Origin of the sequence: Microbacterium sp. Marseille-Q6648, from assembly GCF_943181415.1 — a bacterium.
GTDB lineage: Bacteria > Actinomycetota > Actinomycetes > Actinomycetales > Microbacteriaceae > Microbacterium.
The window spans coordinates 286590-400440 of the sequence record NZ_CALPBZ010000001.1 but is presented as its reverse complement, the minus strand read 5'-3'; the positions used below and the strand labels follow the sequence as shown (position 1 = coordinate 400440).

Below are 113851 nucleotides of genomic sequence, written 5' to 3'. Positions count from 1 at the left end.
CGCTCAGGGCGCGGAGCCCCACGAGCTGCACTCGCTGTTCGGCGCCCTGGCCGGCAATGTCGTCGCGTCCGAGAGCCGCAGCATCCTCTCGGCCGGCCCGACCGCCCTCGCCGCTCGCATCGACGAGCGCGCCGCCCTCTACCGGGAGCATCACGATGGCTGACGCCCGCACCCCGCCCGATGTCGACCGCGCCGCCGCGTCGCGTCGCGCGGTAGCCGCGCGACGCGCACGGGCGTCGCTGAAGAAGGACGTGTCCATGCGGGTGATCACCCCGCAGGAGCTGCTGCGCCGCGCACTCGCCGAGCCCGACGCCCCCGCGGGGGCGATGCGGGTGACGGAGTTCCTCACCAGCATCCCGGCGATCGGCGAGGGCAAGCGCGACCGCATCCTGCAGGAGCTGCAGATCTCGCCCGTCAAACGCCTCGGTGGGCTCGGCTCGCGTCAGCGCACCGACCTGCAGCGATTCCTCGACGAACGGTGGCCCGAGCTCCAGCCCCGCGGCGGCCGCAGTCGCCTGGTCGTGCTGGCAGGCCCCACGGCCGTCGGAAAGGGCACCGTCGCGGCGCACATCAAAGCGCACCACCCCGACATCCATCTGTCGGTGTCGGCGACGACCCGCGCGCCGCGCCCCGGCGAGGTCGATGGGGAGCACTACTACTTCGTCGACGACGCCGAGTTCGACCGTCTCATCGCGGAGGGTGAGCTGCTCGAGTGGGCGACCGTGCACAACGCGCACCGCTACGGCACGCCGCGCGGGCCCATCGAGCGCGCGCTGGCGGACGGCCGCACCGCGCTGCTCGAGATCGACCTGCAGGGGGCGCGTCAGGTCCGCGAGGCCGAGCCGTCCGCGACGCTGGTGTTCCTCCTGCCGCCGAGCTGGGACGAACTGGTCCATCGTCTGGTCGGTCGCGGCACCGAGGGGCCTGAGGAACGGGCCCGCAGACTCCGCACCGCCAAGGGGGAACTGGCCGCCCAGAGCGAGTTCGACTACCGCGTGGTCAACGCCGACGTCGCCGACGCGGCCCGAGAGGTCGTAGAATTGGCCCAGGCGCCCGCGCGTCCCCTGTCGCGCGCCTGACACGCCGCCGATTTCCACCGGCTCCCGGACCTCGTCCACGGAGCCCGAACCAGGAGGTTTCGCCATGGCCGGAACGAACCAGGGCATCATCGAGCCCCCCATCGACAGCCTTCTCGAGAAGGTCGACTCGAAGTACCAGCTGGTGATCTACGCCGCCAAGCGCGCCCGTCAGATCAACGACTACTACTCCGACCTCCACGAGGGCAACCTCTTCGACAACGTGGGTCCGCTCGTGGACTCCACCGTCGAGGACAAGCCCCTCACGATCGCCATGCACGAGATCCACGAGGACAAGCTGCGCCTGCGCAGCGCCGAGTGATCCCGCCGACACCGTCGGAGCCGTGACGCCGCAGGCGCCGGGTCCGGCGGTGTCGCACGTTCGCGGCATACTCGTACCGATCTCCACCCCCCCGCCACGACCCGGGAGCCTCGATGTCCGCACTTCGCCTCTTCACGTCCGAGTCCGTCACCGAAGGACACCCCGACAAGATCTGCGACCAGATCTCGGACAGCATCCTCGACGCACTGCTGCACGTCGACCGTGACAGCCGCGTCGCCGTCGAGACGCTGGTGACGACGGGACTCGTGCACGTGGCCGGCGAAGTGCGCACCGACGGCTACGTCGACATCGCGGGCATCGTCCGGGATGTCGTCAACCGCATCGGCTACACCTCCAGCGAGACCGGCTTCGACGGCGACTCGTGCGGCGTGAGCGTGTCGATCGGCGAGCAGTCCAGCGACATCGCCACCGGCGTGGACACCGCCATCGAGCACCGGGAGCAGGGGTCCGCGGATCCACTCGACGCCCTGGGTGCCGGCGACCAGGGGATCATGTTCGGCTACGCCACGAACGAGACCCCCCAGCTGATGCCCGTCGCGATCTGGACCGCTCATCGCATCGCCGAGCGCCTGGCCGGCGCGCGCCGGTCCGGCGCGCTGCCGTTCCTCCGCCCCGACGGCAAGACGCAGGTCACCGTCGGCTACGACGGCGTCGTGCCGCGCACGGTCGAGACCGTCGTGCTGTCCACCCAGCATCATCCCGACATCTCCATCGCGGCGCTCCGAGCGGCGGTCCAGGCAGAGGTGATCGACCCGGTGCTGGCCGAGACCGGGCTGGACGTCGGCCACGTCGACCCCATCATCAATCCCGCCGGTCCCTTTGTGATCGGCGGGCCCAAGGGCGACGCCGGGCTGACCGGCCGGAAGATCATCATCGACACGTACGGGGGAGCCGCCCGTCACGGGGGAGGCGCCTTCAGCGGCAAGGATCCCTCGAAGGTCGACCGGTCAGCCGCCTATGCGATGCGCTGGGTCGCCAAGAACGCCGTCGCCGCCGGTCTCGCCGACCGACTCGAGGTGCAGGTGGCGTATGCGATCGGGCGCGCCCGTCCGGTCGGGCTGTACGTCGAGACCTTCGGCACCGGCAGGGTGCCGGACGAGAAGATCACCCGCGCGATCCTCGACGTGTTCGATCTGCGTCCGCGGGCGATCATCGACGACCTCGACCTGCTGCGCCCGATCTACGCGCAGACCGCCGCCTACGGCCACTTCGGCCGCGACCTGGCCGACTTCACCTGGGAGCGCACCGACCGCGTCGACGACCTCCGCGCGGCCGCCGGACTCTGACGTGTCGGCACGACGCGTCGCGCGCGTCCTGATCGACTCCCCACTGCCGCAGCTCGACCGTCTCTTCGATTACGCGGTGCCGGCCGAACTCACCGACGCGGCACGTGCGGGGGTCAGGGTCAAAGTGCCGCTGCGCACGGCCGGGCGGGTCGTCGAAGGCTGGATCGTCGACCTCGTCGACGACGACCCGGGGGATCGGCCGCTGTCGGATCTCGACGCCGTCGTGTCCGACGTCGTCGTCCTGCCGCCGAGCCTCTACGAGCTCGCCCGCCGGGTCGCCGACAGGGCAGCCGGCTCGGCCAGCGACATCCTGCGGCTGGCCATCCCCAAGCGCATGGTGCGAGCCGAGAAGGCCTTCCGCGCCGCCCCGGCGCCCGACCTGCCCGAGGTGGGTCCCGAGGCCCGCGCCTGGGCGGGCGGCGAGCTGTCGGCCTTCCCCGGGCTCGCCGACGCGCTCGCGTCCGGCCGTCGCATCGCCGTCGACGCTCCACCCGTCCCGGCGAAGGCGCCCGGGGGCGCGGACGTGGGCGCGTGGGCGCTGGTGGTCGCAGCCGCCGCCGTCGACACCCTCGCGCGAGGACGGAGCGCGATCATCGCCGTGCCCGACCACCGCGATCTCCTCCAGGTGGAAGCCGCCCTCGCACCTCAGGTGCCCGCCGACGCGCTCGTGCGCGACGACGCCGGCCAGCCGTCCCCGGCCCGCTACGCGGCGTATCTGCGCACGCTGGCCGCGGCGCCCTGCATCGTGCTCGGCAACCGCTCGGCGGTCTACGCGCCCGCTCACGACTGCGGGCTGGTGGTCGTCTGGGACGACGGCGACCCGCTTCTCGACGAGCCGCTCAGCCCCGGCGTCCACGCCAGGGATGCGGCGCTGGTGCGGCAGGGGATGGAGGGAAGTGCCCTGCTGCTGGCGGGACACTCCCGCACCACCGATGTCGAACGGCTGGTCCTCCTCGGGTGGGTGGAGGACATCCCCGCGGCGCGCCGCGTGACGCCGCGGGTCGTGCTGAGCGCCACGCGCGAGGGCGAGACGCGGGGCCAGCGTGTGCCCTCGAGCGCCTACGCCGCGGCCCGGGAGGCCCTCGCGACCGGACCGGTGCTGTTCCAGGTCGCGCGGCCGGGATACGCGCCGGTCCTGGTGTGCGCGGAGTGCCGCCGCCCGTCACGCTGCGCGCACTGCGCCGGCCAGCTGCGCGCGGCCCGGCCGGGCGCAGCCCCGGAGTGCTCGTGGTGCGGCCGAACCGCGACCGGGTGGGCGTGCCCCCACTGCCGATCCACGCGCGTGCGCATGGCCTCCGCCGGCAGCGAGCGGACCGCGGACGAGCTCGGCCGCGCATTCCCCGGCATCCGGGTGATCGTCGCCGACGGCGATCATCCGGTCTCGCACGTCGACGAGCGGCCGGCGCTGGTCATCGCCACCCGCGGCGCCGAGCCCCTGGCGGCAGGCGGGTATCGCGCGGTCATCCTGCTGGACGGCGAACGGATGCTGATGGCCGAGGACCTCCGGATCGGAGAGTCGTGCCTGCGATGGTGGTCGGCAGCCGCCGCCCTGGCCGCCCGGGGGGCTCCCGTGCACCTGGTGGGGGTGGCCGGCCCCGTCGCCCGCGCGCTGGCCACCTGGACGCACGCCGCCTACGCGCGCGCGGAGCTGGCCGATCGCGCGGAGCTGAGGATGCCGCCGACCGTGCGGGTCGCCGTCGTCGAGGGCGCCCGAGCGGCGGTGGACACCGCCGTGGCGGCCCTTCGCCACGATGTCCCCGAACTCTCGGACGGCGATGTGCTGGGGCCGGTGGCCACCGACACCGGGATCCGGGCCGTCCTGCGATTCGACTACGCTGTGGGAGCACGCGTGACCCAGAGCCTGCGCGCCGCGGTCGTCTCGGACGCCCTGGCCGCACGGCGGGCGAAGGGTCGCCCGCCCGGCCCCCGCAATACACTCAGAGTGCGGGTCGACGTGCCCGATCTCGACGTGTGAGGAGCCACATGCGCCTCGTGTTCGCCGGGACGCCCCAAGCGGCCGTCCCCTCCCTCCGCCGCCTGGCGGCCTCGCCGCACGAGGTGGTCGCCGTGGTCAGTCGCCGGGACGCACCGCTCGGACGCAGACGGGTGCTGACACCGTCGCCCGTCGCCACCACCGCCGCCGAACTCGGGATCCCGGTCATCAAGACCGACAGGCTCGACGCCGACGCCGCTGCGCGCATCGCCGCCACCACCCCGGATCTGGGGGTCATCGTGGCCTACGGCGGTCTCGTGCGCGAGCCCCTGCTGTCCGCGCCCGCATACGGCTGGATCAACCTCCACTTCTCCCTCCTGCCGCGCTGGCGCGGCGCCGCCCCGGTGCAGCACGCCCTGATCGCCGGAGACACCGAGACCGGCGCCAGTGTCTTCCAGCTCGTGCCCGAGCTCGACGCCGGTGACGTCTTCGCCGAGAGCCGCGTTCCCATCCCGTCCGACGCGACGGCATCCGACCTCTTGGCCGATCTGGCCGTCCTCGGAGCGGACGTCCTCGCCGACGTCGTCGACGGCATCGCGGCCGGCACCGCCGTGGCCACGCCCCAAACGGGCGCGCCGACCCTCGCGCCCAAGCTCACACTCGAGGATGCACGTATCCGCTGGCACGACACGAGCCATGCCGTGCTCGCCCGCGTGCGCGGCGTGACCCCCGAACCCGGCGCCCACACCACCATCGACGGCGTCCGGCTCAAGATCGGCGCGGCGACGTCCGCGCCCGCCGACAGCCCGACCCTCGCGCCCGGCTCGATGGCCTTGCACGGCCGTGAGGTCCTCGTGGGAACAGGCACCGACCCGGTCGTGCTGCGCGCGGTCCAGCCCGCGGGCAAGGGCATGATGAACGCCGCCGACTGGTGGCGGGGCCTGCGCACGCCCGACCCGGTGGCCGGATCGTGAGCCGCGTGAGCCAGGCGCGCCGCGTCGCCTTCGACACCCTCCGCGCCGTGCACGAGTCGGACGCCTACGCGAACCTGCTGCTGCCGAAGGCCATCGAGCGGGCCGGTCTGTCGACCGCCGACGCAGGACTCGCGACCGAGCTCACCTACGGCACGCTTCGACGGCAGGGCACGTACGACGCGATCATCGGGATCGCCGCCGAACGCAGCGTCCTCGAGATCGACCCGGAGGTGCTGGACGCCCTGCGCCTGGGAGTCCACCAGCTGCTGGCCACGCGTGTGGCCAGCCACGCGGCCGTCAACGAGTCCGTCGAGCTGGCGCGCACCGTGCTCGGCCGCGGACCCGCCGGCTTCGCCAACGCCGTCCTGCGGCGGATCGCCCGCGACACGCCGGGGGAGTGGATGACCCGCGTCGCCGAGACCGCCCGCTCGGACGACGAGCGCCTCGGCCTGGTCTACTCGCATCCCGTCTGGGTGGTGCGCGCCTTCCGTCGCGCACTGGCCGCCGAGGGACGGGCAGACGAACTCGAAGCGCTCCTGAGCGCCGACAACATCTCGCCGCGCGTGACGATGGCAGCCCTTCCCGGCCTGGCCGAGGTCCCCGCGGACGTCCGCCGCACGGCCTACTCACCGCTGGGCTTCCGGCTCGGCGGCGGCGACCCCGAGGCGACGGTGACCGCGTCCGAGGGTCGCGTGCGCGTTCAGGACGAAGGATCGCAGCTGGCCGCGCTCGCCCTCACCCGCTTCGCCCCGGTGCGCAGCGGCGAGCGGTGGCTCGATCTGTGCGCCGGCCCCGGCGGCAAGACGGCGGTGCTCGCTGCCGAGGCTCTCGCGCACGGCGCCCGCCTCGAGGCGAACGAGATCTCACCCGCCCGCGCGGGCCTGGTCCGGCGGGCGGTCGCCGGCATCCCCTCCGACATCCCGGTGTCGGAGCAGGACGGTCGGGTGCGGGCGGAAGCAGCCCCGGGCACCTACGACCGCATCCTCGTGGACGCGCCCTGCACGGGCCTGGGCGCCCTCCGGCGACGTCCGGAAGCGCGGTGGCGCAAGTCGCCCGCCGACGTCCCGGAGCTGTCGAGCCTGCAGACGGGGCTCCTCAGCGCCGCTCTCGGGGCGCTCGCGCCGGGTGGCGTCGTCGCCTACGTGACCTGTTCACCGCACCTGGCAGAGACCGCGGCGGTCGTCGCGGAGGTCAGGCGGGAGTGGGGCGCAGCCGCGACCGAGCTGTCGGCGCGCGACGCCGTCGCCACCGCGAGCGTCGGCGAGCTCGACCTCCCGGCGCAGAAGGACGGGTCCGGACGCGCGCAGCTGTGGCCGCACCGCCACGGCACCGACGCCATGTCGATCTCGCTGCTCCAGCGCGTGTGAGGTGTCTGCCGGCCCGGGGCGGATGCCGGGCTCGGTCATAATGGACGCGTGCGACATCGCGAAGAGACCCGGGACGACGGCATCCGCATCAACCCCAGCATCCTCGCGGCCGACTTCGTGAACATGCAGGCAGAGCTCGCCCGCATCGCCGCGGCGGACTTCGTCCATGTCGATGTGATGGACAACCACTTCGTGCCGAACCTCACATTCGGACCCCAGATGGTCGAGCGCATACAGCAGACCAGCCCCGTTCCGCTGGACGTCCACCTGATGATCGACTCCCCGGACCGGTGGGCCCCGGAGTACGCCGAGCTCGGCGCCGCGTCGGTCACGTTCCACCTCGAGGCTGCGGCCGAGCCCGTCGCCCTCGCCCGTGCCCTTCGCGCGCGGGGAGCGCGCGCCGGCGTCGCCGTGAAGCCCGGGACGCCCGTCGAAGGACTCTTCGACGTGCTCAACGAGTTCGATCAGATCCTGGTCATGACGGTCGAACCCGGATTCGGGGGGCAGTCCTTCATGCCCGAGACGATGCCGAAGCTGCGCCTCCTGGCCGACGAAGCGCGTACCCGCGGCTCGTCGGTGTGGCTGCAGGTGGATGGGGGCATCGGAGAATCGACGATCGCGCAGGCGGCCGAGGCGGGCGCCGACACCTTCGTGGCCGGCTCCGCCGTCTTCGGCGCCGACGATCCCGAGTCGGCGATCTCGGGACTGCGCGCCGCCGCCGAACGCCACCACCGGCACTGACGGGCGTCACGCGGCGCGGGCGCGGCGCGGGCGCGGCGCGCCGTTCGCTACCCTTGCAGGGTGAAGACGTTCGACGCACTGTTCGCGGAGCTCTCCGCCAAAGCGGCCGAGCGGCCCGAGGGATCGGGAACCGTCGCGCAGCTCGACGCCGGCGTCCACGCCATCGGCAAGAAGATCGTCGAAGAGGCCGCCGAGGTGTGGATGGCCGCCGAGTACGAATCCTCGGATGCCGCCGCCGAGGAGATCTCGCAGCTGCTCTACCACCTGCAGGTGCTCATGCTGGCCAAGGGCCTGAGCCTCGAGGATGTCTACCGACATCTCTGAGCCGCCTCCCGCCCGCCACGAACGAGAAAGCCGAACCATGCTGCGCATCGCCGTGCCCAACAAGGGATCACTCGCCGAAACCGCCTCGGACATGCTCTCCGAGGCCGGTTACACCGGACGCCGGGACCCCAAGGACCTGCACATCATCGACCCGGTCAACGAGGTCGAGTTCTTCTATCTGCGCCCGAAGGACATCGCCACCTACGTCGGCTCCGGCGCCCTCGACGTCGGCATCACCGGACGGGATCTGCTCCGCGACGCCCGCATGCCCGGTGCCCGCGAGATCGAGGCCCTGGGCTTCGCCGGGTCGACCTTCCGCTTCGCCGCCCCGCCCGGCCGCTTCCGCGAACTGACCGACCTCGACGGCGTCCGCATCGCCACGTCCTACCCCGGGCTGGTGGACTCCTTCCTGGACTCCCACGGCGTGGCAGTGGACCTCGTCCCCCTCGACGGCGCGGTGGAATCCGCGGTCCGCCTCGGCGTGGCCGACGCGATCGCCGACGTGGTCGAGACCGGCACCACCCTCCGTCAGGCCGGGCTCGAGGTCTTCGGGCCCGAGATCCTGAAATCCGAGGCCGTGCTCATCGCCGGCCCGACCGACGCCGACGGCACCGAGACGCTGCTGCGCAGGCTCCGCGGGGTGATGGTCGCCCGGCGCTACGTCATGGTCGACTACGACCTGCCGGCATCCCTGGTCGACGAAGCGGTCGCGATCGCGGGGGGCATCGAGTCCCCGACCATCTCGCCGCTGCGCGACCCGGAGTGGGTCGCGGTGCGGGTCATGGTCGCCCGTAAGAGCGTCAACAAGGTGATGGACGACCTCTACGCCATCGGCGCCCGGGCGATCCTGGTGACCGCGATCCACAACGCGAGACTCTGATGAGCCTCGTCTGCCGGGTCATCCCGTGCCTCGACGTGGCCGCCGGTCGCGTGGTGAAGGGCGTCAATTTCGAGAACCTCCGCGATATGGGCGACCCGGTCGAACTGGCTCGCGAATACTTCCGTCAGGGTGCCGACGAGCTCACGTTCCTCGACGTGACCGCGACCGTCGACGAGCGGGCGACCACCTACGACGTCGTCCGCCGCACGGCGGAAGAGGTCTTCATCCCGCTCACCGTCGGGGGAGGGGTGCGCACCACCGAGGACGTCGCGCGTCTCCTGGGCGTGGGTGCGGACAAGATCGGGGTGAACTCGGCCGCCATCGCGCGCCCCGCCCTCCTCGACGAGATCGCGGACCGCTTCGGCGCGCAGGTGCTCGTGCTGTCGCTGGACGTCAAGCGATCGCCCACGACGGACTCGGGGTTCGTCGTGACCACACACGGCGGTCGCACCGAGACGGCCCTGGATGCGCTGGCCTGGGCGCGCGAAGCCATCGAGCGGGGCGCAGGGGAACTGCTGGTGAACTCGATCGACGCCGACGGGACGAAGCAGGGTTTCGACCTGGAGCTCGTCGCCCTCATGCGCGAGGTCTCCAGCGTCCCCGTGATCGCGTCGGGAGGAGCCGGCAGCGCGGAGCATTTCGGTCCGGCGATCTCGGCGGGGGCGGACGCGGTCCTGGCGGCATCCGTCTTCCACTCCGGACAGCTCACCGTCGGCGACGTCAAGGCCGCGATGCGCGCCGACGGCATCGACGTGCGCGAGGTGGTGGCGGCGTGAGCGGCACCGTGCAGGAGCGCATCGAGCGCGTCGCGTTCAACGCCGACGGACTGGTCGCCGCCATCATCCAGCAGTGGGACAGCGGCGAGGTGCTCATGCTGGGCTGGATGGACGCCGAGGCCCTGCGCCGCACCCTCACCGAGGGACGCGTGACCTTCTGGTCGCGATCCCGGCGCGAGTACTGGCGCAAGGGCGACACCTCCGGCCACATCCAGCTGGTGCGAGGAGCGCGGCTCGACTGCGACGGCGATGCCGTGCTGATCACCGTCGACCAGGTGGGGGTCGCCTGCCACACCGGCACGCGCACGTGCTTCGACGCCGACGACCTCGACCCCTTCACCGCACCGTGAATCGACGCGCGCGCCTGATCGCCGTCCTGGTCATCCTGGCCGCGGCAGCCCTCGGCGTCATCTCGTCCACACAGGTGTGGCTCTCCGCCACACTGCGCGACGGCGCCTCCGAGCCGCTGCAGGTCGCCGGCGCCGACGCCGTGGCCCTGCTCACGCCGCTGAACCTCGCGGCTCTGGCACTGGGAGCGGCGCTGTCCATCGCGGGGCCGATCCTCCGCTACGCGTTCGGCGTCCTCTGCGCGCTCATCGGCGGCGCGCTGCTCGCCCTCGTCTGGCCTGTCGTCGTCGACCCGCCCGTGCAGTCGGTCGCCGCCGCCGTGACGGAGGCGACCGGCATCACCGGCATCGGCGCCGTCTCGGACCTCGTCTCCGACATCGCCGCCACGCCGTGGCCCGCGATCTCACTGGTCTGCGGGATGCTGCTCCTGGCGGCCGGCGCCTTCGTGCTCGTGACCGCGCATCACTGGGCCGCGAGCGATCGGCGGTACCGGACCGGCCCTGCGCCGCGCGACGAGGACGCCGCGTCGTCGCGCCCGCACGACGCCATCGACTCGTGGGACGACCTGTCCCGGGGCGAGGATCCCACCTCATCGACCCGCTAGACTTGCGGGGCCCGCGCACTTCCGGAGGACATCCATGAGCAACCCCATCGGCGATCCCGGCCACGGACACTCGCCCGCCGCCTGGACCGCTGTCGTGATCATGCTCGTCGCGATCACGATCGGCACGGTCGCGTTCTTCTTCTCTGTGGCCTGGCTCGTGTGGGCGTCCGCCGCCCTCGTCCTCGTCGGACTGATCGTCGGCTGGGCGATGGCCAAGGCCGGGTACGGCGTCGGCGGTTCGAAGTACCTGACGAAAGAGCACTGATGGTTCTCGCCGACCTCACGGCCGGCGCGGTACAGGACGCCGAGACGCGCGCATCCTCGAGGCCTCTGGCAGAGGTCGAGCGTGCCGCCGCCGCACAGGCTCCCGCGCGTGACGCCCTCGCCGCCCTCGCTCCCGCGGAGCGTGTGCGCATCATCGCCGAGGTCAAGCGCGCGAGCCCGTCCCGCGGCGACCTCGCCGCGATCCCCGATCCCGCCCTCCAGGCCCTGCTGTACCAGCAGGGGGGTGCGTCCGCGATCTCGGTCCTCACCGAGGGCCGCCGGTTCAAGGGCAGCCTCGCCGATCTCGAAGCCGTACGCGCCGCCGTCAGCGTCCCGGTCCTGCGCAAGGACTTCATCGCCACCGAGTACCAGGTGATCGAGGCCCGCGCGGCGGGCGCCGATCTCGTGCTGCTGATCGTGGCGGCCCTCGACGATTCCGTGCTGACCCGACTGCACGCCCTCACCCTCGAGCTGGGAATGACCCCCCTGGTCGAGACGCACTCGGCCGACGAAGTCGACCGGGCCGCCGACGTCGGCGCCCGCCTCATCGGCGTCAACGCCCGCGACCTCTCGACCTTCGAGCTGGACCGCGACCTGTTCGGCCGGCTCGTCGAGCGGATCCCCGCCGATGCGGTGAAGATCGCGGAGTCCGCGGTTCTCACCCCCGCCGACGTCACCCACTACCGCCGAGCGGGCGCCGACGTCGTGCTGATCGGCGAAGCCCTGGTGACGGGCGACCCCGTCACCACCATGGCCGCGTTCCTCGAGGCGGGCGACTCGCGCGGCGCACGTGAGGAGACGCTGTGAGCCTGCGAGAAGCACCCGGACCGTTCTTCGGAGACTTCGGCGGCCGGTACATGCCCGAGTCCCTCATCGCCGCGATCGACGAGCTCACCGTCGAGTACGAGGCGGCCAAAGCGGACCCTGCTTTCCAGGCCGAGTTCACGCATCTGCTGCGCACCTACGCGGGTCGCCCCTCGATCATCACCGAGGTGCCCCGCTTCGCCGCCCACGCCGGAGGCGGGCGCGTCTTCCTCAAGCGCGAGGACCTCAACCACACCGGCTCGCATAAGATCAACAACGTGCTCGGCCAGGCGCTGCTGACCAAGCGCCTGGGCAAGACGCGCGTGATCGCCGAGACCGGCGCCGGCCAGCACGGCGTGGCCACCGCGACCGCAGCCGCACTGTTCGGTCTCGACTGCACGATCTACATGGGCGAGGTCGACACCGAGCGTCAGGCGCTCAACGTGGCCCGGATGCGCCTGCTCGGCGCGGAGGTCGTCCCCGTCACGACCGGATCCCGCACGCTGAAGGACGCCATCAACGACGCCTACCGCGACTGGGTCGCCAGCGTCGAGACCACCAACTACATCTTCGGGACCGCAGCCGGTCCGCATCCCTTCCCCGCCATGGTGCGGGACTTCCAGAAGGTCATCGGCGAGGAGGCCCGCGCTCAGCTGCTCGACGAGGTCGGCCGGCTGCCGGATGCCGTCTTCGCCTGCGTGGGCGGAGGATCCAACGCCATCGGCATGTTCGACGCCTTCCTCGACGACGCCGACGTGAAGCTCTACGGAGTGGAAGCCGCCGGCGACGGCGTCGACACGCCACGCCACGCCGCCTCGATCGAGCGAGGACGCGCCGGCGTGCTCCACGGCGCACGGACCTTCGTGCTGCAGGACGAGGACGGCCAGACCGTGGAGTCCCACTCCATCTCGGCGGGTCTGGACTACCCCGGCGTCGGCCCGGAGCACGCGTGGCTCGCCGCGATCGGTCGGGCGCAGTACATCCCGGCCACCGACACCGAAGCCATGGAGGCGCTGCGGCTGCTCTCGCGCACCGAGGGGATCATCCCCGCGATCGAGTCCGCCCACGCGCTGGCGGGGGCACTGCGGATCGGACGCGAGCTCGGCCCCGACGCGATCCTCGCGATCAACCTCTCGGGCCGCGGCGACAAGGACATGGACACCGCGGCGCGCTGGTTCGAGCTCTACGACGCCGAGGCGCTCCACAACGGCTCGCCGGTGGCGCCCGCGGGGCCCGCGGACGAAGCCAAGGGCGAGGGGACGAAGCTGTGACCTCTCGCGTCGCCGCCGCCATCCAAGCCGCGCACGACGCCGGTCGCGGCGCCTTCGTCGGGTACCTGCCGCTCGGGTTCCCCGACCTGCAGACGAGCATCGACGCCGCCGTCGCCCTTGCCGAAGCCGGAGCGGACGTGCTCGAGCTCGGGCCGCCGTATTCCGATCCGGTCATGGACGGCACGGTCATCCAGGAGGCGACGCAGACGGCGCTCGCTGCGGGATTCAAGCTCCGTGACACCTTCACCGCGGTCCGCGAGATCACGCGGCGCGTGGACGTCCCGGTGCTCGTCATGACGTACTGGAACCCCGTCATGCAGTTCGGCGTCGACCGCTACGCCGACGAGCTCCTGGCCGCCGGCGGCGCGGGTCTGATCACTCCGGACATCACCCCGGATGCGGCGGAGGAGTGGATCGCCGCGAGCGAGCGCACGGGGCTGGACCGGGTGTTCCTTGCCGCTCCCACCTCGACGGACGAGCGGCTCGAGCTCATCGTCTCCCGCTCCACCGGCTTCGTCTACACCGTCTCGACCATGGGCATCACCGGTGAGCGGGCCGAGCTGGATGCGGCCGCCCGCACGCTGGTCGAGCGGCTTCGCGCGCACGGCGCCCAGCACGCGTGCGTCGGCATCGGCATCTCGACCCCCGGTCAGGTGTCGGGCGTACTCGAGTACGCCGACGGTGCGATCGTCGGAACCGCCCTCGTCCGGGCTCTCCGCGACGGCGGTGTGCCGGGTCTGTCGGCGACCGCGCGCGAGCTCGCCGCGGGCACGGCGACTCACGCGCTCTAGACTTCTCACGTCGGCCGACGCCGGCGATCCCGACTCCAAGGACCTCGACTGCCATGATCCACGCCGCGAACAGCTTCGCTCTCAGCGTCGTCTCCAGCATCCCGAGCCCCTCGGTGAGCTTCATCGACCTCGGCCCCCTGCGCATCCACTTCTACGCGCTGTGCATCATCGCCGGCATCATCGCCGCCGTCCTGCTGACCAATCACCGCCTCACCAGACGCGGTGCGGAGCCGTGGGTCGTCATCGACATCGCCCTCGTCGCGGTCCCCCTGGCGATCGTGGCGGCTCGGATCTACCACGTGCTCACCCACTGGGACTTCTACTTCGGACCCGGCGCGGATCCGCTGACCGCCCTGTACATCTGGGAGGGCGGCATCGCGATCTACGGCGCCCTGATCGGCGGGGCCGTCGGAGCCTGGCTCGGATGCCGCTGGACCGGGATCCGCTTCTGGACCTTCGCGGACGCCCTGGCTCCCGGCATCCTGCTCGCCCAGGCCATCGGCAGGTTCGGCAACTGGTTCAACCAGGAGCTGTTCGGGCTTCCCACCGACCTGCCCTGGGGTCTCGAGATCGACAGCGACAACGCCGCCTTCCCGCCCGGCCTCGAAGCGGGGACCCTCTTCCACCCCACGTTCCTGTACGAGGTCGTCTGGAACGTCCTCGGCGTCGCGGTCCTGCTGTGGCTGGGACGCGGCACGCGCATGCAGTGGGGGCGCCTGTTCGGCGCCTACCTGGCGTGGTACAGCGCGGGCCGCATCGTGTGGGAGTCCATCCGCATCGATCCGAGCGAGATCATCCTCGGGCTGCGCACCAACGTGTGGGCGGCCATCCTCGGCGTCGTCATCGGCCTGGCCATCATCGTCATCCAGAAGCGCCGCCACCCGGGCTTCGAGCCGTCCCCGTACGTGCCGGGCCGCGAGTGGGCGCCCGAAGGTTCTGTACAATCGCAGAACACCGATGACTTCGTCGACGTCAGCGAACCGCAGTCCGACGACGTCCCCGCGAGCACAGCCACAAGCTCTGTCGCCACGAAATAACGCATGCTCCCATGGCGGAGCACCCCGGGCCGACGTCGTCCCATCTTGAGCATCAACGTGAGGACGGTAGGTATGGCTTCTTCGAGCCCCCGTCACGGCGCCTCGTCCGAGGCGGCAAGCGCGCACCGACTGGACGCGTTCCCCCCCAAGCAGGGGATGTACAACCCCGACTTCGAGAAGGACGCCTGCGGTCTGGCCATGGTGGCGACCCTGCGCGGTCACGCCGGTCACGACATCATCGACCTGGCCCTGACCGCGCTGCGCAACCTCGAGCACCGCGGAGCCATCGGGTCGGATGCCGGAACCGGCGACGGCGCGGGCATCCTCACGCAGATGCCCGACGAGTTCCTGCGAGCCGTCGTCGACTTCGACCTGCCCCCCACGGGGGAGTACGCCGCCGGCATGATCTTCCTGCCCCGCGGCGAGGAGGAGCGCGCTGCACAGAAGGCCGGCATCGAGCGCCTCGCCGCGAGCGAGAACCTCGAGGTGCTCGGCTGGCGCGAAGTGCCGACGTCCGACGAGAATCTCGGCCGGCTCGCGTTCGACGCTCGACCGGCGTTCGAGCAGCTGTTCGTCTCTCGGCCGGCGGTGGGGGACGCCCCCGCCCTGTCCGGGCTCGCCCTCGATCGCCGCACGTTCCGGCTGCGCAAGCGTGCGCGCACCGAGCTCAACGCGTACTTCGTGTCGCTGTCCTCGCGCACCCTGGGCTACAAGGGCATGGTCACCACGCTCCAGCTGGAGCCGTTCTACCCCGATCTCCAGGACGAGCGGTTCGCCTCGGAGCTCGCGGTCGTCCACTCGCGCTACTCCACCAACACCTTCCCGTCGTGGCCGCTCGCGCAGCCCCTGCGGATGCTCGCCCACAACGGCGAGATCAACACCGTCAACGGCAACCGCAACTGGATGCGGGCGCGGCACTCGCAGCTCGAGTCCGAGCTGCTCGGCGAGATCGAGCCGCTCCTTCCCATCTGCACACCGGGGGCCAGTGACTCGGCGTCGTTCGACGAGGTGCTGGAACTGCTCACCCTCACCGGCAGGAGCCTTCCGCACGCGATCATGATGATGGTTCCCGAGGCCTACGAGAAGCAGGCCGACATGGATCCCGACCTGCGCGCGTTCTACGAGTACCACTCGGGACAGATGGAGCCGTGGGACGGGCCGGCCGCCCTGATCTTCACCGACGGCACCCTCGTCGGTGCGACCCTCGACCGCAACGGACTGCGTCCGGGCCGCTGGACCGAGACAACCGACGGTCTCATCGTGATCGGCAGCGAGACCGGCGTTCTCGACTTCGAACCCGCCCGGATCAAGCGTCGTGGCCGACTGCGCCCGGGCCGCATGTTCCTCGTCGACACCGCACAGCGCCGCATCGTCGAGGACGAGGAGATCAAGCGCGAGCTGGCTACCCTCGAGCCCTGGCAGGAGTGGCTGGATGCCGGTCGCGTCAAGCTCGCCGACCTTCCCGAGCGCGAGCACATCGTGCACCCGATCGCCTCGATCACGCGCCGTCAGCGCACCTTCGGGTACACCGAGGAGGAGGTCAAGATCCTCCTGACCCCCATGGGCCAGAACGGCGCCGAGCCGCTCGGGGCGATGGGCAGCGACACGCCGGTGGCCGTCCTCAGCGATCGTCCACGGCTGCTCTTCGACTACTTCACCCAGCAGTTCGCGCAGGTCACCAACCCGCCGCTGGACTCCATCCGCGAAGAAGTCGTCACCTCGCTCTCGCTGGGTCTCGGCCCCGAGCGGAACCTGCTGACGTGGGGACCCGACCACGCCCGGACGGTCACCCTCGACTTCCCTGTCATCGACAACGACGAGCTGGCCAAGATCCAGCACATCGACACGGCCCTGCCCGGGCGGAGCTCGGTCACGATCCGCGGGCTGTACCGCGTCGAAGCCGGACACAAGGGCATGCGCAAGCGGCTCGAGCAGATGTGCGTCGAGGTCGATCACGCCATCGAGGACGGCGCGGAGTTCATCGTCCTGAGCGACCGCGACTCGAACAAGGACCTGGCACCGATCCCGTCGCTGCTCATGCTCGCGGCCGTGCACCACCACCTCATCCGCAAGCAGACCCGGATGAAGGTCGGGCTCGTCGTCGAGGCCGGAGACGTGCGGGAGGTCCACCACGTCGCGACGCTGATCGGCTACGGTGCGTCCGCGGTCAACCCGTATCTGGCCATGGAGACGGTGGAGTACCTCGTCCGCGCCGGGTACATCAACGGCGTCACCCCCGAGAAGGCCGTCAAGAACCTGATCTACGCCCTCGGCAAGGGTGTGCTGAAGATCATGTCGAAGATGGGCATCTCGACGGTGTCGTCGTACGCGGGTGCTCAGGTGTTCGAGGCGATCGGCCTGTCGCACGAGTTCGTCGACGCCTTCTTCACGGGGACCGAGACGAAGCTCGGGGGAGTGGGGCTCGACGTCATCGCCGCCGAGAACGCCGCTCGCCACGCGTACGCATACCCCGAGGACGCAGCCGTACGGGCCCACGAGCGGTTGTGGACCGGTGGCGAGTACCAGTGGCGTCGCGACGGGTCGCCTCACCTGTTCAACCCCGAGACCGTGTTCCGTCTGCAGCACTCCACGCGGACACGTCGCTACGACATCTTCCGCGAGTACACCAAGCTCGTCGACGACCAGGCCCACGAGCTGAAGACGCTGCGTGGACTGTTCCGGCTGAAGACCGAACAGCGCACGCCCGTTCCCCTCGACGAGGTGGAGCCGGTGTCGGCGATCGTCAAGCGCTTCTCGACCGGCGCGATGAGCTACGGCTCCATCTCGCAGGAGGCGCACGAGACGCTCGCTGTGGCGATGAACCGCATCGGCGGCAAGTCCAACACCGGCGAGGGCGGCGAGGACGTCGACCGACTCCTCGACCCGGAGCGCCGCAGCGCCATCAAGCAGGTGGCCTCCGGCCGGTTCGGCGTCACGAGCCTCTATCTGACGGAGTCCGACGACATCCAGATCAAACTCGCCCAGGGCGCCAAGCCCGGTGAGGGCGGACAGCTGCCGCCGACGAAGGTCTACCCGTGGGTCGCCCGCACGCGTCATGCGACGGCCGGCGTCGGTCTCATCTCCCCGCCCCCGCATCACGACATCTACTCGATCGAAGACCTCAAGCAGCTCATCTTCGATCTCAAGCGCGCCAACCCGGGCGCACGCGTGCACGTCAAGCTCGTGAGCCAGTCGGGGATCGGCGCCGTCGCGGCGGGCACCGCCAAGGCGCTGGCCGATGTCATCCTCGTCTCGGGGCAGGACGGCGGCACGGGCGCGAGCCCTCTGAATTCTCTCAAGCACGCCGGCACGCCGTGGGAGCTGGGACTCGCCGAGACGCAACAGACCCTCATGCTCAACGGCATGCGGGACCGCGTCGTGGTGCAGGTCGACGGTCAGCTCAAGACCGGGCGCGACGTGATCGTCGGCGCACTGCTGGGCGCCGAGGAGTTCGGCTTCGCCACGGCGCCGCTCGTGGTCTCGGGCTGCATCATGATGCGCGTGTGCCACCTCGACACCTGCCCGGTGGGCGTCGCCACGCAGAACCCCGCGCTGCGCGCCCGGTTCACGGGCAAACCCGAGTTCGTCGTGAACTTCATGGAGTTCATCGCCGAAGAGGTGCGCGAGTATCTCGCGGAGCTCGGCTTCCGCACGCTCGATGAGGCGATCGGCCACACCGAGCTGCTCGATGTCGACGGTGCCATCCACCATTGGAAGGCGAGCGGGCTGGACCTGGCCCCCGTCATCGGCGGACCCGTCTTCGCAGAAGACGAGCCGCGAAGGAACTTCCGCCCGCAGGACCACGAGCTCGACGAGCATTTCGACGTCGCGCTGATCGAGCGGGCCCAGGATGTGATCGCCCACGGTGGTCACGTTCGCATCGGCCTGCCGATCCGCAACACCGCCCGCGCGGTCGGGACCATGCTCGGTCACCACGTCACGCGCGCGCACGGCGCCAACGGCCTGCCGACCGGATCGATCGAGATCGACCTCACCGGATCTGCGGGGCAGTCGTTCGGGGCGTTCCTCCCGGCCGGCATCACCCTGCGACTCGAGGGCGACTCCAACGACTACGTGGGCAAAGGCCTGTCCGGCGGCCAGATCGTCGTGCGTCCGCCGCGCGGGGCCACCTTCGATGCGTCGCAGAACGTCATCGCGGGCAACGTCATCGGCTACGGCGCGACGCAGGGCACGATGTTCCTGCGCGGCGTGGTGGGCGAACGGTTCTTCGTCCGCAACTCCGGAGCCACGGCCGTCGTCGAAGGCGTCGGCGACCACGCGCTCGAATACATGACGGGCGGCCTCGCGGTCATCCTCGGCGACACCGGCCGCAACCTCGGGGCCGGCATGTCGGGCGGAACCGCCTACGTCTACGGCCTCCAGCGCGAACTGGTCAACCGCGAGGCGCTCGCGGCGGGCGAGCTGGAGCTCGGTGAACTGGGATCCGGCGATGCCGAGATCCTGCGCGACCTGCTGGTGCAGCACGTCGCCGAGACCGGGTCGACGCTCGCGCAGGCGATGCTCGACGACTTCGACAACGAGCTCGGCCGGTTCGTGCGGGTGCTCCCGCGCGACTACGCGGCCGTGCTGCAGACCCGCCAGGCGGCGGTCGCCGAGGGGCTCGACCCCGACGGCGACGTCGTCTGGGGACGCATTCTGGAGGTGACGGGTGGCTGACCCGAAGGGCTTTCTGAAAGTCACCGAGCGGGAGCTCCCGCCCCGCCGGCCCGTTCCGGTCCGCATCATGGACTGGAAGGAAGTGTACGAGAACGCCGATTCCGCCGTCATCCGCCGACAGGCGGGGCGGTGCATGGACTGCGGCATCCCGTTCTGTCATCAGGGCTGCCCCCTGGGCAATCTGATCCCGGAGTGGAACGACCTCACGTGGCGCGGCGAGGGGCGCTCGGCCATCGAGCGCCTGCACGCCACCAACAACTTCCCCGAGTTCACAGGCCGCCTGTGCCCGGCCCCCTGCGAGAGCGCGTGCGTGCTGGGCATCAACCAGCCCGCCGTGACGATCAAGCAGATCGAGGTCTCGACGATCGACGAGGCCTTCGCGAACGGGTGGGTGGAAGCGGAGCCTCCGGGCCGCCTCACCGGCAAGACGGTCGCCGTCGTCGGGTCCGGACCTGCGGGTCTGGCCGCAGCCCAGCAGCTGACCCGCGCGGGTCACACCGTCGCGGTCTTCGAGCGCGACGACCGGATCGGCGGACTCCTGCGCTACGGCATCCCCGATTTCAAGATGGAGAAGCGCCACCTCGAATCGCGCCTCCGGCAGATGCAGGACGAGGGCACGCGCTTCCGAGCGGGCGTCGAGATCGGCAAGGACATCTCGTGGGCGGACCTGCGGGCCCGCTATGACGCGGTGGTCATCGCGACCGGCGCGACGATCCCGCGAGACCTCCCCATCCCGGGCCGCGACCTCGCCGGCGTGCACTTCGCCATGGAGTACCTCGTCGAGTCCAACCGTGCGGTCGCAGGAGACAGCGTGCCGAACCAGATCAGCGCCGAGGGCAAGCACGTCGTGGTCATCGGCGGCGGCGACACCGGCGCGGACTGCATCGGAACGGCGCACCGCCACGGCGCCCTGAGCGTCACCAACCTCGCGATCGGCAAGCAGCCGCCCTCCGAGCGCCCCGACCACCAGCCGTGGCCGATGGCCCCGACCGTGTTCGAGATCTCGTCGGCCCATGAGGAAGGCGGGGAGCGCAGCTACCTCGCCTCTACCGTGGAGTTCCTGAGCAACGACGCCGGCGAGGTGCGCGCGCTGCGCGTGGCCGAGACCGAGTTCGTCGACGGCCGCCGTGTGCCCAAGAGCGGCACGGAGCGCGACATCCCCGCCGACCTGGTGCTCATCGCGATGGGCTTCACCGGGCCCGAGCGCGCCGGACTCGAGGAGCAGCTGGGCGCCCAGTTCACCGACCGGGGCATCCTGCGCCGCGACGACGAGTACCAGGCGACCGCTTCGGGCGTGTTCGTGGCCGGCGACGCGGGGCGCGGTCAGTCGCTCATCGTGTGGGCCATCGCCGAGGGACGCGCCGCCGCAGCGCGCGTCGACGAGTTCCTCATGGGCGAGACGGAACTGCCCGCCCCGGTCCGCCCGACCGATGTCGCCATCGGTCTGCAGCACGCGTAGGCTGTCCACGGCCTTCGGCCATCCGAATACCCCACCGGAGAAAGCACGGAATGAGACGCGCCAAGATCGTCGCCACCCTGGGCCCCGCGACTTCGACGTACGAGATGGTGCGAGCCATCATCGACGCCGGAGTGGATGTCGCCCGCTTCAACCTCAGCCACGGGGACTACTCGGTCCACGAGAACAACTTCGCCAACGTCCGCAAGGCGGCAGATGACGCCGGACGCGCCGTGGCGGTGCTCGTGGACCTGCAGGGTCCGAAGATCCGCCTCGGCCGCTTCGCCGACGGACCCCACGAGCTCGCCGAGGGCGACATCTTCAAGATCACCGTCGAGGACATCCCCGGCACCAAGGAGATCTGCTCCACCACGTTCAAGGGACTGCCGCAGGACGTCAAGCCCGGCGACACCCTCCTGATCGACGACGGCAAGGTCCGTGTCGAGGTCGTGGAATCCGACGGGACGGTCGTGACCACGAAGGTCATCGTCGGCGGTCCGGTCTCCAACAACAAGGGGATCAACCTTCCCGGCGTCGCCGTGAACGTCCCCGCACTGTCGGAGAAGGACGAAGCGGATCTGCGCTGGGGCCTCCAGGCGGGTGCGGACCTCATCGCGCTCTCGTTCGTCCGGAGCGCGAAGGACGTGCAGCGGGTGCACGTCATCATGGCCGAGGAGGGACGTCACGTCCCGGTCATCGCCAAGATCGAGAAGCCGCAGGCGGTCGACAACCTCGAAGAGATCATCGACGCGTTCGACGGCATCATGGTCGCCCGCGGCGACCTCGGCGTCGAGCTGCCCCTCGAAGCGGTGCCGATCGTGCAGAAGCGCGCGGTGGAGCTCTGCCGGCGCATGGCCAAGCCCGTCATCGTCGCGACGCAGATGCTCGAGTCGATGATCAACAGTCCGGTGCCCACCCGCGCCGAGACCAGCGACGTCGCCAACGCCGTCCTCGACGGCGCCGACGCGGTCATGCTGTCCGGCGAGACGAGCGTGGGGGAGTACCCCGTCATCGTCGTCGAGACCATGGCGCGCATCATCGAGTCCACCGAAGAGCACGGTCTCGAGCGCATCGCCCCCCTCACCACCAAGCCGCGCACGCAGGGTGGCGCGATCACCCTCGCCGCGATGGAGGTGGCGGAGTTCGTCGAGGCCAAGTACCTCTGCATCTTCACCGAGTCCGGCGACACCGCCCGCCGGATGTCGCGCCTGCGTCCGCACATCCCGATGATCGGGTTCGCGCCGGAGCCCGCGATCCGTCGCCGCATGGCGGTGACCTGGGGCGTGCAGTCGACGCTCGTCGAGCACGTCGCGCACACCGATCTGATGTTCATCCAGGTGGACGACTATCTGCTGTCGAACGACCTGGCCAAGGTGGGCGACAAGGTCGTCGTGATCTCGGGCTCCCCTCCCGGGATCATCGGCTCGACCAACGACATCCGCATCCACAAGGTCGGAGACGCGGTACACGGCAAGGCGCCGATCTACAAGACGCGCGACTGACGCCCGCGGGACCAGAGCGGCGCCCTGCCTTCGGCGGGGCGCCGCTCTGGGCGTACCGGTGGTGGGAGTCGAACCCACACGCCCTCTCGGGCAACCGAGTTTGAGTCGGTCGCGTCTGCCATTCCGCCACACCGGCCGGGCACGTCCGCGATTGACCATACCGTAGGATTCAATGGTGACCGAGCAAGAGCAGAACGTCCCCGCAGCCCCTTCGACACCTCGTCGCGTCGTCGTTGCGGAGGACGAGTCGCTGATCCGCCTCGACATCGTCGAGATCCTCCGCGACAACGGCTTCGACGTCGTCGGAGAAGCCGGCGACGGCGAGACGGCGGTCCAGCTGGCCACCGAGCTGCGTCCGGACCTCGTCATCATGGACGTCAAGATGCCCCAGCTCGACGGCATCTCGGCGGCCGAGAAGCTCAGCAAGAACCACGTCGCACCGGTCGTGCTGCTCACCGCCTTCAGCCAGAAGGAGCTCGTCGAGCGCGCGAGCGAGGCAGGGGCCCTGGCTTACGTGGTCAAGCCCTTCACCCCCAACGACCTGCTGCCGGCGATCGAGATCGCCCTGGCCCGCTACGAGCAGATCATCACCCTCGAGGCCGAGGTCGCCGACATGGTCGAGCGGTTCGAGACCCGCAAGCTCGTGGACCGCGCTAAGGGCCTCCTCAACGAGAAGATGGGCTTGAGCGAGCCCGAGGCCTTCCGTTGGATCCAGAAGGCGTCGATGGATCGCCGTCTCACCATGCAGGACGTCGCCAAGGCCATCATCGAACAGCTCGCGCCCAAGAAGGGCTGACACCCGAGCGTCGACGATGAGCGGATGCCGGAACCTCCGGCATCCGCTCTGTCATTCCCGGGGCATGACGCGGATGTGGTTGGTGATGCGGATGGTCGAGCAGCGCCTGCCCTGATCGTCGGTCACGACGATCTCGTGCACGGTGATGGTGCGGCCGAGGTGCACCGGCGTGCACACCCCGGTCACCACCCCCGACGTCGCCGAGCGCGTGTGCGTCGCGTTGATGTCGACTCCGACCGCGAGTCGCCCGGGACCCGCGTGCAGGTTCGCCGCCATCGAGCCGAGGGACTCGCCGAGGACGACGTACGCACCGCCGTGCATGAGGCCGACCGGCTGGGTGTTCCCCTCGACCGGCATGGTCGCGACGCACCGCTCCACCGAGAACTCGGTGAACGCCATCCCCATCCGCTCGGCCAGCGCACCCATGCCGCGGCGCGATGCCCACTCCAGACCGTCGGCGTCGGCGGGGGAGTTCTCGGGCATGGCGCACCTTCGGGATCGACCGGGACAGGGCTGTCGAAGGCCCCGACTAGGCTGTCGGGGTGACGGACTCCGCAAAGCCTACCCTCCTCGTCGTCGACGGCCATTCGCTCGCGTACCGGGCTTTCTACGCTCTCCCCGTCGACAACTTCTCGACGAAGGACGGCCAGCACACCAACGGCATCTACGGGTTCCTGGCCATGCTCGTCAACCTCATCAAGGCTGAGAAGCCGACCCACATGGCGGTCGCGTTCGACACGTCGCGGCAGTCCTTCCGCACCCGCGAGTACAGCGAGTACAAGGCCAACCGCTCCGAGACGCCGTCGGAGTTCAAGGGGCAGATCCCGCTGCTGCAGGACTGCCTGGCCGCCATGAGCATCCCCGTGCTCCAGAAGGAGGACATCGAGGCCGACGACATCCTCGCCACCCTGGCCACTCAGGCTGCCGAGCAGGGGTTCCGGGTCCTCGTCTGCTCGGGCGACCGCGACACCATCCAGCTCGTCACCGACGACGTCACGCTGCTCTACCCGAACGTGCAGGGTGTGTCGCAGCTCAAGCGGTACGACCCCGCGGCGGTCCTCGAGAAGTACGGCCTGCCGCCCGCGCAGTACCCCGACATCGCCGCTCTCGTGGGCGAGACCAGCGACAACCTGCCCGGCGTGCCGAAGGTGGGCGAGAAGACGGCGGTGAAGTGGCTGACGCAGTTCGGGTCCCTCGACGAGCTGCTGTCGCGCTCCGACGAGATCAAGGGCGTCGTCGGGGGAAATCTCCGCGAACACCTCGACGATGTCCGCCGCAACCGAGCGCTCAACCGCCTGCTGACCGACGTGGAGCTGCCCGTCGGACCGGCCGACCTGCAGGTGCGCCCGATCGACGCGCAGGCCGTGCGCGAGATCTTCGCCCGGCTGGAGTTCCGCACGCTGCTCCCGCGCGTGTTCGAAGCCGCCGGGGTCGACGAGGCGATGGCGCCCTCCACCGCGGGTCCGGCGAAACCGATGCCGACGCCGGCGCAGGTGACCCCCGCGGAGCTCGCGACCTGGGTGGAGTCCGCCGACGGCGAGGTCGCGATCAGCCTCGTCGTCGAGGGCGGCACTCCCCGGCGCATCGGCGTCGCCACGACGGATGCCGCGGCCGAGGCGGACTGGAGCGACGAGGTGTCCGCGGCGCTCGGATCCTGGCTGGCGGGTCCGGCCCCGAAGATCCTCAGCGATGCCAAGAACCAGGTGAAGGCGCTTCGCCGAGTGGGCGTTCCCGTCGGAGGGCTCGCGTTCGATCCCATCCTGGCGGGGTGGCTGCTGCGGCCGAGCTTCCCCGACAGAACGCTGGCCGATCTCGTGGATCGGTATCTCGACGAGAAGCTCCCCGAGGCGGATCCGACGCAGCTCGTGCCCGAGACCGAGGGCGCGACGCCGGGACAGCTCGCCTGGTTCGCACTCCGCGTGACCGAGGCGCTGCGCGCAGAACTCCCCGACGCGGTCGCCGTCGTCCTGCGCGAGATCGAGCTGCCGACCCTCATGGCGCTGGCCGACATGGAGCTGGCGGGAGTCGCCGTCTCGCACGAGAAGCTCTCGGCGTTCTCAGCCGATCTCGCGGAGCGCGCCGACGGGATCGCGCAGCGCGCCTTCGCGGCCATCGGCCGCGAAGTGAACCTCGGCTCACCGAAGCAGCTCCAGGAGGTGCTGTTCGAAGAGCTGCAGCTGCCGAAGACGCGCAAGACCAAGACCGGGTATTCCACGGATGCCGCCGTCCTCGCCGACCTCCAGGAGACCGCACCCCACCCCTTCCTCGATCTGCTGCTGCAGCATCGCGAGGCGACCAAGCTCCGGCAGATCATCGAGTCGCTCGACACATCGATCCGCGACGACGGCCGCATCCACACCACCTACGTCCAGACCGGAAGCCAGACCGGACGCCTGTCGAGCACGGATCCCAACCTGCAGAACATCCCGGTGCGGACGGAGGAGAGCCGTCGGATCCGCGCGGCCTTCGAAGTCGGCGCGGGCTACGAGACGCTGCTGACCGCCGACTACTCCCAGATCGAGATGCGCATCATGGCGCACCTGTCCGAGGATCCGGGACTCATCGAGGCCTTCAACTCCGGTGAGGACCTGCACCGGTTCGTGGGCGCACGTGTCTTCGGCGTCGCTCCCGAGGACGTCACCGCCGCCATGCGCACGAAGGTCAAGGCGATGTCGTACGGGCTGGTCTACGGCCTGTCGGCGTTCGGCCTGTCCAAGCAGCTGCGCATCGATCAGTCCGAGGCCAAGCAGCTCATGATGGAGTACTTCGCGCGCTTCGGCGCGGTGAGGGACTACTTGCGCTCCTCGGTCGAGCAGGCGCGCATCGACGGGTACACCGAGACCATCTTCGGACGCCGCCGGCCGTTCCCGGACCTCGCGAGCCCCAACCGGGTGCTGCGCGAGAACGCAGAGCGCGCCGCGCTCAACGCACCCATCCAGGGCAGCGCCGCCGACATCATGAAGATCGCGCTCGTGCACATCCACGACGACTTCGCCGCCCAGGGCCTGGCGTCCCGCGTGCTCATGCAGATCCACGACGAACTGGTCGTCGAGGTCGCCCCGGGGGAGTGGGACGCCGCCGAGCAGGTCGTCCGGGATCGGATGGGAGATGCCGCGGCGCTGTCGGTTCCGCTCGACGTGCAGATCGGGCGCGGTGGCGACTGGAACGAGGCAGGACACTGATTCCGGACCGGTCCCGCACCTCGCTCGAGCGCGCGGGCCGGTTTAGGCTCGAGGGATGACTGATGCCTCCCGCATTCCCACGCCGGTCGACACGATCGCCGACGCGTGGGTGGACACTCTTGCCGAACTCGAGCCGACGGTCGCCACCTACATCGGCCGCTTCGAGCACAACGGCCGATTCGGCGACACGTCGCCCGCCGGCCACGAACACCTCGCCGAGGCCGCGCGCCGCACCCGTGACGCGCTGCGCGATGCGCCCACGACCGACGACATCGATGTCGTCACCAAAGCCGACCTGACGCGCGAACTGGATCTCGCCCTCGAGCTGCATGAGGCGCGCTGGCACCTGCGCGACCTCAACGTCATCGCCAGTCCCGCGCAGGACCTGCGCGCCGTCTTCGATCTGATGCCTACGGCGACCACCGACGACTGGTCGGTCATCTCGGAGCGCCTCCATGCGCTGCCGGCGGCTGTCGACGGCTATGTCGAGACCCTGCGCACCGGCATGGGCGAAGGCATCGTGCCCGCGCGCCGCCAGGTGGAGGAGGTCGTCACGCAGATCGCGCGGTACACCGCGAAGGCGGGCTTCTTCGCGCAGTTCGCCGGAGATGCCGCGCCCGCAGAGGGTCAGCTGCCGGCGGCGCTCGCGCGCGACCTGGCCGACAACGCCAACGCCGCCCGCGTCGCCTATGACGAGCTCGCCGACATGCTGCGCGGCGAGCTCGCCCCGGTCGCCGGGGAGAAGGACGCCGTCGGTCGCGAGCTGTACGCACTGCATTCGCGTCGGTTCCTCGGGGCCACCATCGATCTCGACGAAACCTATGAATGGGGCATCGAAGAACTCGCGCGCATGGTCGCCGAGCAGGAGGCGATCGCCGATGAGATCAAGCCGGGCGCGTCGGTCGAAGAGGCGGTGGCCTTCCTCGAGCAGGATCCCTCCCACAAGCTCCACGGCACCGAGGCGCTGCAGAAGTGGATGCAGGAGACCAGCGACCGCGCCGTCGCCGAGCTGGGACGCACCCACTTCGACATCGCAAATCCGATCCGGCGTCTGGAGTGCATGATCGCGCCCACCAACGAGGGCGGCATCTACTACACGGGTCCGACCGACGATTTCTCGCGCCCCGGGCGGATGTGGTGGTCGGTGCCCGAGGGCGTCACCGAGTTCGACACCTGGCGCGAGCTCACGACCGTCTACCACGAGGGCGTGCCGGGTCATCACCTCCAGATCGCGCAGGCCGTCTACAACCGCGCGCAGCTCAACTCGTGGCGTCGGCTGCTGGCCGGCACGAGTGGCCACGCCGAGGGCTGGGCGCTGTACGCCGAGCGTCTCATGCAGCAGCTCGGCTACCTCGACGACCCCGCCGACCGCCTGGGCATGCTGGACGGCCAGCGGATGCGCGCCGCCCGCGTCGTCCTCGACATCGGCGTTCACCTCGAGAAGCCGCGTCCCGACGGCAGCGGCGTCTGGGACGCCGATTACGCGCTGCAGTTCATGCTCGCGAACGTCAACATGCCCGAGGAGTTCGTGCGCTTCGAGGTCAACCGCTACCTGGGCTGGCCCGGTCAGGCCCCCTCGTACAAGGTCGGCCAGCGCATCTGGGAGCAGCTGCGCGACGAGGTCGCCGAGCGCGAGGGCGCGTCGTTCTCGATCAAGCAGTTCCACAAGCGCGCCCTCGACGTGGGCGGTGTGGGACTGGACACGCTGCGCACCGCCCTCGTGCGCTGAGCCTGTCGGAACCGTCAGCGATCGACGCCGAGGTCACCGTCCAGCAGGGCGGCGACCTCGGCGTCCTCGGTCTGGGTGAAGTCCTCATAGAAGGCGCCGACAGCCCAGAACTCCGGCATCCGGTGCGGGCAGACGTACGTGTCGACGACATCGGGGCGGGCTCCCATCGGGACGGGGCGCCGGGGACCGCCAGGACGATCGTCGCCGCGCCCCGCGCGCGCAGCGCCCGGCATGCCGCCTCGGCGGTGGCGCCGGTGGCGATGCCGTCGTCCACGACGATCGCGGTGAGACCGTCGAGGGGCTCGACCTGGCTCGCGAAGAGCCCGCCTCGCCTCGCGAGCTCCCGTCGTTCCCGTTGCTCGACCTCCGCCAGCTCATCCGGCGGGATGCGATCGCGGCGGAGCGCGTCGTCGCTGATCACGCGCACGCCCTCGGCGATCGCTCCCACGGCGAACTCCTCGTGGCCCGGTGCTCCCAGCTTTCGGACCACCACCGCGCGCAGCGGCATCCTCAGGTGACGGGCCACCTCCGCGGCGACGACCACGCCGCCGCGGGGTATGCCGAACACCCGGGCCGCGACACCGCGATAGGGCTCCAGCACCGCTGCGAGCTCCCGCCCGGCCGCGGCCCGATCGACGAAGATGGCCATGGGCGACACGGTACGCCGATGGGGCGCGGGAATGCCACGTGCGGCGTCGGGGTTCACGCCTGTGACCGAATCCATTCAAGTGAATAGGGAAGTCCGCATGACCGCTTCAGCCGCTCCGACACCCGCCCCGCAGCCCCTGGTGGAGCTCGGGCTCGACACCTTCGGCGACGTGACCCTCGACGAGGCGGGTCAGCTCGTCTCGCACGCGCAGACGATCCGCCACGTCGTCGACGAGGCGGTCCTCGCCGATGAGGTGGGTCTGGCCTTCTTCGGGGTGGGGGAGCACCACCGTCGCGAGTTCGCGGTGTCGAGCCCCGAGATCGTGCTGGCCGCGGCCGCATCGCGCACCCGGAACATCCGTCTCGGCACGGCGGTCACCGTGCTCTCGAGCGACGATCCGGTGCGCGTCTACGAGCGGTTCGCCACCCTCGATGCCGTCTCGAACGGGCGCGCGGAGATCATCCTCGGTCGCGGCTCGTTCATCGAGTCGTTCCCGCTGTTCGGCTACGACCTCCGCGACTACGAGACCCTCTTCGACGAGAAGCTGGAACTCTTCTCCCGGCTCCGCGACGAGAAGCCGGTGACATGGCAGGGCTCGGTGCGCCCGCCGCTCGAGACCGCCGATGTGTACCCGAAGACCGCGTCCGGCTTCCCGGCGTGGGTGGGAGTCGGCGGCACTCCGGAGTCCGTCGTCCGTGCGGCACGACACGGCTACGGGCTGATGCTCGCGATCATCGGCGGACCGGCCGAGCGCTTCCGTCCCTTCGCCGACCTGTACCGGCGGTCGCTCGCCAGTCTCGGCAGGGACGCGCTGCCGGTCGGCGTCCACTCGCCCGGCCACATCGCCGAATCCGACCAGCAGGCGTGGGAGGAGGCCTACGCCGGGTTCGAGGCGATGAACAACACGATCGGGCGCGAGCGCGGATGGCCGCCCTACAATCGCCTGCGGTTCCAGCACGACGTCGGCCCCGAGGGCGCCCTGTACGTCGGCTCGCCCCAGACCGTCGCCCGCAAGATCGCCGCCACCGTGACGACGCTGGGGGCCGACCGCTTCGACATGAAGTTCTCGACCGGCACACTGTCTCACGCCAAGATGATGCGCTCGATCGAGCTCTACGGCACCGAGGTGGCGCCGCTGGTGCGCGACATGCTCTCGTGACCGACGCCGGCGGCGGCGGTTCCGTAGCATGACCGATATGACGACGGATGCCGCCACCGGCGAAGCGACGCTTTCAGAGCGCCTGGATCGCCTTCCCTTCACCCGCCGCCACGCGAAGGTCCTGACCGGATCGGGCGTCGGGTGGGCGCTGGATGCGATGGACGTCGGCCTGATCTCGTTCATCATCGCCGCGCTCGCGGTGCAGTGGGAGCTCGCGCCCGCGGAGACCTCGTGGATCGCGTCGATCGGCTTCGTCGGGATGGCGATCGGGGCGACGCTCGGGGGGCTGCTCGCCGACCGCATCGGCCGCCGGCAGGTGTTCGCCCTCACACTCCTCATCTACGGCCTGGCCACGGGTGCCAGCGCGCTCGTGGGCGGACTGGCTCTGCTGCTCGTGCTGCGCTTCTTCGTCGGACTCGGCCTCGGCGCGGAGCTTCCGGTCGCCTCCACATACGTGAGCGAGTTCGCGCCCGCGCGGATGCGCGGCCGGCTGATCGTCATCCTCGAGGCGTTCTGGGCCGTGGGATGGACGGCGGCGGCGCTCATCGGCTTCCTCGTGATCCCGGCATCCGACGACGGGTGGCGGTGGGCGTTCGCGCTGGGAGCGATCCCCGCCGCGTACGCGCTCGTCGTGCGCTGGGGGCTGCCCGAGTCGCCGCGCTGGCTGGCTCGCCGCGGTCGCCACGAGGAGGCCGAGCGCATCGTCCGCTCACTGGAGGAGTCGGCGTCGCTGACGGCATCCCGGTCGCGACGGATCGTGCCGGCCGCAGCGGAGCCGGCCGCGACGACGGCCCGCGAGCGGCTCGGCGCCCTCTGGTCGCCGGAGTTCCGGCTGCGGACGGCGGCGCTGTGGCTCGTGTGGTTCTGCGTCAACTTCTCGTATTACGGGGCCTTCATCTGGATCCCCTCGATCCTCGTCTCGCAGGGGTACGACCTCGTGCGCTCGTTCGGGTTCACGCTCGTCATCACGCTCGCACAGCTTCCCGGCTACGCCGTGGCCGCGTGGCTGATCGAAGTGTGGGGGAGGCGGCTCACCCTGTCGGTGTTCCTCGTGGGCTCGGCCGTCTCGGCGGTGTTCTTCGGGACCGCGACGACCGAGCCGGCGGTGATCGGCGCGGGCATGGCGCTCAGCTTCTTCAACCTCGGCGCCTGGGGAGCCCTGTACGCGGTGACGCCCGAGATGTACCCCACCTCGCTGCGCGCGACCGGATCGGGTTGGGCGGCGGGCGTCGGGCGCATCGCGTCGATCGTCGCGCCCCTGACGGTGCCGCCTCTGCTGATGCTCGGCGGCGCGCCGGTGCTGTTCATCGTGTTCGCCGTCTTCTTCGCCATCGCCGCCGCTGCCGCATCGGGTCTGGTCGACCGGCGCGGCCTGGCCCTCGACGAGCGCTGACCGCCGGACCATCGGCGGCGATTACGCTGGTGGGGTGGAAGAGGTCCGGTACGTCGCGATAGGGGACTCCTTCACGGAAGGGGTCGGCGACGAGCTCCCTGACGGCAGGGTTCGGGGATGGGCCGACCTCGTGGCGCAGGGTTGGGCGGATGCCGCGGAGCACCCCGTCTCGTACGCCAACCTGGCCATCCGCGGCAAGCTCGTCTGGCCGATCGTCGAAGAGCAGCTCGAGCCGGCGTTGGCACTTCGACCGACGCACCTGTCGTTCAACGGGGGCGGCAACGACATGCTGCGCCCGCGCACCAGCATCTCCCGCGTGGTCTCGGCTTTCACCCACGTGCTGAGACGCTGCGATGAGGAGGGCGTCACCCTCATCCTGCTGTCGGGCGCGAATCCGTCGGGACAGCTTCCCCTCAGCCGGGTGATCCAGCGCAGAGGGGACCTGCTCTCGGTCGCGGTCACAGCGGCTATCGCCGACCGCGACGACGTCGTGCGCGCGTTCAACTGGCCGGATCGCGAGCTTTCGAGCCCGCCGTACTGGTCGGCTGACCGCCTGCACATGAACAGCCGAGGGCACCATCGGGTGGCCGCGCGCGTGCTCGAAGCGCTGGGGATGCCTGCACCGGCAGGGTGGTGGTCGCTTCCGGAGCTCCCTCTGGCAGGCGTGCAGGGAAGCGCCTACTACCGCGAGCACGTCGGCCCCTGGGTGAGGCGCCGACTGACGGGCACGTCTTCCGGCGACAGTCGGGCGGCCAAGCGCCCGGTCTGGGCTCAGGTGCCGCCGAGCGGCGCGACGGAATAGACGAGCTCGGCGAACTGCCCGGTACGCCCCACGGACTCGAGGCGCAGCCTGGTGGAGTCCAGTCGACGGGGGAGAAGCGGCCTACCGCCGCCCAGCGTCACCGGCGCGATCGACACGCGCACCTCGTCCAGGCGGCCCGCGTCGGCGAACTGCCCGACGAGATCGCCGCCGCCCACCAGCCACACGAGGCCGCCCTGCGCGGCATCCTCGATCTCGGCCCAGACGTCTCGCACGGCGCCGGAGCGCGCGCGGATGTCGGATCCGCCGAGCTCCGGCTGCGGCCGCGTCGAGAAGACGAAGGTCGGCCGCGCCCCGTACATCGCCGTCCACCGCTCCGGATGCTCGCGCAGCTTCTCGTGGGCGACGACCCACTCGAACGTGGTCGAGCCCATGACGATGACACTCACCTGCGCGAGGAAATCGTCGATGCCGGCCTCGGCCTGGTCGGCGCCGGGAACGGCGAACAGCCACTCGAGGGAATCCTGATCATCGGCGAGATAGCCGTCGAGTGTCGTCGCCGTCTGGAAGACGACGCGCGGGGGAGCAGCAGCCATGTCGCGATCGTACGCCGCACCCCCGACACGCCGATCACACGGACTCGATGGCTGTCAAGCCCGTGCGCGAGACGCGCGGTACTGTCATCCTGCCGATGAGGCGCGAGAGCGTCTCGAGCCCAGGGGAGCACACCCGCCGCCCCGGAAAGGAACCTCGCATGAGCATTGGAACCGGAATCGTCCTGTTCGTCATCGGAGCGATCCTCACGTTCGCTGTGAACGTCGAGGTCGAGGCGGTGAACCTCGACCTGATCGGCTACATCCTGATGGGGGCCGGAGTCGTCGTCTTCCTCATCGGTCTCATCCTGATGCTGCGTCGTCGTCAGAGCGAGAGCGTGTCCCGCACGGAGATCGACCCCGCCACCAACCAGCGGGTGACGCGACAGCGCACGAGCACCACCGACGACACCACGGGTCTCTGACCCTCCCGACCACGCCTCGAGGGGGCGACGCCGACCGTGGCGTCGCCCCCTCGTCACGCGCGCGACCCGCGATCGGAGCGTCATGAGAATCGTCGTCATCGGCGGCAGCGGACACATCGGCACCTATCTGATCCCGCGCCTGATCCGCGCGGGCCACGACGTCGTCAACATCAGCCGGCAGGGCGCGACGGGATACCGGGACGACGAGGAGTGGCAGCACGTCCACCAGATGCGCGTCGATCGCGCCGAGGAGGATCGCGCCGGGACCTTCGCCCGGACGGTTGTCTCACAGCGTCCCGATGCGGTGGTCGACCTCATCTGCTTCACCGAGGAATCGGCATCGGCCCTCCTCGACGGTGTGCGGGGGCACACCGGTCACCTCGTCCACTGCGGCTCGATCTGGCGGGAAGGCGTGAGCCGCAAGCTCCCCATCCGTGAGGATGACGCCGGCGCCGCCGAGGCGCCCCTCGACGACTACGGCATCCAGAAGCGTCGGATCGCCGCGCTCATGAAGGCGGAGACCGCAGCCGGGGGAGTGGCGACCACGACCCTGCACCCCGGTCACATCGTCGGCCCGGGATGGGAGCCGATCGGACCGCTCGGCAATCGCGACCCGGCCGTCTGGTACGCCCTGTCCGCGGGGCGGACCATCAGGATTCCGGGTATCGGCACCGAGATGCTGCATCACGTGCACGCCGACGACGTCGCGCAGGCTTTCGAGCTGGCGGTGGCGCGCCGCGACGCAGCGGCAGGGGAGGACTTCAGCATCGTCGCCCCCTCGGCGCTCAGCGTCCGCGGCTTCCTGCACCACGCCGCGGCGTGGTTCGGGCTCGACGCCCGGATCGAGAGTGTGGACTGGGACGGCTTCCGCGCCTCGACGACGCCGGAGGCTGCGGAGACCAGCTGGCGACATCTGTCGCGCAGCCACGTGTTCTCGATCGACAAGGCACGGATGCGGCTCGGCTACACGCCCCGCTACGAGCCGGAGCACGCGATCCGCGAGGCCGTCGAGTGGCTCGTCGCCCGCGGCGAGCTCGGGGTCGCACGCCCACTCGTCCGCTGAGCGGCGGATAGGGTGCATCCGTGCGCGACATAGCCATGGCGAGGATCCCCGGGGGCACCGTGACGCTGCACGACGCCCGCCGGCGTCTTCGGCGGGCGGTGGCGCTCGAGCCGTTCGAGATCGGGGTGTATCCGATCACCGAAGAGCTGCTGGCCGAGATCCTCGGCATCACCGCGTCCCATCCCGACCGACCCGCCGTCGAGGTGAGCTGGCTGCGCGCGGTCCGCTTCTGCAACGCGCTGTCGGAGTGGGAAGGCCTCGACCACGCCTACGCGTTCGAGGGGGAGCAGGTGACGTGGTCCGTCGACGCCGACGGCTACCGCCTGCCGACCGAAGCCGAATGGGAGCACGCGTGTCGTGCGGGGTCGGCGACCCCGCAGTACGGACCGCTCGGCGATGTGGCCTGGACGAGCGCCGACGGAGTGACCTCGCCGCAGAACGTCGGCGGGCGGCATCCGAATCTCTTCGGGCTCTTCGACACGCTCGGCAACGTGTGGGAGTGGTGCTGGGATCTGCTCGACCCGGCGCGGTACGGCGAGTACCGCGTCTTCCGCGGCGGCGGCTTCGCCGACGATGCGTGGAGCGTGCGCGCGTCGACCAGACGCGGCGGCGATCCGCGGACGGCGCAGGACGATGTGGGGTTCCGGGTCGCCCGCGGAGGATTCGACGCGGTGGGCGAGGCGCAGGGGTGGTCGGCGGCGGCCGACCGCGAGAGGGCAGAGGTCGATGGACCCGTGCCCAGCGGCTGGACTCCCACGAAATGACATAATGTGCATTATCGGCGATGGTGTCGGTAACGTGTCTCGGCGGGAATCGGCGCGGTCGTAGGCTCGGAAGATGCTCGCCTCTCTCACCGGTTTCGTCGTGGTGGGCGTCGCGATCGTCGTGGGCTACATCATCGGGCGGATAGATCTGCTCGGCGAACACGCCCGCCCGGTGCTCGCACGGCTGACCTTCTTCGTGCTCTCGCCGTTCCTGCTGTTCGTCGTGCTGGCCGAAGCCGACGTCAGGACGCTCTTCTCCGCACTGCTGCCGGTGTCGGCCATCGCCGCCGTCGTCGTCTTCGGGATCTACGTCCTCGTGGCCAAGCTCGTGTGGCACCGACCAGCCGGCGACGTGGTCATCGGGGCCCTCAGCGCCGGACAAGTGAACTCCAACAACATCGGCATCCCGCTGTCGCTGTATCTGCTCGGCAGCGCCGCCTTCCCGGCTCCGGTCATCCTGCTGCAGCTGCTCGTGTTCACCCCGATCACCATGGCGATCCTGGATGCCGTCACGTCGGGTCGCTCGTCGCTGTGGAAGACGCTCGGACGAACCGCGGCGAATCCCATCGTGCTCGGCTCGGCGCTGGGCACGCTCGTCTCGGTGTCGGGGGTAGACCTGCCGGCCATCGTCATGGAGCCCGCGCGACTCGTGGCCGACGCGTGCGTCCCCGTCCTGCTCATCAGCTACGGGATCTCGCTCTACGGTCAGCGCGTCCTGGGTCCGAGCGGACGGCGTCGCGACATCCTGCTGGCGACCGGTTTGAAGCTCTTCGTCATGCCCGTCGTCGCCTGGAGCGCCGCGACGCTTCTCGGGCTCTCCGCACAGGAGACTCTGATCGTCGTCGTGCTGGCAGCGCTTCCGACCGCGCAGAACGTCTTCAACTACTCGCAGCGGTTCGGCATCGGCGAGACCATCTCGCGCGACACGGTCTTCCTCACCACGATCGGCTGCGTGCCGGTGCTCCTGGCCGCGACGCTCCTGCTCGGCGTCTGACGCGCGGGACCTTCGGTCCCGGGTCTCCCCCGCCTTCCGCGGTATCATCAGCCTGAAAGTTCCCAGCGAACTCACAGAAAGGCACGTCATGTCCACGGAAACATCCCTCGCCAAGTCCGCGGTCACTGCTGTTCGGACGGCTCTCGGCGTCGGCGGTCTGCTCGCCGTCGTCGTCGGCATCCTGATCCTGGTGTGGCCGGCGAAGACCGCGATGGTGGTCACGGCCATCATCGCCGTCTACGCCATCGTCCTCGGACTCGTCTACGCCGGACTCGGTCTCTTCTCCAAGACGAAGGGCGGCTGGTCGCGCATCGGCCACCTCGCGCTCGGCGTCCTGTTCATCATCGCCGGCATCGTGGCGTTCCTGAATCTCGGTGCGACGACCGCCTACCTCGCGGTCTTCGTGGCCATCCTCGTGGGCATCATGTGGATCATCGAGGGCGTGGTGGCCCTGTCGACGCTCGGCGACGCGCCGTCGAAGGTCTGGACCACGGTCTTCGCGATCCTGAGCATCATCGCCGGCATCGTGCTGCTGTTCTCCCCCATCTGGGGCGCTGTCGTGCTCTGGTGGCTGATCGGCATCTCGCTCATCGTCCTCGGAATCCTCCAGATCGCCCGCGCCTTCACGTACGGCAAGGGCGTCTGACGCTCCTCACCAGCACGGAGAAGAGGGCCGCGGCGAGATGCCGCGGCCCTCTTCTCCGTGTCTCACACCGCGTCGCGCACCGGCAGATGCCTCGCCCACCAGTCGAGCACCGCCTCGAACCGCTCCACGCGATGGCGGGGCTGACCGGAGCGGGTCAGCTCGTGGTTCTCGCCCGGGAAGACCAGCAGCTCGGCGTCCACTCCCCCGCGCTTGAGGGCGCTGTAGTACCTCGTGGCCTGCTCCAGGGGGCAGCGGAAGTCCAGCTCCGAATGCAGCACCAGGGTCGGGGTGCGGACGTCGTCGACGACCGCCATCGGGCTCTGCCGCATGATGTCACCGTGCTCCACGCCGACGTATTCGTCGCCGAAGAACGACCCGATGTCGCTGGTGCCCTGGAAGCTCACCGGGTCGAGGAACCCGCGCTCGACGATGGCCCCGGCGAAGCGATGATCGTGCGCGATGACCCAGGCGGTCAGATAGCCGCCGTACGAACCGCCCATGATGCCGACGCGGGCGCCGTCCAGGCGCGGATCCGCCTCGACGGCGCCGTCGAGGAAGTCCATGACGTCGGCGAAGTCCAGGGTTCCCATGCGGGTGCGGATGCTGCGCCCGTGCGCCCGGCCGTATCCGGCGGAGCCTCGCGGATTGCAGTAGACGACGGCGTATCCCGCGTCGACGAGGACCTGCGTCTCGTCGAACAGGTGTATGCCGTAAGAGGCATACGGACCGCCGTGGATCTGCAGGATCGTGGGGAACGGCCCGTCGCCCTCGGGTGTCGCCACCCACCCGTGCACCGGATAGCCGTCCCGTCCCTCGACGGTCAGCTCACGTGGAACAGCGATTCCGGCGCGCGCTGCGGGTGCGCCGAACTCGGTGAGAGGGACCCCGTCGCGATCCGTGACGCGGACGAGCTCGCCGTGGGAGACGGGGGTGGCGACCGCGGCGACCACCACGTCCTCGGCGGCCGCGTGGCCGTTCACCTCCACATCTCCGCCGAGGAGCTCCTGGACGCCGCCGGAGCGATCCACGTGCAGCAGCCGCACGCGGCCGCGCGTGCGGTCCTGCACGAGGAACGCGTCGCCGGCGACCGAGATGTGACTGCCCACCTCGCCCAGGTCCACGCTCTCGCTGTCGGTCAGGCGACGCACTCCGCCGGCCTCGAGCAGCCACAGGCCGGTGGCGGGGGCGACGAAGTCCACACCGCTGTCACCCAGGGGGTGAGCGAGCAGGGCCACGGTCCCGTCCGGCGCGACCGCGACGTCCTGGATGCCCAGGCCCGTCTCCCGCTCGACCACGACGCGTGCCCCCCTGCCGTCCAGCCGGATCGCGCGCAGCTCACCCCGGAGATCTGCGCCCTCCAGCTGCGGGTCCTCCACGACGGTGAGCACCTCGGCGCCGTCGGCGGTGAAGACGCACCCGCTGTGCGACAGCTCGCCCTCGGTCAGCTGCCTCGCCTCGGCGGGCACTCGCGTCCGCTCCGGGCTCGGCGCGCCATCGGCCGTGACCGCCGGAGCGGGATCGTAGAGCGGCTCGGCACCGGGGTCGGGCGCGTCGACGGCGAAGACGTGAGAGGGGCGATCGACGGTGTACCCGAGCCCGTTCGCGTGCCAGCGCACGCCGCGGATGCGGCGCGGCGACTCGGCGTCGGGCTCGAGCCCTTCGACCGTTCCGTAGCGGCCGTGCTCGGCGACCCGCGCGGTGAACGCGAGGGTGCGACCGTCGGGGGCCCATGCGATGTCCGAGACGCCGAGTGCGGCATCCGTCACCTGCACGGGCTCGCCGCCGCGCGCGTCGACCACGTGCAGCTGCGCGCGGTTCTTCGCGTCGCCGCGCAGGAAGGCCACGCGCGAGCCGTCGGGCGACAGCCGGGGCGAGGAGTCGGCGACGCCGCGGGTCAGCCGGCGCGGCTCCCCCGCCGGCAGGTCGACCCGCCACAACTGGCCGACAGCACGGTTCGCGGCGATGTCCGGACGCGAGGTCGCGAACACGGCGAAGGAGCCGTCCGGGGCGAGCGCCGGTCGCCAGACGCCGACGAGGGTCTCGATGTCGCGTGCTCGCACCCGTTCACTCCCCCGCGAACGAGCCGGTGTCCCCGACCAGGCGCGTGTTGTCGTCGGGCACGGGCTCGAGCGCGGCGCGGGCCACCTCGGCGGCGAACTCCTGGACGTTGTAGAGCTTGCCCGCCGACTCGCGGCGGGAGGCGATGGCGCCGGGGTTGGCGCGCTCGAGCAGGGTCGCGGTGATCGTGCCCTCGATCATGTCGCCCGACACCACGACGAACTCGATGCCGCGCTCGGCGAGGGCGGGGATGCGCTCGCGCAGGGCATCCTCGCCGGCCCGCTTGGACAGCGCAACCGGCTCGTACTCGGGCATGGTGGGCGTCGTGCGGATGAAGTGCGCCTGGTGGCTCGTGACGAACACGACGCGGGCGCCCTCGGACAGCAGGGGCAGCGCGGTCTCGAGGACGCGGACCTGCGCGTCGCGGTTGAGCTGCAGTGCATAGTCCTCGCCCATGCCCGCCTCCATGCCGCCGGAGGCGTTGAGGACGAGCACGTCGAGGGAGCCGAAGGCCTCGCGGACCGCATCGAACATGGCCTGCACCGAATCGGCGTCCGTCAGATCGGCGCCGACGACCAGCACCTCGACGCCCAGTCCGCGCAGCTCGGTGGCGAGCTTCTCGGCGCGGGGCGCTTTGTTGCGGTAGTTGATGACGACGTTCGCGCCGGCCTCGGCGAGGTAGCGGGCGGTATCGGCGCCGATGCCGCGGGACGAGCCCGTCACGAGGGCGGTGCGACCGGCGAGGGATCCCGGGGCGAGAGGCTGTGTCATGGCGTGCTCCATCGGCTTCGTGCGTGCGCCCGCACGCGTCCGGCGGGCCGTGTCGACCCTATCAACGCCCGCCCCGCCGTCCACGGTTGGTACGGTGGAGCCACGACCAGGCGAAGGGATCGCTGATGCTGCCGGATCTGACGCAGTACCTGTGGATCCTGTGGCTCGCGCTGGCGTTCCTGTTCGTGATCATCGAGCTCCTCACGCTCGAGTTCACCTTCCTCATGCTCGCGGCGGGCACCCTCGTCGGCGGTCTCGGCGTCAACCTCCTCGGCGGACCGTGGTGGCTGCAGATCGGTGCGGCGGCCGCGCTCGCGGCGCTGCTGCTGTTCACGATCCGGCCGCTGCTGCTGCGGGCGCTGCACCGCAGCTCCGCCCCGGTGCTCATGAACGTCGACGCCCTGACCGGGATGAGCGCCCGCGTCGTCGCACCCTTCGTCGACGGCGCGGGGTCGGTCAAGCTCGACAACGGCGAGACGTGGACCGCGCGCCTGAGCGAGGGCATCGCGGATGCCGCGCTCGGCGTCGGGGACCGCGTCACCGTCGCCGCGGTGAGGGGCGCCACGGTCGAAGTCGCCCTGGCAGCGCCGCCCGGGTCCGAGAAGACCTGACCCCACCCGCATCCAAGAGAGGACCCGCCATGGTCGACATCGGACAGTTCGTCGGACAGATCTTCATCGTCATCCTGCTGATCGTCATCGCGATCTTCGTCGTGGTGGTGCTCTTCCGCGCGATCCGGATCATCCCGCAGGCCAATGCCGGTGTCGTGGAGCGGCTCGGGCGGTACCAGCGGACGCTGTCACCGGGTCTGAACCTGCTGGTGCCGTTCATCGACCGTCTGCGCCCGCTGATCGACATGCGCGAGCAGGTGGTGTCCTTCCCGCCCCAGCCGGTCATCACCGAGGACAACCTCGTCGTCTCCATCGACACCGTCGTGTACTTCCAGGTGACCGACGCGCGCGCCGCGACCTACGAGATCGCCAACTACCTCGGCGCAGTGGAGCAGCTGACCACCACGACTCTGCGAAACGTCGTGGGCGGGCTCAACCTCGAGGAGGCGCTGACCAGCCGCGACGAGATCAACAGCAAGCTGCGCGTCGTTCTCGACGAGGCGACCGGCAAGTGGGGCATCCGCGTCTCGCGCGTCGAGCTGAAGGCGATCGACCCGCCCGCGTCCATCCAGGATTCGATGGAGAAGCAGATGCGGGCCGAGCGCGACCGCCGTGCGGCCATCCTCACCGCCGAGGGCTCGAAGCAGTCCCAGATCCTCGAGGCGGAGGGTCGCCGCCAGGCGGAGATCCTGCGTGCCGAAGGCGACAAGCAGGCGGCGGTGCTGCGGGCGCAGGGCGAGTCCGAGGCGATCGAGATGGTGTTCAACGCGATCCATGTCGGCGATCCCGACGACAAGCTCCTCGCATACCAGTACCTGCAGACGCTGCCGAAGATCGCCGACAGCTCCTCGAGCAAGATGTGGATCATCCCCAGCGAGTTCACCGAGGCCCTCAAGGGGATCGGCGATGCGTTCGGTGGACGCGCCGCCGGCGGCCCGCGCCCGGCCGCCCGCAGGCCGGTCGACGAGGAATCCTCCCGGGCCGCCGACGCGGCCGTCGCCGCCGCGCGCGAAGCGGCCACCGCCGCCGACGACATCGCCTCCGAAGCACGTGCGTCCGCACCCGGCGTCGACGGACGACGCGATGACGGGATCTGAACCGACCCGCCGCACCCGTCACCCCTGGTTCGCCGGCGAGCACCCCCGCGTCCTCGCGCACCGGGGCTTCGTCTCCGCCGACGACGCCGGCCACGGCATCGTCGTGAACTCCTTCCTCGCGGTGGCGGGAGCCCACGCGCTGGGGGTCGACTACGTCGAGTCCGACTGTCACCTCACCCGTGACGGGGTGCCGGTGCTCTTCCATGACGACGATCTGGCTCGGGTCACCGGCGATCCCAGAGCGGTCGCGGCGGTCACCCTGCGCGAACTGGACGGGATCATGGCCGACCGCGGCGGACTGATCACCCTCGCCCAGGCCTTGGACTCGTTCCCCGACCTGCGGTTCAACCTCGATGTGAAGGCTGCGGATGCCGCCGCCCAGGTCGGGGCCACGATCGCCCCCTACGCGGAGCGCGTCCTGCTCACCAGCTTCTCGGACGCCCGCCGCCGCGAGGCGCTGCGCGCCGCAGAGGCGGCGGGGGCCGAGATGCCGCCGGCCACTTCCGCGGGGTCCGCGACGGTCGCCCGGCTGCTCGGAGCTCTGGCGGTCCGCTCCTCCCGCCTCGCGGGACGCCTGCTGGCGGGAGTGGACGCCCTGCAGGTACCGGAGCGCCGTGGCCGCGTTCGCATCGTGACCCCCCGCCTCGTCGAGACCGCCCACCGCTTCGACGTGGAGGTGCACGTCTGGACGGTGAACGAGGCGACCGACATGGAGCGGCTTCTGGACCTCGGTGTGGACGGAATCGTCACCGATCAGGCGCACGTGGCGCTGAAGGTGGCGGAACGACGCAGATAGGCCGCTCCGCACCGGATTCACGCCGTACGAACGGCGGCCCGCGCGGGCTGAGCATCGGCTGTGAAAGGCCCGCGGCGCCGGTCCGTTCGGATGATCCGCACAGGTGGGTTCGTTATACCTGAACAGCGACGAGAGGACCACAAAATGGCAGACCGCAGTCTGCGCGGCATCCGACTCGGCGCCCAGAGCCTACAGAGCGAAGAGGGCGTCGTGTTCCATGAACGCGCACAGCACATGTACACATGCTCGTCCTGCGGACGAGACACCACACTGACTTTCGCAGCGGACGCCGAAGTGCCCGAGGCGTGGGAGTGCCGCACGTGCGGCGCCGAGGCGCTGCTTCGCATCGGAGAGGGCACGGCCACGGTCGACCACTCCGGCGACAAGGCGCCCCGCAGCCACTGGGACATGCTGCTCGAGCGGCGAACGGTCCCCGAGCTCGAGGAGCTCCTCGAAGAGCGCCTGGCGCTGCTGCGCGAACGGCGCGGCGCCGGATCAGCGGCCGACAAGATCAGCGCCTGACGATCACTCCGTCTCAGCGACGCCGGACCCCTCGTGGGCCGGCGTCGCTTTCGTGTTGCGCAGCCTCCGCCGACGGGAAAGAGCCAGCGCGCCGCCCAGCCCGAGGAGGAACAGTGCGCTCCCCCACCCGATGACGCCCTGAACGGCACCGCCGACGACCACTGCGGGCGTCAGACCCGTGCGAAGCGGCACGTCGGCGATGATGTGGCCCGACTCGCCGGCGGGAAGCCCGGCCACCGTGGTGCCGTCGGGGGCGATGACCTGGCTCGTGCCCACCGTCGAGATGTTCACCACCGCTCGCCCGGTCTCGATCGCGCGCATACGCGCGAAGGCGAGCTGCTGCAGGTTCTCGTCGGTGTCGCGGAAGTCGGCGTTGTTGGTCTGGAACATGAAGACTTCGGCCCCCGCGGCCGCGCCGTCCCAGATGACCTGGTCGTAGATGACGTCGAAGCAGATCGCGAGTCCCACACCGACGCCGTTCACATCGAAGAAGGGCGGGTTGGTCCCGGGCGTGTACTCGCGCTGGATGAGACCCACGAGGTCGGGGACGAGCATCTCGAAGAACCACCGATCGGGAACGTACTCCCCCATCGGAACGGGGTTCGCTTTGTCGTGCAGAGCGACCGCTCCCTCATCCGCCTGCCACAGCAGCGAGGTGTTGAAGGTGTCGTCGCCCCGCGTCGTCGCGGCGTTGACGATAAGCGGGGCGTCGGCGCGCTCGGCGAGGGCGTCCAGCACGGCCGCCGTGCCGGCGTCCGTGAGGGGGTCGGAGTCGATGCCCCCCTCGGGCCACAGCACGACGTCCAGATCCTCGCCGAGGAGCGGTCCCGACGCGTCCAGCTGGGCACGCAGCACCGCGTTGCGGGTGCGCTCGTCGAAGTATCCCGACGGGCCGTTGCCCTGCACGGCACCCACCCGCAGCTCCCCGGCCGCTGACGTGGGGAACTGCGGAGTCACCAGGAGGACGGTCGCGAGGGCGGCGGCCGGCAGCGCCGTCCGCACATCGCGCAGCCGCCCGAGCCGCAGCCATTCGATGACGGCGGCCGCGAGGAAGACCATCAGGAACGTGAGTCCCGCGACGCCCGTCCACGACGCCACATGCGCCAGCGGACTCTCGGACTGGCTCATCCCGATCCGGCCCCAGGGGAACCCGGTGTAGGGCCACGAGCCCATGAACAGCTCGCGCGCCGTCCACAGCCCTGCCACGAGCGCCGGAAGCGCGACCAGCCTCACCGCAGCAGTCCGCCCCGACCGCGGCATCCATCGGTAGGCCAGGGCGATCGGGATCGAGCCGACCGCCATGAACACCGTCTCGATGCCGGCGAGGGCGAACCACGGGATGACGCCGAGATAGCGCGTGATCCAGACGATGTGGATGAGGTAGAACGTCGCCCCGAAGGCCAGCCCCACGAGGAGGGCGCCGCCTGCGCTCCGCCCGATCAGCGCGACCAGGGCGCAGGCCACGGCGACCGGCGCGAGGGGCCACCAGCCGACGTCCGGGAACGCGAGGTCGAGTGTGACGCCGCCCACCACCGAGACGAGCACCGCGAACCACAGCGGAAGCAGGGGGCGGGGTGCGCCGACGGGGATCACGTCGTCGAGCCTAAAGGGCACCGCAGAAGTCACCGGGGCTCACACGGAACTGTAGGCGACGATTCCGCGCCGGACCTGATCGAGAGCGCTGCGAGCGGTCGTCGCGACCTCCGGCGACGCGACGAGCGACAGCTGATCGAGCAGGTCGATGGTCTGCTTGCTCCACCGCACGAAGTCTCCGGCTGCCATGTCGGCCTCGCCGAGCACACGGTCCAGGGCGCCGCCGCGTGCCCACATGTGCATGGCCTGGGCGAGACCGGTGGCGATCGGCTCGCTTCCGGGCAGCCGGTGGTCCTGCTCGAGATCGTCCAGCTTCTGCCACAGATCCTGCGTGGCCGCCAGCGCCGGGCGGAAGGGACCCGCGGGCAGCCGGTGCTCCCCCGGGCCGGCTTCGTCGCGGCGCGGCTCGTACACCAGGGCGCACGCCAGCGCTGCCAGCGACGGAGCGTCGAGCTTCGTCCACAGCCCCTGACGCAGACTCTCGGCGACGAGCAGATCGCGTTCGCCGTAGATGCGCCTCATCGTCCGCCCCGCCTCGGTGAGGGTGACCCGCCCGTCGTCGGCGGTCCGCACGTAGTCGAGGGCGGTGAGCACGTCGACGACGCGGTCGAAGACCCGGGCCACGGTGCCGGTGCGGTTGTCGATCTGTCGACGCGCACGTTCGACCTCGCGACGCAGCTTCTCGTGGCGCTCGGCCCAGCGGGCATGCTGTTCGCGCTCCGGGCACTGGTGGCACGCGTGACGCTGGATGCGCTTGCGGAGGCTCGCGATCTCGCGAAGGCGTGCATCACGGGTGGCGCGGGACGCGGTCGCATCCTTGCGGTTGAGCTTCTCGACGTCGCTCAGCGCTCTGCGCAGGCCGGCATAGCCCGGGAAGTCGCCTCGGTCACAGGTCATCGCCTCGGCATAGCCGGCCAGCGACTCCTCCTTCTCGCGGACCTGTCGCGCGAGCCCGACGACGGCGCGGTCGGCCTGGAACTGGGCGAACGACGACTCGAGCACCTCGCGCGCCCGCGGTCGGCCGAACTGGTCGATGAGATTCACCGCCATGTTGTACGTAGGCCGGAAACTCGAGTTGAGCGGATAGGTCCGACGCGAGGCGAGGGCCGCCACCTGCTGCGGATCGAGGCCTTCGGTCCATTGGATGACGGCGTGGCCCTCGACGTCGATGCCGCGTCGACCGGCTCGTCCGGTGAGCTGGGTGTACTCCCCGGACGTGATCGCGACACGCGCCTCGCCGTTGAACTTCTCGAGCTTCTCGAGCACGACGGTCCGGGCCGGCATGTTGATGCCGAGCGCCAGGGTCTCGGTGGCGAACACGACCTTCACGAGCTTGCGTTGGAACAGCTCTTCGACGACTTCCTTGAACGCCGGCAGGAGGCCCGCGTGGTGGGACGCGACGCCGCGCTCGAGGTTGTCGAGCCACTCCCAGTACCCGAGCACCGCGAGGTCCTCGTCCGGAAGGGTGCGCGTGCGCTCCTCGACGATCGCGCGGATCTCGGCGCGCTCCTCGGGCGAGGTCAGGCGGACCCCGCCGCGCCGCACCTGCTGCACGGCGGCGTCGCAGCCCACCCGGCTGAAGATGAAGAAGATCGCCGGAAGCAGGTTGCTGCGGTGGAGGAGTTCGACCACGTCGGGCCGATCGAGTCTCTCGATCCGGCGGGCGTTCGCCGCCCGCACGGGGCGGCGACCACCCCGCTGCGGCCGTCGCGAGGAGTAGCCGTCGCGGTGCGCGCCGCTGCGCGCCGCCTGCGCGCTGCGGTTGCCTTCGAAGCTCGGGCCCTTGAACGAGCGCAGGCGCATGAGCTCCTGGTTCACCTGCGCGGTGGCGATCCCGGCCCGGTCGTCGAAGAGAGGAAGGAGGTCGCCCCGGACGAGGACGTGCTGCTCCAACGGCACCGGCCGCACTTCGGAGACGATCACCTCGGTGTCGCCGCGAACCGTGTCGAGCCAGTCTCCGAACTCCTCCGCATTCGAGACGGTGGCCGACAGCGACACCAGGCGCACGGTCTGCGGCAGGTGGATGATCACCTCTTCCCACACGGCCCCCCGGAAGCGATCGGCGAGGTAGTGGACCTCGTCCATCACCACGAACCGCAGACCCTGCAGCGCCGGCGAGTCCGCGTACAGCATGTTGCGCAGCACCTCGGTCGTCATCACCACGATCCGCGCCGAGCCGTTGATGTTCGTGTCACCGGTGAGGAGACCGACCTGGTCGGCGCCGTACACCGCCTGCAGCTCGCGGAACTTCTGATTGGAGAGCGCCTTCATCGGCGTGGTGTAGAACGCCTTGTCGCCCGGCTCGTTCATCGCGAGGTGGATGGCGAACTCGCCGACGATGGTCTTCCCCGCCCCGGTCGGCGCGGCCACCAGAACGCTCCGGCCGTCCTCGAGGGCGCGGCATCCCGCGATCTGGAAGGGGTCGAGCTCGAACTGCTGAGCGCGGGCGAACTCCGCCGTCACCGGGTGATCCCGGTCCTGCCGGCTCGCCTCACTGGCGCGGGCGAATCGTTCGGCGGGCCCCGGTTCGCTCATACGGTGTCCGTCCCGGCGGCCAGGATCGCGGCATCCCGTTTGGCGCGGTGACGGTCGAAAAGCAGCGACAGTCCGCCCGCGGCGAAGAACAGGACGGTGAGGATGCCGGCGAGCATCAGCATGCTCACCACGTCGGCAGCCGGTGTCGCGAGGGCGGCGAACGTGGTCGCCACCAGGATCGCGACGCGCCATCCCTTCAGGATCGCGCGGCCGGACATGATGCCGGCGACGTTCAGCGCGACGAGGAAGACCGGGAGGACGAAGGCGACGCCGATCACGATCATGAGCTTGAAGACGAAGTCGTAGTACTCCGCGGCGCTGTAGAAGTTGACGCCGCCCTCGGGGGTGAATCCCCACATCAGCTCGATGACGTGGGGGACGATGAGGATGCCCACGTAGCAGCCCGCGAAGAAGAGCGGGATGGCCGCCGCCACGAAGCTGATCGTGTACCGGATCTCCTTTCTCGTGAGACCCGGCATGATGAACGCCCAGACCTGCCACAGCCAGACGGGCGCCGACAGGAAGATGCCGATCGAGAACGCGATGCGCATGCGCATGTCGAACGCGCTCGTGACGTTCGTGAAGTTCAGGGCCGAGAAGTCGTCACCCCGACGCTCCGCGATCTCGCGGATGGGACCGGTGATCCAATGGATGATCGGGTCGGTGATGATGAATGCGACGACCATCCCCACGACGAGGGCGATCGCGGCGAACATGATCCGCCGACGCAGTTCGACCAGGTGCGCCCCGAGCGACATCCGCTTGTCGCGGCGAGGGAGGTCGGGATCCTCCGTCCGCGGCGGTCCGGCGGTGACCATCAGGCCTCAGGGGCGGTGATCGGAGGCGCTGTCCCCCGTGGCCGGCGGCGCCGTGGAGGGCGCGGACGACGGGGTCGCCCCCGGGGTGGTCCCGGCGACACCCGGCTCCGCCGACGTGGTGCCGGCTGCGGCATCCTCGTCCTTCATCGCCTTCATCTCACCCTTGAAGACCCGCGCGGACTGTCCGACGCTCTTCGCCAGGGCGGGCAGCTTTGCCGCGCCGAAGAGGAGCAGGATCACAGCGAGCAGAATGAGAAGGTGCCAGCCGTTGAGGTTGCCGAACATGATGCACTCCGTCGTCTCGCGTACAGGGGTGGTGACAGTCTAGCCCGCGACATCCCGCGGGCCGCCGTTGCGGCATCCGCGTTATCTGAACGTCACGTGTACTGCGCCAGACCGGCAGCGGCCCACTCCGCGGCCGCGCGTCGGGCGCCGGCCGGCTCGAGGATCTCGACCTCTCCGCCACGGCGCGCGGCGAGGCGCCGCAGGCTCGCGGCATCGGCGATCCGCATCGTCGCCGTCGACTCGGATCCCGTGGTCTCGACGGCGGCCCGTTCGAGGTAGTCGCCCAGCAGCGGTGCGACGGATGCCGGGAATCGCACCCGTGCGACCATGTCGTCCTCGCCGGGCTCGAACCATGCCGGGACCGGCTCCTCGCCGTGCGTGCTCGGGATGTCGGTCAGCTTGAGGTCGCTCACCCGGTCGAGGTGGAAGGTGCGCATCGCCTGCCGCAGGTGACACCAGCCCTGCAGATACCACTGCCCTTCGGCGATGTGGACCTTGACCGGATCGACGGTGCGGGCCGTGGGTGCGGCATCCGGGGCCTTGTAGGTGAAGGTCACCGCGACCGCCTCGCGCAGCGCGGCGGCGACGGCGTCACGGACGGCGTCCACGGGGCCGGGAGCGACGATCACCTCGGCCGGGGCGCTCGACGCGCCGCGGGCGAGCTTGGCGAGGAGCCCGGCGAACAGCTCGGTGTCGCCGACGCCGGGAAGGGCGCGCGCCAGCTGCAGCCCCGCCAGCAGCGCCGCCGCCTCGCGCGCGGTCAGCCGCGGCGCGCGCTCGAGGCCCACGGCGTGGGTGATGACGATGAGGTCATCCCGGTCCAGCAGGTCCCAGTCGATGTCGAACAGGTCGTTGGACATCTGCCAGTATCCGCCGTCGCCGGGAAGACCGATGACCGTCAGCCGCTCGACGAGCTGCCGCATCTGCTCGGGGGTGACATCGAACTCGTCCGCGGCCTCGGCGAGGGACACCTCGCCCTTGCCGACGAGATACGGCACGAGCTGCAGCAGGAGCGCCGCGCGATCGGTCGCAAGCGGCGATCGGGCGGCGGTCATGCGACGCCTCCGTGGCGCTCGAGAGCGGCGGTGAGTCTGTCGATGACGGCACGGCGCAGCTCGGGCGGCTCGACGACGCGCACCTCGGGACCGTAGGACGCCAGCTCGTCCGCGAACACATGCAGGTCGACGTAGCGCACGCGCACGCCCTGATCGGCGGGCTCCGCGCGTCGTGCGAGGCGGAGTGCCGCCTCGGTGCCGGGATTGACCTCAAGCAGGGCCGCATTCCGAGCCGCGACCTGTTCCAGTCCCGACAGCGCGCGCTCCCCCGCGCCCGCGCGCAGAGCCGGGTCGAAGGTCTCGCGCTCGATGCGCACCGGTCCGACGATGCGCGACAGCAGGAACGTGCGTTCGGCATCGACGCCGAGGTCGGCGCCGTACACATGCCAGCGCGCCTCGTACTCCACCAGCGCGAGCGGCTGGACGCGGCGGGAGCGCGGGCGCTCCTCCCCCGGTTTCAGGTAGGGGAACGTCACGACGCAAGACTGCTCGATGGCCTGCTGGAGCGGCGCGAACGCAGCCTCGCGCACGCTGATGCGCGGTGAGAATCCGATGATGGGCTCGTCGACGGGGATTCCGAGCGCGCGGATCTTGCGCAGGCCGGTGCGGGCGTCCTTCGACATCGAGCCCTCCCGCCAGACTCCTCCGGCGAGATTGAGCAGCGCGATCTCGGCAGGCGTGAACACGATGTCGTCGGGGAGCTCGTACTCGGTCGACGGCACCCGGTACCTCGCCTCGCGCAGATCGTCGGGATCGGCCCAATCGCCGATGGTCTCGATCGGCACGCCCAGGCGACGGAGATTCTCCTTGTCGCGCTCGAACATCTTCTCGAGCGCGTCCTTCGAGGCGCCGGCCCCGCCCTGCTCGCGGTAGCCCGAGACCGACGAGAGGATGGTGTCCTTGGTGATCCCCTGCTCGGTGGCCATGAGCGCCACCACGAGGTTGACCAGCCGCTCCTCGGGCGGGATCTTCACAGGGGGTACGGCGGGCACCCCCTCATCCTAGGCGGCGGGCTGGTCCAGTCCGAGGATGTCGATCACGAACACCAGGGTGGAGTCGGCGGGGATCGACCCCTGCTCGGTGTCGCCGTAGCCGAGCTCCGGCGGGATCACCACCATGACCTGGGAGCCGACGGTCTGGCCCTCCAGCGCCTGCGCGAAGCCGGGGACGACGCCGTCCAGAGTGAGAGAGGCCGGTTCGGCGTCCCACGTGCTGTCGAAGACGGTGCGGTCATCCCAGAGGACGCCGGTGTAGTGGACGCGCACCGGGGTGTCGCCGGTGACCTCTTCGCCGTCGCCCTCCACGAGGGTCTGCACGACGAGGTCCTCGGGAGCGGCGCCGTCGGGGACGATGATGCCGGGACGCCCGTCGGGCGCGCGGACCACGGCGGGCAGGCCGTTGCCGGCGTTGAAGCGGAAGTCGCCCTCAGCCTTGGGCAGATAGACCTTGCGGACATCGACGACGGCGACGGCGGAGTCGTCTTCGCCGATGCCGAGTCCGGCCGCGGTCTGCGCTTCGATGTCGCCCGGGGCGAGCGCGATCGCCACGCGCGCGCCCTCTTCGGCGCACGACAGGGCGTCCTCGAAGCCGGGGAACGACGTGGTCCACTGGGTGAGCGGAATCGGGCTCGAGAGGTTGCCGTCATAGGCGGTGCTCACGATGAGATCGCCCGTCTCGCCGCTGATGAGGGTCACATCGAGGACGGCGAGCTGCGCGGTGGTCGTGATCTGCGTGCCCGAGCCCTCCTCGACGTCCGCGTAGGCCGTCGAGGACGTCTGGAAGGGTGCGTAGACCGAGACGTCCGGAACGTTCTCGATCGGCCCCGACACGGTGATCAGGTCCATCGTCTCGGCGTCCGAGACATCCGGCCGCGGGCACTCCGCCGCGGCTCCGGGCAGGGAGCAGCCGGTCAGTCCGACGGCGGTCAGGGCGACGGCGACGAGGGCAGCGGAGATCTTTCGCACCGCATCAGTCTAGAGGCGCCGATCACTCGTTCCCGTCGGCACCGCCTGCCGCGTGCCGCGCCCCATCGGCGGCGCGCCGGGCCTCGCGGACGCGCTTGCGCAGGTTCTTGTCGGTGATCTGCCGGTCGCCGACGGCTCCGGGCGTCCACAGCTCGACGTCTTCGTCGCCGTAGCTGGACTTCGACGCACGTCGCCGCACTTCGGGCGGGACCGCTCCCGGTGCCAGCCGGCGCGCCCACACCAGGAAGCCGGTGTGGGCGACCATCCGATGGTCGGGCCGAACGGCGAGCCCCTCGACGTGCCAGCCGCGGACCATCGTCTCGTTCGCGTCCGGCTCGGTGAACAGCCCGGTGCCGCGGATGTACTCCGCGACGCGGCTCAGCTGCGTCGCCGTCGCGACGTAGCAGACCACGACGCCGCCGGGCGTGAGCGCGTCGGCGACGACGTCGATGCACTCCCAGGGCGCGAGCATGTCGAGCACGACCCGATCCACGGATGCCGGTGCCACGGCCTCGGGCAGCGCTGCCACCAGATCGCCGACCACGACGTCCCAGTTGGACGGCGCCGTGCCGGTGAACGTCTCGACGTTCGCCCTGGCGACGTCGGCGAACTCCTCGCGACGCTCGAACGAGATCAGTCGTCCCTCGCCGCCGATCGCGCGCAGCAGCCACAGTGACAGGGCACCCGAGCCGACCCCGGCCTCGACGACCGTCGCGCCGGGGAAGACGTCCGCCTGGGCGAGGATCTGCGCGGCGTCCTTGGGGTAGACGATGGCGGCGCCGCGCGGCATCGACATCACGAAGTCCCGCAGCAGGGGGCGCAGGGCCAGGTACTCGTGGCCCGAGCTGTTGACCACGACCGACCCGTCCGGCTGGCCGATGAGGTCGCGGTGGCGCAGGACGCCGTGGTGCGTGTGCAGCTCGCCGTCCTCGCGCAGCGTCACGGTGTGGAGCCGCGCCTTGGGGCCGGTGAGCTGTACGCGGTCGCCGACACGGAAAGGCCCGCTGGGTCGTCCGGTCATCGGGTCGCCTCCTCGGGGGCGCGGGCAGGGTCGGAGGGGCAGGGTCGGGATGGGCGCGGCGGTGGGCTGTGTGGAAGGCGGCGACGTCCTGCGTCGTCCGGCCCTCGAGACTCGGCCACAAGGCGTGGGCGCCGGCGCCCTCGAGCGAGACCATGTGCGGCACGCCGAGCGAGGCGGCGCCGGACGCGACGGCTGAGCGGAGCCCGTTCGGGGAGTCCTCGATGGCCACCGCCTCGAGGGGCGAGACCCCGAGCACCTCGCACGCCTGCAGATACGGGTCCGGGAAGGGCTTCGGCCGCGTGGCGTCGTCGCCGGCGACCACCACGTCGAAGGCGTCGAAGTCGATGAGGTCGACCACCGACCGGGCCATCCGCCCCATGGACATCGTCACGAGTGCGGTCTTGATGCCCGCGCGGCGCAGGTCCGCCAGCAGCTCGCGCGCGCCGGGGCGGAACGGCACCCCGTCCTCGAGGAGCTGCCTCATCACCTCGTCGGTGAGGTGGTCGATGATCTCGTGAACGCCCAGGCGGACCCCGGCGGCCTGGAAGATGCGGGCCGAGTCCTCGAGCCCCATGCCCACCAGCGAGAGCGCCTGCTCGTGCGACCACGTGCCGCCGTAGCGCTCGACCAGCGGGGTCTCGGCGGCCATCCAGTACGGCTCGGTGTCGACGAGGGTGCCGTCCATGTCCCAGAGGACAGCGGCCAGGGGTGCGGGGGATGTCACTGCCCCATGCTACCCAGGCGGACTCGCCGGGCCGGCGCCCCGCCCGCGGCGCCCGGCGCCTATCCTGGTCTGAACCCCGCCGGGGATGAGGAGGTCGCGTGAACGGACTGGGTCGCCGAGTACTGGTCGCCGCGTTCGACGGATGGAACGACGCCGGTGAGGCGGCGTCCTCCGCCGTGACGCAGCTGCGCGACGAGGGCTCGTACGAACCGGTGTTCTCGGTCGATCCCGAGCTGTACTTCGACTACCAGTACACGCGTCCGCAGGTGTCCACCGACGCCGAAGGCCGCCGCGTCCTGACGTGGCCCGAGGCGACACTGCTGCGCCCGACCCGCGCGACCCGCGGCACGCAGCTGTGGCTGCTCACCGGCGTCGAGCCGGCTCGCGCATGGCAGGCCTTCGCCGCGGAGCTCATCGATGTGGCGCTGCGCGAGGACGTCACCGGCTTCGTCTCGATGGGGTCGATGATGTCCGATGTGCCCCACACCCGGCCGATCTCGGTCTTCGCGGGCAGCGACAACGAGCAGCTCCGCGCCAGTCACGGGCTCGAGCGCAGCAGCTACGAGGGGCCGGTCGGCATTCTGAGTGTCCTCGGTCACGCCGCCGATGCCGCCGGCATCCCCACCGCGAGCCTGTGGGCGAGCGTTCCGCACTACGTCGCCGGCCACACCCCGTCGCCGAAGGCCACCCTCGCCCTGCTGGACCGGCTCGAGGATCTCACCGGCGCTCCGATCCCGCGCGGCACGCTCGCGACAGATGCCGCCGCGTGGGAGGCGTCGATCGATGCGGCCGCCGCGGACGACGAGGAGATGACGGAGTACATCCGCCAGCTCGAGCGGACCCGTGACACGTGGGACTCCCCCGAGGCCTCGGGAGACGCGATCGCGCAGGAGTTCGAACGCTATCTCCGCCGTGGCGGCGGAGCGGGACCGCACAAGCCCGGGCGCGACGACCCGCGTCGCTGACCGGCGCGCCCCGTCGATCAGTAGGGCTGGAGGACGCCCATGCTCAGCAGCACGAGCAGCGTCGCGCCGAGCGCCACGCGGTAGATCACGAAGGGCAGGAAGCTGCGCTTGGAGATCCAGGCCATGAAGAACGCGATGACGCCGAGAGCGACGACGAACGCGACGACGGTGGCCACCACGGTCTCGCCGAGCGTGAACACGGCGGGCTCGTTCCAGCTCTTGAACAGCTGGTAGAACCCCGATCCGAAGACGGCCGGAATCGCCAGGAGGAACGCGTAGCGCGCGGCGGCTGCCCGCTCGTAGCCCATGAACAGGCCGGCGGTGATGGTGCCGCCGGACCGCGAGACGCCCGGGATGAGCGCCAGCGACTGCGCGAACCCGTACACGACGCCGTTGCCGACGGTGAGATCGTTCAGCTTCCGCTTCTTCGCACCGACCGCGTCGGCGATGCCCAGCAGCACGCCGAAGAAGATCAGCATCCCCGCAACCAGCCACAGCGACCGGAGGGTCGTCTCGATCTGGTCCTGGAACAGCAGACCCAGCACGACGATGGGGATGCTGCCGATGATGATCAGCCAGCCCATGCGGGCGTCCGGATCGTTCCGGGGGATCCGCCCGCCGAGCGAGCGGAACCAGTTGCCGATGATGCGGACGATGTCGCGCCAGAAGAAGACCACCACGGCCGCCTCGGTGCCGATCTGGGTGATGGCGGTGAAGGCGGCGCCGGGGTCCTGGGCACCCGGCAGGAACTCGCCGAGAATCCGCAGGTGGGCACTCGAGGAGATGGGCAGGAACTCGGTGAGCCCCTGGACCAGGCCCAGGATGATCGCCTCGAACAGCTGCATGGCGGGCGCCTTTCGTGAGGGGATGCCGGCGGTGGCGGCATCCGATCGTCAGTAGGTGCGGAGCAGATCGGCCAGGACGGCTTGACCGAAGACGAGCGCGTCGATCGGGACGCGCTCGTCGACGCCGTGGAACATCCCGGTGAAGTCGAGGCCCGCCGGCAGACGCAGCGGGGCGAAGCCGTATCCGGCGATGCCGAGGGTCGCCAGCGCCTTGTTGTCGGTGCCGCCTCCCATGAGGTACGGGACGACCGGCACTCCGGGGTCGTGGCGGCCGAGCGCGCCGACCATGGCGTCGACCAGGTCACCGGTGAAGGGCACCTCGAGCCCGATGTCGGCGTGCACGATCTCGACGTCGACGTCCGGGCCGACGATGCGGCGGATCTCGGCGAGCACGAGCTCCTCGGTGCCCGGGAGCGCCCGCACGTCGATGAGCGCCTCGGCACGGTCGGGGATGACGTTGTGCTTGTAGCCGGCGGTGAGACCGGTGGGATTGGTGGTGGTGCGCAGCGTCGACCGCAGGAAACCGGCGGCCTTTCCGGTGGTCTGCGCGACCGCGTCGGGGTCGACCGGGTCCGCACCGGTCAACGTCGCCAGCCGGTCCACCATCTCGCGCGTGGTGTCGGTGAGCTCGATCGGCCACGCCGTGCGACCGAGCGCAGCCACGCCCTCGGCCAGCGCGGTCACGGCGTTGTCGTGGTGGTGGCTCGATCCGTGCGCGGCACGGCCGTGCGCGACCAGGCGGATCCACACGAGCGCCTTCTCTCCGACCTGCAGGAGGTACGCTCGGCGCCCCGCCGCGTCGATCGAGTAGCCGCCGACTTCGCTGATGGCCTCGGTGGCGCCGTCGAACCAGTGTGCGCGGTTCTGGACCACCAGCGCGGACCCCTCCACACCGCCGTTCTCCTCATCGGCGAAGAACGTCACGATGAGATCGCGCTCGGGCTGCTCTCCCGCCCGCAGGATGTCGCCCACCGCGGTGAGGATCATGGCGTCCATGTCCTTCATGTCGACCGCACCTCGGCCCCACAGCATGCCGTCGCGGATCTCGCCGGCGAAAGGATCGACCGACCAGTCGGCGGCGACGGCCGGCACGACGTCGAGGTGCCCGTGCAGGACGAGCGCGGGCTTGTCGCGGTTGCGGCCCGGCACGCGCGCGCACACGTTGGTGCGGCGCGGAATGGGCTCGTAGAACTCCGGCTCCAGGCCGAGACCGCTGAGGTACGCACCCACGTACTCGGCGGCCTCGCGCTCGCCTTCGGCCCGTCCCCCGCCGTGATTGGTGGTGTCGAATCGGATGAGGTCGCGGGCGATCCGCGCGACCTCGGGCAGAGAGGATTCCGACGAGGGCATGCCGACCAACCTACCCCGGCTCTGTTGCCGGATCGTTTCACCGGCGTGCGGCCCGGCCCCAGTCGGCCGTGGCTCGCATCGGCGATGCGGATTCGATCGGGCGTCGACGACGTGGTAGTGTCGATCCTCGGTTGCGAAACCGAAAACCACCTGCGCGGGTGGCGGAATAGGTAGACGCGCTAGCTTGAGGTGCTAGTGCCCGTATAGGGCGTGGGGGTTCAAGTCCCCCCTCGCGCACAAAGTGAAAAAGGCCCCGATGAGGGGCCTTTTTCCGTTCCCGGGAGTGGGCGTCTCATCCGACGCTGACGCCGAACAGCAGACCCAGGGCGTAGGTGATCGCGGCGGCGCCGAAGCCGATCGCGAGCTGGCGCAGCGCTCGGCGCAGGGGCGGCGCGCCCGACAGGAGTCCGACCATCGCACCCGTCGAGAGCAGGGCGATTCCGACCAGGACGAGCGCGAGCACGACGGCTCCGAGACCGGACAGGCCGAACAGCCACGGCAGCACCGGGATGACGGCGCCGGATGCGAAGAAGAGGAAGCTCGAGGCCGCCGCCCCCAGGGCACCGCCGACGACCTCGTGATCCTCGCCGCCTTCGTCATGGCCGCGGTACGGCGTGGCCGCGTCGGCCGCGCGGGCGTCGACGAGGACGCGCGCGGCCTTCTCACGGGCGTCCTCGGCGCTCATTCCCCGCGTGCGGTACACCAGCGCCAGCTCGTTCGCGTCGAGGTCGAGGTCGGGCAGCACGTGGTCGGCGTCGTTGTTGGGCTGCGTGGCGGCGAGCAGCTCCCGCTGCGAGCGGACCGAGACGAACTCGCCGGCTCCCATCGACAGGGCTCCCGCGAGGAGTCCGGCGATGCCCGAGAAGAGCACGAACTGCGGCGCGACCCCGGTCGCCCCGATCCCGAGCACGAGGGCGAGATTCGACACGAGTCCGTCGTTGGCCCCGAACACCGCGGCCCGGAAGGTGCCCGACAGCCGACGTCGGCCGCGTGCGGCGAGGCCCCGGACGACTTCCTGGTGGATGCGCTCGTCCGCGGCCATCGCCGCGGTCGCGTGCGGGTCGGCGGCGTACGGGGAGCGCCCCTCGGCGTTCTGCGCCAGGGCGAGGACGAAGATCGACCCGAACCGCCGTGCCATCCGTCCCAGCAGTCGCGTGCGGGTGTCCGGCCGCGGGAGCCGCGCGGGCTCGCCGCCGAGGAGATCGAGCCAGTGCGCCTCGTGCCGCCCCTCGGCGTCGGCGAGGGCGATCAGGATGGCACGCTCCTCGCCCTCGCGCCGGGCCGCGAGCTCGCGATACACCCGCGCTTCGGCGCGCTCGTTGACGAGGTACTGCGCCCAGCGGCGTCGATCGCGGTCGGTGGCTGCGGTGGGCGCGCTCAAACAGGTCTCCGGTGGGTGCGGAAGCGGGTGGGGACCCGTAAACGCTACTGAGCCGCCCGAGCGGAAACCGGCTCGAAGCGGGGATTGCCAGCATTTCGGAGCCCCGAAGCGGGCTCGCTCACGCCCGGACGCGGGAGCGCAGCGTGTCGATGCGCGACTGCAGCTGCGCGACGGTGGCCTGCGAGACGGCCGGTCCGCCGCAGATCCGGCGAAGCTCGGCGTGGATCGCGCCGTGGGGCTCGCCGGACTGCCGGGCGTAGAGCCCGACCAGGCTGTTCAGCAGCTGGCGCTGCTCCTTCAGCGTCCGGTGCAGCGCCACGGGCGGCGCCGCAGCGGGCGACGCCTCACCGGTGGCCTCCCGAGCCTCGCGGGCGTGACGGTGGCGCCCCTGCCGCACCTGTCGCTGCATGAGCAGCTCGTGGACGTGCTCGGGCTCCAGCAAGCCGGGGAGCCCCAAGAACTCCTCCTCCTCGGGGGTGCCCGGCACCGCCAGCTGTCCGAACTCGCGACCGTCGTACAGGACCCGATCGAAGTGCGCCTGCGAGCCGAGTGCCTGGTACGTGAACTCCTCGGTGAGGGCATCGGATGCCTTGTCCTCACGCTCCGCGGCATCCATCAGATCGTCGTCCAGCGCCCACTCGTCGTCGCCGTCGCTGTCGCGGTCCAGCGCGTGATCGCGCTGACGCTCCATCTCGCCGGCCAGGGCGATCAGCTGCGGAACATGCGGAAGGAAGACGCTCGCGGTCTCACCGCGGCGGCGTGCGCGCACGAAGCGGCCGATGGCCTGGGCGAAGAACAGCGGGGTCGAAGCCGAGGTGGCGTAGACGCCGACGGCGAGGCGCGGCACGTCGACACCCTCGGACACCATGCGCACGGCGACCATCCACCGGCTCGTCCCCGCGGCGAAGGTCTCGATGCGCGACGACGCCTCGGCCTCATCGGAGAGGACCACCGTGGGTTCCTCCCCCGTGAGCTCGCGCAGGATCGCGGCGTACGCACGCGCGGCGGTCTGGTCGGTGGCGATCACCAGACCCCCGGCATCCGGCACCTGCTCCCGCACTTCGCTGAGACGGCGGTCGGCCGAGCGCAGCACGGCCGGGATCCATTCGCCCTCCGGGTCGAGGGCGGTGCGCCACGCCTGGGAGGTGATGTCCTTGGTGTTGTCCTGGCCGAGCTGCGCCTCCATCTCATCACCGGTCTTGGTGCGCCAGCGCATCTGACCGGCGTAGACCAGGAAGATGACCGGACGCACGACGCCGTCCTCCAGCGCCCGTCCGTACCCGTAGCTGTAGTCGGTGCGCGAGATGCGGATGCCCTTGTCGTCCGGGTGGTACTCCACGAACGGGATGGGGGCGGTGTCGCTGCGGAAGGGCGTCCCCGACAGCAGCAGGCGTCGCGTGGCGCGCCCGTACGCCTCGCGGAGCGCGTCTCCCCAGCTGAGGGCATCGCCGCCGTGGTGCACCTCGTCGAGGATGACGAGGGTGCGTCTGTCCATGACCAGGCGCTGATGGACCGAGGCCTTGACGGCGACCTGGGCGTACGTCACCGCGACGCCGTGATAGTGACGGGCGGGGGTGGCGTGGCGGTTGCTGAAGGCCGGGTCCAGCCGGATCGAGACCCGCGCGGCGGCGTCCGCCCACTGCGTCTTCAGGTGCTCGGTGGGGGCGACGACCACGATGCGGTCCACCACGCGGCGCCGCATCAGCTCGGTAGCCAGGCGGAGGGCGAAGGTCGTCTTGCCGGCGCCGGGCGTCGCGGCGGCCAGGAAGTCCCGGGGGCCGGAGCCCTGGCCGTCGGGACCGTCGAGCCCGAAGTACAGATCGAGCGCCTCGGCCTGCCATGCCCGCAGCCGCTGAGCCGTTCCCCAGGGCGCGCGCTGCGGGAAGGCCGGAGAGAGGTGCTCCGCGGCGAAGCTGCCGATGTGCGGTGATCCACCGGATGCGGGTTCGGCCGACGTCTCGACGTGGTCCACCGGCAGCCTCCTCCCACTCGCGACAGCGAGTCTCCACGATAGGCGACCCCGACCCCACGGCCGGCACCCGTGAGTCCGGCGCGAGCGGACGCACCCGGGGCCCCGCCGACCGACGGTTAGGCTGGATCGAGGTCACGAACCGAGGAACACCCATGCCGACGAGCGACGACTCCCGCACCCCGTACATCCCCAACCCGCAGCAGCACCCCTGGCGACGCTACGTCGCGATCGGCGACTCGTTCACCGAGGGGATCGGCGACCCCGAGCCGTCGTCCCCGGGGGGTCATCGCGGCTGGGCCGACCGGGTCGCCGAAGTGCTCTCGAGCACGGTCGACGACTTCGCCTACGCCAACCTGGCCGTGCGGGGAAAGCTCATCGGGCAGATCGTCGACACGCAGCTCGAGCCCGCGATCGCCCTCAAGCCCGATCTGGTGACCTTCTCCGCCGGCGGCAATGACGTCATCCGCCCGACATCGGATCCCGACGCGGTCGCCGAGGTGTTCGAGGACGCGGTCGTGCGCCTCAGCGCGGACGGCGCGACGGTCGTCGTCTTCACCGGCATCGACACGCACTTCACACCGGTCTTCCGCGGGATCCGCGGCAAAGTCGCCATCTACAACGAGAACATCCGGGCGATCGCGGACCGCTACGACTGCATCGTCGCCGATCAGTGGGCGCTCAAGGAGATCCAGGACATGCGGTTCTTCGACGACGACCGTCTGCACCTGAATGCGCTCGGCCACCATGAAGTGGCGCGGATGGTGCTGCGCGCGCTCAACGTGCCGAACGACCTGCAGCCGATGCAGCCAGACCCGCTCCCCCGCCGCACGTGGCGCCAGGCCCGCGCGGTGGACCTGGTCTGGGCGCGCGAGCATTTCGTCCCGTGGGTGCTGCGGCGCGTGCGCCACCAGTCCTCGGGCGATCTGGTCACCGCGAAGCGGCCCGACCCGCTGCCGATGGCGCGTCCGGCGACCCGGGAGGACGCGGACGAGCCGTCCGGCGTCGACGACGAGCGCCCCTGAACCTCAACGCCTGCGCAGCTCCCACAGCGCGACGGCGCTGGCCGCGGCGACGTTGAGGGAATCCACTCCCCCGGCCATCGGGATCGTCACGACGGTGTCGGCCGCCTCGAGGGCCGCGCGGGAGAGACCGTCGCCCTCGGCACCGAGGACGAGCGCCACCTTCCCCGGCCTGGACGCCGCATAGTCGTCCAGCGCGACCGCCCCCTCGGCGAGGGCGAGCGCGGCGATGTCGAAACCCGCCCCGTGGAGGACCCCGGCCGCGGCGGGCCACTCCGGCAGGCGGGTCCACGGCACCTGGAACACCGTCCCCATGCTCACCCTGACGCTCCGGCGGTAGAGCGGATCGGCGCACCGCGGACTGATGAGCACCGCATCGGCGCCGAGGCCCGCGGCCGCGCGGAAGATGGCGCCGACGTTGGTGTGGTCCACGATGTCCTCGAGCACCACGACGAGCCGGGACGCCGCCAGGAGCTCGGCCGCCGGAGCGAGTGCGGGTCGGTGCATCGCCGCGAGGATCCCCCGGTGCACGGCGTAGCCCGTGAGGCCTTCGGCCACCGCGGCGTCCACCACGTAGACGGGGACATCGCGCCCCGCCAGCAGCCGTTCCGCGTCGGCGCGCCACTTGTCCTGCACCAGCACCGACCGCACCCGATGACCGGCGGCCAGGGCTCTGGTCAGCACCTTCGCCGACTCCGCGATGTAGAGCCCTCCGGCAGGCTCCATCACCCGCCGGAGGGCCACATCGGTGAGATCGCGATAGTCCACCAGCCGCGGGTCACCGGCATCCTCGATCGACTCGAACGACATCGACACCTCCGCTCTCCACTCTCGCAGGTGCCGGGGCGACGGCCGTAACATCCCCGAAAACGCCTGCGCCTACACTCGGAGGGTCGAAGGGGGGTGCCACGGTGACCACGGGAGCGGCTGGAGCCACGGTGACGGACCAGGACGACGTCACCGAGGTGCTCGCGCGCGCGATCGACGCGCTGGCGGGCCGCCGGATCGCGGTCCTCACCGGCGCCGGGATGTCCACCGACTCCGGCATCCCCGACTACCGCGGCAAGGGCGCACCCGTGCGGACGCCGATGACCGTCGAGCAGTTCCTCTCCAGCGATGCCGCCCGGCGGCGCTACTGGGTCGGCAGCCACCTCGGCTGGAGCACGTTCGCGGCCGCGCAGCCGAATGCCGGTCACCGCGCCCTGGCGTCCCTCGAGGAGCGCGGCCTCGTGACCGGGGTCATCACCCAGAACGTCGACGGCCTGCACGTCCGCGCGGGCAGCCGTCGGGTGGTGGAACTGCACGGCACCATGCGCCGGGTCTTCTGCACCCGCTGCGGTCAGGTCTTCGACCGCCGCGACCTCGCCGTGCGCGTCGAGACCGAGAATCCGTGGATCACCGTCCCCGCGAACGTCCGGCTCGGTCCCGACGGCGATGTGCTGCCCGAGAGCACCGACGGATTCGTCGTGCCGGGATGCAGCGTCTGCGAGGGGATGCTCAAGCCCGACGTGGTGTTCTTCGGCGAGTACATCCCCCTCGAGAAGTTCCGCGAGGCGGAGCAGCTCGTCCACTCCAGCGACGCGATGGTCATCGCCGGCTCCTCCCTCGTCGTCAATTCCGGCATCCGTCTCCTCGAGCGCGCCCGCCGGCGACGGATGCCGGTCGTCATCGTCAACCGCGGTGCCACCAGGGCGGACTCGCGCGCGACCGTCAAGATCGACGGCGGCACGACCGAGGTGCTCACCGCGCTCGCCGCGGCTCTGCCCGACCGCTAAACCGCGCGAACTGCGGACCGGCGCGAGAGGCCCGTCGGAGCTGTCGCGCGTAGGCTCGATGCCGTGACGACACTGATCCTCATCCGCCACGGCGAGACCGACTGGAATCGCGATCGCCGCATCCAGGGGGCGACCGACATCCCGCTCAACGACACCGGCCGGCGGCAAGCGCACGAGGCGGCGCTCGCGCTGCGGTTCCGGCGCGATGCCGGCGAGCGACTCGCGATCGTCTCGAGCGATCTCTCGCGCGCGAGCGAGACGGCCGACATCATCGCCGGCACTCTGGAACTCGACACCCCGCGCCGCTATGCACAGCTGCGCGAGCGGGCCTACGGGGAGGCCGAGGGGATGCAGATCGAGGAGTTCGCGCGCCGGTGGGGGTCGAGCTATCGCGGCGGCGTGCCGGGCGCCGAGGAGCCAGCCGCGCTGCGCACCCGCGCGCGGAAGGCCCTCGCGACCGTCGTCGCAGACCTGCGCCGCTCGAGCGCGCCGTCCCGCACCACGCTCATCGTCGTCGCCCACGGAGGGCTGATCCGCGAGATCATCGGCCACGCCACGGGCGACGAGCTCCCTCGACCCGGCGAGCGGCTGGCCAACGGATCCGCGCACGAGGTGCGCTACGAGCGCGAGCGCCTGACGCTGCTGTCGTACGCCCCGCCCGTCCTCGTCTGACCGTCAGCCCCCGGGTGCGTCCGCCTCGGCGCGGTGGACGAGCGCGCGCGCGTGCCGCAGCACCGGCTCGTCGACCATGCGGCCCTCATGCGTGAAGACCCCGCGCCGGCCATCGGCCGCAGCCAGCACGTCCCGCGCCCAGGCGAGAGCTCCGTCATCGGGGCGATAGGCCGCGCGGATGACGTCGACCTGACTCGGGTGGATGCACGCCGTTGCGGCGAATCCCGATGCTGCCGCATCCATCGCCTCTATGCGCAGTCGCTTGTGGTCGGCGATGTCGAGGTGGACGGCGTCGATCGCGGCACGGCCGTGCCCGCCCGCCGCCAGCAGCACCCGAGCGCGCGCCGCGCGCGCGACGTCCCGGTAGCGGCCGTTGGGTTTGCGGCTGGACGAGCCGCCGAGAGAGGCGACGAGGTCCTCCGCACCCCACATCAGCGCGACGACGTTGTCGAGCTGGGCGATGCGCTCCGCCGCGAGTACGCCCCGGGCGGTCTCGCACAGCGCGACCACGGAGAACCGCGCGTCGATGCGCCGCAGCTGCTTCGGAGATTCAGCCTTGGCGACCATGACGGTTCGGATGTCGGTCTGCGACAGTGTCGCCATATCGGCGGCGAAGTCCTCGGTGCCGGTCGGGTTCACGCGGACGATGACGCGGCTGGGGTCCAGATTCGCATCGATGAGGGCTCCGCGAGCCTCCTGCTTGGAGCCGGCCGCCACCGCGTCCTCGAGGTCGAGGATCACGGCGTCCGCGCGCCGCAGGGCCGTGTCGAAGCGCTCGGGACGATCTGCGGGGCAGAAGAGGATCGCGGGGCCGAGCTCGAAGCGGCTCACGGCTGCCCCGGAGTGTCCGGCGCGGCATCCCGGCACCACATCAGCGCCGCGCGGGTCGCCGTGGCGACGACCTCTCCGTGCTGATTGCGGCCGGTGTGCCGCATCGTGACGACGCCCTGCCCGGGGCGGGACGAGGACAGCCGGACGTCGAGGATCTCGGTGTCGGTGTACAGGGTGTCGCCGTGGAAGAGCGGCGCGGGGAAGGAGATGTCGCTGAGGCCGAGCTGGGCGACGAGCGTGCCCTGGGTGATCTGGGCGACGGAGGCCCCGACCATCGTCGCCAGCGTCCACATCGAGTTCATCAGCCGCTGGCCGAACGGCTGCGTCGCCGAGTAGGCGGCATCCAGATGCAGGGCCTGCGCGTTCATCGTGAGCGACGAGAACAGCACGTTGTCGGCCTCGGTCGCGGTCCTGCCGGGGCGGTGCAGGTAGCGCGCACCGACCTCCAGCTCCTCGACGTACAGGCCTCGCTGGACGAACTCGGTCACCGTGGTCACGCTACCCCTCCATGCCCAGCGCCCGCGAGATGACCAGCAGCTGCACCTCGCTGGTTCCCTCGCCGATCTCGAGGATCTTCGAGTCGCGGTAGTGGCGGGCGACCGGGTACTCGTTCATGAAGCCGTTGCCGCCGAAGATCTGCGTGGCGTCGCGGGCGTTGTCCATCGCCGCGTCGCTGGCGGTCAGCTTGGCGATCGCCGCCGCTTCTTTGTAGGGGCGGCCGGCGTCCCGCAGCCGGGCGGCGTGGTGCCAGGCCAGGCGCGCGGTGTGCACGCGCATCCGCATGCGGGCGATCATGAACTGGATGCTCTGCCGGCTGGACAGCGGCGACCCGAAGACGGAACGGGTCGCGGCGTAGTCCAACGCGGCTTCGAGGCACCCTTCGGCCGCGCCGGTCGCGAGGGCCGCGATCGCGATGCGTCCCTCGTCGAGGATGTGCAGGAAGTTCGCGAAGCCCCGCCCGCGCTCGCCGAGCAGGTTCGCGGCGGGAACACGCGCGTCCGAGAAGGACAGGGGATGCGTGTCGGACGCATGCCACCCGACCTTGTCGTAGGCGGGACCCACCGTGAATCCGGGGGTGCCGCTCGGCACAATGATGGTCGAGATCTCCTTGCGCCCTTCGGCGGTCTCGCCCGTGACGGCCGTGACGGTGACGAAACGGGTGATGTCGGTGCCCGAGTTGGTGATGAACTGCTTCGAACCGTTGACCACCCAGTCCTCGCCGTCGCGGCGGGCCGTCGTGCGGGTGGCTCCGGCATCCGACCCCGCTTCGGGCTCGGTCAGCCCGAAGCCGGCGAGGGCCCTGCCCTCCAGCAGATCCGGGAGGAGGGTCGCTTTCTGGTCGTCGGTGCCGAACCGGAAGACGGGCATCGCGCCGAGGCTCACGCCGGCTTCGAGCGTGATGGCGATCGACTGGTCCACGCGCCCCAATGCCTCGATCGCGAGGCAGAGGGCGAAGTAGTCGCCGCCCTGTCCGCCGACCTCCTCGGGAAACGGCAGACCGAACAGGCCGAGCTCGCCCATCTGGCGGACGACGTCCAGCGGCAGCGTCTTGGTGCGGTCGGCTTCGTAGCTGACGGGGGCGACGACCTCGTCGGCGAACGCACGGACCATCTGCGCGAGTTCGCGCTCGGTGTCGTCGAGGTCGTAGGCGGAGAGGCTCTGGCGTTCCATGGTGCTCCTCGGGGTGTCAGGAGGGGTCGGTGCGCGGCGGATCCGCGCGGTCTTCGGGTGCGGCGGCCGCGTCGTGGGCGGCGGGCAGGACGTGGGCGAGGGTCTGGTCGCGAGATACCTGGGCGCCGGCCACGGAGGCGGGCGCGAGCTCGACGATGCCGTCATGAGGGGCGACCACAGGGTGCTCCATCTTCATCGCCTCGATGGTGACCAGGCGTTCGCCCGCCTGCACGTGCGCGCCGGGGGCGACGTGCACCGCCACGATCGCGCCGGGCATCGGAGCCCGCACGTCGGGGTCCGCCGCACCGGCCGGCCGGGTGCGCTCCCGATGCCGTCGGGCGAAGTCCGTCCGCCGGTCGATCGGGCGCAGGCGGTGGGCGGCGCCCGCGGCGTGGACCCAGACGGCGCCGTCGTCGTCGACCGCGGCCGGGGCTTCGCCCTCGCCGTCCGTCACGGGGACGACGTGCACGACGCCGGCGTCATCCTCCAGCAGGCAGCGCCGCGGGCGCGCGGGACGGCCGGGCCGCCAGCCCGCCGGCACGCTCGACCATGCCGACCCCACCTTCGGGGCCGGGTCGGCCGGACCGGTCGGCGACAGGTCGCGGAGGGTTCGGGCCGCCGTCGAGAGCGCGACGGCGTCGGGCTGCGGATGCCGGTGCTCCGGCATCCGATCGATCAGGCCGGTGTCGAGATCACCCGCACGGACGGCGGGGTCGGCGAGCAGCTCGCGGAGCGCGCCGATGTTCGTGTCGACGCCGAGGACGACGGTCCGTGTCAGCGCGTCGTCCAGGCGGTCCAGCGCCTGCGTCCGGTCGGCGCCCCACGCGATCACCTTGGCGATCATGGGGTCGTAGTCTCCGGTGACGCGGAAGCCGGTGACGACACCGGAATCCACCCGGACCCCGTCACCCGCCGGCGGATCCCACCGCAGCACCGGCCCGCTCGCGGGGAGGAATGCGCGCGTGGGCGATTCGGCGTACACGCGGGCTTCGACAGCATGCCCTCGGAATGCGACGCCGGACGCCGCGAGGGTCAGCGGCAGCCCGGCGGCCGCGCGCAGCTGCTGCTCGACGATGTCGACGCCGGTGACCATCTCGGTGACGGGGTGCTCCACCTGGAGACGGGTGTTCATCTCGATGAAGAAGAACGTGTCGGGGTCGGATCCCGACACGAGGAACTCCACCGTTCCGGCGCCAAGGTAATCGACGCTCGCGGCGGCGGCGCACGCGGCGGCGCCGAGGCGCTCGCGCGTCGCGGCCGAGACGACCGGGGACGGCGCTTCTTCGATGACCTTCTGGTGGCGCCGCTGCAGGGTGCACTCGCGCTCGCCGAGGTGGACGATCCGCCCGTGCTCGTCGGCGAGCACCTGGACCTCGATGTGGCGGGGCCGCTCGATGAGACGCTCCAGCAGGAGCGTGTCGTCGCCGAACGATGCGCGCGCCACCCGGCGCGCCGTATCGATCGCGGGACCGAGTTCGCCCGCGGAGGCGACGACCTGCATCCCCTTCCCGCCGCCGCCCGCGGAGGGCTTCACCAGGAGCGGGAACCCCGCGGCGTCCGCGGCGTCGCGGATCTCGTCGTCCGTGAGGCCCGCGGCGCTGAAGCCGGGGACCGTCGGGACGCCGTGCGCGGCGACGTGCTCCTTGGCCCGGATCTTGTCGCCCATGATCGTGAGCGCCCGTTCGGACGGACCCACGAAGACGATCCCGTCCTCGGCGCACCGCCGGGCGAACTCGGCGTTCTCGGACAGGAAGCCGTAGCCGGGGTGGACCGCCTCCGCCCCGGTCTCCCGCGCCGCCGCGAGCACGGCGTCCATGTCGAGGTAGGACTTCGCTGCCGGCGCGGGACCGATCCGCACCGCTCGATCGGCTTCCGCCACGTGGGGTGCACCGGCGTCGGCGTCGCTGTAGACGGCGACCGAGCGGATGCCCAATCGCCGGAGGGTCCTGATGACGCGGCAGGCGATCTCCCCGCGGTTGGCGACGAGGACGGTGGAGAAGAGCGGGTCGGGCACGGCGATCACATCCGGAAGACGCCGAAGCGCGGTTCGGGCAGCGGTGCTCGCGAGATGACATCGAGCGCGAGCCCCAGGACGTCACGTGTCTCTGCGGGGTCGATCACGCCGTCGTCCCACAGCCGCGCGGTGGCGTAGTAGGGGTTCCCCTGTTCCTCGAAGCGGGCTTTCACCGGGGCTTCGAATTCCGCCTGGTCGGCGACGGCCCAGTCTTCGCCGCGCGCGGCGAGCTGGTCGCGCTTCACCGTCGACAGCACCGATGCGGCCTGCGCCCCGCCCATCACCGAGATGCGGCTCCCGGGCCAGGTCCACAGGAAGCGGGGCGAGTACGCGCGCCCGCACATGGAGTAATTGCCGGCCCCGAACGATCCCCCGATGACGACCGTGAGCTTGGGCACGCGGGTGGTCGCGACGGCGGTCACCATCTTCGCGCCGTCCTTGGCGATGCCGCCCGCCTCGGCATCCCTGCCCACCATGAACCCGGAGATGTTCTGCAGGAACAGCAGCGGGATGCCCCGCTGGTCGCACAGCTCGATGAAGTGGGCGCCCTTCTGCGCCGACTCGGCGAAGAGCACGCCGTTGTTGGCCACGATGCCGACCGGGTGACCGTGGATGCGGGCGAAGCCGGTGACGAGGGTGTCGCCGTACTCCCGCTTGAACTCATGGAGATCGCTCCCATCGACCAGGCGGGCGATGACCTCGCGCACGTCGTACGGCACGTTGACGTCGACGGGGACCACGCCGTAGAGATCCGCAGGGTCGACCAGCGGGTCCGTCGGCGGGGCGACCGCCCACGCCGGCGGCTCGGGGGCCGGGAGCGTCGCGACGATGTCGCGCACGATCTCGAGGGCGTGCTCGTCGTCGTCGGCCAGGTGGTCGACGACCCCGGAGCGGCGGGCGTGCAGCTCTCCCCCGCCGAGCTCCTCGGCGGTGACGACCTCGCCGATCGCGGCCTTCACCAGCGGCGGCCCGCCCAGGAAGATCGTGCCCTGACCGCGGACGATGACGGTCTCGTCGCTCATCGCCGGCACGTACGCGCCGCCGGCGGTGCACGAGCCCATCACGGCCGCGATCTGCGGGATGCCGTCAGCCGAGAGCCGCGCCTGATTGAAGAAGATGCGCCCGAAGTGCTCTCGGTCGGGGAAGACCTCGTCCTGCATGGGCAGGAAAGCCCCCCCGGAGTCGACGAGATAGATGCAGGGCAGACGGTTCTCCCGCGCGATCTCCTGCGCGCGCAGGTGCTTCTTGACGGTCATCGGGAAGTAGGTGCCGCCCTTGACGGTGGCATCGTTGCACACGACGAGCACATGGCGACCGTGGATCAGGCCGATGCCGGCGATGACACCCGCCGCGGGAGCCTCGCCGTCGTAGAGGCCGTCCGCGGCGAGGGGCGCGACCTCGAGGAACGGGCTCCCCTCGTCCAGCAGTCGGTCCACCCGCTCACGCGGGAGCAGTTTGCCGCGGGCGACGTGGCGGTCCCGAGATGCGGCCGGTCCGCCCTGGGCGGCGCGCTCGAGCCTCTCGCGCAGGTCGGCGGCCAGGTGCGACTGGGCCTCCGCGGTGCGGGTGAACGCGTCGTCGCGGACCACGGCGGTCGGCAGCACGCTCATGTCATCTCCATCGACGTCACGATCGGATCACGGCGGTTGTCCCGCCGCGATCGAACTGGTTAGTGTTCACTAACTGATCATCCAGGTTAGCGAGGGTTAACTGAAATGACAAGAGGTGCGACCGACCGCGAGCGGGCCAAAGCGGGCCGGTACGCGGCGATCCTCCGCGAGGCGTCGCGACTGTTCGCCGAACGCGGGTTCAGCGGGGTGAGCCTGGAGGATCTCGGCTCGGCGGTCGGGGTGTCCGGACCGGCGCTGTACCGCCACTTCGCCAACAAGCAGGCCCTGCTGGGGGCACTGCTGGTCGGGGTCAGCGAGCGCCTGCGCGACGGCGGACGACAGGTCAGCTCGATCGACGGCGACCCGACCTCGAGACTGCGTGCGCTCATCGAGTTCCACGTCGATTTCGCCCTCGCGGACCCCGATGTCATCCGCGTGCAGGACAGAGACCTGGCGAGCCTGAGAGACGAGGATCTCCGCACCGTGCGCCGGCTGCAGCGCGAGTACGTGGAGAACTGGATCGAGGTGCTGGCCGATCTGCATCCGCACCGCGACGCGGACGACCTGCGGGTCCGGGCCCATGCGTGCTTCGGCCTGATGAACTCCACCCCTCGCACCGCGCGCGGGCGCGCGGGAGGCGACGACGCGCGGGCCATCCTCGAATCGATGGCGCTCGCCGCCCTCGCACGATGAGGGCGGTCCCGCTCGGACCCGCCCTCATCGTGTGCTGACCGTCGCGCCTCTCAGCAGTGCAGCATCGCCCGGCCGGGTTCGCGCAGGATCTCCCCCACGTGGGCGAGGAAGCGCGAACCCTGTTCGCCGTCGACCAGGCGGTGGTCGAACGACAGTGCGAGCGTCATCACATCGCGCAGCGCGATCTCGCCGCGGTGCTCCCAGGGTTGGCGCCGGACGGCTCCCAGCGCGAGGATGCCCGCCTCGCCGGGGTTCAGGATCGGCGTGCCCGCGTCGACGCCGAAGACGCCGACGTTGGTGATCGAGAAGGTCCCGCCGGACATGTCGGCCGGAGCGGTCCGACCCGCGCGTGCCGTCTGGGCGAGCTCGCGGATCGCGTCGGACAGTTCGACCAGTCCCATCTCGTGGGCGTCCCGGATGTTCGGCACGACGAGCCCGCGAGGGGTGGCTGCGGCGATCCCGAGGTTGACGTACCGGTACTGCACGATCTCGTTCGCGCGCTCGTCCCAGCTCGAGTTGAGCTCCGGCGTCCGAGCCAGGGCGACGCACACCGCCTTGGCCGCGACCGCGAGGATGCCGATCCGATGGTCCACCAGCGACCGATCCGAGCGGAGCGAGGCGATCAGCTCCGAGGTCGCGGTGACATCGACGGTGAGGAAGGTGGTGACGTGGGGAGCCGTGAAGGCGCTGCGCACCATCGCCTCCGCGGTGTGCTTGCGCACACCCCGGATCGGGGTGCGCACGACCCGCGCGTCCGGGGATCCGTCCTCGGGCTGCTGCTCCGCGCGTGCGGTTGCCGACGCGGGCGGCAGGGCCTCCACGCGATGGGCGTATGCCTCGACGTCGGCGCGCGTGACGAGACCCTCGGCGCCGGTCGGCTCGATCAGTGCGATGTCGACGCCCAGCTGCTTGGCCAGCGCCCGAACGGGAGGGGTCGAGCGCGGCCGTTCCACGAGCGCGTCGTCGAGGTCCGGAGCGTGGACCGCGTCGTGCGGGGCCGCTTCGAGCACGGCGGTGTCGGTCGTGGCGCTGCCCGGCGCCGCGACTCGCGCTCGACGACGCGGTCGTGCGGCCGCGCGCGGCGCGGCCCCGTAGCCGACGAGATTGGGCTGTGCTTTCTCGTCGTCGGCGGACGCTGCGTCGGCGGATGCCGCGGCCTGCGGCGACTCGGCCGGCTGATCGGCGTCACCTGCGGTCGCGGCCGCGGTCTCGGAAGCGGGCGATCCGGACGGTGAGGAGTCACCTCCCAGGTCGAACGAGATGAGCACCGAGCCGACCTCGACCACGTCTCCGGCCGCCGCGTGCAGTTTGGTGATGACACCGGCGTGAGGCGACGGCAGCTCGACGACGGCCTTGGCGGTCTCGACCTCGGCGATCGTCTGGTTGAGCGTGACGGTGTCGCCCTCGGCCACGAGCCACTGGACCAGTTCGGCCTCCGGCAGTCCCTCCCCGAGATCCGGTAGGCGGAAGTCTTCGATCACAGCTCCACCCCCGTCAGGCTGTTCGGTCGGTCCAGCACGCGATCGACGGCGTCGAGGATGCGGTCGAGGTCGGGCAGGTGGTGCTTCTCGAGCTTGGCGGGCGGGTAGGGGATGTCGTGACCGGTGACCCGCGCCGGCGCCGATTCGAGGTAGTTGAAGCAGCGCTCGGTGACGCTCGCGACGAGTTCGGCGGCGACCCCCGCCTCGCGGGCCGCCTCGTGGGTGACCACGACGCGCCCGGTCTTGCGCACCGACGCCGCGACCGTGCGGTAGTCCACCGGCGAGATCGAGCGGAGGTCGATGACCTCGATCGAGATCCCGTCGTCCTCGGCTGCGGCGGCGGCATCCAGTGCCGTGCCCACCTGCGCGCCGTAGGTGAGGATCGTGACGTCGGAACCCTGCCGCGCCACGCGTGCCAGTCCCATCGGCGCGGCATCCGCGAGATCGACCGAGAGATCAACCTCCCCCTTGGCGTGGTACAGGCGCTTGGGCTCGAAGAACACCACGGGATCGTCCGAGGCGATCGCCTGACGCAGGCATACGTAGGCGTCCTGGGGGTTCGACACCGCCACGACGCGAAGCCCTGCGGTGTGCACGAAGTAGGCCTCGGGCGATTCCGAGTGGTGCTCCGCCGCCCCGACTCCCCCCGCCCACGGGATGCGGATGGTGATGGGCATCCGCACGTTGCCGCGCGTGCGGTAGTGCAGCTTGGCCACCTGGCACACGATCTGGTCGAAGGCGGGGTAGACGAAGCCGTCGAACTGGATCTCCACCACCGGGCGGTAGCCGCGGAAGGCCAGCCCGACCGCGGTGCCCATGATGCCGGACTCGGCCAGGGGTGTGTCGATCACGCGCTGGGCGCCGAACTCGTCGAGCAGTCCGTCGGTGATGCGGAAGACGCCGCCGAGCTTGCCGATGTCCTCGCCCATGACGAGCACCTTCGGGTCATCGGCCATGGCCCGGTGCAGACCCTCGTTGATGGCCTTCGCCATCGTCAGCTGCGTCATCGCCCGCTCCCGTCCTCGTCGTCGGCGAACCCGTCGAGATATGCGCCGAACCAGCGGCGCTGCTCCTCGAGCCCCGAGTGGGGCTCGGCGTAGACGTGGTCGAGGACGCTGAGCGGCGGGAGGGTCTTCGCCCCGATCGCCGCAGCACGCACCTCGGCGGCGAGGTCGTCCGCCTCAGCGGCCACGCTTCGCGAGAACTCCTCGTCGAAGGCGTCCTGCGCGCGCAGCAGCGCCTCGATGCGCGCAAGCGGATCGCGAGCGGCCCAGCGCTCGACCTCTTCCTTGTCGCGATAGCGCGTGGGGTCGTCCGAAGTGGTGTGCGGGCCCATCCGGTACGTCACCGCTTCGATGAAGGCGGGGCCGCCGCCGGCGCGCGCATTCTGCACCGCCCATCGCATCGCGGCGAGACAGGCCAGAACGTCATTGCCGTCGACGCGCAGGCTGGGGATGCCGAATCCGGGAGCGCGACCCGCGATGGGGAACTTCGCCTGCACGGTCACCGGCTCCGAGATCGCCCACTGGTTGTTGGTGCACACGAAGACCACGGGAGCCCGGAAGGACGAGGCGAAGACCATGGCCTCGTTCACATCGCCCTGACTTGAGGCGCCGTCGCCGAAGTAGGCGGCGGCGACCTGGTCGGTGCCGTCGCGCTGGATGCCCATCGCGTAGCCGACCGCGTGCAGCGACTGCGCGCCGATGATGATCTGAGGCGTCGCGGTGTTGATCTCGTAGGGGTCGTACGTCGAATGCGACTCGCCGCGCCACGCCAGGACGAAATCCGCCGGCTTGGCACCGCGAACGTGGTTGACGCCGATCTCGCGGTAGCTCGGGAACGCGAAGTCGTCGGCGCGCAGGGCGCGGGCCGTGCCCACCTGGACGGCCTCCTGACCGCGGCACGGCGCCCACAGCCCGAGCTGCCCTTGACGCTGGAGCGCGACTCCTTCGGCATCGATGCGCCGCACCAGGGCCATGTCGCGGTACAGACCGCGGATCGTCTCGACGCCCACGTCGGCGATCCAGCGGTCGAGGTCGGGGTCGGCGACCCGCGCGCCGTCCGGGCTCACCAGCCGCGCGACGTCGTCGATGTCGGTCGCCGGATCGGCTGTCGGTGTCAGGGTGTGCGCCATCGTCATCCTCCCTCGTCCGGAGCCTGCCTCGTGAGTAGGCCCGGGGTGGAATGCCGGCGTCGTCGCCGACAAGGCCGAGAATACGTCCGCGACGCATGTGGCTCAAGCATCCGGCAGATGCTTGAGCATGTTGCCCAACAGAAGGGTCGCACAGCGTGCTATCGTTTCGCACTATGAGCGCACTGGACCACGTCGACCTCGAGCTGCTGGCCGCTCTGGCGGACGACCCGCGTGCCACGGTCGTCGCTTTGGCCGAGCGTCTGGGCCTGTCCCGCAACACGGTGCAGGCGCGCATGGCGCGGTTGGACCGCTCGGGTGTGTTCCTGTCCTACGAGCGGGCGATCTCGTCGTCGGCGCTGGGGTTCCCGATCGAGGCGTTCATCAGCGTCATCGTGCGTCAGGCCGAGCTGCCGCGCATCACAGAAGAGCTCCTCCGAGTGCCGGAGATCGTGCAGGCCCACGGCCTCAGCGGGCAGGTCGACCTGCTGGTGCGGGTGGCGTGTCGCGACACCCAGCACCTGTTCGACACGGATGCGCGCATCCTTGCGATCGAGGGCGTGGAGCGCACCGAGACGTCTCTGGTGATGGGCGAGGTCATCCCCTATCGCGTGGTCCCGCTCATGGAGCTGGCACGGCGGGAGCAGTAGCGACCGCAGGCAGCGATCGTCGCGCGATTCCGGCATCCCATCGCACCGCGACGACACCCAGCAGGATCAGCGCGCCGCCGGCGAACTGCACGGGTCCGGGCGTCTCTCCCAGCAGCAGCCAGGCGAACGCCAGAGCGAACAGCACTTCCGCCAGTCCGATGAAGGACGCCAGCCTCGACCCGATGCGCGGCACGGCGATGACACCGAGGGCGTAGCCGACCGCCGTGGACGCGAACGCTACCCACAGCACGGGCACGATCCACGGCAGGGAGAAGCCGCCGACGACGACCGACACGGCGGGCGCGTGGAAGGGCAGGATGCCGGTCACGCCCAGAAGAACGATGATGGCCGCACCGAACAGCAGACCGCCCGCCGCCAGCGCGATCGGCGACAAGTCGTCGACCGCCCGCGCAGAGATGACGAAGTAGACGGCGGCGCACACGGCGGCACCGAGGGCGAGGAGCGTCCCCCACAGGTCGAAGCGGGCGCCGGCGACGTCCACGACGAGGACGAGCCCGGCGACAGCGATGAGCGATCCCCCGAGCACGAGCGCCGAGGGCCGCCGACGGGTGCGCAGCCACATGAAGCCGACAAGGAGCACGGGCGCGAGGTACTGGATGAGCAGGGCGATGGCCACCGGCATCCGCTGCATGGCCGAGAAGTAGAACAGCTGACAGCCGAGCACGCCGGTGAGCCCGAACCCGGCGATGAGGGGGCCGTGCCGGCGGAGGAATCCCCGCTCGCGGCGAAGTGCTCGCACGAGCGCCGGAGCGAGGATGAGACCGGCGATACCCATGCGCGCCGTCAGCGCGGCGCCGAGCGACCATCCCGCCTCGAGCAGCGGCTTCACAAGGGGTCCGCTCGACGAGAATGCGAGGGCAGAGACGACGGCGAGGATCAGACCGGAGGTATGAGCCCGCCCGACGACGAGGCCCGCGGACGATCCCGTCGTGGGTCGAGCAGCCACTTCCATCCGCCTGTCATGAGTCATATGTACTTACACTGGTGACAGTATCCCGAGGGACTGTCAGGAGTCAACATGGTTTTCATTCGTGACACCCGCGACGCGCTCGCGGCCGCTGTCGACCTCGTGAACACTCTTCCGACGACAGACACCGCGGGCGTGGACCGCCTCGACACCGCGGAGGACCTCGCACGCTACCTTCGCGCGCACCCGTACTCCGGGCGCATCTCGCATGACGAGGACGAGAGGCGCTCCCTGCGCGAGATCCGCACGCGACTGCGTGGCCTGTGGTTCGTGGACCGCGACGGCGCGGTGCCCCTGGTCAATGACATGCTGCGAGACGGTGAGGCACTTCCCCAGCTCGTCATCCACGACGAGTACGACTGGCACATCCACGCCACTTCCGAGGACGCACCGCTCGCCACCCGCGTCATGGTCGAGGCGGCGATGGCCTTCGTCGACGTCATCCGCTCGGACGAATACGACCGCGTCCGCGTGTGCGCGGCCGACGACTGCCTGAGCGTCTACATCGACTATTCGAAGAACCGGTCGAAGCGATACTGCGACACCGGCAACTGCGGCAATCGCATGAACGTCAACGCCTATCGACGTCGACGGGCACGCGAAGGCCTCACCTCGTCGTGACGTCCGCGAGGAACTCCCGGATCGCCGAGGCGGCGGCGCGCGGAGTCTCGTAGTGGATGAGGTGACCGACGGCGGGGATCTCCACCAGGCGGGCGTCCGGGAAGAGCGTGCGCAGCTCCCGCGCCTTCTCGATCGGCGTGATGTCGTCCTTCTGCGCGGCCACCAGGAGCGTCGGCACGTCGACGGCGGGCGCGAACTCCCGGACGTCGTGAGACACCGAGGTCACGAAGGCGTCGTGGAGGACGTCACGATCGGCGAATCGCGAGAAGTAGGTGTCGTGCTGGTCGTGGACGAAAGCGCGGAGTCGTCGATCGCGCGTCTTGGCCATCGTCGCGCTCATGACGCGGACGATCGCGGGGTTGCGCAGCAGCGCGTCGCCGGCGCGCGCGGGGAGCCGCGCGGCCACCGTGTAGTAGGCGATGGCGAGCCGGGTCATCACCCCACGCGGTCCTTCCAGGGCGGGTGCCCCGATCGGGTTCACGAGGATGACGGCCGGTGTCGGGAGCCCACCGGCCACGGCGGCGGCGGCGACGATCGAGCCGAAGGAATGGCCGAGCACCACCGCGCCGGGGGCGGTCGCCGCGGCGAAGGCGGTGAGCCACTCGGCATAGGCGTCGAGGTCGTGGGTGCGCGCGGGCAGCGGGGGCGTCTCGCCGAAGCCGGGCAGGTCGGGCATGACGACGCGGATGCCGGGAAGATACGCCACGACCGGCTCGAGCCCGTGGTGCTCGCCGCGGAAGCCGTGGACAGCGAGCACGGTGACCTCGGCATCCGGGGGTCCGTACGTCCAGTACGCGGTGCGGCCGCCGAGCACATCGGCTTCGCCGCGCTGCACCGGAATCTCGCGCAGCAGCGCACCGTAGGGATTCTCAGGCGGCATCAGGCGATCCTATCGGGGCGATCGCGCGACATCGGAGCGGCACCCGAGCGATGTCCGCGGGCGCACCTACCGTGTTCAGCATGCACGTGTGGCAGTCTCCTCCGCTGTCGATGTTCGAGTCCCCCGCCTGGCTGGACGTGGTGGGGGTTTTCGATCTCGAGACCACGGGCATCGACGTCACCGCCGACCGCATCGTCACGGCGCACGTGGGCATGCTCGACGCGACCGGAGCCGTCATGAGCGCGCGGGACTGGATCGCGGACCCGGGCGTGGAGATCCCCGACGCGGCCGCGGCGATCCACGGCATCACCACCGCCGACGCGCGCACGCGCGGACGACCGGCCCTCGCGGTCGTGACCGAGGTCGTCGCGGCGCTGCGCGGTCTCCTGGAGGCCGGCATCCCGGTGGTCGCCTACAACGCGGCCTTCGACTTCTCCCTGCTCGCCCATGAGGCCGCCCGCCACGGCGTGCCGCCGCTGACGGCGCCGTCACCGGTCATCGACCCGCTCGTCGTCGACAAGGCCTACGACCGCTATCGCCGGGGCAAGCGCACGCTGGGCGTCGTGGCGGCACACTACGACGTGCGATTGGATGATGCGCACGAGGCGGCGGCGGACGCGGTCGCCGCGGGCCGGGTCGCGCAGGCGATCGCGGCTCGCTATGCGGCGTGGCTGCCCGCGACCGCCGAAGAGCTGCACACCCGGCAGATCGGGTGGGCGCGTGCTCAGGCGGCGAGCCTGACGGAGTACTTCGTACGCATCGGGCGCATCGACGCCGACGACAGCATCGACGGCACGTGGCCCGTGCGGGGCGCATGACGAAGGGCCCCGCCGAGGCGGGGCCCTTCGTGCGGCTGCTTACTTGGAGCCGAAGTTCTTGAAGCGCTGGTTGAACTTCTCGACACGACCGGCCGAGTCGAGGATGCGCTGCTTGCCCGTGTAGAACGGGTGCGAGGCGGAGGAGATCTCGACGTCGATCACCGGGTACTCGACACCGTCGAGCTCGATCGTCTTGTTGCTGGTGACCGTCGAGCGGGTGAGGAAGGTGTCGCCGGAGCCGAGGTCGCGGAACACGACGGCCTGGTACTCGGGGTGGATGTCAGTCTTCATGGGAAGTCCTTTGAAAGTGGTGCCCTGGATTTTGCCAGGGCGGTCAAAGTCTGGGGTGCGAGCGCACCAAGGGGCCATATTACCAGCCCGCGGCCGGCTGGAGGAATCCGAGCCGCGTCAGTGGGCGGCGCGGGCGGCGTACCTGCCGCCGTCCTCGGTGAGGACGATCGGCTGGCCGAAGGTATCGGTGAGGGCCTCGGCTGTCAGCGTCTGGGCGATCGGTCCGGCCGCCACAGCCCGTCCCGCGTTGAGAAGCAGGACGTGGGTGAACCCGACGGGGATCTCCTCGACGTGGTGGGTGACCATGATCATGGCGGGAGTCGTCGGGGCCTTCGCATAGCCGCTGAGCAGCGTGAGCAGTTCCTCACGGGCGCCGAGGTCGAGGCTCGCCGTGGGCTCGTCCAGCAGCAGGATCTCGGGGTCGGTCATGACGGCGCGCGCGATCTGCACCCGCTTCTGCTCGCCGTCGCTGAGGGTGCCGAAGGTGCGGTCCGCGAGGTGGTCCAGCCTCCACTCCGCGAGCACACGCAGCGCGCGGCGCTCGTCGATGTCCTCGTACGCCTCGTTCCATCGTCCCAGCACCGAGAACGCGGCCGTCAGCACCACGTTCAGCACGGTCTCCTCCGGCGGCACCCGCCGGGCCATCGCCGACGATGCGAATCCGATGCGGGGACGGAGTTCGAACACGTCGGTGCGACCGAGCCGCTCGCCGAGGACGTCGACCTGACCCGACGTGGGGTGGATGAGTGTCGCAGCCAGCTGCAGCAGCGTGGTCTTCCCGGCCCCGTTGGGTCCGAGGATCACCCACCTCTGATCGTCGGCGACCGACCACTGCAGGTGATCGACGATGTCCCGGGCGTTTCTGCGGACGACGACGTCGGAGAACTCGAGCACCTGCGGCATGCCGTCTACCCTATCGGCCGACAGCGGCGACCTCCGTGTAGAGCGCGGCGGTCTGTTCGGCGATCCGCTCCCAGCTGAAATCCTCAGCGGCGCGCCGTCGGCCCGCCTCGCCGTACGCGCGCGCCCGCTCGGGGTCGCTCACCACCTCGGTCAGCACGCGAGCCAGATCCCCGACGAAGCGTTCGGGGTCGATGGGGGTTCCGGTACCGTCCTGCACCTGGTCGATGGGCACGATGCGGCCGGTGACGCCGTCGACGACGACCTCCGGGATGCCTCCCGTGCCGGTGCCGACCACGGCGGCACCGCACGCCATCGCCTCGAGGTTGACGATGCCGAGCGGCTCGTACACCGAGGGGCAGACGAAGGTGGTGGCGGCGGTGAGCACGGCGCACAGCTCGCGCCTCGGCAGCAGGCGGTCGATCCAGACGACACCCTCGCGGGTCTGCTGGAGGCCGCGGACGAGCTCCTCGACCTCGGCCATGATCTGCGGGGTGTCGGGGGCTCCGGCGCACAGGATGAGCTGCACGTCGGCGGGCAGGCGCTCGGCGGCGCGCAGGAGGTAGGGCAGACCCTTCTGCCGGGTGATCCGCCCGACGAAGACGACCGACGGACGGGTCGGATCGATCCCCATCTCGGCGAGCAGTCCCGGGTCCTCCACCGGTGCCCACGCGTCGGTGTCGATGCCGTTGTAGATGACCCGCACCTTGGCCGGGTCCAGCGCCGGGTAGCTGCGCAGGATGTCGTCGCGCATGCCCTCGCTGACGGCCACGACGGCGGCCGCTCCCTCGTATGCCGCCTTCTCGATGTAGCTCGAGACGGCGTACCCCCCGCCGAGCTGCTCCGCCTTCCAGGGGCGCAGCGGTTCCAGGCTGTGCGCGGTGACGACATGCGGGATGCCGTGCAGCAGTGATGCGAGGTGACCGGCGAAATTGGCGTACCAGGTGTGACTGTGGACGACATCGGCTCCGGCGACGTCCGACACGATCGCGAGGTCCGTGCCGAGCGTCTGGATGGCACCGTTGGCGCCGGACAGCTCGACGGGGACCCCGTAGGCGGTCGTGCCGTCCTCGTCCCGGGGGGCGCCGAACGCGCGCACCCGGACCTCCAGCCCGCCGCGCAATGCCTTGACGAGCTCGGCGACGTGCACACCGGCCCCGCCGTAGACCTCCGGAGGATACTCCTTGGAAATGATGTCGACGCGCATGTGGGGAACGCTAGTACACAGCGCCGATCGCGTCCTAGTGTGGACCCATGCCTGCAGCGCCGAAGGTCTTCGGAATCATCCTCGCCGGCGGCGAGGGCAAACGTCTCATGCCGCTCACGGCGGACCGAGCCAAGCCCGCCGTCCCGTTCGGCGGCCAGTACCGCCTGATCGACTTCGCCATCTCGAACCTGATCAACTCGGGGCTGAGACAGATCGTCGTGCTCACCCAGTACAAGTCGCACAGCCTCGACCGCCACATCTCGCAGACGTGGCGGATGTCGGCGCTGCTGGATTCGTACGTCGCATCGGTGCCGGCCCAGCAGCGCCTGGGCAAGCGATGGTTCTCGGGGTCGGCGGATGCCATCCTGCAGTCGCTGAACCTCATCAACGACGAGCAGCCCGACATCGTCGTCGTGATCGGCGCCGATCACGTCTACCGCATGGACTTCCGCCAGATGCTGGCGGCCCACATCGACTCCGGCGCGCGTGCGACCGTGGCGGGAATCCGGCAGCCGCTGTCGATGGCCAACCAGTTCGGCGTCATCGACGTCGACGCCTCCGACCCGACGCGGATCAATCAGTTCCTCGAGAAGCCGCAGAACGCCACCGGGCTCTCCGATGCTCCTGACGAAGTGCTCGCCTCGATGGGCAACTACATCTTCGACACCGATGCGCTCATCGAAGCGGTCGAGGCCGATGGCGAGCTGCCGACGTCGAACCACGACATGGGCGGCGACATCATCCCCTACTTCGTCGATCGCGGCGAAGCCGGGGTGTACGACATGAAGCACAACGACGTGCCGGGCTCGACCGACCGCGATCGCTACTACTGGCGCGATGTCGGCACGATCGACTCGTTCTTCGACGCGCACCGCGACCTGATCTCCACGCTGCCGATCTTCAACCTCTACAACATGCAGTGGCCGATCCACTCGCAGTCCGTGAACTCCCCGCCGGCGAAGTTCGTGCGGGACTCCGTCGGGCGGATCGGCAACGCGATCGACTCGGTCGTCTCGCTCGGATCGGTGCTGTCGGGCACCCATCTGGAGCGGAGCGTGGTGGGCCCGTGGACCCTGGCCGGAGGTGGGTCGACGATCACGGACTCGGTGCTGTTCGATCACGTGCATGTGGGCGCAGGCGCCCGTATCCATCGGGCGATCCTCGACAAGAACGTGATCCTGGCCGACGGCGCGACCGTCGGCGTGGACCGTGAGCGCGATCTCGCGAACGGCTTCACCGTGACCGATTCCGGCATCACGGTGGTGGGCAAGGGCGTGCGCGTCGAACGGTGACGCCGCGCGGCTCCTCGATGCGGGACCAGCACTCCCGCGGCGCTAGCGTGAGAGCATGCCCTCGCCCTCCGCGCGTCTCCTGGTCGTCCTCGATGCCGATTCGACACTGATCCGCAACGAGGTCATCGAGCTCATCGCTGACGAGGCCGGCCGCGGCGAAGAGGTCGCCGCAGCGACCGAGGCCGCGATGCGCGGTGAGGTCGATTTCGCCGCCAGCCTCCGGGCGAGGGTCTCGGTGCTCGCAGGCGTGCCGGTCTCACGCTTCGAACGCGTCATCTCGCGCATCGAGCCCACCCCGGGCGTGGCCGAGCTCATCGACGCGGTCCACCGGCGCGACGGGATCGTCGGGGTGGTGTCGGGCGGCTTCCACGAGATCCTCGATGAGATCGCCCCCGCCCTCGGCGTCGACGTGTGGCGCGCGAATCGCCTCGACGTGCGCGAGGGGATGCTGGCCGGCACCGTCGACGGTGCGATCGTCGACGCGGCGGTCAAGGCCGCGACGCTGCGCGAATGGGCCCACTTCTACGACGTTCCCCTCTCGCGCACGTTCGCCATCGGGGACGGTGCGAACGACCTCCAGATGATGGCCGTCGCCGGGCTGGGCGTCGCCTTCAACGCCAAGCCGGCGGTGCGCGAGCGCGCTGACGTCGTCATCGGCCCCGTCGATCTCGCACAGGTCATCCCGCTCCTGCCCTGAGCCGGGTCCTGCGCATCCGCGTCCGGGTCAGTGCCCCATCCCGAGGCCGCCGTCGACCGGGATGACGGCGCCCGAGATGTAGGCCGCGTCATCCGAGGCCAGCCATGCCACCACACCGGCGACCTCGTCGGGAGTGGCGAAGCGCCCCGCCGGGATGTTCCGCTTGTACTCCGCCTGGGTGTCCTCCGGGAGCGCCGCGGTCATGTCCGTCTCGATGAACCCCGGCGCCACGACGTTCGCGGTGATCCCCCGCCCCCCGAGTTCTCGGGTGAGCGAGCGGGCGAAGCCGACGAGCCCGCTCTTCGAGGCGGCGTAATTGACCTGGCCGGCCGACCCGTAGAGCCCCACGACGCTGGAGATCAGGATGACTCGTCCCCACCGCGCCCGCAGCATCCCCTTGCTGGCGCGCTTGACCACCCGGAAGGCGCCGCCGAGGTTTGTGGAGACGACGCTGTCGAAGTCCTCCTCGGTCATCCGCATCAGCAGGGTGTCCTTGGTGATGCCGGCATTGGCGACGACCACCTCCACCGGACCGAGCGCCTCTTCCACCTCGCGGAAGGCGGCGTCGACGGCAGCGGTGTCGGTCACATCCGCGCGCACCGTGAGCGTGCCGGCAGGCCCCTCGCCGGAGCGCGCGGTCACCGCGACGCGATGGCCCTCGGCCACGAAACGCTCGGCGATGGCGCGGCCGATGCCGCGATTTCCGCCGGTGATCAGGACGACGCGTGGGCTCGACATGGCGATGATGCTCCCCGGGTAGGTGATGGACCGCGCACCAGCCTATCGGCGCGCCGTTTGACACCCGGGCTCGCGCGCTGGAACGCTGAGGGTGCCACCTCGAGAAAGGCCCCACGCGTGAGCGAGAACACCCCCGGCGGGCAGCCCGCCGATCCGCCGTCCCCGTCCGCCGGCGGAGCCTATCCGCCGCCGGCATCCCCCTCCGCTCCGCAGCCACCTGCCTATGGGGCGCCCACTCCCCCGCCGTACGGCAGTGCCCCCGCCTACGGTTCTCCGCCCGCGTACGGTGCGGGGTCCTATGGCGCGGCACCGGCGTACGGCGGTTACGGGACGGCCCCGAAGACCAACACCCTCGCGATCGTCTCGCTGATCGCCTCGATCGTCGGACTCGTGCTCGTCCCGTTCATCGGATCGGTCGTCGGGGTCATCACCGGCCACATGTCGCTGTCGCAGATCAAGCAGAACGGCGAGGGCGGTAGGGGGATGGCGCTCGCGGGCACCATCGTCGGCTGGGTGGGCGTCGGGTTCAGCGTGCTCGCTCTCATCATCCTGTTCGCGGTCCTGCCGGCGTTCCTGGCCACGGTCAGCAGCACCTCCTTCAGCTGACGGATCCGTGCCTCCGGAACGGCGACCGCACCCCCGCGGCGGCGTACCCTGGAAGCACCGTGAAGAGTTCGAATCGGGCCCAGTCGGCCACGTCTCTGCCGCGTGCACCACGCGACGAGGCGTCCGCGCGCTCGCGGCGCTATCTCGTGATGATGGGCATCCGTGTCCTCTGCTTCGTGCTCATGGTGGTGATCACCCCGTACGGCTGGTACACCTGGGTGCTGGGTGCCGCCGCCGTTCTGCTTCCCTACTTCGCCGTCGTCACGGCGAACGTGGGCGAGGACGTGCGTTCGCCGGATCCCGAGAGCCCGGAGCGCGCGCTCCCGGCAGCTCCGCCGGCTCGTGTCGAGCCGCCGTCCTCGGCCCCTCGCATCATCCGCCTGGGCGAGACGAGCGAGAACCCGCCAGCGGACGATCGCGGATGATCGTGGACGACGCCGTGCCCGTGTGCTCGCGGGCCGGATGCCGCGCCCCGGCGTCGTGGCGCATCGACTGGCGCAACCCCCGCATCCACGCCCCCGACCGTGTGAAGAGCTGGACGGCGTGCGAGGAGCACCGTGCCTTCCTCAGCGAGTACCTCTCCGCCCGGAACTTCCCCGTCGCCTCCGTGCCTCTGGACCCCGACGCGGAGTCCGCGACATGAGCCGGCGCGGGGTCAGCATGCAGAACCTCCCGACGGCCGGTCGGTGGGCGATCTACCTCTCTCTCGCGGCGGTGTTCGCGATCGCGTGCGCGTTCCTGGCGAACTGGCAGTTCGCCAGGAACGATGAGCGGTCGGCGCAGCTGGCGCTCGTCGACACGAACTACGATGTCGCCCCGGTGCCCCTCGCCGAGCTGATCCCCGCCGGCGGGCGACTCGACCCCGCCGATCAGTGGCGGCAGGTCGAACTCACCGGCAGCTACCTGTCCGGGGAACAGCTGCTGGTGCGCAACCGGCCGCACGGCGGGACGTCCGCGTTCGAGGTGCTGGTCCCGTTCCGACTCGACGACGGACGCGTGCTGCTCATCGACCGAGGATGGGTGCTGCCCGGGGAGCAGAGCCCCCTGCCCGATGACGTCCCCCCCGCGCCGGAGGGGACGGTCACGGTCGTCGCCCGGCTCCAGCCGGGCGAACCGCTCCCCCGTTCCGGACGATCGGCGCCCGACGGGCAGGTGCCGACAATCCACCTTCCGTCGGTGGCCGAGCAGATCGGCGACGCCGGAGTGGACCTCGAGACGAGCGCCTACGGGCTGATGGCCGACGAGGATCCCGCGCCCGCGACGCGTCCCCAGGCGATCGCGTCGCCGTCGGAGGACCCGGGCCCCCACTTGTCGTACGCGATCCAGTGGATCCTCTTCGCCGTCATGGGCTTCGTCTTCATCGGCTATGTCATCCGCACCGAGCGTCAGCATCGACGCGAGGACGCGGAGGACGCGGAGGACGACGGCACACCCGGCTCGGCGCCGGCGCCGCGCGCGCGGCGCCGCGACCGCGACGCGGATGACGAGGACGCCCTCATCGACGCCTCCGCGCGCTGAAAGCGCGTCAGGCGAGCGTGACGAGGTCGGCGTAGTCGCGACCCCAGATGTCCTCGACGCCGTCAGGAAGGATGAGGACGCGCTCAGGATTGAGCGCCTCCACCGCACCCTCGTCGTGCGAGACGAGGATCACCGCGCCCTCGTAGTGCGCGAGCGCGCCGAGGATCTCTTCGCGTGAGGCCGGGTCGAGGTTGTTCGTGGGCTCGTCCAGGAGCAGGACGTTGGCGCTCGAAACCACGAGGGTCGCCAGCGACAGCCTCGTCTTCTCGCCGCCCGACAGCACGCCCGCGGGCTTGAGCACGTCGTCGCCGGTGAACAGGAACGACCCGAGCACCTTCCGCGCCTCGGTCGCGGTGATGTCGGGGGCGGCCGACATCATGTTCTCGAGAACGGAGCGCGACACGTCGAGATTCTCGTGCTCCTGCGCGTAGTACCCGATCTTGAGCCCGTGACCGGGTTCGACCTGGCCCGTGTCGGGCGCGTCGACGCCGGCCAGGATGCGCAGCATCGTCGTCTTGCCCGCTCCGTTCAGACCGAGGATGACCACCTTCGAGCCCCGGTCGATCGCGAGGTCGACGTCGGTGAAGATCTCGAGCGAGCCATAAGACTTCGACAGATTGGATGCCGTGATGGGCGTCTTCCCGCACGGAGCCGGCTTGGGGAAGCGGAGCTTGGCCACGCGCTCGTCCTGACGGACGTCGTCCAGTCCCGAGAGCATCTTCTCGGCCCGAGCCACCATCTGGTGGGCTGCCGCGGCCTTGGAGGCCTTCGCGCCGAACCGGGCGGCCTGCTGCTGCAGTGCGGTCGCCTTCTTCTCGACGTTCGCCCGCTCCTTCTTGCGACGCTCCTCGTCGGCCACGCGCTGCCGGAGGTAGTTCTTCCAGTTCATGTTGTAGATGTCGATGACCTGGCGGTTCGCGTCGAGGTAGAACACCCGGTTCACGGTCTCGCCCACGAGTTCGACGTCGTGGCTGATGACGATGAGACCGCCCTTGTATCCCTTGAGGAACTCGCGCAGCCACACCACGCTGTCGGCGTCGAGGTGGTTGGTGGGCTCGTCGAGGATCATCGTGTCGGCGTCGGAGAACAGGATGCGCGCGAGCTCGATGCGGCGCCGCTGCCCACCCGAGAGCGTGCGGAGGGGCTGGTCCAGGATCCGGTCCGGCAGCGAGAGGTTGTGCGCGATGGACGCGGCCTCCGCCTCGGCGGCGTAGCCGCCGAGCGCCTCGAAGCGCTCGGTCAGATTGCCGTACTTCTTCATCGCGCGGGCCGCCGTGGCGGCATCCGCATCGGCCATCGCCTGCGATGCCTCGCTCATCCCGAGCGCGATCGTGCCGAGCCCGCGCGCGTCGAGGATGCGCGTCCGTGCCAGCATCTCGGGGTCACCCGCTCGCGGGTCCTGCGGCAGGTAGCCGAGCTCGCCGCTGCGGTCCACCCGTCCGTCCGCCGGCAGCAGATCTCCGGCGAGCACCTTGGTCAGGGTGGTCTTGCCGGCGCCGTTGCGCCCGACCAGACCGATCTTGTCGCCGCCGCTGACGCGGAAGGACACCTCGGACATGAGCACGCGGGCTCCCACGCGGATCTCGAGGTCGTGCACGGAGAGCACAGCGATTGTCCGTTTCGTTCGGTGAAGGGGTACAAGAGGCGGTCGATGACCAGCCCCCTAGTATAAGTCGCGATGCCCCGGGCGCCGTCCCGGGAACCCCCACGCCGAAGGAGCACCCATGACCCTGGCCGCCGCACCCTCCCGACGTCGGGTCCTCGCCGACGTCATCGCCCGCCCATCCTCCCGAGCGCTCGCACTCGCCGTCGATGCCGGGCTCGTCGTCGCCGGCGCCGCCCTCGTCGCCGTGCTGGCGCAGGCGTCGATCCCGCTGTGGCCGGTTCCGATCACCGGTCAGACCCTGGCCGTCATCGTCGTCGGGGCCGCTCTGGGAGCACGCCGCGGCGCTGCCGCGCTCGTCACCTACATGGCCGCGGGCCTGGCGGGTCTTCCCGTCTTCGCAGACTTCACCGGTTCGATCGCCGCCGTCGGCAAGCCCAGCTTCGGATTCATCATCGGGTTCATCGTGGCCGCCTTCGTCGCGGGCTGGTTCGCCGAGCGGGCGTGGGATCGCAAGCCGTGGCTGGCCTTCGTCGGGTTCATCGCCGCCAGCGCAGTGCCCTTCGTCTTCGGCATCCCGTACATGGCGATCATCCTCAACGCCGTGATGGGGCTCGAGCTGTCGTTCTGGCAGCTGCTCGAGGCGGGCCTGTTCCCCTTCATCCTCGGCGGTGTGGTGAAGGCCGCGATCGCGGCGCTCGTCATCCCCGGCGCGTGGGCGGCCGTCCGGGCGGCGGACGCGCGCAAGGGCTGACCGGACCACTTTCCCCGACGGCGCCGGATGCAGATCACGCATCCGGCGCCGTCGGCGTTCTCGGGGACATCCGCCGTCATGGACATCGGCGAATTCGCACGCACGCGGCCTCTTGGGTAATGTAAGGCTTACCTTACTCACCCGGAGGAATCGTGCCCCGTACCCGCCTCGCCATCGCGCTGACCGCGACTGCGACCGCATCCCTTGTCCTCGCCGGCTGCTCCAGCGACACCGGCACCGCGCCCGCCGCGTCGACCGCCCCCGAAGCGTCCGCGTCGTTCCCCGTCACGATCGAGCACGCCTACGGCGAGACGACGATCGACGCTCAGCCCGAGCGGGTCGCCACCGTCGCGTGGGCGAATCACGAGGTCCCGCTCGCGCTCGGCATCGTGCCGGTCGGCATGAGCAAGGCGACGTGGGGCGACGACGACGGCGACGGCGTCCTGCCGTGGGTCGAGGACCAGCTCGAGGAGCTGGATGCGGAGACTCCGGTGCTGTTCGACGAGACCGACGGCATCGACTTCGAAGCCGTCGCCGATACGCAACCCGACGTCATCCTCGCGGCGTACTCGGGACTGACGCAGGAGGAATACGACACGCTGTCGAAGATCGCCCCGGTCGTGGCGTACCCGGATGTCGCCTGGGGCACCTCGTACGAGGACACCATCCGGCTGAACTCCCAGGCGCTCGGTCTGGCCGCAGAAGGCGACCAGCTCATCGATGACCTGCACGCCACGGTCGAGGACTCCCTCGCCGAGTACCCGGAGCTGGCCGACTCGAAGCTGCTCTTCTCGTACATCGACCCCGCCGACCTGAGCCAGATCGGCTTCTACACGAGCCTCGACACCCGCCCCGGGTTTCTGACCGCTCTCGGACTGCCTCTCCCCGCCGTCGTCGAAGAGGAGTCGGCCGACACCGACCTCTTCTACGTCACCGTCAGCGCCGAGCAGGCGGACCGATTCGAGGACGTCGACGTGTTCGTCACCTACGGCGACCCCGAAGGCGACATGGTCGAGAGCCTGCAGGCCGATCCGCTCCTGTCGCAGATCCCGGCCATCGCCGAGGGCCGCATCGCCGTGCTCGAGAACTCGACGCCCCTCGCGGCGTCCGCGAACCCGTCACCGCTGTCGATCGGCTGGGGCGTCGACGAGTACTTCGCCCTGCTCGCCGACGCGCTCGACCAGGAAGGGTGAGCACCCAGGCGCTCCGCACGCCGCTGCCGGACACCGCCGCGCTGCGGCGTCCGGCAGCGGTGAGACTGGCGATCCTCGTCGCCGCCCTGGGCATCCTCGGGATGCTGTGCGTCGCCTCGGTCGCCTTCGGCGTCAGGGACGTCTCGATCGCCGACGTCGCCGCCGGACTGGCCGGCGCCACCGACGGGGTCGCGCAGGCCGCGGTCGTGGCCCGACTGCCCCGCACCGCGCTGGCGGTCCTGGTCGGGGCGGCGCTCGCCCTCGCCGGCGCCACGATGCAGGCCGTCACCCGCAATCCGCTGGCCGATCCGGGCATCCTCGGGGTCTCGGGCGGAGCCGCGCTCGCGGTCGTCACCGGTCTGGCGTTCTTCGGCATCACCGGCCCCTACCCGACCATGGGCCTCGCGATCGTCGGCGCCGCCCTCGCCGCCGTCTTCGTCTACGCGGTGGGGTCGCTCGGCAGAGGCGGTGCGACGCCGCTCAAGCTCGCGCTGGCCGGTGCCGCCACATCGGCGGCGTTCGCATCCCTGGTGAGCGCGATCCTCCTCCCCCGCGTCGACATCCTCGAGAGCTTCCGGTTCTGGCAGATCGGCGGTGTCGGTGGAGCGACATGGGACCGCATCGCCGCCGTCGCGCCGGTCCTCCTGCTCGGCACGCTCATCTGCCTCGCGGCGGCGCGGGGAATGAACTCCCTGGCGCTCGGCGACGAGCTGGCCGCCGGACTCGGCGAGCGGGTCTCGCGCACCCGCCTCATCGCCTCGGCCGGTGCCGTCATCCTCGTCGGGGCCGCCACCGCGGTGGCGGGTCCGATCGCCTTCGTCGGGCTCGTGATCCCGCATCTGTGCCGGATGCTGGTGGGGAGCGATCATCGCTGGCTGCTGCCGTTCGCCGCGGTCGCGGGGAGCGCTCTGCTGGTCGCCGGTGACGTGCTCGGGCGGGTGGTGGCGCGTCCGGAGGAGATCCCGGTGGGGATCATCACCGCTTTCGTCGGCGCGCCGGTGTTCATCTGGATCGTCCGGCGCCAGCGGGTGAGGGAACTGTGACGTCCGCGGCGCTCCTCCCCGCATCCGTCGCCACGGTGGTGGCCGGACGCCGCCGGCGTGCGCGACGACGCGCTGTCGTCACCGCGGCGCTCGGAGCCGGCATCCTCGTGCTCTTCGCGGTCTCGCTGATGGTCGGCAACACCGTCTACTCGCCGGACGAGGTCCTGCGCGTCATGGCGGGCCAGACGGTCCCCGGCGCGTCTTTCACGGTCGGCGAACTGCGTCTTCCCCGAGCCGTGCTCGGCGTCCTCGCGGGCTTCTCCTTCGGCGTCGCGGGCGTCACCTTCCAGACGCTGCTGCGAAACCCCCTCGCCTCCCCCGACATCATCGGCGTCAGTTCGGGCGCGGGCGCCGCCGCCGTCGTGGGAATCGTCGTCCTGGGCCTCAACCAGACCGGTGTGTCGCTCCTCGCGCTGGGCGGCGCCGTCGTGACGGCCCTGGCCGTCTACCTGCTCTCGCACCGCGGCGGATTCGCCGGCACCCGCCTCATCCTCATCGGCATCGGGGTCGCGGCGATGCTCGACAGCACCGTGACCTACGTTCTGTCGCAGGCCCCGGCGTGGGATCTGCAGGCGGCGATGCGCTGGCTGACCGGCAGCCTCAACAGCGCCTCCTGGTCGGTCATCGCCCCCGTGGCCATCGCGTGCGCGGTCCTGGGCCCCGTTCTGCTCCTGCAGGGCCGACCCCTCGGGCTGCTCCGGCTGGGGGACGACTCCGCGTCGAGTCTGGGGGTCTCGGTGCAGCGCACCCGCATCCTTCTCATCCTCGCCGCCGTGGCCCTTCTGGCGGTGGCCACCGCGGCCGCGGGACCCATCGCTTTCGTGGCGTTCATGTCGGGGCCGATCGCGGCGCGTCTGGTCGGACCCGGAACCCCACTCCTGCTTCCATCGGCGATGGTCGGCATCCTGCTCGTGCTCGCTGCGGACCTCGTCGGCCAGTTCGCGTTCGACAACCGCTACCCCGTCGGGGTGATCACCGGCGTCCTCGGGGCGCCGTACCTCATCTTCCTTCTCATCAGGATCAACCGCTCCGGAGGCTCCCTGTGACCTTGTCCCACCAGCTGTCCGCCCGGTCGCTGTCGCTGTCGTACGGCGACCGCACGATCGTGGACGATCTGGATCTCGACGTCCCCGCCGGTCGCATCACCGCGATCATCGGCGCGAACGGCTGCGGCAAGTCGACGGTCCTGAAGGCGCTCGCCCGGCTGCTCTCACCCCACGCGGGGCAGGTCGTGCTCGACGGCCGCGAGCTGCACTCCCTGCCCTCGAAGGAAGTGGCACGCACGCTCGGCCTGCTACCGCAGAGCCCGTCCGCGCCCGAGGGGATCGCCGTGGCGGACCTCGTGGGGCGGGGGCGTCATCCCCACCAGAGGCTGCTCGCCCGCTGGAGCGCGCGCGACTACGAGGTGGTGGCGGAATCCCTCGCCGCCACCGAGACCACCGAACTGGCCGACCGTGCGGTCGACGAACTGTCGGGCGGGCAGCGCCAGCGGGTCTGGATCGCGATGGCGCTCGCCCAGGAGACCGACATCCTGCTGCTGGACGAGCCCACGACCTTCCTCGACGTCGCGCACCAGGTCGACGTGCTCGACCTCCTGACCGACCTCAATCGCGACCGGGGCACCACCGTCGTGATGGTGCTGCACGACATGAACATGGCCGCCCGCTACGCGGACCACATCGTGGCCGTCCGAGCCGGCAGGGTCGTCGCCGCGGGCGCGCCGGCCGACGTCATGACCGCCGACCTCATCCGCGACGTGTTCGACATCGACGCCCTCGTCGTCGACGACCCGGTGTCGGGTACGCCGATCGTGCTGCCGCGCGGTCGCCACCACGTCCTCTCCTCGGCAGCCGCATCCGCGGGCGCCGGGCCGACCCTCCCCGGAGCCAGCGCATGACCATCGCCACCACCGTCAGCACCCTTCGCTTCTTCCGCGTCCGTGTGAAGGCCGTCACGGACCTGACGCCGAGCTTCCGGCGCTTCACCTTCACGGGTGACGACCTGGACCTCTACGGCGACACCGGGTTGGATCAGCGGATCAAGGTGGTCTTCCCCACCGACACCGCGGGGCTGGACGACATGCCCACCGGCGAGGACTGGTACACGCAGTGGCGCGAGATGGCGCCGCACGCGCGTCCGCCCTTCCGCACGTACACGACCAGGCGCGTCCGAAACGACGTCGGCGAGGTGGACGTCGACATGGTGGCGCACGAGGTCTCCGGTCCGGCATCCGCGTGGATCGCGCGCGCCGCCGTCGGCGACGAGGTGATGATCCTCGCGCCCACCGTCCACCACACCGGCGTCAGCTACGGGATCGACTTCGTCCCGCCCGCCCGCACCGAGAACATCCTGCTCGCCGGAGACGAGACCGCCGCTCCCGCGATCGCCACCATCCTCGAGCAGCTGCCGCCCGAGGCGCGTGGCATCGTGGTGCTCGAGGTGCCGTGCTCCGAGGATGCCGCTTATCTTCCGCAGCATCCGGGGTTCGAGCTGCGCATCGCCGCGCGCGGCGAGGCCGCGCGGCACAGCCATCTCGTGCGCGAAGTGGAGGCCGCTGTCGCCACGCTGGCTCCGGCGGGCCGTGGCGGCGACGTCGAAGAGGTGGACATCGACAGCGGCATCCTGTGGGAGGTGCCGCGGACCGCCAAGGGGGGCGCCGCCCTCAAGAGCGCCCCGCTGTACTCCTGGCTCGCCGGCGAGGCGGGCGCGATCAAGGCGCTGCGCCGACACCTGGTGACCGAGCAGGGTGTCGACCGCCGCGCCGTCGCCTTCATGGGCTACTGGCGGCTCGGACGCGCCGAGAACTGACGGCGGGCCCGCGGATGCCGGGGCTCAGGATGCGGCGAGGGCACCGATCCGGGCGATGGCCTCACGCAGCACGTCGGGGTCGCACCCGAAGTTGACGCGGACGTGGCCGCGCCCCTCGTCGCCGAAGTGCGGGCCGAAATGCAGCGCGACCTTCGCGTCCCGCAGGATGCGCACCGCCGGGTTGTCGCCCCAGCCGAGTGCGCTCAGGTCCACCCAGGCGAGGAATCCCGCATCGGGGATGCGGTAGCGAGCCGACGGAACGTGGGTGTCGAGGAGTTCCGCCAGCAGGCGCCGATTCTCGTCGAGGCGGACGAGCAGGGAGTCCAGCCATGCGTCGCTCTCGGGCGCGAACGCCGCGACCCCCGCGAGGGCGCCGAACAGCCCGGTCCGCCATTCGATCTCGTCGGGAAGGCCGTCGATGACGCCTCTCGTGCCGGGGTCGGCGGTCACCATCAGCGCGCACTTGAGACCCGCGAGGTTGAACGCCTTGCTCGCACTCGTGACGGTGTACCCGACGCGCGCCGCGGTCGCCGATGCCGCAAGGAAGGGCGTGAACGCCGCGTCCGGCTGCACGAGCGGCGCGTGGATCTCGTCGCTCACGACGACGGCGCCGTGCGTCGCCGCGATTTCCGCGAGGGCTGCGAGAGCCTCGCGGGAGTGCGCGGTCCCGGTCGGGTTGTGGGGGTTGCAGAGCAGCACGGCACGCGCCCCACGGGCGAGCGCCGCCTCGATGCCGGGCAGGTCGAGTTCCCACCCGGTCGCGGTCTGCACCAGCGGCACGCGGTCCACGACCGCTCCGGCTTCGGGGACGCAGTCGTAGAAGGGCGGATACACCGGCGGGGTGACGATGACCCGGTCGCCCGGCGTCGTCACCGCGCGGAGGATCTCGACGACCCCCATCATGACGTCGCACGTGGTGCGGATGTTCCGGGGGTCCACCTCCCACCCGAATCGGCGTCGTGCGAACGCCGCATAGGCGTCGCGGATGCCGGGGTCCGGCGGCGTGTAGCCGGTGTCGCCCAGCTCCACAGCCCGGGCCAGCGCGGTGGTGATCGCCGGCGCGAGGGCGAAGTCCGTCTCCGCGACGAAGAGCGGCAGGACGTCGGCGGGATACTTCCGCCACTTCGTGCTCGAGCGCTGTCGCAGCTGTTCGATGGGCAGGGCGGGGAGAGGAGTGACGCTCACCCGTCGAGCCTAGCCAGCGTGCGAGCCGATCGCCCGGCCGACGTCAGATGGCGAAACCGAGCGCGCGCATCATGTCGCGGCCGTCGTCGGTGATGCGCTCGGGGCCCCACGGCGGCATCCACACCCAGTTGATGCGGAAACGGTCGACGACCTCGTCCAGCGCCTGAGCAGTCTGCTCCTCGAGCACGTCCGTCAGCGGGCAGCCCGCCGAGGTCAGCGTCATGTGGATGATGAGCGCGTCGTTCTCGTCGTCCCACGCGAGGTCGTAGATGAGGCCCAGGTCGACGACGTTGATCCCCAGTTCGGGATCCATGACGTCTTTCAGGGCCTCGGTGACCTCGTCGTACTTCTCAGGAGTGAGCGTGGCGGTCATGGCAGCGATTCTATTCGCCCGCGTCGACGGCGGCTTCGCCTGCGGGGGCGAGGTAGCGGTCGTAGCCCTCGTCCTCGAGGCGGTCGGCCAGTTCGGGGCCGCCCTCCTCGACGATCCGGCCGCCGATCATCACGTGGACGAAGTCGGGACGGATGTAGCGGAGGATCCGTGTGTAGTGGGTGATGAGGAGCACGCCGAGGTCGGTCTCGGACTTGGCGCGGTTGACGCCCTCCGAGACGATCTTGAGCGCATCGACGTCCAGACCCGAGTCGGTCTCGTCGAGCACGGCGAGCTTGGGGCGCAGGAGCTCCAGCTGGAGGATCTCGTGGCGCTTCTTCTCGCCGCCGGAGAATCCCTCGTTGACGTTGCGCTGCGCGAACTTCGCGTCCATGCGCAGGTTCTTCATGGACGCCTTGACGTCCTTCGTCCACGTGCGGATGGACGGCGCTTCGCCGTCGATCGCGGTCTTGGCCGTGCGCAGGAAGTTCGTGACGGTGACGCCGGGGATCTCCACCGGGTACTGCATCGCGAGGAACAGTCCGGCCCGGGCCCGCTCGTCGACGGACATGGCGAGGACGTCCTCACCGTCGAAGGTGATCGAGCCGCTCGTCACGGTGTACTTCGGGTGTCCGGCGATCGTGTACGCGAGCGTGGACTTCCCGGAGCCGTTGGGGCCCATGATGGCGTGGGTCTGCCCGGTTTCGATGGTCAGGGTGACGCCGTTGAGGATGGGCGTGGTACCGGCATCCGTCTCGACCGTCACGTGGAGGTCGCGGATCTCGAGGACTGACATTCAGAGTTCCTTCTTCAGGTTCGGGTCGATCAGCACGTCGTCGCCGTCGATGGTCACTTCGAAGACCGGGACGGGTTCGTACGCGGGAAGGTTGAGGGGCTTGCCGGTGCGCAGCGAGAACGCCGACCCGTGGGCCCAGCATTCGAGCGTGTCACCGTCGACGAAGCCCTCGGCGAGCGAGATGTCGCCGTGGGTGCAGGTGTCGCCGATGGCGTGCACTTCGCCGTTCGAGTCGAGGACGACCGCGATGGCCACTCCGTCGATCTCGACGCGCAGCGCGCTGTCTTGTTCAAGATCGCTCAGAGCGCAGGCGCGCTGTGCGGTCATCGGGCCACCTCCTGGGCGAGTTCGGTCTCGATCGCGGCGAAGAGCTCGGCCTCGAGATCGGGGATGCCGATCTTCTGCACGATCTCGGACAGGAACCCCAGCACGACGAGGCGCCGCGCCTCGTCCTCGGGGATGCCCCGAGCCTGGAGGTAGAACAGCTGCTCGTCGTCGAAGCGGCCCGTGGCGCTGGCGTGGCCCGCCCCGCGGATGTCGCCGGTCTCGATCTCGAGGTTCGGGATGGAGTCGGCGCGCGCGCCGTCCGTCAGGACGAGATTGCGGTTCGCCTCGTAGGAGTCGGTGCCGACGGCATCCGGTCCGATGAGGACGTCGCCGACCCAGACGCTGCGGGCGCCGAGGCCCTGCAGTGCGCCCTTGTACAGCACGTCGCCAGAGGTCTCGGCGCCCTTGTGGTGCAGGTACACCTGGCTCTCGAAGTGCTGCCCGGCGTCGGCGTAGCTGAGGCCGAAGAGCTCTCCCCGCGAACCGGTGCCGGCCAGCTCGACCGACGGGTTGACGCGGACGACGCCGCCGCCGAAGGTGATGACGAAGTGGCGCAGCGTCGCGTCGCGCCCGACGCGGGCCTGATGGGACGACGCGTGAACGGCGTCGTCCTCCCACTGCTGGACGCTGACGACCTCGAGGTGGGCACCGTCTCCGACGATGATCTCGACATCCTGCGCGTAGCGCGCTGAGCCCGAGTGGCGCAGCAGCACGATGCCGCGCGCCTGGGGCTCGGCTTCGATCACGATGTGCGCGTTGGCGCGTCGATCCGCGCCGCTGCCCACCATGTCGACGTGGACGGGATCGGACAGTTCGACCCCCGCGGGGATCCGCACGTGCAGCGCCCGCTCGGAGCGGTTCCACGCGATCGCGGCGACACGGTCCTCCGGCTCGAACACCGAACCGCGGGGGGACTCCCCCGCGCCGAGCGCGCCGATCTGGACCTGGTCGGCCGCGGTCACCGTGTACGCCACGGCCGGATCGTCCTCGCGATCGTCGGTGGCCTCGTCCGCGAAGAGCGGGGCCACCCGCGCGATCGGCGTGTGCTTCCAATCCACCTCGCGCCCCGTGGGGACGACGAAGTCCTCGGGAGCGTACGAGCGAGGTCGCTCCGAGCGCGTCTGCACCGGAACGAACGCTCCTGCTCCGTCGGAATGCGGCCTTGAGCCCGGCACCGTCGCGGGTGCCTGCGTCGTGGTCGTCATCTAGCCGACCGATCCTTCCATGCCCATCTCGATGAGCTTGTTGAGTTCCATGGCGTATTCCATCGGCAGCTCGCGCGCGATCGGCTCGATGAAGCCGCGGACGATCATGGCCATCGCCTCGTCCTCGGGGAGGCCGCGCGACTGCAGGTAGAACAGCTGCTCCTCGCTGACCTTCGACACCGTCGCCTCGTGACCGAGCTGCACGTCGTCGACGCGGATGTCGATGGCAGGGTACGTGTCCGAACGCGAGATGGTGTCGACCAGCAGCGCATCGCACCGGACGGTGTTCGCCGAGTGGTGCGCGTTGGCGTCGACACGGACCTCGCCGCGGTAGCCCGCGCGGCCGCCGCCGCGCGCGATCGACTTCGACACGATCGACGACTGCGTGTACGGGGCCATGTGGATCATCTTGGCGCCGGCGTCCTGGTGCTGGCCGGGGCCGGCGAAGGCCACCGAGAGCGTCTCGCCCTTGGCGTGCTCGCCCATCAGGAAGATCGACGGGTACTTCATCGTCACCTTCGAGCCGATGTTGCCGTCGACCCATTCCATGGTCGCGCCTTCGTGGGCGACCGCTCGCTTGGTGACGAGGTTGTAGACGTTGTTCGACCAGTTCTGGATCGTCGTGTAGCGCACGCGGGCGTTCTTCTTCACGATGATCTCGACCACCGCGGAGTGCAGCGAGTCGCTCTTGTAGATCGGCGCGGTGCAGCCCTCGATGTAGTGGACGTACGAGTCCTCGTCCGCGATGATCAGCGTCCGCTCGAACTGGCCCATGTTCTCGGTGTTGATGCGGAAGTAGGCCTGGAGCGGAATGTCGACGTGGACACCCGGGGGGACGTAGACGAAGGATCCGCCCGACCACACCGCCGTGTTGAGTGCGGCGAACTTGTTGTCGCCGGAGGGGATCACGGTGCCGAAGTACTCCTGGAAGAACTCCGGGTGCTCGCGCAGCGCCGTGTCGGTGTCCATGAAGATGACACCCTGCGCTTCGAGGTCCTCGCGGATCTGGTGGTACACGACCTCCGACTCGTACTGCGCGGCGACGCCGGCGACGAGACGGGAGCGCTCGGCCTCGGGGATGCCGAGGCGCTCGTAGGTGTTCTTGATGTCTTCGGGCAGGTCCTCCCAGGTCTGGGCCTGCTTCTCGGTGGACCGCACGAAGTACTTGATGTTCTCGAAGTCGATGGCGCTGAGGTCTGCACCCCACGTCGGCATCGGCTTGCGATCGAACAGCTGCAGCGCCTTCAGGCGGGTCTTCAGCATCCACTCGGGCTCGGACTTGAGCGCGGAGATGTCGCGGACGACAGCCTCGCTGAGGCCTCGTCGGGCGCTGGCCCCGGCCGCGTCGGCGTCGTGCCAGCCGAACTCGTAGACACCCAGGCCCTCGAGCTCGGGGCGATCGATCAGCACATCGGACATTGTCGATTTCTCCATCCGGGCCCCAACGGTGTCATCCGCCCCGGCATTCCTCGTCTCCCGATGGAGTTACCGGAAGGGGATGCCGCTTGGTGGGCCCTCTCGTTCGGCGCTGACCTTCGCGCCTAGACTGTCAGTGGTGCGGAGCTCGTGAGGCGCCCGCAGCCGACCCCCTGATTCTACAGGCTCCGCCCCGGCGCCGGATGCCCTGTGTCACGCTCGTTCATCGCGAACGGCGACCCGAGGAGGCCCCGACGCCATGTCTGCGGACACCACGACGACGCCCGCTCCGAAAACCGGCCCTGCGTCCGCTGCGCCGCAGGCGCACCGCGTCGGACGCGCGCTGCGCGTGTTCGCGTGGCTGTCGTTCCTCGCCGAGGTGATCATCATCGGCACGGGCGGCGCGGTCCGCCTCACCGGCTCTGGGCTGGGCTGTCCGACCTGGCCGACCTGCACCGCGGACTCCCTGGTCGCCACCCCCGAGATGGGCATCCACGGCGCGATCGAGTTCGGCAACCGCCTGATGACGGGACTGGTCGGCATCCTCGCCGTCGTGGTCCTCGTGATCGTGGTCGTGCGGTACCGACGTCGCCGCCGGCTCGTCGTGCTGGCGGCCGTCGTCGTCGCCGGCGTGATCGCGCAGGCGGTCGTCGGCGGGATCACCGTCCTCACCGGCCTCAACCCCTTCATCGTCGGCTTCCACTACGTCGCCTCGCTCGCCTTGGTGGGAGTGACCGCGGGGTTCCTGGCCCTCATGGACGAGCCCCCGTCGCCTCGCGCGCGCGCCGTTCCCCGACGTCATGCGATGCTCGCCCACGTCACCTCGGCCGTCCTGGCCCTCACGATCGCGATGGGCGTGCTCACCACGGGTGCGGGCCCCCACTCGGGCGACGCCGCTGCGGGTCGCAACGGATTCGACGCCGAACTGCTCGAACACGTGCACGCCTGGCCGGGGTATGCGCTGCTCGTCCTGACCATCGCCCTCGTGGCGGCCGCCGTCCGCGCGCGGCGCACCGCACCGCGCCTGCTGCGCTGGTCGGTCGCCCTGCTGATCGTCGAGGTCGTGCAGATCGGCGTCGGCCTCTACCAGGCGCGCAACGGTCTTCCCGAGTTGGCGGTCGGTGCGCACATGGTGCTGGCGGCCGTCGCCGTCGCGGTCATGACCGTCGTGGTGATCCGTCTTCGCGAGCCCGCGGCGTCCACAGCGGACGCATAGGCGGGACTGAGGGACCTCCCGACTCCCGGTGACACCGTGAGGGATGCCGCGGCGGCACATGCCGCGGCGACACCCCCCTGGTTTCGGACAGCGCTTCGAACACCGATACGAACACCGAGGAGTCACGATGACCGTTCGCCCCCGCCTGATCACCAGCATCCCGTTCTGGATCCTCATCGCCGGATCCGTCGCCACCGCCGCCACCGGCGCCGCGATCCTCGTCGACAAGCTGGGCGTGATGTCGACCACCCTCACCGACGGCACCGCGACCGGCATCGAGGTCTACGTGGGCCAGTCGCTCGCCGTCCTGGGCGCCGTGCTCATCGGCGCCGGCGCCCTCGGCATCCTGCTGGCGCTCACCGTGGCGACGGCCGCTTCGCTCCGCCCCGCCGCCCCCGGCGCGATCGCACACGGGGATGACGCCGACGCGCCCTCGAACGAGGCCGATGACGCTCTCGGGTACGAGCCGGAGCTCGGATACACCGAGGCCGAGCCGGTCGGCGCCGCACGCTGAGGCTCGCGCGGCGGCCCGCTCAGAACGGAAGGAGCGGGTCGACCGCGATGGCCACGAACAGCAGCGTGAGGTACGTGATCGACGCGTGGAACACGCGCATCGGCCGCGGCTCGGTTCCGCGCACGGCGCGGTTGTACAGCCGGTGCGACTCGTACACGAACCATCCGCCGAAGACGAGGGCGGAGGCTGTGTACACCACGCCCATGCCGCCCACCGGGATGAGCAGCAGCGAGCAGGCGACGGTGGCCCACGCGTAGAGGATGACCTGGAGCCCGACCTGGGAGCCGTCGCGGGTGGCACCCAGCATCGGCACGTCGACGTCTTCGTACTGATCCTTGTACTTCATCGACAGCGGCCAGTAGTGAGGCGGCGTCCACAGGAACACCAGTGCGAAGAGGATCACCGGCGGCCAGGCCAGCGAGCCCGTGACGGCCGTCCATCCGATGAGCACGGGGAAGCAACCGGCGATGCCGCCCCACACGATGTTCTGCTCGGTGCGGCGCTTCAGGATCATCGTGTAGACGACGACGTAGAAGAAGATCGCACCCGCCGACAGTGTCGCCGCGAGCCAGTTCGTCGTCAGCCACAGCCAGACGGTCGAGATCACCGCGAGCGTCCACGCGAAGATCAGCGCGCCACGCGGCGAGACCTCGCCGGTCACGAGCGGACGATTCACCGTGCGCTGCATGTGCGCGTCGATGTCGCGATCCAGATACATGTTGAAGGCGGCCGCCGACCCGGCGCTCAGCGATCCGCCGACGACCGTCGCGAGCACCAGCGGAAGGGACGGGAGCCCGCCCTGGGCGAGGATCATCACCGGAACGGTGGTCACCAACAGCAGCTCGAGCACGCGGGGCTTGGTGAGCGCGATGTAGGCGCGGACCGTTCGACCGAAAGAGGAGGATCGTCGCGGAGCCGAGGCGGTCGCAGAAGCCCCCGCCGTGGTCGTGATGTCCATCGCCCCCGCAATCGCCGCCTGCAGAACCACCTCAGTCTATGCCATCGCGCTCGACGGGCCGGGCCCGCATGGCCCGCGCCCGAGAGCGGGCCGACCTCACAACCGCCGGGTGCAGGGGGTGAGCGAAAAGTCACGTCGGCGACACGACGGCGTCACCTTCGGCGCGAGCCGTCGGGAAAGACTGCGTCACACAGCAGCGCACATGACGGGGCCGGTATGGCCCTTCGCTATGCTGGTACAACACGCGCGCCCCGCGCCGATTCCCCCTTCTCCAGCCGGACAAGGGCCGCGGATCCGGCCACGTCTGGGCGCTCCCTCCAAGAAAGGCGGCCCGGTGTCGGATCTGCGTTGGGATGAAATCGATCGGCGCGCGGTGGATACCGCTCGTGTGCTCGCGGCGGATGCTGTCGAGAAGGTGGGTAACGGCCACCCTGGCACGGCGATGAGCCTGGCGCCGGCGGCGTACCTGCTGTATCAGCGGGTGATGCGCCACGACCCGGCCGACACGGACTGGTTGGGTCGTGACCGGTTCATCCTGTCGGCGGGTCACTCGTCGCTGACGCAGTACGTGCAGCTGTATCTGGGTGGTTTCGGGTTGGAGCTGGATGATCTGAAGGCGCTGCGGACGTGGGGGTCGCTCACGCCGGGTCATCCGGAGTTCGGACACACCAAGGGTGTGGAGATCACCACGGGCCCGTTGGGTCAGGGTCTGGCCTCGGCGGTCGGGTTCGCGTACGCGGCCCGGTACGAGCGGGGCCTGTTCGACCCGGAGGCGCCGGCGGGGCAGTCCCCGTTCGATCACTTCGTGTATGTGGTGGCCGGTGACGGGGACCTGCAGGAAGGCGTCACGAGTGAGGCGTCGTCGTTGGCGGGTCACCAGCAGCTGGGGAACCTGATCGCGATCTACGACTCCAACCAGATCTCCATCGAGGACGACACCAACGTCGCGTTCACCGAGGACGTCGCCGCCCGGTACGAGGCGTACGGGTGGCAGGTGCAGACGGTGGATTGGAAGAAGTCCGGCGAGTACGTCGAGGACGTCGCCGAGCTGCACGCCGCGATCGAGGCCGCGAAGGCCGAGACGGGCAAGCCGTCGCTGATCGTGCTGCGCACCATCATCGGGTGGCCCTCGCCGGGCAAGCAGAACACCGGCAAGATCCACGGCTCCGCGCTGGGCGCGGACGAGCTGGCCGCGACCAAGACCGTGCTCGGGTTCGACCCGGAGCAGTCCTTCGTCGTCGCCGACGACGTCCTCACCCACACCCGTTCCCTGGCAGAGCGTGCCGCCCAGGCGCGCGCCGCCTGGCAGGAGACGTTCGACGCGTGGGCGGAGGCGAACCCGCAGCGCAAGGCGCTGCTGGACCGTCTCGAGGCGGGCGAGCTGCCCGAGGATGTCGCATCCGCGCTTCCCTCGTTCGAGGCGGGCAAGGACGTGTCGACCCGTGCCGCGTCGGGTGTGGTCATCAACGCCCTGGCCGCGGAACTGCCGGAGCTGTGGGGAGGGTCGGCGGACCTCGCCGAGTCGAACCTGACCACGATCAAGGACGCGGCCTCCTTCATCCCCGCCCAGTGGTCCACCCACGAGTGGTCCGGGGACCCGTACGGTCGGGTGCTGCACTTCGGCATCCGCGAACACGCGATGGGCGCGATCGTCAACGGCATCACCCTGCACGGTCCGACGCGTCCGTTCGGCGGCACGTTCCTGATCTTCAGCGACTACATGCGCCCCGCCGTCCGGCTGGCCGCGCTGATGAACATCCCCTCGATCTTCGTATGGACCCACGACTCCGTCGCACTCGGTGAGGACGGACCCACCCACCAGCCCGTCGAGCAGCTCGCGACGCTGCGCGCGATCCCCAACTTCGCCGTGGTCCGCCCCGCGGACGCGAACGAGACCGCCGCGGCCTGGCTGGAGATCCTCCGCCGCCAGGACGGACCCGCCGGCATCGCCCTGACCCGCCAGAACATCCCCGTGTTCCCCCGCGGAGAAGGCGCCGCCGCCGGCGACGTGTTCGCCTCCACCGCCGGCGTCGCCAAGGGCGCATACGTCCTCGCCGAAGCACCCAACGGCACCCCGGACGTGATCCTCATCGCCACCGGCTCCGAAGTCCAACTCGCCATCACCGCACGCGAGACCCTCGCCGCCGACGGGATCAACGCCCGCGTGGTCTCAGCCCCCTCGCTCGAATGGTTCGACGAGCAGGACCCCGCCTACCGCGAAAGCGTCCTCCCCGCCGCCGTCAAAGCACGCGTGTCCGTCGAAGCCGGCTCCGCGCTCACCTGGCGCGGCATCGTCGGCGACACCGGACGCACCATCGCCATCGACCACTTCGGCGCCTCCGCGGACTACAAGACCCTGTTCCACAAATTCGGCATCACCGCCGACGCCGTCGTCCAGGCGGCACGCGAAACCCTCGAGGAGAACGCATGACCACCCCCACCGAACAGCTGGCCGCCGAGGGCGTCAGCATCTGGCTGGACGACCTCTCCCGCGACCGCATCACCACGGGCAACCTCGCGACCCTGATCGCCGAGCGCAACGTCACCGGAGTGACCACGAACCCGACGATCTTCCAGGGTGCGATCAGCAGCGGCGCCGACTCGTACGCCGCGCAGATCACCGAGCTGGCTGGCCGGGGCGCCTCGGTCGACGACGCGATCTTCGCCGCGACGACCGACGACGTCCGTGACGCCGCCGACGTCTTCCGGCCGGTCTTCGACCGCACCGGCGGCGTCGACGGGCGCGTGTCGATCGAGGTCTCCCCCGACCTCGCGCACGACACCGCCGCAACTGTCGCCTCGGCGAAAGAGCTGTGGGCGAAGGTCGACCGGCCCAACGTGCTGATCAAGATCCCCGCGACGAAGGCGGGCCTGCCCGCCATCACCGAGGTGATCGGGGCCGGCATCAGCGTCAACGTCACGCTGATCTTCAGCCTGGAGCGCTACGCAGACGTCATCGAGGCCTACCTCGCCGGCGTCGAGAAGGCTCAGGCGGCCGGTCACGACATCTCGACCCTCCACTCCGTGGCGTCGTTCTTCGTCTCCCGCGTGGACACCGAGGTCGACAAGCGCCTCACCGCCATCGGCACCGACGAGGCGACCGCACTCAAGAGCAAGGCCGGCGTCGCCAACGCCCGCCTCGCGTACGAGCTGTTCGAGCGCGAGTTCGCGACCGATCGCGCGAAGGCGCTCCTTGCCGACGGCGCGAACGTGCAGCGCCCGCTGTGGGCCTCGACCGGCGTCAAGGACCCGTCCCTGCCCGACACCCTGTACGTCACCGAGCTCGTCGCCCCCGGCACCGTCAACACCATGCCCGAGAAGACGCTCGAGGCGACCTTCGACCACGGCCGCATCACGGGCGACACCGTCACCGGCAACTACGCGGACGCGCACGACGTGTTCGACCGCCTGGCCGCCGTCGGCGTCGACCTCACCGACGTCACGCAGGTGCTCGAGGACGAGGGCGTCGAGAAGTTCATCGCCTCGTGGCACGATCTCCAGGCGACCGTCGCCACGGCGCTCGGCGCGGGTTCCGAGACGGCTCGATGAGCTTCCGCATCCACCTGACCGGCCACGTGAAGTCGGTCGTCGACGAGACCCTCCCGGGACTCGTGGCCGACCTCGTGGCCTCGGGCGTCACGGCGGCGGACCCCACGCTGTGGGGTCCCGCCGCGGAAGACGAGGCCTCTCGGCGTCTGGGCTGGGTCCAGGCGGTGAGCGTTTCGCGCCCCCTGGTGGATGAGATCCGGCGCCTGCGCGCCGACCTGGCCGCTCGCGGCGTGACGCGAGTCGTGCTGGCGGGAATGGGCGGGTCGTCTCTGGCGCCCGAGGTGATCGCGCAGACGTCCGGCGCGCCCCTCGTGATCCTGGACTCCACGTCGCCCGCCCAGGTGCTCGCCGCGATCGACGGCGACACCTCGTCGGGCGGCCTGGACCGCACCGTCCTGGTGGTCGCCTCCAAATCGGGTTCCACGGTCGAGACCGACTCGGCCCGTCGCGCCTTCGAGGCCGCCTTCCGCGACCTGGGCATCGACCCGCACGAGCGGATCGTGGTGGTCACCGACCCGGGTTCGCCCCTGGACTCCTCCGCTCGCGAAGCGGGCTACCGCGTCTTCAACGCGGACCCCGACGTGGGAGGGCGCTACTCGGCGCTCACCGCGTTCGGACTCGTGCCGGCAGGGCTCGCCGGGGTCGACATCGACGAGCTCCTCGACGAAGCGGAGGCCACGCTTCTCGAGGTGGCCATCGACAGCCCCGACAATCCCTCGCTCGTGCTCGCGGCCGCCATCGCCGGGGGCAGCCTGCGCCGAGACAAGCTGGGTCTCGTCACCGACGGCACGCACGTCGTGGGCCTTCCCGACTGGATCGAGCAGCTCGTGGCCGAGTCCACGGGCAAGGAGGGAACCGGCATCCTTCCCGTCGTGCTCCTTCCCGTCTCACCCGAGCTGGAAGCGCGCCCCGACGACCTGCAGATCCTCCGCCTGGTCGACGATGCCGGGGCGTTCCACCTCTTCGAGCACCACGAGGACGAGATCCTCGTCAGCGGGTCGCTCGGGGCGCAGTTCATCGTTTGGGAGTACGCCACCGCCATCGCCGGGCGGATCCTGGGCATCAACCCGTTCGACCAGCCCGACGTCGAGTCCGCGAAGGATGCCGCACGAGGACTTCTCGAGGCCACGCCCGAGCCCACCGCACCGGTCTTCGTCGAGAACGGTGTCGAGGTGCGCGTCTCTGACCCCGCACTCGCCGAGTCCGGCACCATCGCCGGTGTGCTCGACAGCCTGTGGTCCCGGCTCAGCCCGACCGGCTACGTCGCCGTGCAGGCCTATGTCAATCGCCTCGAACTGCCGCAGCTGCAGGGCCTGCGCGAGATGGTCGCCGCCGACTCCGGCCGCCCCACGACGTTCGGCTGGGGACCGCGGTTCCTGCATTCGACGGGCCAGTACCACAAGGGCGGTCCGGCCGAGGGAGTCTTCCTGCAGATCCTCGAACGCACCGACGTCGACCTCGAGATCCCCGGACGGCCCTTCACGTTCGGGCAGCTCATCGAGGCGCAGGCGGCCGGCGACGCCGTCGTCCTCGCCGAAGGACACGGCCGCCCCGTCGTCTCACTCACGCTGACAGATCCCCAGATCGAAGTGCTCTCGCTCTTCGAAGCAGCCCAGTAGGAGCCTCTCCCCCATGACCGTCGAGATCCCCGGATCGAGCGCGGCCGCGCAGCGGCCGCCCGTAGAGATTTCCCGCGGGAGCAACCCGCTTCGCGACCCCGAAGACCGCCGCCTCAACCGCATCGCCGGCCCGAGCGCGCTCGTCATCTTCGGCGTCACCGGTGACCTGTCCCGCAAGAAGCTGATGCCCGCGGTGTACGACCTCGCCAATCGCGGGCTGCTGCCCCCCGGCTTCGCCCTGGTGGGCTTCGCTCGCCGTGACTGGGAGGACCAGGACTTCGCGCAGGTCGTGCACGACGCCGTCCGCCAGCACGCCCGCACGGAGTTCCGCGACGAGACCTGGCAGCAGCTGCTGCAGGGGATCCGGTTCGTCTCGGGCGAGTTCGGCGACCCCGAGGCGTTCGCTCGCCTGCGCGACACCGTCGAGAAGCTCGACGCGGAGCGCGGCACCATGGGCAACCACGCCTTCTACCTCTCGATCCCGCCGAAGGACTTCCCCCAGGTGGCCGAGCAGCTGAAGGCATCCGGCCTGGTCGACGACACCGCCGATCGCCCCGAGCGCTGGCGCCGCGTGGTGATCGAGAAACCGTTCGGGCACGATCTCGACTCGGCGCGCTCGCTCAACGACGCCCTGCGCTCGGCGTTCCCCACCGACTCGATCTTCCGCATCGACCACTACCTCGGCAAGGAGACGGTGCAGAACATCCTCGCCCTCCGTTTCGCCAACGAGCTGTACGAGCCGATCTGGAACCGCAACTACGTCGACCATGTGCAGATCACCATGGCCGAGGACATCGGCGTGGGCGGTCGCGCCGGTTACTACGACGGCATCGGCGCCGCGCGCGATGTCATCCAGAACCACCTGCTCCAGCTGATGGCGCTCACCGCCATGGAAGAGCCCATCAGCTTCGACGCGAAGGACCTGCGGGCCGAGAAGGAGAAGGTGCTGGCGGCGGTCACCCTTCCCGAGGACCTCGGCCGCTCCACGGCCCGCGGGCAGTACGACGGCGGCTGGCAGGGCGGCGAGAAGGTGCTCGGCTTCCTCGAGGAGGACGGGATGAACCCCGAATCCACCACAGAGACGTATGCCGCCATCACCCTCGAGGTCAACACCCGCCGCTGGGCGGGAGTGCCCTTCTATCTGCGCACCGGCAAGCGGCTGGGCCGCCGCGTCACCGAGATCGCCGTCGTGTTCAAGTCGGCCCCCGAGATGCTGTTCTCGCGCAGCCAGACGCTGGGTCAGGGGCAGAACGCCCTGGTCATCCGCGTCCAGCCCGACGAGGGCGTCACCATCCGCTTCGGGTCCAAGGTGCCCGGTGCCGGCGCGCAGGTACGCGACGTCACGATGGACTTCGGCTACGGACACGCCTTCACCGAGGCCAGCCCCGAAGCCTATGAGCGCCTCATCCTCGACGTGCTCCTGGGCGACCCACCGCTCTTCCCCCGCCACGAGGAGGTCGAGCTCTCGTGGAAGATCCTCGACCCCATCGAGAAGTTCTGGGCGGAGCAGGGCGGCCCGCTAGAGCAGTACGCTCCCGGATCCTGGGGGCCGGCATCCGCCCAGGAAATGCTCGCCCGCGACGGCCGAACCTGGAGGCGCCCGTGATCGTCGACCTGCCCGACACCACTGTCAGCAAGATCTCCCGCGCGCTGGTCAACGTGCGCGAAGAGGGCGGCGCCGTCGCCCTCGGACGCGTGCTGACCCTCATCATCATCACCCGCCAGGGCGAGATGGAGGAGGTCATCGAGGCCGCCAACGATGCCTCTCGCGAGCACCCGATGCGGGTGATCGTGCTCATGATCAACGGCGCGAAGGATGCCGCCTCCTGCCTGGACGCGCAGATCCGCGTGGGCGGCGACGCCGGCGCCAGCGAAGTCGTCACCCTTCACGCCAGCGGCGAGGCCGGGAGCTCCAACCTCGAGTCCCTCGTCACCGGTCTGCTGCTGCCCGACGCTCCCGTCGTGGTCTGGTGGCCGAACGAGACGCCGTCCGAGCCGGCCAACACCTCCATCGGGCGCATCGCCCAGCGACGCATCACCGACGCGGCCACCAAGGCCGACCCGTCGGCGTTCGTGGCCTCGCTGGGTGACAGCTACGCACCCGGCGACACGGACCTCGCCTGGACGCGGCTGACCCGCTGGCGCGAGCAGCTCGCGGCGATCCTCGACCAGCCTCCGTACGAGCCCGTGACGGGTGTCACCGTGCGCGGAGCCTCCGACTCCCCGTCGACCGCGCTGCTGGCGGCATGGCTGCGGCTCGCCCTGGACGTCCCGGTCGAGTGGGAGTACCTCTCGGCCGAGGAGTGGCCCCACGGCATCAAGTCGGTCTCGCTCGCGCGTGAGAGCGGCGAGGTCCTTCTCGAGCGCCCGACGCCGGGCGTGGCCATCCTCACCCAGCCCGGGCAGCCCAGCCATGATCTCGCGTTCCCCCGCCGGACACTCCGCGAATGCCTGGCCGAGGAGCTGCGTCGACTGGACCCCGACCTCCTGTATGGTCGAGTGATCACAGAGGGGTGGGCGCGGTTGGACCCGCCGACGACACGGGAGGCGCGGAGCTAGCAGCATGGTCGAGGAATGGGCAGAGAAGCGGGTCGTCATCGCACCCGACCCCGCGACACTGGCCGACTCGGTCGCCGCACGGTTCCTCAGCCGCGTCGCCAAACGCGTGTCGAGCGGAAGCACGGCGCACATCTCGCTGACCGGCGGGAGTATGGGATCCGCCGTCCTGGCCGCCGCCGCGCGGCACCCGAAGATCGCCGAGATCGACTGGTCGCGCGTGCACTTCTGGTGGAGTGACGAGCGGTTCCTCCCCCGCGGCCACGCGGACCGCAACGAGACGCAGGCCCGCGCGGCGCTGCTGGACGGGCTGGACATCCCCGCGGGGAACATCCACGCCGTCGCGGCCAGCGATGAGGGGCTCGGGCTCGACCAGGCCGCAGCGGCGTACGCGGCCGAGCTGGCCGGCCACCCGTGCCGCGACCACGCGTGGCCGTCGTTCACCGTCTGCTTCCTCGGCGTCGGGCCCGACGCGCACATCGCCTCCCTCTTCCCCGACCGGCCCGAGATCCAGATCGTCGATCGCGCCGTCGTGCCGGTCCGCGACTCCCCCAAGCCGCCGCCGGAGCGCGTCACGATGACGCGACCGGTCATCAACTCCTCCAAGCGCGTGTGGATGGTGCTGTCGGGCGAGGACAAGGCGTCGGCGCTGGGTCTCGCCCTCGCCGGCGCGAGCTACGTCAATGTGCCCGCCGCCGGGGCGAAAGGACGACGCCGCACGGTGTTCTTCGTCGACGAGGCAGCCGCCTCGAAGGTGCCACCGGAACTCATCGACCGCGAGTACTGAGTCCGGGGCACCCGAGACCGCGTCAGACGAAAAAGAGAGCGGATGCCGCAGCATCCGCTCTCTTTCGTCTTGTCACCGTGTCGTCAGGACTGGCCGCGGCGCTCCCGCAGCTGCGTCAGCGCGTCCCCGAGAAGGGTTTCGGCCTCTTCATCGGTACGACGCTCCTTCACGTACGCGAGGTGCGTCTTGTACGGCTCGGTCTTGGCGACCGCCGGCGGATTCGCCTTGTCGCGCCCGGCGGGAAGGCCGGAGTGCGGCGAGTCGATGGTGTCGGGGATCTCGTCTTCGGGGATGCCGGCCGCGAAGTAGCGGACGGTCTCGTTGCCCAGCGCGTCCCAGTACGAGATCGCGATGCGGTCCGCGTGGAATCCGTGATCCTGCTCGCCCATCGGGCCGGCCCCGACGCGGGTGCCGCGGATCGCATTGCCTCCGGTTGCCATCAGAGTCCCTGGAATTTCGTGATCAGGCCGAGGGAGACGATCGCGACGAACCACACCAGTGCGAGCACGATGGTGAAACGGTTGAGGTTGCGCTCGGCGAGCCCGGACGAGCCGAGGGACGAGGTCATGCCGCCGCCGAACATGTCGGACAGGCCGCCACCGCGCCCCTTGTGGAGGAGGATGAGGAGGGTCAGCAGGAGACTCGTGATGCCCAGGAGCACCTGCAGGACGAACTCGAGGATCTGCACAGTCGTTGAAGCCTTTCGCAGCGATCCCGTCGGATCGCACAAGGGTCGAGTATACCGGGGAGCGTCAGACGCCGACGTGCTTCTGATACCGGACGATCGCGGCGAACTCGTCCACGACCAGGCTGGCTCCGCCCACGAGGGCTCCGTCGACGTCGGGTTCGCGCATGAAGCTGGCGATGTTCGCCGACTTCACCGACCCGCCGTAGAGAACGCGGGTGCGCGCGGCCGCCTCGTCGCCGAGCGACCCCGCGATGACAGCGCGGAGCTTCGCGCACACCTCCTGCGCCTGATCGGGCGTCGCAGCCTGACCGGAGCCGATCGCCCAGACGGGCTCGTAGGCCACGACGATGTCGGCATCCGCCGAGAGCCCTTCCAGCGCCACCTCGAGCTGTCCGACGGGCACGGCGCTGGCGCCGTGCTTCTCGAGGTCCTCGGCGGTCTCGCCCACGCAGATCACGGGAACGAGACCGTGCTTGAGGGCGGCCTTCGTCTTCGCCGCCACGACATCGTCGGTCTCGGCGTGGTATTGACGGCGCTCCGAGTGTCCGATGATGACGTACCGGCAGTCGAGCTTGGCCAGGAACGCGCCCGAGATCTCGCCCGTGAACGCCCCCGAATCCTGCGTGGACAGATCCTGGGCGCCGAGGGCGAACGGGATCTTGTCGGCATCGAGCAGCGTCTGGACGGTTCGCAGATCGGTGTACGGCGGGAAGACCGCCACCTCGACCGAGCCGTCCTCGTGCTTGGCGTCCTTCAGCGTCCAGTGCAGCTTCTGGACGAACGCGACCGCCTGCAGGTGGTCGAGGTTCATCTTCCAGTTGCCTGCGATGAGCGGGGTGCGGCTTGCTACTGCCATCCGAGGACCTCCAGTCCGGGGAGCTTCTTTCCTTCGAGGAACTCGAGGCTCGCGCCCCCACCCGTCGAGATGTGTCCGAACGCGTCGTCGGTGAAGCCGAGCTGGCGGACGGCCGCGGCCGAATCACCGCCGCCGACCACGCTGAGACCGTCCACCTCGGTGAGGGCCTTCGCGACGGCCTTGGTGCCGGCGGCGAACGGCGCGAGTTCGAACACGCCCATCGGGCCGTTCCAGAACACCGTCTTGGAGTCCCGGACGAGATCGGCGAACCGGGTCGCCGTGTCGGGACCGATGTCGAGGCCGAGGCCCGACGCTCCGAACGGTGTGTCTTCGATGCGATCGGCCGGGGTCACGACGTGTTCCGCGTCCGCACCGAACTTCGACGCCACGACGATGTCGGTGGGGAGCACGAGCTCGACTCCGGACTCGTCGGCGCGGCGCATGTAGTCGCGCACGGTGTCGAGCTGATCGGCTTCGAGCAGGCTGGATCCCACCTTGTGCCCCTGGGCCGCCAGGAAGGTGAAGAGCATGCCGCCGCCGATCAGCAGGCGGTCGACGCGCGGCAGCAGGTGCGAGATGACACCGAGCTTGTCGCTGACCTTCGAGCCGCCCAGCACCACCGTGTAGGGGCGCTCGGGCTTCTCGGTGAGCCGGTCCAGGACCTCCAGTTCGGCGGCGATGAGGAGCCCGGCGGACGACGGCAGAAGCTCTGCCAGCTCGAAGACCGACGCCTGCTTGCGGTGCACCACGCCGAACCCGTCGGAGACGAGAGCGTCCCCGAGTCCGGCGAGCTGCTCGGCGAACCCACGGCGCTCGTCGTCATCCTTCGAGGTCTCGCTTGGGTGGAACCGGAGGTTCTCGACCACCGCGACGTCGCCGTCCTCGAGCGCCGCGACGGCCTCGTGGGCGGATTCGCCGACCGTGTCGCGCGCGAACGCGACGGGCTTGCCCAGCAGCTCCGAGAGCCGCTGGGCCACGGGCGCGAGGCTGTACTTCGCGTCGGGAGCGCCGTCGGGGCGACCGAGGTGCGAGCACACCACGAGACGGGCACCCTGGTTGATCAGGGCATTGAGGGTGGGGAGCGACGCGCGCACGCGGCCGTCATCCGTGATGACCCCGTCCTTGAGCGGGACGTTGAGGTCACAACGGACGACGACGCGCTTGCCTGCGAGCGAACCCAGCGAGTCGAGGGTGCGCAGAGCCATCTCGGAGCTCAGAGCTTGCCGGCGACGTACTCGGTGAGGTCGACGAGGCGGTTGGAGTAGCCCCACTCGTTGTCGTACCAGGCCGAGACCTTGACGAGGTTCCCGCTCACGTTGGTGAGCTCCGCGTCGAAGATCGACGAGTGCGGGTTGCCCTGGATGTCGCTGGAGACGATCGGGTCCTCGGTGTACTGCAGGTAGCCGGCGAGGCGGCCGTCGGCGGCGGCGGCCTTGTAGGCCTCGTTCACCTGGTCGACGGTGAGTCCCTCGGTCGGCGTGATGATCGTCAGGTCGACGATGGAGCCGGTGGGGACGGGAACGCGGTAGGACGAGCCGCTCAGCTTGCCGTTGAGCTCGGGCAGGACCAGGCCGATCGCCTTGGCCGCGCCGGTCGAGGCGGGGACGATGTTGATCGCGGCACCGCGGGCGCGACGCAGATCGCCGTGCGGCCCGTCCTGGAGGTTCTGGTCGGCGGTGTACGCGTGTGCGGTCATCATGAAGCCGCGCTCGATGCCGAAGGCGTCGTTGAAGACCTTGGCCAGGGGCGCCAGGCAGTTGGTGGTGCACGAGGCGTTCGAGATGATGACGTCGTTCTCGGGGTCGTAGTCGCCCTCGTTCACGCCCATCACGACGGTGACGTCGTCACCGGTCGCGGGTGCCGAGATGAGGACCTTCTTGGCGCCGCCCGCGACGTGCTTCTTGGCGTCCTCGGCCTTGGTGAAGCGGCCGGTGGACTCGATGACGATGTCCACGCCCAGCTCGCCCCAGGGCAGGTTGGCGGGGTCGCGCTCTTCGAAGACCTTGATGGTCTTGTCGCCGACGGTGATCGAGTCGGCCGTGTACGAGACGTCCTCGGCGAGCACGCCGCCGACCGAGTCGTACTTGAGGAGGTGGGCGAGGGTCTTGTTGTCGGTGAGGTCGTTCACCGCCACGATGTCGAGGTCCGCACCCTGCGCGAGAGCCGCGCGAAGGTAGTTGCGTCCGATTCGGCCGAAGCCGTTGATGCCGATCTTGACAGCCACGGAGTTTCTCCTGAGTGTGTCGTGCGCGAGTGCGCGGTTTAGTGCGGTTCAGACGATGGACGACGGCGTCCCGGCGGGCGTACCCGCCGGGACGCCGCGCCGGTTATGACAGTACCAGCAGGCCCGAGGCCTTCTCGCGGGCCACCGCGAAGCGCTGCTGGACGTTGGACCAGTCGGCGATGTTCCAGACCGCCTTGACGTAGTCCGCCTTGACGTTGAGGTAGTCGAGGTAGAACGCGTGCTCCCACATGTCCAGCTGGAACACGGGGATCGTGCCCTGCGCCGTGTTGGACTGCTGGTCGAACAGCTGCTGGATGATCAGCTGCTCGCCGATCGGGTCCCAGCTGAGCACGGCCCAGCCCGAGCCCTGGATGCCGGTCGCGGCGGCGGTGAAATGCGCCTGGAACTTGTCGAAGCCGCCGAAGAACTCGTCGATGGCGGCGCGCAGCTCACCCTCGGGCTCGCCGCCGCCCTCGGGCGACAGGTTGGTCCAGAAGATGGAGTGGTTGACGTGGCCGCCGAGGTTGAAGGCCAGATCCTTCTCGAGCTTGTTGACGTTCGCGAGGTTGCCGGTCTCACGGGCCTCGGCGAGCTGCTCCAGGGCGGTGTTGGCCCCGGTCACGTACGCCTGGTGGTGCTTGGAGTGGTGGAGCTCCATGATCTTGCCGCTGATGTGCGGCTCCAGCGCGGCATAGTCGTAGGGGAGGTCGGGCAACGTGTACTTCGCCATGTTCTCTTCTTCCTGTCGGCGCTGCGCCGAAGCCTCGGCGCAGCGAGGGGACGACTGTCATCCTACTGATGGGCAACGCCGGCGAGTGGGGCTTGCTTCCCGATGTGACGACCGGGAAGAATGCCGCCGTCGCACCCCGGGTGCTACTCCTCGATGCCCGCAGGCACGGCGGACTCGGTGCCGGGGATGCCGTCGGCTTCGGCCTTCTTGTCGGCCATGGCCAGCAGCCGTCGGATGCGGCCCGCGACGGCATCCTTGGTCAGCGGCGGGTCGGCGTGGTGACCCAGTTCGTCCAGGCTCGCGTCGCGATGGGCCAGCCGCAGCGTGCCTGCTTCGCGGAGATGGTCCGGCACGTCCTCGCCCAGGATCTCGAGAGCACGCTCGACCCGCGCGCAGGCTGCGACGGCCGCCTGCGCCGACCGGCGCAGGTTGGCGTCGTCGAAGTTGACCAGGCGATTGACGCCGGCTCGCACCTCGCGCCGCTGGCGCATCTGATCCCAGTCGGACGCCGCCCGTTCGGCCCCCATCGTCGCCAGCGCCGCCCGGATGGCCTCGCCTTCGCGGACCACGACGCGGGGGATGCCGCGGACCTCCCGCGCCTTCGCGGGGATGCCGACGCGGTGCCCCGCGCCGACGAGCGCCATGGCGGCCTCGGATGACGGGCAGGTGATCTCGAGAGCGGCCGAGCGGCCGGGCTCGCTCAGCGAACCCGCGGCCAGGAACGCTCCTCGCCACACTGCCGCCAGGTCGCCGCGGGACCCGGTCGTGAGCTTGTTCGGCAGGCCGCGAACCGGGCGCCGACGCTGATCGAGGAGGCCGGTCTGGCGCGCGAGCGTCTCACCGCCCTCGATGACCCGCACGGCGTAATGACCGGCGCTTCGACCTCCGGAGCCCTGCACGTGCACCAGTTCGGGACGCACACCGTAGATCTCCAGCAGCTCGCGGGCGACCCGGCGCGCCAGCACATCGGAGTCCAGCTCGGCCTCGACGGCGACGCGGTTGGCGATCGAGTGCAGGCCCCCCGAGAATCGCAGCAGCGCCGTGAGCTCGGCCACCCGTGCGGTGGGTCGCGGATCGCGCACGGCGATGAGCTCGGCTTTGACGTCGGCGGTCAGCGACACGGGTCTCCTCTGGGTCGGGAACGATCGTCCAGCCTACCCGCGCGGGGCGGCGGGCACCGATCCGGTCACTCGCGACCGAGGTCGCGATGCTTCACCTTGACCGCGACGCCGGGGACCGAGGACAGCCGCTCGGCGAGCTCCCGGGTCATCACCACCGAGCGATGCTTGCCCCCGGTGCATCCCACGGCGACCACGGAGTGGCGCTTGTTCTCGCGCTGGTAGCCCTCGAGCACCGGGCGCAGCGCCGCCGCGTACGCGTC

The 113851-nt window shown here is 70.4% G+C and carries 112 protein-coding genes, 2 tRNA genes and 2 pseudogenes (2 of these 116 only partly in view); 65 read left to right on the top strand and 51 right to left on the bottom strand.

Features of this window, described 5'->3' with window-relative positions; genetic code table 11:
- The 21 genes from pyrF to pyk all read left to right on the top strand — a co-directional run.
- Positions 1-163, top strand: partial view of an orotidine-5'-phosphate decarboxylase gene (pyrF, locus tag NFR93_RS01910; RefSeq protein ID WP_251449640.1) — the final stretch only. Its footprint begins 698 nt before the window's first position; only the last 163 of its 861 coding nucleotides appear in the window; the start codon falls outside the window, past its left edge; it ends in the stop codon at positions 161-163.
- Positions 156-1079, top strand: coding sequence for a guanylate kinase (gene gmk, locus NFR93_RS01905; protein ID WP_251449639.1), 924 nt, complete (start codon positions 156-158; stop codon positions 1077-1079). The genes pyrF and gmk overlap by 8 nt, the downstream gene beginning before the upstream one ends.
- Before the next feature lie 64 nt (positions 1080-1143).
- Positions 1144-1398 (top strand): DNA-directed RNA polymerase subunit omega, encoded by a 255-nt coding sequence (gene rpoZ / locus NFR93_RS01900; protein WP_276179910.1) that lies wholly within the window; start codon positions 1144-1146, stop codon positions 1396-1398.
- A 113-nt stretch (positions 1399-1511) separates the two neighbouring features.
- Positions 1512-2705 (top strand): methionine adenosyltransferase, encoded by a 1194-nt coding sequence (gene metK / locus NFR93_RS01895; RefSeq protein ID WP_251449638.1) that lies wholly within the window; start codon positions 1512-1514, stop codon positions 2703-2705.
- A gap of 1 nt (position 2706) precedes the next feature.
- Positions 2707-4680, top strand: coding sequence for a primosomal protein N' family DNA-binding protein (locus NFR93_RS01890; protein WP_251449637.1), 1974 nt, complete (start codon positions 2707-2709; stop codon positions 4678-4680).
- A gap of 8 nt (positions 4681-4688) precedes the next feature.
- Positions 4689-5612 (top strand): methionyl-tRNA formyltransferase, encoded by a 924-nt coding sequence (fmt, locus tag NFR93_RS01885; RefSeq protein ID WP_251449636.1) that lies wholly within the window; start codon positions 4689-4691, stop codon positions 5610-5612.
- A gap of 5 nt (positions 5613-5617) precedes the next feature.
- Positions 5618-6979: an RsmB/NOP family class I SAM-dependent RNA methyltransferase gene (locus NFR93_RS01880; RefSeq protein WP_353049892.1), complete on the top strand. Its 1362-nt coding sequence runs from the start codon at positions 5618-5620 to the stop codon at positions 6977-6979.
- 48 nt (positions 6980-7027) lie between these two features.
- Complete coding sequence (gene rpe / locus NFR93_RS01875; RefSeq protein ID WP_285814530.1) at positions 7028-7720, top strand: ribulose-phosphate 3-epimerase; 693 nt, start codon at positions 7028-7030, stop codon at positions 7718-7720.
- Positions 7721-7780: 60 nt separating this feature from the next.
- Positions 7781-8044 carry a phosphoribosyl-ATP diphosphatase gene (locus tag NFR93_RS01870; protein ID WP_251449634.1) on the top strand — a complete coding sequence of 88 codons (264 nt, stop codon included), beginning with the start codon at positions 7781-7783 and terminating at the stop codon, positions 8042-8044.
- A 37-nt stretch (positions 8045-8081) separates the two neighbouring features.
- Positions 8082-8924: an ATP phosphoribosyltransferase gene (hisG, locus tag NFR93_RS01865; protein WP_251449633.1), complete on the top strand. Its 843-nt coding sequence runs from the start codon at positions 8082-8084 to the stop codon at positions 8922-8924.
- The gene (hisF, locus tag NFR93_RS01860; RefSeq protein ID WP_251449632.1) at positions 8924-9700 is read left to right on the top strand and encodes an imidazole glycerol phosphate synthase subunit HisF; all 777 of its coding nucleotides are present in this window, start codon (positions 8924-8926) and stop codon (positions 9698-9700) included. The genes hisG and hisF overlap by 1 nt, the downstream gene beginning before the upstream one ends.
- Positions 9697-10050: a phosphoribosyl-AMP cyclohydrolase gene (gene hisI / locus NFR93_RS01855; RefSeq protein ID WP_251449631.1), complete on the top strand. Its 354-nt coding sequence runs from the start codon at positions 9697-9699 to the stop codon at positions 10048-10050. The genes hisF and hisI overlap by 4 nt, the downstream gene beginning before the upstream one ends.
- A complete protein-coding gene (locus tag NFR93_RS01850; RefSeq protein WP_251449630.1) occupies positions 10047-10652 on the top strand; it encodes a Trp biosynthesis-associated membrane protein in 606 nt (201 codons plus the stop codon). The genes hisI and NFR93_RS01850 overlap by 4 nt, the downstream gene beginning before the upstream one ends.
- A 34-nt stretch (positions 10653-10686) precedes the next feature.
- Positions 10687-10917 carry a DUF6704 family protein gene (locus NFR93_RS01845; protein ID WP_251449629.1) on the top strand — a complete coding sequence of 77 codons (231 nt, stop codon included), beginning with the start codon at positions 10687-10689 and terminating at the stop codon, positions 10915-10917.
- Entirely contained in the window at positions 10917-11723 is an 807-nt protein-coding gene (gene trpC / locus NFR93_RS01840; RefSeq protein ID WP_251449628.1) for an indole-3-glycerol phosphate synthase TrpC, read from the top strand. Before NFR93_RS01845 ends, trpC begins: the two co-directional genes overlap by 1 nt.
- Positions 11720-12991 (top strand): tryptophan synthase subunit beta, encoded by a 1272-nt coding sequence (gene trpB, locus NFR93_RS01835; RefSeq protein WP_251449627.1) that lies wholly within the window; start codon positions 11720-11722, stop codon positions 12989-12991. Before trpC ends, trpB begins: the two co-directional genes overlap by 4 nt.
- Positions 12988-13782, top strand: a complete 795-nt coding sequence (gene trpA / locus NFR93_RS01830; protein ID WP_251449626.1) for a tryptophan synthase subunit alpha — start codon at positions 12988-12990, stop codon at positions 13780-13782. The genes trpB and trpA overlap by 4 nt, the downstream gene beginning before the upstream one ends.
- 53 nt (positions 13783-13835) lie before the next feature.
- Complete coding sequence (lgt, locus tag NFR93_RS01825; protein WP_251449625.1) at positions 13836-14819, top strand: prolipoprotein diacylglyceryl transferase; 984 nt, start codon at positions 13836-13838, stop codon at positions 14817-14819.
- Between the two features lie 72 nt (positions 14820-14891).
- The gene (gene gltB, locus NFR93_RS01820; RefSeq protein ID WP_502846244.1) at positions 14892-19496 is read left to right on the top strand and encodes a glutamate synthase large subunit; all 4605 of its coding nucleotides are present in this window, start codon (positions 14892-14894) and stop codon (positions 19494-19496) included.
- A complete protein-coding gene (locus tag NFR93_RS01815) occupies positions 19489-20955 on the top strand; it encodes a glutamate synthase subunit beta (protein WP_251449624.1) in 1467 nt (488 codons plus the stop codon). The genes gltB and NFR93_RS01815 overlap by 8 nt, the downstream gene beginning before the upstream one ends.
- Positions 20956-21005: 50 nt before the next feature.
- A complete protein-coding gene (gene pyk / locus NFR93_RS01810; protein ID WP_251449623.1) occupies positions 21006-22454 on the top strand; it encodes a pyruvate kinase in 1449 nt (482 codons plus the stop codon).
- 53 nt (positions 22455-22507) lie between these two features.
- Here pyk and NFR93_RS01805 read toward each other — a convergent pair.
- Positions 22508-22590: transfer RNA gene (locus tag NFR93_RS01805), tRNA-Leu, on the bottom strand.
- A gap of 36 nt (positions 22591-22626) precedes the next feature.
- On the opposite strand from NFR93_RS01805, the gene NFR93_RS01800 reads away from it, so the two are divergent.
- On the top strand, positions 22627-23250 hold the full coding sequence (locus tag NFR93_RS01800; protein ID WP_251449622.1) for an ANTAR domain-containing response regulator: 624 nt from the start codon (positions 22627-22629) through the stop codon (positions 23248-23250).
- Positions 23251-23301: 51 nt separating this feature from the next.
- Here the strand turns inward: NFR93_RS01800 and NFR93_RS01795 are convergent, their stop codons facing one another.
- Positions 23302-23733 carry a hotdog fold thioesterase gene (locus tag NFR93_RS01795; RefSeq protein WP_251449621.1) on the bottom strand — a complete coding sequence of 144 codons (432 nt, stop codon included), beginning with the start codon at positions 23731-23733 and terminating at the stop codon, positions 23302-23304.
- 59 nt (positions 23734-23792) lie between these two features.
- Here NFR93_RS01795 and polA point away from each other — a divergent pair, with 59 nt between their 5' ends.
- Positions 23793-26432: a DNA polymerase I gene (gene polA / locus NFR93_RS01790; RefSeq protein WP_251449620.1), complete on the top strand. Its 2640-nt coding sequence runs from the start codon at positions 23793-23795 to the stop codon at positions 26430-26432.
- A 55-nt stretch (positions 26433-26487) separates the two neighbouring features.
- Entirely contained in the window at positions 26488-28161 is a 1674-nt protein-coding gene (locus NFR93_RS01785; RefSeq protein ID WP_251449619.1) for a DUF885 domain-containing protein, read from the top strand.
- A gap of 14 nt (positions 28162-28175) precedes the next feature.
- Here NFR93_RS01785 and NFR93_RS01780 read toward each other — a convergent pair whose 3' ends face one another.
- Together NFR93_RS01780 and NFR93_RS16030 are read right to left on the bottom strand one after the other, a co-directional pair.
- The gene (locus NFR93_RS01780; protein WP_251451578.1) at positions 28176-28394 is read right to left on the bottom strand and encodes a hypothetical protein; all 219 of its coding nucleotides are present in this window, start codon (positions 28392-28394) and stop codon (positions 28176-28178) included.
- An 8-nt stretch (positions 28395-28402) separates the two neighbouring features.
- Positions 28403-28669 (bottom strand): annotated as a pseudogene (locus NFR93_RS16030) (hypothetical protein); the annotation flags it as partial.
- A gap of 238 nt (positions 28670-28907) precedes the next feature.
- On the opposite strand from NFR93_RS16030, the gene NFR93_RS01770 reads away from it, so the two are divergent.
- The 3 genes from NFR93_RS01770 to NFR93_RS01760 are packed head-to-tail and all read left to right on the top strand — an operon-like array spanning position 28908 to position 32164.
- The gene (locus tag NFR93_RS01770) at positions 28908-29969 is read left to right on the top strand and encodes an LLM class flavin-dependent oxidoreductase (RefSeq protein WP_251449618.1); all 1062 of its coding nucleotides are present in this window, start codon (positions 28908-28910) and stop codon (positions 29967-29969) included.
- 37 nt (positions 29970-30006) lie between these two features.
- Positions 30007-31362 (top strand): MFS transporter, encoded by a 1356-nt coding sequence (locus NFR93_RS01765; protein ID WP_251451420.1) that lies wholly within the window; start codon positions 30007-30009, stop codon positions 31360-31362.
- Positions 31363-31396: 34 nt separating this feature from the next.
- Positions 31397-32164, top strand: coding sequence for an SGNH/GDSL hydrolase family protein (locus NFR93_RS01760; RefSeq protein ID WP_251449617.1), 768 nt, complete (start codon positions 31397-31399; stop codon positions 32162-32164).
- Here the strand turns inward: NFR93_RS01760 and NFR93_RS01755 are convergent.
- Positions 32134-32718 carry a dihydrofolate reductase family protein gene (locus tag NFR93_RS01755; protein ID WP_251449616.1) on the bottom strand — a complete coding sequence of 195 codons (585 nt, stop codon included), beginning with the start codon at positions 32716-32718 and terminating at the stop codon, positions 32134-32136. The two genes, NFR93_RS01760 and NFR93_RS01755, sit on opposite strands and share 31 nt — an antisense overlap.
- Positions 32719-32876: 158 nt before the next feature.
- Here NFR93_RS01755 and NFR93_RS01750 point away from each other — a divergent pair, with 158 nt between their 5' ends.
- From NFR93_RS01750 to NFR93_RS01730, 5 genes are all read left to right on the top strand, one after another.
- Positions 32877-33140, top strand: a complete 264-nt coding sequence (locus NFR93_RS01750) for a DUF6458 family protein (RefSeq protein ID WP_251449615.1) — start codon at positions 32877-32879, stop codon at positions 33138-33140.
- 82 nt (positions 33141-33222) lie between these two features.
- Complete coding sequence (locus NFR93_RS01745) at positions 33223-34203, top strand: NAD-dependent epimerase/dehydratase family protein (RefSeq protein WP_251449614.1); 981 nt, start codon at positions 33223-33225, stop codon at positions 34201-34203.
- A 35-nt stretch (positions 34204-34238) separates the two neighbouring features.
- Positions 34239-34967, top strand: coding sequence for a formylglycine-generating enzyme family protein (locus tag NFR93_RS01740; protein WP_502846268.1), 729 nt, complete (start codon positions 34239-34241; stop codon positions 34965-34967).
- 73 nt (positions 34968-35040) lie between these two features.
- The gene (locus tag NFR93_RS01735; protein WP_251449612.1) at positions 35041-35961 is read left to right on the top strand and encodes an AEC family transporter; all 921 of its coding nucleotides are present in this window, start codon (positions 35041-35043) and stop codon (positions 35959-35961) included.
- Between the two features lie 88 nt (positions 35962-36049).
- Positions 36050-36607: an HdeD family acid-resistance protein gene (locus NFR93_RS01730; protein ID WP_251449611.1), complete on the top strand. Its 558-nt coding sequence runs from the start codon at positions 36050-36052 to the stop codon at positions 36605-36607.
- A gap of 62 nt (positions 36608-36669) precedes the next feature.
- Here NFR93_RS01730 and NFR93_RS01725 read toward each other — a convergent pair whose 3' ends face one another.
- Together NFR93_RS01725 and NFR93_RS01720 are read right to left on the bottom strand one after the other, a co-directional pair.
- Entirely contained in the window at positions 36670-38667 is a 1998-nt protein-coding gene (locus tag NFR93_RS01725) for an alpha/beta hydrolase family protein (protein ID WP_251449610.1), read from the bottom strand.
- A gap of 4 nt (positions 38668-38671) precedes the next feature.
- Positions 38672-39436: an SDR family oxidoreductase gene (locus NFR93_RS01720; RefSeq protein ID WP_251449609.1), complete on the bottom strand. Its 765-nt coding sequence runs from the start codon at positions 39434-39436 to the stop codon at positions 38672-38674.
- Between the two features lie 125 nt (positions 39437-39561).
- Here NFR93_RS01720 and NFR93_RS01715 point away from each other — a divergent pair, with 125 nt between their 5' ends.
- From NFR93_RS01715 to NFR93_RS01700, 4 genes are all read left to right on the top strand, one after another.
- On the top strand, positions 39562-40047 hold the full coding sequence (locus NFR93_RS01715) for an NfeD family protein (protein ID WP_251449608.1): 486 nt from the start codon (positions 39562-39564) through the stop codon (positions 40045-40047).
- Between the two features lie 29 nt (positions 40048-40076).
- Positions 40077-41144, top strand: a complete 1068-nt coding sequence (locus tag NFR93_RS01710) for an SPFH domain-containing protein (protein ID WP_251449607.1) — start codon at positions 40077-40079, stop codon at positions 41142-41144.
- The gene (locus NFR93_RS01705; protein ID WP_251449606.1) at positions 41131-41940 is read left to right on the top strand and encodes a glycerophosphodiester phosphodiesterase family protein; all 810 of its coding nucleotides are present in this window, start codon (positions 41131-41133) and stop codon (positions 41938-41940) included. Before NFR93_RS01710 ends, NFR93_RS01705 begins: the two co-directional genes overlap by 14 nt.
- A gap of 144 nt (positions 41941-42084) precedes the next feature.
- Entirely contained in the window at positions 42085-42462 is a 378-nt protein-coding gene (locus tag NFR93_RS01700) for an RNA polymerase-binding protein RbpA (protein WP_251449605.1), read from the top strand.
- Positions 42463-42465: 3 nt separating this feature from the next.
- Here the strand turns inward: NFR93_RS01700 and lnt are convergent, their stop codons facing one another.
- The 9 genes and pseudogenes from lnt to NFR93_RS01655 all read right to left on the bottom strand — a co-directional run.
- The gene (gene lnt, locus NFR93_RS01695; RefSeq protein ID WP_502846267.1) at positions 42466-44052 is read right to left on the bottom strand and encodes an apolipoprotein N-acyltransferase; all 1587 of its coding nucleotides are present in this window, start codon (positions 44050-44052) and stop codon (positions 42466-42468) included.
- Between the two features lie 42 nt (positions 44053-44094).
- Entirely contained in the window at positions 44095-46590 is a 2496-nt protein-coding gene (locus NFR93_RS01690) for a DEAD/DEAH box helicase (protein WP_251449603.1), read from the bottom strand.
- Entirely contained in the window at positions 46587-47408 is an 822-nt protein-coding gene (gene tatC, locus NFR93_RS01685; RefSeq protein ID WP_251449602.1) for a twin-arginine translocase subunit TatC, read from the bottom strand. The genes NFR93_RS01690 and tatC overlap by 4 nt, the downstream gene beginning before the upstream one ends.
- 6 nt (positions 47409-47414) lie before the next feature.
- Entirely contained in the window at positions 47415-47693 is a 279-nt protein-coding gene (gene tatA, locus NFR93_RS01680; RefSeq protein ID WP_251449601.1) for a Sec-independent protein translocase subunit TatA, read from the bottom strand.
- A 92-nt stretch (positions 47694-47785) separates the two neighbouring features.
- Positions 47786-48748 carry a helix-turn-helix transcriptional regulator gene (locus NFR93_RS01675; RefSeq protein ID WP_251449600.1) on the bottom strand — a complete coding sequence of 321 codons (963 nt, stop codon included), beginning with the start codon at positions 48746-48748 and terminating at the stop codon, positions 47786-47788.
- The gene (locus NFR93_RS01670) at positions 48745-49740 is read right to left on the bottom strand and encodes a helix-turn-helix transcriptional regulator (protein ID WP_251449599.1); all 996 of its coding nucleotides are present in this window, start codon (positions 49738-49740) and stop codon (positions 48745-48747) included. The genes NFR93_RS01675 and NFR93_RS01670 overlap by 4 nt, the downstream gene beginning before the upstream one ends.
- A 9-nt stretch (positions 49741-49749) precedes the next feature.
- Positions 49750-50712 (bottom strand): FKBP-type peptidyl-prolyl cis-trans isomerase, encoded by a 963-nt coding sequence (locus tag NFR93_RS01665; RefSeq protein ID WP_251449598.1) that lies wholly within the window; start codon positions 50710-50712, stop codon positions 49750-49752.
- Positions 50713-50734: 22 nt separating this feature from the next.
- Positions 50735-51733: a tRNA (adenine-N1)-methyltransferase gene (locus NFR93_RS01660; RefSeq protein ID WP_251449597.1), complete on the bottom strand. Its 999-nt coding sequence runs from the start codon at positions 51731-51733 to the stop codon at positions 50735-50737.
- 58 nt (positions 51734-51791) lie between these two features.
- A pseudogene (locus NFR93_RS01655) lies at positions 51792-52457 on the bottom strand (HAD family hydrolase); the annotation flags it as partial.
- Positions 52458-52555: 98 nt separating this feature from the next.
- Between NFR93_RS01655 and NFR93_RS01650 the strand changes: the two are divergent.
- Positions 52556-53422, top strand: a complete 867-nt coding sequence (locus tag NFR93_RS01650; protein WP_251449596.1) for a PAC2 family protein — start codon at positions 52556-52558, stop codon at positions 53420-53422.
- A gap of 17 nt (positions 53423-53439) precedes the next feature.
- Here the strand turns inward: NFR93_RS01650 and NFR93_RS01645 are convergent, their stop codons facing one another.
- Together NFR93_RS01645 and NFR93_RS01640 are read right to left on the bottom strand one after the other, a co-directional pair.
- Positions 53440-54267 (bottom strand): undecaprenyl-diphosphate phosphatase, encoded by an 828-nt coding sequence (locus NFR93_RS01645; protein WP_251449595.1) that lies wholly within the window; start codon positions 54265-54267, stop codon positions 53440-53442.
- Between the two features lie 48 nt (positions 54268-54315).
- Positions 54316-55617, bottom strand: a complete 1302-nt coding sequence (locus NFR93_RS01640; protein WP_251449594.1) for a M20/M25/M40 family metallo-hydrolase — start codon at positions 55615-55617, stop codon at positions 54316-54318.
- Positions 55618-55769: 152 nt separating this feature from the next.
- Between NFR93_RS01640 and NFR93_RS01635 the strand changes: the two genes are divergently transcribed.
- Positions 55770-55854: transfer RNA gene (locus tag NFR93_RS01635), tRNA-Leu, on the top strand.
- 55 nt (positions 55855-55909) lie between these two features.
- Here the strand turns inward: NFR93_RS01635 and NFR93_RS01630 are convergent.
- Together NFR93_RS01630 and NFR93_RS01625 are read right to left on the bottom strand one after the other, a co-directional pair.
- Positions 55910-56998 (bottom strand): VIT1/CCC1 transporter family protein, encoded by a 1089-nt coding sequence (locus NFR93_RS01630; protein ID WP_251449593.1) that lies wholly within the window; start codon positions 56996-56998, stop codon positions 55910-55912.
- 118 nt (positions 56999-57116) lie between these two features.
- A complete protein-coding gene (locus NFR93_RS01625) occupies positions 57117-58970 on the bottom strand; it encodes a DEAD/DEAH box helicase (protein WP_251449592.1) in 1854 nt (617 codons plus the stop codon).
- A gap of 152 nt (positions 58971-59122) precedes the next feature.
- Between NFR93_RS01625 and NFR93_RS01620 the strand changes: the two genes are divergently transcribed.
- Positions 59123-59992 (top strand): SGNH/GDSL hydrolase family protein, encoded by an 870-nt coding sequence (locus NFR93_RS01620; RefSeq protein WP_251449591.1) that lies wholly within the window; start codon positions 59123-59125, stop codon positions 59990-59992.
- A gap of 3 nt (positions 59993-59995) precedes the next feature.
- On the opposite strand, the gene NFR93_RS01615 is transcribed toward NFR93_RS01620, so the two are convergent.
- Positions 59996-60799: a TrmH family RNA methyltransferase gene (locus NFR93_RS01615; protein WP_251449590.1), complete on the bottom strand. Its 804-nt coding sequence runs from the start codon at positions 60797-60799 to the stop codon at positions 59996-59998.
- Positions 60800-60927: 128 nt separating this feature from the next.
- Between NFR93_RS01615 and NFR93_RS01610 the strand changes: the two genes are divergently transcribed.
- Positions 60928-61764, top strand: coding sequence for a Sir2 family NAD-dependent protein deacetylase (locus NFR93_RS01610; protein WP_251449589.1), 837 nt, complete (start codon positions 60928-60930; stop codon positions 61762-61764).
- 63 nt (positions 61765-61827) lie between these two features.
- The gene (locus tag NFR93_RS01605; protein ID WP_251449588.1) at positions 61828-62436 is read left to right on the top strand and encodes a histidine phosphatase family protein; all 609 of its coding nucleotides are present in this window, start codon (positions 61828-61830) and stop codon (positions 62434-62436) included.
- A 3-nt stretch (positions 62437-62439) separates the two neighbouring features.
- On the opposite strand, the gene NFR93_RS01600 is transcribed toward NFR93_RS01605, so the two are convergent.
- Genes NFR93_RS01600 through NFR93_RS01580 form a run of 5 tightly spaced genes read right to left on the bottom strand, consistent with a single transcriptional unit; the run spans position 62440 to position 68562 of the window.
- Positions 62440-63267, bottom strand: coding sequence for an HpcH/HpaI aldolase/citrate lyase family protein (locus NFR93_RS01600; protein WP_251449587.1), 828 nt, complete (start codon positions 63265-63267; stop codon positions 62440-62442).
- Positions 63264-63755 (bottom strand): MaoC family dehydratase, encoded by a 492-nt coding sequence (locus tag NFR93_RS01595; RefSeq protein WP_251449586.1) that lies wholly within the window; start codon positions 63753-63755, stop codon positions 63264-63266. The genes NFR93_RS01600 and NFR93_RS01595 overlap by 4 nt, the downstream gene beginning before the upstream one ends.
- Before the next feature lie 10 nt (positions 63756-63765).
- Positions 63766-64938 carry an acyl-CoA dehydrogenase family protein gene (locus NFR93_RS01590; RefSeq protein ID WP_251449585.1) on the bottom strand — a complete coding sequence of 391 codons (1173 nt, stop codon included), beginning with the start codon at positions 64936-64938 and terminating at the stop codon, positions 63766-63768.
- Positions 64939-64954: 16 nt separating this feature from the next.
- Entirely contained in the window at positions 64955-66952 is a 1998-nt protein-coding gene (locus tag NFR93_RS01585) for an acetyl/propionyl/methylcrotonyl-CoA carboxylase subunit alpha (RefSeq protein ID WP_251449584.1), read from the bottom strand.
- A 5-nt stretch (positions 66953-66957) separates the two neighbouring features.
- A complete protein-coding gene (locus tag NFR93_RS01580) occupies positions 66958-68562 on the bottom strand; it encodes a carboxyl transferase domain-containing protein (RefSeq protein ID WP_251449583.1) in 1605 nt (534 codons plus the stop codon).
- 105 nt (positions 68563-68667) lie between these two features.
- Between NFR93_RS01580 and NFR93_RS01575 the strand changes: the two genes are divergently transcribed.
- Entirely contained in the window at positions 68668-69255 is a 588-nt protein-coding gene (locus NFR93_RS01575; protein ID WP_251449582.1) for an SACE_7040 family transcriptional regulator, read from the top strand.
- 50 nt (positions 69256-69305) lie between these two features.
- On the opposite strand, the gene NFR93_RS01570 is transcribed toward NFR93_RS01575, so the two are convergent.
- Genes NFR93_RS01570 through pdhA form a run of 3 tightly spaced genes read right to left on the bottom strand, consistent with a single transcriptional unit; the run spans position 69306 to position 72876 of the window.
- Positions 69306-70736, bottom strand: coding sequence for a dihydrolipoamide acetyltransferase family protein (locus tag NFR93_RS01570; RefSeq protein ID WP_251449581.1), 1431 nt, complete (start codon positions 70734-70736; stop codon positions 69306-69308).
- A complete protein-coding gene (locus tag NFR93_RS01565) occupies positions 70733-71743 on the bottom strand; it encodes an alpha-ketoacid dehydrogenase subunit beta (protein WP_251449580.1) in 1011 nt (336 codons plus the stop codon). The genes NFR93_RS01570 and NFR93_RS01565 overlap by 4 nt, the downstream gene beginning before the upstream one ends.
- Complete coding sequence (gene pdhA, locus NFR93_RS01560) at positions 71740-72876, bottom strand: pyruvate dehydrogenase (acetyl-transferring) E1 component subunit alpha (RefSeq protein WP_251449579.1); 1137 nt, start codon at positions 72874-72876, stop codon at positions 71740-71742. Before pdhA ends, NFR93_RS01565 begins: the two co-directional genes overlap by 4 nt.
- Positions 72877-73043: 167 nt before the next feature.
- Between pdhA and NFR93_RS01555 the strand changes: the two genes are divergently transcribed.
- The gene (locus NFR93_RS01555) at positions 73044-73517 is read left to right on the top strand and encodes an Lrp/AsnC family transcriptional regulator (protein ID WP_251449578.1); all 474 of its coding nucleotides are present in this window, start codon (positions 73044-73046) and stop codon (positions 73515-73517) included.
- Here NFR93_RS01555 and NFR93_RS01550 read toward each other — a convergent pair.
- Positions 73489-74490, bottom strand: a complete 1002-nt coding sequence (locus NFR93_RS01550; RefSeq protein WP_502846243.1) for an EamA family transporter — start codon at positions 74488-74490, stop codon at positions 73489-73491. The two genes, NFR93_RS01555 and NFR93_RS01550, sit on opposite strands and share 29 nt — an antisense overlap.
- 66 nt (positions 74491-74556) lie before the next feature.
- Here NFR93_RS01550 and NFR93_RS01545 point away from each other — a divergent pair, with 66 nt between their 5' ends.
- Entirely contained in the window at positions 74557-75126 is a 570-nt protein-coding gene (locus tag NFR93_RS01545; protein ID WP_251449576.1) for a CGNR zinc finger domain-containing protein, read from the top strand.
- Here NFR93_RS01545 and NFR93_RS01540 read toward each other — a convergent pair.
- Positions 75113-76006: an alpha/beta fold hydrolase gene (locus NFR93_RS01540; protein ID WP_251449575.1), complete on the bottom strand. Its 894-nt coding sequence runs from the start codon at positions 76004-76006 to the stop codon at positions 75113-75115. The two genes, NFR93_RS01545 and NFR93_RS01540, sit on opposite strands and share 14 nt — an antisense overlap.
- Before the next feature lie 80 nt (positions 76007-76086).
- On the opposite strand from NFR93_RS01540, the gene NFR93_RS01535 reads away from it, so the two are divergent.
- Complete coding sequence (locus NFR93_RS01535) at positions 76087-76824, top strand: exonuclease domain-containing protein (protein WP_251449574.1); 738 nt, start codon at positions 76087-76089, stop codon at positions 76822-76824.
- Positions 76825-76863: 39 nt separating this feature from the next.
- Here the strand turns inward: NFR93_RS01535 and NFR93_RS01530 are convergent, their stop codons facing one another.
- The 3 genes from NFR93_RS01530 to glgA all read right to left on the bottom strand — a co-directional run bounded on the left by NFR93_RS01530 (position 76864) and on the right by glgA (position 79222).
- Entirely contained in the window at positions 76864-77115 is a 252-nt protein-coding gene (locus NFR93_RS01530; protein ID WP_251449573.1) for a type B 50S ribosomal protein L31, read from the bottom strand.
- Positions 77116-77232: 117 nt separating this feature from the next.
- Entirely contained in the window at positions 77233-78018 is a 786-nt protein-coding gene (locus NFR93_RS01525; protein ID WP_251449572.1) for an ABC transporter ATP-binding protein, read from the bottom strand.
- Positions 78019-78028: 10 nt separating this feature from the next.
- Positions 78029-79222, bottom strand: coding sequence for a glycogen synthase (gene glgA, locus NFR93_RS01520; protein WP_251449571.1), 1194 nt, complete (start codon positions 79220-79222; stop codon positions 78029-78031).
- A gap of 47 nt (positions 79223-79269) precedes the next feature.
- Here glgA and glgC point away from each other — a divergent pair, with 47 nt between their 5' ends.
- Both glgC and serB read left to right on the top strand, forming a co-directional pair.
- Positions 79270-80514 carry a glucose-1-phosphate adenylyltransferase gene (gene glgC / locus NFR93_RS01515; protein WP_251449570.1) on the top strand — a complete coding sequence of 415 codons (1245 nt, stop codon included), beginning with the start codon at positions 79270-79272 and terminating at the stop codon, positions 80512-80514.
- Positions 80515-80569: 55 nt separating this feature from the next.
- Entirely contained in the window at positions 80570-81211 is a 642-nt protein-coding gene (gene serB, locus NFR93_RS01510) for a phosphoserine phosphatase SerB (protein ID WP_251449569.1), read from the top strand.
- Positions 81212-81238: 27 nt separating this feature from the next.
- Here serB and fabG read toward each other — a convergent pair whose 3' ends face one another.
- Complete coding sequence (gene fabG, locus NFR93_RS01505) at positions 81239-81949, bottom strand: beta-ketoacyl-ACP reductase (protein WP_251449568.1); 711 nt, start codon at positions 81947-81949, stop codon at positions 81239-81241.
- A gap of 117 nt (positions 81950-82066) precedes the next feature.
- Between fabG and NFR93_RS01500 the strand changes: the two genes are divergently transcribed.
- Genes NFR93_RS01500 through NFR93_RS01485 form a run of 4 tightly spaced genes read left to right on the top strand, consistent with a single transcriptional unit; the run spans position 82067 to position 84073 of the window.
- On the top strand, positions 82067-82555 hold the full coding sequence (locus tag NFR93_RS01500; protein WP_251449567.1) for a DUF4190 domain-containing protein: 489 nt from the start codon (positions 82067-82069) through the stop codon (positions 82553-82555).
- Between the two features lie 59 nt (positions 82556-82614).
- Complete coding sequence (locus NFR93_RS01495) at positions 82615-82980, top strand: DUF3099 domain-containing protein (RefSeq protein WP_251449566.1); 366 nt, start codon at positions 82615-82617, stop codon at positions 82978-82980.
- Positions 82977-83198: a hypothetical protein gene (locus tag NFR93_RS01490; protein WP_251449565.1), complete on the top strand. Its 222-nt coding sequence runs from the start codon at positions 82977-82979 to the stop codon at positions 83196-83198. The genes NFR93_RS01495 and NFR93_RS01490 overlap by 4 nt, the downstream gene beginning before the upstream one ends.
- Entirely contained in the window at positions 83195-84073 is an 879-nt protein-coding gene (locus NFR93_RS01485) for an SURF1 family cytochrome oxidase biogenesis protein (RefSeq protein WP_251449564.1), read from the top strand. The genes NFR93_RS01490 and NFR93_RS01485 overlap by 4 nt, the downstream gene beginning before the upstream one ends.
- A gap of 7 nt (positions 84074-84080) precedes the next feature.
- On the opposite strand, the gene NFR93_RS01480 is transcribed toward NFR93_RS01485, so the two are convergent.
- Positions 84081-85679 carry an ABC-F family ATP-binding cassette domain-containing protein gene (locus NFR93_RS01480; protein WP_251449563.1) on the bottom strand — a complete coding sequence of 533 codons (1599 nt, stop codon included), beginning with the start codon at positions 85677-85679 and terminating at the stop codon, positions 84081-84083.
- A gap of 118 nt (positions 85680-85797) precedes the next feature.
- Here NFR93_RS01480 and NFR93_RS01475 point away from each other — a divergent pair, with 118 nt between their 5' ends.
- The 6 genes from NFR93_RS01475 to NFR93_RS01450 all read left to right on the top strand — a co-directional run bounded on the left by NFR93_RS01475 (position 85798) and on the right by NFR93_RS01450 (position 91474).
- A complete protein-coding gene (locus tag NFR93_RS01475) occupies positions 85798-86430 on the top strand; it encodes a biotin transporter BioY (RefSeq protein ID WP_251449562.1) in 633 nt (210 codons plus the stop codon).
- 152 nt (positions 86431-86582) lie between these two features.
- Positions 86583-87623 carry an iron-siderophore ABC transporter substrate-binding protein gene (locus NFR93_RS01470; protein WP_251449561.1) on the top strand — a complete coding sequence of 347 codons (1041 nt, stop codon included), beginning with the start codon at positions 86583-86585 and terminating at the stop codon, positions 87621-87623.
- On the top strand, positions 87620-88666 hold the full coding sequence (locus tag NFR93_RS01465) for a FecCD family ABC transporter permease (RefSeq protein ID WP_251449560.1): 1047 nt from the start codon (positions 87620-87622) through the stop codon (positions 88664-88666). Before NFR93_RS01470 ends, NFR93_RS01465 begins: the two co-directional genes overlap by 4 nt.
- Positions 88663-89712 (top strand): FecCD family ABC transporter permease, encoded by a 1050-nt coding sequence (locus tag NFR93_RS01460; protein ID WP_251449559.1) that lies wholly within the window; start codon positions 88663-88665, stop codon positions 89710-89712. The genes NFR93_RS01465 and NFR93_RS01460 overlap by 4 nt, the downstream gene beginning before the upstream one ends.
- A complete protein-coding gene (locus tag NFR93_RS01455; RefSeq protein WP_251449558.1) occupies positions 89709-90563 on the top strand; it encodes an ABC transporter ATP-binding protein in 855 nt (284 codons plus the stop codon). Before NFR93_RS01460 ends, NFR93_RS01455 begins: the two co-directional genes overlap by 4 nt.
- Entirely contained in the window at positions 90560-91474 is a 915-nt protein-coding gene (locus NFR93_RS01450) for a siderophore-interacting protein (RefSeq protein ID WP_251449557.1), read from the top strand. Before NFR93_RS01455 ends, NFR93_RS01450 begins: the two co-directional genes overlap by 4 nt.
- A 24-nt stretch (positions 91475-91498) precedes the next feature.
- On the opposite strand, the gene NFR93_RS01445 is transcribed toward NFR93_RS01450, so the two are convergent.
- From NFR93_RS01445 to sufB, 6 genes are read right to left on the bottom strand one after another with little or no spacing between them, the layout of a single operon-like run.
- On the bottom strand, positions 91499-92659 hold the full coding sequence (locus tag NFR93_RS01445) for a MalY/PatB family protein (protein ID WP_251449556.1): 1161 nt from the start codon (positions 92657-92659) through the stop codon (positions 91499-91501).
- Positions 92660-92702: 43 nt separating this feature from the next.
- On the bottom strand, positions 92703-93032 hold the full coding sequence (locus NFR93_RS01440; RefSeq protein WP_251449555.1) for a metal-sulfur cluster assembly factor: 330 nt from the start codon (positions 93030-93032) through the stop codon (positions 92703-92705).
- Positions 93033-93042: 10 nt separating this feature from the next.
- Positions 93043-93825 carry a Fe-S cluster assembly ATPase SufC gene (gene sufC / locus NFR93_RS01435; protein WP_251449554.1) on the bottom strand — a complete coding sequence of 261 codons (783 nt, stop codon included), beginning with the start codon at positions 93823-93825 and terminating at the stop codon, positions 93043-93045.
- On the bottom strand, positions 93826-94152 hold the full coding sequence (locus NFR93_RS01430; protein WP_251449553.1) for a non-heme iron oxygenase ferredoxin subunit: 327 nt from the start codon (positions 94150-94152) through the stop codon (positions 93826-93828). It lies immediately after the preceding gene.
- The gene (sufD, locus tag NFR93_RS01425) at positions 94149-95357 is read right to left on the bottom strand and encodes a Fe-S cluster assembly protein SufD (protein WP_251449552.1); all 1209 of its coding nucleotides are present in this window, start codon (positions 95355-95357) and stop codon (positions 94149-94151) included. Before sufD ends, NFR93_RS01430 begins: the two co-directional genes overlap by 4 nt.
- Positions 95358-96776, bottom strand: a complete 1419-nt coding sequence (sufB, locus tag NFR93_RS01420; RefSeq protein WP_251449551.1) for a Fe-S cluster assembly protein SufB — start codon at positions 96774-96776, stop codon at positions 95358-95360. It lies immediately after the preceding gene.
- Between the two features lie 256 nt (positions 96777-97032).
- Between sufB and NFR93_RS01415 the strand changes: the two genes are divergently transcribed.
- On the top strand, positions 97033-97989 hold the full coding sequence (locus NFR93_RS01415) for a COX15/CtaA family protein (protein WP_251449550.1): 957 nt from the start codon (positions 97033-97035) through the stop codon (positions 97987-97989).
- Positions 97990-98116: 127 nt separating this feature from the next.
- Positions 98117-98503: a dinucleotide-utilizing enzyme gene (locus tag NFR93_RS01410; protein ID WP_251449549.1), complete on the top strand. Its 387-nt coding sequence runs from the start codon at positions 98117-98119 to the stop codon at positions 98501-98503.
- A 19-nt stretch (positions 98504-98522) separates the two neighbouring features.
- On the opposite strand, the gene NFR93_RS01405 is transcribed toward NFR93_RS01410, so the two are convergent.
- A complete protein-coding gene (locus NFR93_RS01405) occupies positions 98523-99461 on the bottom strand; it encodes a heme o synthase (protein WP_251449548.1) in 939 nt (312 codons plus the stop codon).
- A gap of 334 nt (positions 99462-99795) precedes the next feature.
- Between NFR93_RS01405 and tkt the strand changes: the two genes are divergently transcribed.
- From tkt to pgl, 6 genes are read left to right on the top strand one after another with little or no spacing between them, the layout of a single operon-like run.
- Positions 99796-101892, top strand: a complete 2097-nt coding sequence (gene tkt, locus NFR93_RS01400) for a transketolase (RefSeq protein WP_251449547.1) — start codon at positions 99796-99798, stop codon at positions 101890-101892.
- Positions 101889-103010: a transaldolase gene (gene tal, locus NFR93_RS01395; protein ID WP_251449546.1), complete on the top strand. Its 1122-nt coding sequence runs from the start codon at positions 101889-101891 to the stop codon at positions 103008-103010. The genes tkt and tal overlap by 4 nt, the downstream gene beginning before the upstream one ends.
- The gene (locus NFR93_RS01390) at positions 103007-104629 is read left to right on the top strand and encodes a phosphoglucose isomerase-related protein (RefSeq protein ID WP_251449545.1); all 1623 of its coding nucleotides are present in this window, start codon (positions 103007-103009) and stop codon (positions 104627-104629) included. The genes tal and NFR93_RS01390 overlap by 4 nt, the downstream gene beginning before the upstream one ends.
- A 13-nt stretch (positions 104630-104642) precedes the next feature.
- On the top strand, positions 104643-106235 hold the full coding sequence (zwf, locus tag NFR93_RS01385) for a glucose-6-phosphate dehydrogenase (protein ID WP_251449544.1): 1593 nt from the start codon (positions 104643-104645) through the stop codon (positions 106233-106235).
- Positions 106232-107188 (top strand): glucose-6-phosphate dehydrogenase assembly protein OpcA, encoded by a 957-nt coding sequence (locus NFR93_RS01380; RefSeq protein ID WP_251449543.1) that lies wholly within the window; start codon positions 106232-106234, stop codon positions 107186-107188. Before zwf ends, NFR93_RS01380 begins: the two co-directional genes overlap by 4 nt.
- Before the next feature lie 4 nt (positions 107189-107192).
- Entirely contained in the window at positions 107193-107972 is a 780-nt protein-coding gene (gene pgl / locus NFR93_RS01375) for a 6-phosphogluconolactonase (protein WP_251449542.1), read from the top strand.
- Between the two features lie 83 nt (positions 107973-108055).
- On the opposite strand, the gene NFR93_RS01370 is transcribed toward pgl, so the two are convergent.
- The 8 genes from NFR93_RS01370 to rapZ all read right to left on the bottom strand — a co-directional run.
- Complete coding sequence (locus tag NFR93_RS01370) at positions 108056-108412, bottom strand: RNA polymerase-binding protein RbpA (protein ID WP_251449541.1); 357 nt, start codon at positions 108410-108412, stop codon at positions 108056-108058.
- Entirely contained in the window at positions 108412-108660 is a 249-nt protein-coding gene (gene secG / locus NFR93_RS01365) for a preprotein translocase subunit SecG (protein WP_251449540.1), read from the bottom strand. The genes NFR93_RS01370 and secG overlap by 1 nt, the downstream gene beginning before the upstream one ends.
- Positions 108661-108724: 64 nt before the next feature.
- Positions 108725-109516, bottom strand: coding sequence for a triose-phosphate isomerase (gene tpiA, locus NFR93_RS01360; RefSeq protein WP_251449539.1), 792 nt, complete (start codon positions 109514-109516; stop codon positions 108725-108727).
- Complete coding sequence (locus NFR93_RS01355) at positions 109507-110721, bottom strand: phosphoglycerate kinase (protein WP_251449538.1); 1215 nt, start codon at positions 110719-110721, stop codon at positions 109507-109509. Before NFR93_RS01355 ends, tpiA begins: the two co-directional genes overlap by 10 nt.
- An 8-nt stretch (positions 110722-110729) precedes the next feature.
- Positions 110730-111740: a type I glyceraldehyde-3-phosphate dehydrogenase gene (gene gap / locus NFR93_RS01350; RefSeq protein WP_251449537.1), complete on the bottom strand. Its 1011-nt coding sequence runs from the start codon at positions 111738-111740 to the stop codon at positions 110730-110732.
- A gap of 103 nt (positions 111741-111843) precedes the next feature.
- Positions 111844-112470 carry a superoxide dismutase gene (locus NFR93_RS01345; protein WP_251449536.1) on the bottom strand — a complete coding sequence of 209 codons (627 nt, stop codon included), beginning with the start codon at positions 112468-112470 and terminating at the stop codon, positions 111844-111846.
- A 143-nt stretch (positions 112471-112613) separates the two neighbouring features.
- Complete coding sequence (gene whiA, locus NFR93_RS01340; RefSeq protein ID WP_251449535.1) at positions 112614-113591, bottom strand: DNA-binding protein WhiA; 978 nt, start codon at positions 113589-113591, stop codon at positions 112614-112616.
- Between the two features lie 65 nt (positions 113592-113656).
- Positions 113657-113851: the end of an RNase adapter RapZ gene (rapZ, locus tag NFR93_RS01335; RefSeq protein ID WP_251449534.1), read on the bottom strand. It continues 687 nt past the right edge of the window; 195 of the gene's 882 nt are visible here — the last part of the coding sequence; its start codon lies off the right edge, out of view — the gene reads right to left on this strand; it ends in the stop codon at positions 113657-113659.

Coding starts and splice junctions, on each gene's coding strand:
- NFR93_RS01710 (WP_251449607.1), top strand. CDS start 40,077: ATGGTCGACATCGGACAGTTCGTCGGACAGATCTTCATCGTCATCCTG.
- NFR93_RS01615 (WP_251449590.1), bottom strand. CDS start 60,799: ATGTCGTTCGAGTCGATCGAGGATGCCGGTGACCCGCGGCTGGTGGAC.
- NFR93_RS01545 (WP_251449576.1), top strand. CDS start 74,557: ATGGTTTTCATTCGTGACACCCGCGACGCGCTCGCGGCCGCTGTCGAC.
- lgt (WP_251449625.1), top strand. CDS start 13,836: ATGATCCACGCCGCGAACAGCTTCGCTCTCAGCGTCGTCTCCAGCATC.
- NFR93_RS01730 (WP_251449611.1), top strand. CDS start 36,050: ATGTCCACGGAAACATCCCTCGCCAAGTCCGCGGTCACTGCTGTTCGG.
- NFR93_RS01705 (WP_251449606.1), top strand. CDS start 41,131: ATGACGGGATCTGAACCGACCCGCCGCACCCGTCACCCCTGGTTCGCC.
- NFR93_RS01675 (WP_251449600.1), bottom strand. CDS start 48,748: ATGACCGCCGCCCGATCGCCGCTTGCGACCGATCGCGCGGCGCTCCTG.
- sufB (WP_251449551.1), bottom strand. CDS start 96,776: ATGTCCGATGTGCTGATCGATCGCCCCGAGCTCGAGGGCCTGGGTGTC.
- NFR93_RS01750 (WP_251449615.1), top strand. CDS start 32,877: ATGAGCATTGGAACCGGAATCGTCCTGTTCGTCATCGGAGCGATCCTC.
- gltB (WP_502846244.1), top strand. CDS start 14,892: ATGGCTTCTTCGAGCCCCCGTCACGGCGCCTCGTCCGAGGCGGCAAGC.
- NFR93_RS01800 (WP_251449622.1), top strand. CDS start 22,627: ATGGTGACCGAGCAAGAGCAGAACGTCCCCGCAGCCCCTTCGACACCT.
- NFR93_RS01740 (WP_502846268.1), top strand. CDS start 34,239: ATGGCGAGGATCCCCGGGGGCACCGTGACGCTGCACGACGCCCGCCGG.
- NFR93_RS01540 (WP_251449575.1), bottom strand. CDS start 76,006: ATGCCGCCTGAGAATCCCTACGGTGCGCTGCTGCGCGAGATTCCGGTG.
- NFR93_RS01660 (WP_251449597.1), bottom strand. CDS start 51,733: ATGACCGGACGACCCAGCGGGCCTTTCCGTGTCGGCGACCGCGTACAG.
- hisF (WP_251449632.1), top strand. CDS start 8,924: ATGAGCCTCGTCTGCCGGGTCATCCCGTGCCTCGACGTGGCCGCCGGT.
- NFR93_RS01780 (WP_251451578.1), bottom strand. CDS start 28,394: ATGCCGGGCGCTGCGCGCGCGGGGCGCGGCGACGATCGTCCTGGCGGT.
- NFR93_RS01475 (WP_251449562.1), top strand. CDS start 85,798: ATGACCCTGGCCGCCGCACCCTCCCGACGTCGGGTCCTCGCCGACGTC.
- hisG (WP_251449633.1), top strand. CDS start 8,082: ATGCTGCGCATCGCCGTGCCCAACAAGGGATCACTCGCCGAAACCGCC.
- NFR93_RS01550 (WP_502846243.1), bottom strand. CDS start 74,490: ATGGAAGTGGCTGCTCGACCCACGACGGGATCGTCCGCGGGCCTCGTC.
- NFR93_RS01490 (WP_251449565.1), top strand. CDS start 82,977: ATGATCGTGGACGACGCCGTGCCCGTGTGCTCGCGGGCCGGATGCCGC.
- serB (WP_251449569.1), top strand. CDS start 80,570: ATGCCCTCGCCCTCCGCGCGTCTCCTGGTCGTCCTCGATGCCGATTCG.
- NFR93_RS01580 (WP_251449583.1), bottom strand. CDS start 68,562: ATGAGCGTGCTGCCGACCGCCGTGGTCCGCGACGACGCGTTCACCCGC.
- NFR93_RS01690 (WP_251449603.1), bottom strand. CDS start 46,590: ATGAGCGAACCGGGGCCCGCCGAACGATTCGCCCGCGCCAGTGAGGCG.
- NFR93_RS01700 (WP_251449605.1), top strand. CDS start 42,085: ATGGCAGACCGCAGTCTGCGCGGCATCCGACTCGGCGCCCAGAGCCTA.
- tatA (WP_251449601.1), bottom strand. CDS start 47,693: ATGTTCGGCAACCTCAACGGCTGGCACCTTCTCATTCTGCTCGCTGTG.
- NFR93_RS01575 (WP_251449582.1), top strand. CDS start 68,668: ATGACAAGAGGTGCGACCGACCGCGAGCGGGCCAAAGCGGGCCGGTAC.
- sufD (WP_251449552.1), bottom strand. CDS start 95,357: ATGACGACCACGACGCAGGCACCCGCGACGGTGCCGGGCTCAAGGCCG.
- NFR93_RS01525 (WP_251449572.1), bottom strand. CDS start 78,018: ATGCCGCAGGTGCTCGAGTTCTCCGACGTCGTCGTCCGCAGAAACGCC.
- tatC (WP_251449602.1), bottom strand. CDS start 47,408: ATGGTCACCGCCGGACCGCCGCGGACGGAGGATCCCGACCTCCCTCGC.
- NFR93_RS01715 (WP_251449608.1), top strand. CDS start 39,562: ATGCTGCCGGATCTGACGCAGTACCTGTGGATCCTGTGGCTCGCGCTG.
- NFR93_RS01410 (WP_251449549.1), top strand. CDS start 98,117: ATGACCGTTCGCCCCCGCCTGATCACCAGCATCCCGTTCTGGATCCTC.
- NFR93_RS01415 (WP_251449550.1), top strand. CDS start 97,033: ATGTCTGCGGACACCACGACGACGCCCGCTCCGAAAACCGGCCCTGCG.
- trpC (WP_251449628.1), top strand. CDS start 10,917: ATGGTTCTCGCCGACCTCACGGCCGGCGCGGTACAGGACGCCGAGACG.
- NFR93_RS01745 (WP_251449614.1), top strand. CDS start 33,223: ATGAGAATCGTCGTCATCGGCGGCAGCGGACACATCGGCACCTATCTG.
- NFR93_RS01345 (WP_251449536.1), bottom strand. CDS start 112,470: ATGGCGAAGTACACGTTGCCCGACCTCCCCTACGACTATGCCGCGCTG.
- NFR93_RS01620 (WP_251449591.1), top strand. CDS start 59,123: ATGCCGACGAGCGACGACTCCCGCACCCCGTACATCCCCAACCCGCAG.
- NFR93_RS01640 (WP_251449594.1), bottom strand. CDS start 55,617: ATGCCCTCGTCGGAATCCTCTCTGCCCGAGGTCGCGCGGATCGCCCGC.
- NFR93_RS01770 (WP_251449618.1), top strand. CDS start 28,908: ATGACCGCTTCAGCCGCTCCGACACCCGCCCCGCAGCCCCTGGTGGAG.
- NFR93_RS01450 (WP_251449557.1), top strand. CDS start 90,560: ATGACCATCGCCACCACCGTCAGCACCCTTCGCTTCTTCCGCGTCCGT.
- NFR93_RS01555 (WP_251449578.1), top strand. CDS start 73,044: ATGAGCGCACTGGACCACGTCGACCTCGAGCTGCTGGCCGCTCTGGCG.
- pyk (WP_251449623.1), top strand. CDS start 21,006: ATGAGACGCGCCAAGATCGTCGCCACCCTGGGCCCCGCGACTTCGACG.
- NFR93_RS01735 (WP_251449612.1), top strand. CDS start 35,041: ATGCTCGCCTCTCTCACCGGTTTCGTCGTGGTGGGCGTCGCGATCGTC.
- NFR93_RS01390 (WP_251449545.1), top strand. CDS start 103,007: ATGAGCTTCCGCATCCACCTGACCGGCCACGTGAAGTCGGTCGTCGAC.
- NFR93_RS01370 (WP_251449541.1), bottom strand. CDS start 108,412: ATGGCAACCGGAGGCAATGCGATCCGCGGCACCCGCGTCGGGGCCGGC.
- NFR93_RS01795 (WP_251449621.1), bottom strand. CDS start 23,733: ATGCCCGAGAACTCCCCCGCCGACGCCGACGGTCTGGAGTGGGCATCG.
- glgC (WP_251449570.1), top strand. CDS start 79,270: ATGCCTGCAGCGCCGAAGGTCTTCGGAATCATCCTCGCCGGCGGCGAG.
- sufC (WP_251449554.1), bottom strand. CDS start 93,825: ATGTCAGTCCTCGAGATCCGCGACCTCCACGTGACGGTCGAGACGGAT.
- NFR93_RS01565 (WP_251449580.1), bottom strand. CDS start 71,743: ATGACGCAGCTGACGATGGCGAAGGCCATCAACGAGGGTCTGCACCGG.
- NFR93_RS01430 (WP_251449553.1), bottom strand. CDS start 94,152: ATGACCGCACAGCGCGCCTGCGCTCTGAGCGATCTTGAACAAGACAGC.
- fabG (WP_251449568.1), bottom strand. CDS start 81,949: ATGTCGAGCCCACGCGTCGTCCTGATCACCGGCGGAAATCGCGGCATC.
- NFR93_RS01355 (WP_251449538.1), bottom strand. CDS start 110,721: ATGGCTCTGCGCACCCTCGACTCGCTGGGTTCGCTCGCAGGCAAGCGC.
- pdhA (WP_251449579.1), bottom strand. CDS start 72,876: ATGACGATGGCGCACACCCTGACACCGACAGCCGATCCGGCGACCGAC.
- NFR93_RS01845 (WP_251449629.1), top strand. CDS start 10,687: ATGAGCAACCCCATCGGCGATCCCGGCCACGGACACTCGCCCGCCGCC.
- metK (WP_251449638.1), top strand. CDS start 1,512: ATGTCCGCACTTCGCCTCTTCACGTCCGAGTCCGTCACCGAAGGACAC.
- NFR93_RS01765 (WP_251451420.1), top strand. CDS start 30,007: ATGACGACGGATGCCGCCACCGGCGAAGCGACGCTTTCAGAGCGCCTG.
- zwf (WP_251449544.1), top strand. CDS start 104,643: ATGACCGTCGAGATCCCCGGATCGAGCGCGGCCGCGCAGCGGCCGCCC.
- NFR93_RS01535 (WP_251449574.1), top strand. CDS start 76,087: ATGCACGTGTGGCAGTCTCCTCCGCTGTCGATGTTCGAGTCCCCCGCC.
- gmk (WP_251449639.1), top strand. CDS start 156: ATGGCTGACGCCCGCACCCCGCCCGATGTCGACCGCGCCGCCGCGTCG.
- tal (WP_251449546.1), top strand. CDS start 101,889: ATGACCACCCCCACCGAACAGCTGGCCGCCGAGGGCGTCAGCATCTGG.
- pgl (WP_251449542.1), top strand. CDS start 107,193: ATGGTCGAGGAATGGGCAGAGAAGCGGGTCGTCATCGCACCCGACCCC.
- glgA (WP_251449571.1), bottom strand. CDS start 79,222: ATGCGCGTCGACATCATTTCCAAGGAGTATCCTCCGGAGGTCTACGGC.
- NFR93_RS01440 (WP_251449555.1), bottom strand. CDS start 93,032: ATGACCGCCACGCTCACTCCTGAGAAGTACGACGAGGTCACCGAGGCC.
- fmt (WP_251449636.1), top strand. CDS start 4,689: ATGCGCCTCGTGTTCGCCGGGACGCCCCAAGCGGCCGTCCCCTCCCTC.
- tpiA (WP_251449539.1), bottom strand. CDS start 109,516: ATGGCAGTAGCAAGCCGCACCCCGCTCATCGCAGGCAACTGGAAGATG.
- NFR93_RS01720 (WP_251449609.1), bottom strand. CDS start 39,436: ATGACACAGCCTCTCGCCCCGGGATCCCTCGCCGGTCGCACCGCCCTC.
- NFR93_RS01485 (WP_251449564.1), top strand. CDS start 83,195: ATGAGCCGGCGCGGGGTCAGCATGCAGAACCTCCCGACGGCCGGTCGG.
- NFR93_RS01785 (WP_251449619.1), top strand. CDS start 26,488: ATGACTGATGCCTCCCGCATTCCCACGCCGGTCGACACGATCGCCGAC.
- rpoZ (WP_276179910.1), top strand. CDS start 1,144: ATGGCCGGAACGAACCAGGGCATCATCGAGCCCCCCATCGACAGCCTT.
- NFR93_RS01530 (WP_251449573.1), bottom strand. CDS start 77,115: ATGAAGACTGACATCCACCCCGAGTACCAGGCCGTCGTGTTCCGCGAC.
- NFR93_RS01755 (WP_251449616.1), bottom strand. CDS start 32,718: ATGGCTGCTGCTCCCCCGCGCGTCGTCTTCCAGACGGCGACGACACTC.
- NFR93_RS01645 (WP_251449595.1), bottom strand. CDS start 54,267: ATGCAGCTGTTCGAGGCGATCATCCTGGGCCTGGTCCAGGGGCTCACC.
- NFR93_RS01405 (WP_251449548.1), bottom strand. CDS start 99,461: ATGGACATCACGACCACGGCGGGGGCTTCTGCGACCGCCTCGGCTCCG.
- NFR93_RS01590 (WP_251449585.1), bottom strand. CDS start 64,938: ATGGAACGCCAGAGCCTCTCCGCCTACGACCTCGACGACACCGAGCGC.